General features: G+C 70.2%; 85 protein-coding genes and 5 pseudogenes. 49 read left to right on the forward strand and 41 right to left on the reverse strand.

Annotated elements, in window-relative coordinates; all coding sequences use genetic code 11:
* Window positions 1-30: 30 nt before the first annotated feature.
* Both ACFVGY_RS18450 and ACFVGY_RS18455 read right to left on the reverse strand, forming a co-directional pair.
* Window positions 31-723, reverse strand: a complete 693-nt coding sequence (locus tag ACFVGY_RS18450; protein ID WP_385678187.1) for a VOC family protein — start codon at window positions 721-723, stop codon at window positions 31-33.
* 318 nt (window positions 724-1,041) lie between these two features.
* The gene (locus tag ACFVGY_RS18455; RefSeq protein WP_385678190.1) at window positions 1,042-1,482 is read right to left on the reverse strand and encodes a hypothetical protein; all 441 of its coding nucleotides are present in this window, start codon (window positions 1,480-1,482) and stop codon (window positions 1,042-1,044) included.
* A gap of 267 nt (window positions 1,483-1,749) precedes the next feature.
* Here ACFVGY_RS18455 and ACFVGY_RS18460 point away from each other — a divergent pair, with 267 nt between their 5' ends.
* Window positions 1,750-1,983, forward strand: coding sequence for a hypothetical protein (locus tag ACFVGY_RS18460; RefSeq protein ID WP_385678193.1), 234 nt, complete (start codon window positions 1,750-1,752; stop codon window positions 1,981-1,983).
* Window positions 1,984-2,085: 102 nt separating this feature from the next.
* Here ACFVGY_RS18460 and ACFVGY_RS18465 read toward each other — a convergent pair.
* Window positions 2,086-2,295: pseudogene (locus tag ACFVGY_RS18465) on the reverse strand (transposase); the annotation flags it as partial.
* Between the two features lie 875 nt (window positions 2,296-3,170).
* Here ACFVGY_RS18465 and ACFVGY_RS18470 point away from each other — a divergent pair.
* Both ACFVGY_RS18470 and ACFVGY_RS18475 read left to right on the forward strand, forming a co-directional pair.
* Window positions 3,171-3,719, forward strand: a complete 549-nt coding sequence (locus tag ACFVGY_RS18470) for a hypothetical protein (RefSeq protein WP_385678196.1) — start codon at window positions 3,171-3,173, stop codon at window positions 3,717-3,719.
* A 322-nt stretch (window positions 3,720-4,041) separates the two neighbouring features.
* Window positions 4,042-4,659: a VOC family protein gene (locus ACFVGY_RS18475; protein WP_385678199.1), complete on the forward strand. Its 618-nt coding sequence runs from the start codon at window positions 4,042-4,044 to the stop codon at window positions 4,657-4,659.
* Between the two features lie 1,045 nt (window positions 4,660-5,704).
* Here ACFVGY_RS18475 and ACFVGY_RS18480 read toward each other — a convergent pair.
* Window positions 5,705-6,580, reverse strand: coding sequence for a MerR family transcriptional regulator (locus ACFVGY_RS18480; RefSeq protein ID WP_385678202.1), 876 nt, complete (start codon window positions 6,578-6,580; stop codon window positions 5,705-5,707).
* Between the two features lie 323 nt (window positions 6,581-6,903).
* On the opposite strand from ACFVGY_RS18480, the pseudogene ACFVGY_RS18485 reads away from it, so the two are divergent.
* The 6 genes and pseudogenes from ACFVGY_RS18485 to ACFVGY_RS18510 all read left to right on the forward strand — a co-directional run.
* Window positions 6,904-7,106 (forward strand): annotated as a pseudogene (locus ACFVGY_RS18485) (IS982 family transposase); the annotation flags it as partial.
* Between the two features lie 355 nt (window positions 7,107-7,461).
* On the forward strand, window positions 7,462-7,659 hold the full coding sequence (locus tag ACFVGY_RS18490; protein ID WP_385678204.1) for a hypothetical protein: 198 nt from the start codon (window positions 7,462-7,464) through the stop codon (window positions 7,657-7,659).
* A gap of 423 nt (window positions 7,660-8,082) precedes the next feature.
* Window positions 8,083-8,820: a VOC family protein gene (locus ACFVGY_RS18495; protein ID WP_385678207.1), complete on the forward strand. Its 738-nt coding sequence runs from the start codon at window positions 8,083-8,085 to the stop codon at window positions 8,818-8,820.
* Between the two features lie 560 nt (window positions 8,821-9,380).
* A complete protein-coding gene (locus ACFVGY_RS18500) occupies window positions 9,381-9,659 on the forward strand; it encodes a hypothetical protein (protein WP_385678209.1) in 279 nt (92 codons plus the stop codon).
* Between the two features lie 1,128 nt (window positions 9,660-10,787).
* Entirely contained in the window at window positions 10,788-11,945 is a 1,158-nt protein-coding gene (locus ACFVGY_RS18505) for a serine hydrolase domain-containing protein (RefSeq protein ID WP_385678212.1), read from the forward strand.
* 179 nt (window positions 11,946-12,124) lie between these two features.
* Window positions 12,125-12,772 (forward strand): transposase, encoded by a 648-nt coding sequence (locus ACFVGY_RS18510; RefSeq protein WP_385678215.1) that lies wholly within the window; start codon window positions 12,125-12,127, stop codon window positions 12,770-12,772.
* Here ACFVGY_RS18510 and ACFVGY_RS18515 read toward each other — a convergent pair.
* A complete protein-coding gene (locus tag ACFVGY_RS18515) occupies window positions 12,714-13,094 on the reverse strand; it encodes a hypothetical protein (RefSeq protein ID WP_385678218.1) in 381 nt (126 codons plus the stop codon). The genes ACFVGY_RS18510 and ACFVGY_RS18515 overlap by 59 nt on opposite strands.
* A gap of 521 nt (window positions 13,095-13,615) precedes the next feature.
* On the opposite strand from ACFVGY_RS18515, the gene ACFVGY_RS18520 reads away from it, so the two are divergent.
* The 6 genes from ACFVGY_RS18520 (at window position 13,616) to ACFVGY_RS18545 (ending at window position 17,694) form a co-directional block, all read left to right on the forward strand.
* Complete coding sequence (locus ACFVGY_RS18520) at window positions 13,616-13,918, forward strand: hypothetical protein (protein ID WP_385678220.1); 303 nt, start codon at window positions 13,616-13,618, stop codon at window positions 13,916-13,918.
* A 63-nt stretch (window positions 13,919-13,981) separates the two neighbouring features.
* Window positions 13,982-14,749, forward strand: coding sequence for an alpha/beta hydrolase family esterase (locus ACFVGY_RS18525; protein ID WP_385678222.1), 768 nt, complete (start codon window positions 13,982-13,984; stop codon window positions 14,747-14,749).
* Between the two features lie 553 nt (window positions 14,750-15,302).
* On the forward strand, window positions 15,303-15,566 hold the full coding sequence (locus ACFVGY_RS18530; protein ID WP_385678225.1) for a hypothetical protein: 264 nt from the start codon (window positions 15,303-15,305) through the stop codon (window positions 15,564-15,566).
* On the forward strand, window positions 15,563-15,928 hold the full coding sequence (locus tag ACFVGY_RS18535) for a hypothetical protein (protein ID WP_385678227.1): 366 nt from the start codon (window positions 15,563-15,565) through the stop codon (window positions 15,926-15,928). Before ACFVGY_RS18530 ends, ACFVGY_RS18535 begins: the two co-directional genes overlap by 4 nt.
* Window positions 15,929-16,186: 258 nt before the next feature.
* On the forward strand, window positions 16,187-16,735 hold the full coding sequence (locus ACFVGY_RS18540) for a hypothetical protein (protein ID WP_385678229.1): 549 nt from the start codon (window positions 16,187-16,189) through the stop codon (window positions 16,733-16,735).
* A 155-nt stretch (window positions 16,736-16,890) separates the two neighbouring features.
* Window positions 16,891-17,694: a tetratricopeptide repeat protein gene (locus ACFVGY_RS18545; RefSeq protein WP_385678232.1), complete on the forward strand. Its 804-nt coding sequence runs from the start codon at window positions 16,891-16,893 to the stop codon at window positions 17,692-17,694.
* Between the two features lie 146 nt (window positions 17,695-17,840).
* Here ACFVGY_RS18545 and ACFVGY_RS18550 read toward each other — a convergent pair whose 3' ends face one another.
* Entirely contained in the window at window positions 17,841-18,044 is a 204-nt protein-coding gene (locus ACFVGY_RS18550; protein ID WP_385678235.1) for a cold-shock protein, read from the reverse strand.
* A gap of 307 nt (window positions 18,045-18,351) precedes the next feature.
* On the opposite strand from ACFVGY_RS18550, the gene ACFVGY_RS18555 reads away from it, so the two are divergent.
* Both ACFVGY_RS18555 and ACFVGY_RS18560 read left to right on the forward strand, forming a co-directional pair.
* Entirely contained in the window at window positions 18,352-18,687 is a 336-nt protein-coding gene (locus ACFVGY_RS18555) for an AsnC family transcriptional regulator (RefSeq protein WP_385678238.1), read from the forward strand.
* Between the two features lie 116 nt (window positions 18,688-18,803).
* Window positions 18,804-19,598, forward strand: coding sequence for an STAS domain-containing protein (locus ACFVGY_RS18560; RefSeq protein ID WP_385678241.1), 795 nt, complete (start codon window positions 18,804-18,806; stop codon window positions 19,596-19,598).
* 306 nt (window positions 19,599-19,904) lie between these two features.
* On the opposite strand, the gene ACFVGY_RS18565 is transcribed toward ACFVGY_RS18560, so the two are convergent.
* From ACFVGY_RS18565 to ACFVGY_RS18580, 4 genes are all read right to left on the reverse strand, one after another.
* Window positions 19,905-20,693, reverse strand: a complete 789-nt coding sequence (locus ACFVGY_RS18565; RefSeq protein WP_385678244.1) for a GAF and ANTAR domain-containing protein — start codon at window positions 20,691-20,693, stop codon at window positions 19,905-19,907.
* Window positions 20,686-21,372 carry a GAF and ANTAR domain-containing protein gene (locus ACFVGY_RS18570; RefSeq protein WP_385678247.1) on the reverse strand — a complete coding sequence of 229 codons (687 nt, stop codon included), beginning with the start codon at window positions 21,370-21,372 and terminating at the stop codon, window positions 20,686-20,688. Before ACFVGY_RS18570 ends, ACFVGY_RS18565 begins: the two co-directional genes overlap by 8 nt.
* Before the next feature lie 151 nt (window positions 21,373-21,523).
* Window positions 21,524-21,982, reverse strand: a complete 459-nt coding sequence (locus ACFVGY_RS18575) for a hypothetical protein (protein ID WP_385678250.1) — start codon at window positions 21,980-21,982, stop codon at window positions 21,524-21,526.
* A 740-nt stretch (window positions 21,983-22,722) separates the two neighbouring features.
* Window positions 22,723-23,184, reverse strand: coding sequence for a hypothetical protein (locus ACFVGY_RS18580; RefSeq protein ID WP_385678252.1), 462 nt, complete (start codon window positions 23,182-23,184; stop codon window positions 22,723-22,725).
* Window positions 23,185-23,585: 401 nt separating this feature from the next.
* Between ACFVGY_RS18580 and ACFVGY_RS18585 the strand changes: the two genes are divergently transcribed.
* From ACFVGY_RS18585 to ACFVGY_RS18595, 3 genes are all read left to right on the forward strand, one after another.
* The gene (locus ACFVGY_RS18585; RefSeq protein WP_385678255.1) at window positions 23,586-27,875 is read left to right on the forward strand and encodes an HAD-IC family P-type ATPase; all 4,290 of its coding nucleotides are present in this window, start codon (window positions 23,586-23,588) and stop codon (window positions 27,873-27,875) included.
* 181 nt (window positions 27,876-28,056) lie between these two features.
* Window positions 28,057-28,563: a hypothetical protein gene (locus tag ACFVGY_RS18590; protein WP_385678258.1), complete on the forward strand. Its 507-nt coding sequence runs from the start codon at window positions 28,057-28,059 to the stop codon at window positions 28,561-28,563.
* Window positions 28,564-28,849: 286 nt separating this feature from the next.
* Window positions 28,850-29,263 (forward strand): CBS domain-containing protein, encoded by a 414-nt coding sequence (locus ACFVGY_RS18595; RefSeq protein ID WP_385678261.1) that lies wholly within the window; start codon window positions 28,850-28,852, stop codon window positions 29,261-29,263.
* A 95-nt stretch (window positions 29,264-29,358) separates the two neighbouring features.
* On the opposite strand, the gene ACFVGY_RS18600 is transcribed toward ACFVGY_RS18595, so the two are convergent.
* Window positions 29,359-29,901, reverse strand: coding sequence for an isochorismatase family cysteine hydrolase (locus tag ACFVGY_RS18600; RefSeq protein WP_385678265.1), 543 nt, complete (start codon window positions 29,899-29,901; stop codon window positions 29,359-29,361).
* Between the two features lie 705 nt (window positions 29,902-30,606).
* Between ACFVGY_RS18600 and ACFVGY_RS18605 the strand changes: the two genes are divergently transcribed.
* Both ACFVGY_RS18605 and ACFVGY_RS18610 read left to right on the forward strand, forming a co-directional pair.
* Window positions 30,607-31,119: a molybdopterin dinucleotide binding domain-containing protein gene (locus ACFVGY_RS18605; protein WP_385678472.1), complete on the forward strand. Its 513-nt coding sequence runs from the start codon at window positions 30,607-30,609 to the stop codon at window positions 31,117-31,119.
* A 169-nt stretch (window positions 31,120-31,288) separates the two neighbouring features.
* Window positions 31,289-31,611, forward strand: a pseudogene (locus ACFVGY_RS18610) (plasmid stabilization protein).
* Window positions 31,612-32,065: 454 nt separating this feature from the next.
* Here ACFVGY_RS18610 and ACFVGY_RS18615 read toward each other — a convergent pair.
* On the reverse strand, window positions 32,066-32,455 hold the full coding sequence (locus ACFVGY_RS18615; RefSeq protein ID WP_385678268.1) for a hypothetical protein: 390 nt from the start codon (window positions 32,453-32,455) through the stop codon (window positions 32,066-32,068).
* A gap of 577 nt (window positions 32,456-33,032) precedes the next feature.
* Here ACFVGY_RS18615 and ACFVGY_RS18620 point away from each other — a divergent pair.
* Window positions 33,033-33,221 (forward strand): hypothetical protein, encoded by a 189-nt coding sequence (locus tag ACFVGY_RS18620; protein WP_385678270.1) that lies wholly within the window; start codon window positions 33,033-33,035, stop codon window positions 33,219-33,221.
* 312 nt (window positions 33,222-33,533) lie between these two features.
* Here ACFVGY_RS18620 and ACFVGY_RS18625 read toward each other — a convergent pair whose 3' ends face one another.
* From ACFVGY_RS18625 to ACFVGY_RS18640, 4 genes are all read right to left on the reverse strand, one after another.
* A complete protein-coding gene (locus tag ACFVGY_RS18625) occupies window positions 33,534-35,771 on the reverse strand; it encodes a catalase (protein WP_385678273.1) in 2,238 nt (745 codons plus the stop codon).
* 331 nt (window positions 35,772-36,102) lie between these two features.
* Window positions 36,103-36,987 (reverse strand): SDR family oxidoreductase, encoded by an 885-nt coding sequence (locus ACFVGY_RS18630; protein WP_385678276.1) that lies wholly within the window; start codon window positions 36,985-36,987, stop codon window positions 36,103-36,105.
* A gap of 260 nt (window positions 36,988-37,247) precedes the next feature.
* A complete protein-coding gene (locus ACFVGY_RS18635) occupies window positions 37,248-37,451 on the reverse strand; it encodes a CsbD family protein (protein ID WP_385678279.1) in 204 nt (67 codons plus the stop codon).
* A gap of 322 nt (window positions 37,452-37,773) precedes the next feature.
* Entirely contained in the window at window positions 37,774-37,983 is a 210-nt protein-coding gene (locus tag ACFVGY_RS18640; RefSeq protein ID WP_385678481.1) for a hypothetical protein, read from the reverse strand.
* Between the two features lie 833 nt (window positions 37,984-38,816).
* On the opposite strand from ACFVGY_RS18640, the gene ACFVGY_RS18645 reads away from it, so the two are divergent.
* From ACFVGY_RS18645 to ACFVGY_RS18660, 4 genes are all read left to right on the forward strand, one after another.
* Window positions 38,817-40,100 carry a hydroxymethylglutaryl-CoA reductase gene (locus ACFVGY_RS18645; protein ID WP_385678282.1) on the forward strand — a complete coding sequence of 428 codons (1,284 nt, stop codon included), beginning with the start codon at window positions 38,817-38,819 and terminating at the stop codon, window positions 40,098-40,100.
* A gap of 316 nt (window positions 40,101-40,416) precedes the next feature.
* Window positions 40,417-40,554 (forward strand): hypothetical protein, encoded by a 138-nt coding sequence (locus ACFVGY_RS18650; protein WP_385678285.1) that lies wholly within the window; start codon window positions 40,417-40,419, stop codon window positions 40,552-40,554.
* A 140-nt stretch (window positions 40,555-40,694) separates the two neighbouring features.
* A complete protein-coding gene (locus tag ACFVGY_RS18655; RefSeq protein WP_385678288.1) occupies window positions 40,695-41,462 on the forward strand; it encodes a hypothetical protein in 768 nt (255 codons plus the stop codon).
* Between the two features lie 299 nt (window positions 41,463-41,761).
* Window positions 41,762-42,103 (forward strand): HopJ type III effector protein, encoded by a 342-nt coding sequence (locus tag ACFVGY_RS18660; protein WP_385678291.1) that lies wholly within the window; start codon window positions 41,762-41,764, stop codon window positions 42,101-42,103.
* A gap of 313 nt (window positions 42,104-42,416) precedes the next feature.
* Here ACFVGY_RS18660 and ACFVGY_RS18665 read toward each other — a convergent pair whose 3' ends face one another.
* From ACFVGY_RS18665 to ACFVGY_RS18675, 3 genes are all read right to left on the reverse strand, one after another.
* Window positions 42,417-42,845, reverse strand: a complete 429-nt coding sequence (locus ACFVGY_RS18665; protein WP_385678294.1) for a VOC family protein — start codon at window positions 42,843-42,845, stop codon at window positions 42,417-42,419.
* 277 nt (window positions 42,846-43,122) lie between these two features.
* Window positions 43,123-45,756, reverse strand: a complete 2,634-nt coding sequence (locus tag ACFVGY_RS18670; RefSeq protein ID WP_385678297.1) for a tetratricopeptide repeat protein — start codon at window positions 45,754-45,756, stop codon at window positions 43,123-43,125.
* A gap of 201 nt (window positions 45,757-45,957) precedes the next feature.
* Window positions 45,958-46,368: a peptidase inhibitor family I36 protein gene (locus ACFVGY_RS18675; protein WP_385678300.1), complete on the reverse strand. Its 411-nt coding sequence runs from the start codon at window positions 46,366-46,368 to the stop codon at window positions 45,958-45,960.
* A 688-nt stretch (window positions 46,369-47,056) separates the two neighbouring features.
* Here ACFVGY_RS18675 and ACFVGY_RS18680 point away from each other — a divergent pair.
* Window positions 47,057-48,208, forward strand: a complete 1,152-nt coding sequence (locus ACFVGY_RS18680) for an enoyl-CoA hydratase-related protein (protein ID WP_385678303.1) — start codon at window positions 47,057-47,059, stop codon at window positions 48,206-48,208.
* Between the two features lie 62 nt (window positions 48,209-48,270).
* Here ACFVGY_RS18680 and ACFVGY_RS18685 read toward each other — a convergent pair whose 3' ends face one another.
* Window positions 48,271-48,729: an SRPBCC family protein gene (locus ACFVGY_RS18685; protein ID WP_385678306.1), complete on the reverse strand. Its 459-nt coding sequence runs from the start codon at window positions 48,727-48,729 to the stop codon at window positions 48,271-48,273.
* A 255-nt stretch (window positions 48,730-48,984) separates the two neighbouring features.
* The gene (locus ACFVGY_RS18690) at window positions 48,985-50,019 is read right to left on the reverse strand and encodes a hypothetical protein (RefSeq protein WP_385678309.1); all 1,035 of its coding nucleotides are present in this window, start codon (window positions 50,017-50,019) and stop codon (window positions 48,985-48,987) included.
* 372 nt (window positions 50,020-50,391) lie between these two features.
* On the opposite strand from ACFVGY_RS18690, the gene ACFVGY_RS18695 reads away from it, so the two are divergent.
* Together ACFVGY_RS18695 and ACFVGY_RS18700 are read left to right on the forward strand one after the other, a co-directional pair.
* Window positions 50,392-51,075, forward strand: coding sequence for a hemerythrin domain-containing protein (locus tag ACFVGY_RS18695; protein ID WP_385678312.1), 684 nt, complete (start codon window positions 50,392-50,394; stop codon window positions 51,073-51,075).
* On the forward strand, window positions 51,072-52,094 hold the full coding sequence (locus ACFVGY_RS18700) for a TIGR03619 family F420-dependent LLM class oxidoreductase (protein WP_385678314.1): 1,023 nt from the start codon (window positions 51,072-51,074) through the stop codon (window positions 52,092-52,094). The genes ACFVGY_RS18695 and ACFVGY_RS18700 overlap by 4 nt, the downstream gene beginning before the upstream one ends.
* Before the next feature lie 5 nt (window positions 52,095-52,099).
* Here the strand turns inward: ACFVGY_RS18700 and ACFVGY_RS18705 are convergent, their stop codons facing one another.
* From ACFVGY_RS18705 to ACFVGY_RS18730, 6 genes are all read right to left on the reverse strand, one after another.
* A complete protein-coding gene (locus ACFVGY_RS18705; protein WP_385678317.1) occupies window positions 52,100-52,702 on the reverse strand; it encodes a BTAD domain-containing putative transcriptional regulator in 603 nt (200 codons plus the stop codon).
* 120 nt (window positions 52,703-52,822) lie between these two features.
* Entirely contained in the window at window positions 52,823-53,857 is a 1,035-nt protein-coding gene (locus ACFVGY_RS18710) for a pyridoxamine 5'-phosphate oxidase family protein (protein ID WP_385678320.1), read from the reverse strand.
* Between the two features lie 597 nt (window positions 53,858-54,454).
* Window positions 54,455-54,910 (reverse strand): acyl-CoA thioesterase, encoded by a 456-nt coding sequence (locus tag ACFVGY_RS18715; RefSeq protein ID WP_385678475.1) that lies wholly within the window; start codon window positions 54,908-54,910, stop codon window positions 54,455-54,457.
* A 26-nt stretch (window positions 54,911-54,936) separates the two neighbouring features.
* Window positions 54,937-56,064 (reverse strand): radical SAM protein, encoded by a 1,128-nt coding sequence (locus ACFVGY_RS18720; protein WP_385678323.1) that lies wholly within the window; start codon window positions 56,062-56,064, stop codon window positions 54,937-54,939.
* 63 nt (window positions 56,065-56,127) lie between these two features.
* Window positions 56,128-56,841 (reverse strand): Phenylacetic acid catabolic protein, encoded by a 714-nt coding sequence (locus tag ACFVGY_RS18725; RefSeq protein WP_385678326.1) that lies wholly within the window; start codon window positions 56,839-56,841, stop codon window positions 56,128-56,130.
* Between the two features lie 95 nt (window positions 56,842-56,936).
* Entirely contained in the window at window positions 56,937-57,950 is a 1,014-nt protein-coding gene (locus ACFVGY_RS18730; RefSeq protein WP_385678329.1) for a helix-turn-helix domain-containing protein, read from the reverse strand.
* 224 nt (window positions 57,951-58,174) lie between these two features.
* On the opposite strand from ACFVGY_RS18730, the pseudogene ACFVGY_RS18735 reads away from it, so the two are divergent.
* The 5 genes and pseudogenes from ACFVGY_RS18735 to ACFVGY_RS18755 form a co-directional block, all read left to right on the forward strand.
* A pseudogene (locus ACFVGY_RS18735) lies at window positions 58,175-58,354 on the forward strand (IS5/IS1182 family transposase); the annotation flags it as partial.
* Between the two features lie 403 nt (window positions 58,355-58,757).
* Window positions 58,758-59,591, forward strand: a complete 834-nt coding sequence (locus ACFVGY_RS18740) for a PIG-L family deacetylase (protein ID WP_385678331.1) — start codon at window positions 58,758-58,760, stop codon at window positions 59,589-59,591.
* Window positions 59,592-59,623: 32 nt separating this feature from the next.
* Window positions 59,624-59,761 (forward strand): hypothetical protein, encoded by a 138-nt coding sequence (locus ACFVGY_RS18745; RefSeq protein ID WP_385678334.1) that lies wholly within the window; start codon window positions 59,624-59,626, stop codon window positions 59,759-59,761.
* A gap of 407 nt (window positions 59,762-60,168) precedes the next feature.
* Window positions 60,169-60,462, forward strand: coding sequence for a hypothetical protein (locus tag ACFVGY_RS18750; protein ID WP_385678337.1), 294 nt, complete (start codon window positions 60,169-60,171; stop codon window positions 60,460-60,462).
* Window positions 60,435-60,914: a hypothetical protein gene (locus tag ACFVGY_RS18755; protein WP_385678340.1), complete on the forward strand. Its 480-nt coding sequence runs from the start codon at window positions 60,435-60,437 to the stop codon at window positions 60,912-60,914. The genes ACFVGY_RS18750 and ACFVGY_RS18755 overlap by 28 nt, the downstream gene beginning before the upstream one ends.
* Before the next feature lie 121 nt (window positions 60,915-61,035).
* Here ACFVGY_RS18755 and ACFVGY_RS18760 read toward each other — a convergent pair whose 3' ends face one another.
* Window positions 61,036-61,677, reverse strand: a complete 642-nt coding sequence (locus tag ACFVGY_RS18760; RefSeq protein WP_385678343.1) for a TetR/AcrR family transcriptional regulator — start codon at window positions 61,675-61,677, stop codon at window positions 61,036-61,038.
* Between the two features lie 425 nt (window positions 61,678-62,102).
* Between ACFVGY_RS18760 and ACFVGY_RS18765 the strand changes: the two genes are divergently transcribed.
* Window positions 62,103-63,083: a GNAT family N-acetyltransferase gene (locus tag ACFVGY_RS18765; RefSeq protein ID WP_385678345.1), complete on the forward strand. Its 981-nt coding sequence runs from the start codon at window positions 62,103-62,105 to the stop codon at window positions 63,081-63,083.
* A 336-nt stretch (window positions 63,084-63,419) separates the two neighbouring features.
* Here ACFVGY_RS18765 and ACFVGY_RS18770 read toward each other — a convergent pair whose 3' ends face one another.
* The gene (locus ACFVGY_RS18770; RefSeq protein WP_385678348.1) at window positions 63,420-64,136 is read right to left on the reverse strand and encodes an aspartate/glutamate racemase family protein; all 717 of its coding nucleotides are present in this window, start codon (window positions 64,134-64,136) and stop codon (window positions 63,420-63,422) included.
* 97 nt (window positions 64,137-64,233) lie between these two features.
* Window positions 64,234-64,485 carry a hypothetical protein gene (locus ACFVGY_RS18775; protein ID WP_385678351.1) on the reverse strand — a complete coding sequence of 84 codons (252 nt, stop codon included), beginning with the start codon at window positions 64,483-64,485 and terminating at the stop codon, window positions 64,234-64,236.
* Between ACFVGY_RS18775 and ACFVGY_RS18780 the strand changes: the two genes are divergently transcribed.
* Window positions 64,484-65,056 carry a hypothetical protein gene (locus tag ACFVGY_RS18780; protein ID WP_385678353.1) on the forward strand — a complete coding sequence of 191 codons (573 nt, stop codon included), beginning with the start codon at window positions 64,484-64,486 and terminating at the stop codon, window positions 65,054-65,056. The genes ACFVGY_RS18775 and ACFVGY_RS18780 overlap by 2 nt on opposite strands.
* Window positions 65,057-66,138: 1,082 nt before the next feature.
* Here ACFVGY_RS18780 and ACFVGY_RS18785 read toward each other — a convergent pair.
* Entirely contained in the window at window positions 66,139-67,035 is an 897-nt protein-coding gene (locus tag ACFVGY_RS18785) for an NAD(P)-dependent oxidoreductase (protein ID WP_385678356.1), read from the reverse strand.
* A 69-nt stretch (window positions 67,036-67,104) separates the two neighbouring features.
* On the opposite strand from ACFVGY_RS18785, the gene ACFVGY_RS18790 reads away from it, so the two are divergent.
* Both ACFVGY_RS18790 and ACFVGY_RS18795 read left to right on the forward strand, forming a co-directional pair.
* Window positions 67,105-67,455 carry a winged helix-turn-helix transcriptional regulator gene (locus ACFVGY_RS18790; RefSeq protein ID WP_385678358.1) on the forward strand — a complete coding sequence of 117 codons (351 nt, stop codon included), beginning with the start codon at window positions 67,105-67,107 and terminating at the stop codon, window positions 67,453-67,455.
* Between the two features lie 497 nt (window positions 67,456-67,952).
* Window positions 67,953-68,411, forward strand: a complete 459-nt coding sequence (locus tag ACFVGY_RS18795) for a hypothetical protein (protein WP_385678361.1) — start codon at window positions 67,953-67,955, stop codon at window positions 68,409-68,411.
* Window positions 68,412-69,049: 638 nt separating this feature from the next.
* On the opposite strand, the gene ACFVGY_RS18800 is transcribed toward ACFVGY_RS18795, so the two are convergent.
* On the reverse strand, window positions 69,050-70,165 hold the full coding sequence (locus ACFVGY_RS18800; RefSeq protein ID WP_385678364.1) for a serine hydrolase domain-containing protein: 1,116 nt from the start codon (window positions 70,163-70,165) through the stop codon (window positions 69,050-69,052).
* Window positions 70,166-70,381: 216 nt separating this feature from the next.
* On the opposite strand from ACFVGY_RS18800, the gene ACFVGY_RS18805 reads away from it, so the two are divergent.
* Complete coding sequence (locus ACFVGY_RS18805) at window positions 70,382-71,263, forward strand: GyrI-like domain-containing protein (protein ID WP_385678367.1); 882 nt, start codon at window positions 70,382-70,384, stop codon at window positions 71,261-71,263.
* An 819-nt stretch (window positions 71,264-72,082) separates the two neighbouring features.
* Here ACFVGY_RS18805 and ACFVGY_RS18810 read toward each other — a convergent pair.
* Together ACFVGY_RS18810 and ACFVGY_RS18815 are read right to left on the reverse strand one after the other, a co-directional pair.
* Window positions 72,083-72,676, reverse strand: a complete 594-nt coding sequence (locus ACFVGY_RS18810) for a hypothetical protein (protein WP_385678370.1) — start codon at window positions 72,674-72,676, stop codon at window positions 72,083-72,085.
* Between the two features lie 112 nt (window positions 72,677-72,788).
* Window positions 72,789-73,568: an AraC family transcriptional regulator gene (locus tag ACFVGY_RS18815; RefSeq protein WP_385678373.1), complete on the reverse strand. Its 780-nt coding sequence runs from the start codon at window positions 73,566-73,568 to the stop codon at window positions 72,789-72,791.
* Window positions 73,569-73,680: 112 nt separating this feature from the next.
* Here ACFVGY_RS18815 and ACFVGY_RS18820 point away from each other — a divergent pair, with 112 nt between their 5' ends.
* Window positions 73,681-74,847 carry a MalY/PatB family protein gene (locus ACFVGY_RS18820; protein WP_385678375.1) on the forward strand — a complete coding sequence of 389 codons (1,167 nt, stop codon included), beginning with the start codon at window positions 73,681-73,683 and terminating at the stop codon, window positions 74,845-74,847.
* A 266-nt stretch (window positions 74,848-75,113) separates the two neighbouring features.
* Here ACFVGY_RS18820 and ACFVGY_RS18825 read toward each other — a convergent pair whose 3' ends face one another.
* The 3 genes from ACFVGY_RS18825 to ACFVGY_RS18835 form a co-directional block, all read right to left on the reverse strand.
* Window positions 75,114-76,400, reverse strand: a complete 1,287-nt coding sequence (locus ACFVGY_RS18825) for an MFS transporter (RefSeq protein WP_385678378.1) — start codon at window positions 76,398-76,400, stop codon at window positions 75,114-75,116.
* Window positions 76,397-76,936 carry an ArsR/SmtB family transcription factor gene (locus ACFVGY_RS18830; RefSeq protein WP_385678381.1) on the reverse strand — a complete coding sequence of 180 codons (540 nt, stop codon included), beginning with the start codon at window positions 76,934-76,936 and terminating at the stop codon, window positions 76,397-76,399. The genes ACFVGY_RS18825 and ACFVGY_RS18830 overlap by 4 nt, the downstream gene beginning before the upstream one ends.
* A 522-nt stretch (window positions 76,937-77,458) precedes the next feature.
* Entirely contained in the window at window positions 77,459-78,334 is an 876-nt protein-coding gene (locus tag ACFVGY_RS18835) for a LysR family transcriptional regulator (protein ID WP_385678384.1), read from the reverse strand.
* Between the two features lie 133 nt (window positions 78,335-78,467).
* On the opposite strand from ACFVGY_RS18835, the gene ACFVGY_RS18840 reads away from it, so the two are divergent.
* Window positions 78,468-78,815: a carboxymuconolactone decarboxylase family protein gene (locus ACFVGY_RS18840; protein WP_385678387.1), complete on the forward strand. Its 348-nt coding sequence runs from the start codon at window positions 78,468-78,470 to the stop codon at window positions 78,813-78,815.
* Window positions 78,816-78,900: 85 nt separating this feature from the next.
* On the opposite strand, the gene ACFVGY_RS18845 is transcribed toward ACFVGY_RS18840, so the two are convergent.
* Window positions 78,901-80,505 carry a PQQ-binding-like beta-propeller repeat protein gene (locus ACFVGY_RS18845; RefSeq protein ID WP_385678390.1) on the reverse strand — a complete coding sequence of 535 codons (1,605 nt, stop codon included), beginning with the start codon at window positions 80,503-80,505 and terminating at the stop codon, window positions 78,901-78,903.
* A gap of 338 nt (window positions 80,506-80,843) precedes the next feature.
* Window positions 80,844-81,236, reverse strand: a complete 393-nt coding sequence (locus ACFVGY_RS18850; protein WP_385678393.1) for a hypothetical protein — start codon at window positions 81,234-81,236, stop codon at window positions 80,844-80,846.
* Between the two features lie 437 nt (window positions 81,237-81,673).
* Here ACFVGY_RS18850 and ACFVGY_RS18855 point away from each other — a divergent pair, with 437 nt between their 5' ends.
* The gene (locus tag ACFVGY_RS18855) at window positions 81,674-82,318 is read left to right on the forward strand and encodes a hypothetical protein (protein WP_385678395.1); all 645 of its coding nucleotides are present in this window, start codon (window positions 81,674-81,676) and stop codon (window positions 82,316-82,318) included.
* 101 nt (window positions 82,319-82,419) lie between these two features.
* Here the strand turns inward: ACFVGY_RS18855 and ACFVGY_RS18860 are convergent, their stop codons facing one another.
* A complete protein-coding gene (locus ACFVGY_RS18860) occupies window positions 82,420-82,632 on the reverse strand; it encodes a hypothetical protein (RefSeq protein ID WP_385678398.1) in 213 nt (70 codons plus the stop codon).
* 443 nt (window positions 82,633-83,075) lie between these two features.
* Here ACFVGY_RS18860 and ACFVGY_RS18865 point away from each other — a divergent pair, with 443 nt between their 5' ends.
* Both ACFVGY_RS18865 and ACFVGY_RS18870 read left to right on the forward strand, forming a co-directional pair.
* The gene (locus ACFVGY_RS18865; RefSeq protein WP_385678400.1) at window positions 83,076-86,204 is read left to right on the forward strand and encodes a hypothetical protein; all 3,129 of its coding nucleotides are present in this window, start codon (window positions 83,076-83,078) and stop codon (window positions 86,202-86,204) included.
* 37 nt (window positions 86,205-86,241) lie between these two features.
* The gene (locus tag ACFVGY_RS18870) at window positions 86,242-88,341 is read left to right on the forward strand and encodes a phosphatidylserine/phosphatidylglycerophosphate/cardiolipin synthase family protein (protein WP_385678403.1); all 2,100 of its coding nucleotides are present in this window, start codon (window positions 86,242-86,244) and stop codon (window positions 88,339-88,341) included.
* Between the two features lie 586 nt (window positions 88,342-88,927).
* Here ACFVGY_RS18870 and ACFVGY_RS18875 read toward each other — a convergent pair.
* On the reverse strand, window positions 88,928-89,161 hold the full coding sequence (locus ACFVGY_RS18875) for a DUF6480 family protein (RefSeq protein ID WP_385678405.1): 234 nt from the start codon (window positions 89,159-89,161) through the stop codon (window positions 88,928-88,930).
* Window positions 89,162-89,170: 9 nt separating this feature from the next.
* Between ACFVGY_RS18875 and ACFVGY_RS18880 the strand changes: the two genes are divergently transcribed.
* The 4 genes and pseudogenes from ACFVGY_RS18880 to ACFVGY_RS18895 all read left to right on the forward strand — a co-directional run bounded on the left by ACFVGY_RS18880 (window position 89,171) and on the right by ACFVGY_RS18895 (window position 94,949).
* Window positions 89,171-89,389 (forward strand): hypothetical protein, encoded by a 219-nt coding sequence (locus tag ACFVGY_RS18880; RefSeq protein ID WP_385678484.1) that lies wholly within the window; start codon window positions 89,171-89,173, stop codon window positions 89,387-89,389.
* 1,307 nt (window positions 89,390-90,696) lie between these two features.
* Window positions 90,697-90,918, forward strand: a pseudogene (locus ACFVGY_RS18885) (IS5/IS1182 family transposase); the annotation flags it as partial.
* 688 nt (window positions 90,919-91,606) lie between these two features.
* Entirely contained in the window at window positions 91,607-93,103 is a 1,497-nt protein-coding gene (locus tag ACFVGY_RS18890; RefSeq protein ID WP_385678408.1) for an FAD-binding oxidoreductase, read from the forward strand.
* 454 nt (window positions 93,104-93,557) lie between these two features.
* Window positions 93,558-94,949 carry a vanadium-dependent haloperoxidase gene (locus ACFVGY_RS18895; protein WP_385678411.1) on the forward strand — a complete coding sequence of 464 codons (1,392 nt, stop codon included), beginning with the start codon at window positions 93,558-93,560 and terminating at the stop codon, window positions 94,947-94,949.
* Window positions 94,950-95,058 lie beyond the last annotated feature (109 nt).

The raw sequence follows: 95,058 nt of genomic DNA on the forward strand, positions 1-95,058 counted from the left end.
CCCTTCCTTCATGCACCACCCCCGCGACGATCACCCGAACAGGAACCCTGTTCGACTGGCCAAGCCCACTGAACGGAAAGCGGAAGCCTTCTCAGGTACGCACAGCACCGCCTCGACGAGTTCCTGGGCGCCGTTGGGGTGGTCGAGGTGACGGGTGTGTTGGTATTCCGGGTCCACGTCGGCGACGACGCCGACCCGGCCTTCCGGCACACCGTCGATCTCCAGGTAGCGGACGGGCTCCGTGCGCACGCCGTTGGGTGTCTCGACCGGTCGGCCGACAGTGTTCACCCCGCCATGGCCGACGCCGACAGAGGTCAGCCGGTCCGCAACTCCGTCGACGTCCGGCGAGGAGAACATCAGGATGTGAAGTCCTTCGAAGCGGTCACGCCATCCGCCAAGCTGGGCGCTGGTCGCCTCGATCCGCGACAGGACCAGGGGGAGCTTCTCCGGAGGCACCTGGAGCGGAACGATCCGCGCGTCAGGTGGCAGGCCCGCCATGCTCCCCGGCTTCACCGGGGTCACCAACTCGACGAAGCTCCGGGAAAGGTCGGCATGGGTGTTCGCTGCCCCGAACGGCTCCGGCGCGGCACCCTCACGGGGTGCCAGCGCCGGCACGCTGGGCGGCGGAAGGTGAAATCCGAGCCGCCGGTAGAGCGCTATGGCCTGCGCCATGTCGCTGACGACGTGCCCGACGTGATGTAAGCGCGTGATGTCGTGAGGCATGACCTAACCGTAGGCCCACACGGCGGACCAGCAGTTGGCGGCGGGCGCCGTCGCCCTCCACAGCGATCCACGCCCACCGGTAGGTGCGCGGGCCTTTGGCGCCGGCCCCGGCACTGCGGTCCTGCCAGGCGTCCTCGAGCAGGACCGCGGCCGCCGTGTCGGCGCGGGCCCGGTGCGTCCATCGTTGATGTGTACGCGAGTCGTGTACGACACCGCCAGTACGTAGCCGGCGCCACGGGCTCCCAGTCCGCGCGCTCCACACGCCTCACCGAGATCACGCGGTGGCCCTCCTGGTTGCCGCCGCATGCCGCCGGAGTGTCAGTACCGCCATCTGTCGCGGAACAACCAGGTCAACCGCTCGGTGCAGTGGTACCGCCAGAGCCACCACGGCAGCCGCCGATGGGCTACGAAGGACCACAGGTCGTCGTCGGCTTCGTTGCCACGTGGGCAACTACGCAGGAGATCGAGACATCGTCGATCAACGGTCCGATGCAGACGGGCGACGTGGGCCAGAGCGATGACACCTTGTCGGCGGATCTCCGGGTCCTCTGACTCCAACGCCCTGCCGACTCGGGGCATAATCGCGTCCGCGTCCGCATGATTGAGGGCGAGAGCGATGACGGCCACCCCGACCAGCGGCTCGCCCCGGTCAAAGGCAGCATCGACCTCGTCGGGCCGATCGGTCCAGCGCAGCGTGGAGCCGTCCTGCCAGTTCAGGACAGGCGCCGGTTCGACAGAGCTGCTCTCATCAGGGTGCACGACCCGACCCTACCGAGCCGCCCCCATAGGAGCCCTCGGATATGCGAACCAGCCCTCGCACACCCGACCCGCGACGCCTCAACACCCCCTCACGAGGTGCGGTTGGAGTACGAGGGCGTCCGCCCGGCGTCCTGGTACGGGCGCACCCTCAGCCGGGAGGCACCGGAACCCTGTGACGGACGGAAGTCGTGAACTGCTCCACCCGCGTGCCGCTGTCCTGCAATCATCAAGACGTCCCGACCAAGCGACACGAACTGAGGCAGCACCATGGCGTGGATCTACGCGGAACTCACCAAGGAAGCAGGCAAGCTGGGCGGCCCCGACGCGCTGCGGTACTTCTACCGCGGCCAGGGCGTCATCATCGGCGCCGCCCTCACCGGCGCCAGCGTCGCCGGGACCGTGGCCTACGAGAAGTGGCGCGCCCGCCGCGCCGCCGCCGCCGATCCGGCGCCCCAAACCACGGAGACGCCGGCCCCCGGCGAGAGCACGTCCCAGCACTGACAGCCACGGCACGCTGCGGCCGAAGGGGTGACGCCCGGCCCACCGCAGCCGACCCTCTCGCCTCGTCAGCGCCGATAACCACCAGGTTGCTTCTTGACGGCTTCGGTGGATCACGCAGGTCTGGACGGTGGCCTTGGGCGAAGTCGCGGTGACCGTGTCTGGCAGGCCTTTCAAGCCGTCGCAGACGACGATGCAGACGTCCTCGATGCCCCGATTCCGCAGCTCGGACAGGACGGCCATCCAGGTGGTGGCGCCTTCACCCCCGGCTCCGACCCACAGGCCGGGCCCAGAAGCGTCCCTGCGGCCGTCCATGCGTACCGTTCACCTCGGCAACCGCATTTCGTCGGTTCCCCGCGTTTCCGGCCGGGACCGCCCGCTCGTCGAGTGTGCGGGCCGCCGGTCGAGTGCCGGACCGGACGGCCCGATCGAGGGCCTCGCCCCCGAGCGACGCAGCGAGTTCTCGCGCCGCGCCACGATCCGTGGCCACGACGGCAACACCCGGCTGCTGCAAGAGGAAGATGAGCCGGGTGCGCCAGCCCGGCCTGCGGCACACCAGACCGGCAAACTGAGATGTGCCCCCGAGCCTCCGGCTGGGACGATGACACGGGGCGTGTGACCACGCGGGGACCAGGTCCGTGCTTTCGGCGGCCGGAGCACCTGGCCGGACTCATCCGCGAAGCTCAGGCTCCTGGTCCCTCACCGTCTTTCCATGCGAGGCCAGGTCTCCTTCAGGTTGCGCCGGCTGTACGGTGTGCGGACTCTCGGGCGGCCTGTTGCCGATCACGGTGCCTCGCCGGATGTCGTGGCAGGCCGCGCGGTCAGGCGTGCAGCCCCCTACGATCGTGGTAGAGGGCCATGGCGAACCCGGGCAGCTGGGCCGATGGCGATGGCGATCATGGTGCAGTCGTGGGTCAGGCCGTCGTCGGCCCGGGCATTGAAGCAGAGGGATGGCCCCCACGCCGTACTCAGTTGCCGCACCGGTTCGAACAGCGCCCGGAAGCGGTAGAAGCCCGGACCGGGATGGAGGGGAACCGTCGCTCCTGAGGGCGGCAGGTCAGCGGACGTTCTCCTCGTGCGCGGATGTCCTGGCCGCCGGATACTCGATGCGGGCTCGATGCCTCTCAACCGCAGTCGGGGTGCTGAGGGGGTCGAGCTTCCCGGGCCCTGACTGATGAGGAGACTGCGTCATGCGCTCCCGGAGGAATCCGCTGACTCCCCTCGCGGCGGTGACGGTCGGCGTGCTGGCCGGGGCGGTGGGAACGGTTTGCCTGGATGCCGTCCACTACCTGAAGTACCGTCGCGCAGGGGGGACGGACAGCCCGCTCGCCTGGGAATTCGCGCCGGTCGAGAACTGGGAGAAGGCTTCTGATCCGGGGCAGGTGGCGAAGCGGGTGATCGAGGGCTTCACCCAGCGTCGGCTTCCGGACAGTTCCGCCTGGCTCACGAGCACCCTCACTCACTGGGCCTACGGATCAGCGGCAGGCGCGGCCTACGGCATCGTGGCCGGATCACTGCCCAGTCCCTCTTTCGTGTATGGCGTGCCTTTCGGTGCCGCGGTGTTCGCCGGTGACTACGTCACCTTGCCGATCGCGGGGCTCTACAAGCCGATCTGGCAGTACGACGCCAAGATCGTGGCCTGGGATTTCGCCGCGCACGTCGCCTACGGCACCGGGACCGCAATCACCTTCCGGCTGCTCAGCCGACTCGGCATCGGCGCCGTCGGCCAAAGACCGTAAGCCAGCTACCAGTCACGGCCGATGCCCATGAGCGCCGTGGTTCCCTGCTGATGGCTGCGCGGGTTGCTCCTGGACCGCCGCCCGCGCATCGTGAGCCCACGATCACGACTGTCGGCGCGGAGCCCGGAGCTGTTGGGTCAGGCCAGCCTGCCGAGGGTGTGGCCCGAATTCCCACCCAAGCCACCCTGGACGTCACCCCCCTCCGACAACTGGCCCCGGCGTGGTCCGGGCCACCGTCTATCGGATTCCCGGGCGCGGCTCGCGTCCGGCCGTGCGAGTCTCGTCATGTCGGCATCTTGTAGGAGCACAGGAAGTGTCAGTCATGGACATGAAGCTGGCAGTCGTGGTGGTGCCGGTTTCCGACGTCGACCGAGCCAAGGGCTTTTACACGCGACTGGGCTGGAGGCAGGACGCGGACATCGCCCCGGACGAGAACTTCCGGGTGGTGCAGGTGACGCCGCCGGGCTCGCCGGCGTCGGTCATCTTCGGCACCTCGGTCACGTCCCAGACGCCGGGCTCAGCGCAGGGCCTGCACCTGATCGTGGACGACATCAACGCCGCATACGATGAGCTGAAACGGCTCGGCGCCGAGCCGAGTGAGGTGTTCCACGACGTCGGCGGCGTCTTCCATCACGCCGGGACTGAGGCCCGGCTGCCAGGGCCGGATCCGCAGCGCACGAGCTACGGCTCGTTCCTGTCCTTCAGCGACCCGGACGGCAACGGCTGGCTCCTCCAGGAGGTCACCACCCGGCTCCCGGGACGCCTCTCTCCCGCGACCACGACGTTCGCCTCGGCCGAGGACTTGGCGAGTGCGCTGCGCCGCGCCGCGGCCGCGCACGGCGAGCACGAGCAGCGCATCGGTGCGGAGGACCCGAACTGGCCGGACTGGTACGCCGAGTACATGGTGCGTGAGCAGGCCGGGACCGAACTGCCGTCGTGACCGCTTCCCCCTTCGGCAGGTGCATTACTGAATGCTCCTGTACCACAGGTCAAGGCCTACGAACGAATGCTTTCCGGCATACCCGGACTACTCGCGGTCGAACCACGCGCCGGAAGAGGGGGCGGCAGTCGACGTGGACGCGGCCGTCCACTGTCACCCAAGGGCCGCTCGATAATCAGTGCCCCTGGGCGATGCGCACCTTTCTTCACCCGCCCCGCGACGGCATCTCCGGCCCCCCGACACGATCACACAGGTGCGGGCCAGGAACCTGTCTGCTGCACAGTGCTGAGCAGAGGTGCATTCTGGAAGTTGGAGGTACTGGCTCACCGCGAACCAGCCTCGGCGAAGCGAGCCAGGCACGCGAGAGATGGGCACCGAAGGCCGCCGACAGACAACGGTGATCTCGAACCAGGGAACAGGTCATGCCATCCCTACACTTCCACTGGTGCACTCCTCGATGAGCCCCCGCCGACGTGTGCACGGTCTGCGGCATGAACACCGACTGTTCCACGGAGACCTCTGCCCGCTGTGCCGCCGTCCTCTCACGCCGCGGCCAACCACCGAAGTCCGATCCGCCCAATCGGACTGGTCCACACGGATCGCAACCGTGCCCCACTGCGACGACCGCGCCAGCGATACGACCCGGCCCAGGAACGGGCGGACCACTCCATCCTCCTTGAGCGCGCACCTGCGCATGACTGCCCCAGTCACCCACCACCGCTGAGCACACCACGTCACCGACGCCCTTCAACACGAACAGCTACTCCAGTTCACCGTGCCCCCGTACGAGGCTCTGCCCCGCAACGCCCGCCCACCTGGACCGCCTCACCCCAGAGCGGCGCCGCCGCTTCCGCCAGACCGTGGCGGCCTTCGTCGACGACTTGCGCACCAGCCGATTCCGCGCCGGCCTCCGCATCAAGCGTGTCCAGCGCGCATCCGGCATCTACGAACTCACCTGGTCCATTGGCTCCGGCCTGCAGGACGCGCAACCCTGGGAGTACGGGCCGAGCGGCGAGACGGCCGGGCCAGATCCCTCTCGCGTCACTCAGTCGTGGGTGGCGAGTTCCTGGGCCAATTCCGCGCAGCGCACTCGGGCCGGGGAGAAGTCGTGGGGCAGCTTGGTGAGCGCCTCGAAGGCTCTCATGCCGTCATCCTTGGCTTCCGGCTCAGGTGTATCGCCGGCGCCCTCGGGGTGAGCGGTGTCCAGGGCGTCGAGGAGGACTGCTTCCTCCTCCGCGATCCCGGACTCTTCGATCACCGTCATCAGGGTCTTTTCGAAGGCGTGGCGCTGGGCGGCCGTCTCGGCGACGCGCGGGTCGTCGACGGCGACGGTGTCGTCGAGTGCTTCCTCGGCGGAGTCCACGCGGTCGGACTCGGCCCGAAGTTCGGGATGGGTGGCCAGCGCGATGAACCGGGATGCCTGCACGGCCGCGCCAAGAGGGCCGAAGATCCGCTCGGTGACGAGCAGGGCGTCCAGGTCCGCCTGGCGCAGCGAGCCTTCGGGAAGATTCTTCAGACGACCGGTGACCGCCTCGGAGAGCAGGCCGATCCGGCTGCCCTCGGCACGCATCCGCTGCACGCGGGCCCGCTGGCGGGCGAGCTCCGCCTCCCGGGCGGCGAGGGCCTCCTCCAGCCGGGCCAAAGTGGCCTCCATGCCGGCCACGGCCACGGCCACGGCCACGGTGGTGGTGAAGGCGTCACGGATGTCGTCCAGGGCGATTCCCGCGTCGGCCATCTTCCTGATCCACAGCAGCCGGACCACGTCCTGAAAGCCGTAGCGGCGGCGGCCGTCGCCGCCCCGTCCGGGCTCGGGGACCAAGCCCAGATCGTGGTAGTGCCGGATCGCCCGAGGTGTCGTGCCCACGAGGGCCGCCACGTCACCGATCTTGGCCTGACGCGACACGAAGAAGGACATGGGCATCGGTGAAGGACCTTTCACAAACGAACGAGGACAGCTCCACCTGACCACATGACGTTACGGCAGGTGCAACCTGCACCTGCACCTGCACGTCGAGCCGTCCTGGGCAGCACCAGCCAAGCCCCCTCTCCGCCCGCCGGACTTCAGGGCGACGCGGCGCTCGACCGGTGCCCGTGCCGCGGCCAGGGCTCGGTTGACGGTCCTCTTCGTGAAAGTGGGTCCCTTCAGTGAGCCTGCTTTTGACGCCGGTACTCGCCCAGGGCTGCCGCCCTGATAGGCGAGATCGGCCAGGACGGGGACGTCCTGGCGCTCGCATACGCGGGCACCACCTCGTCCGCGCCGGGCAGGTGATCCTGGCCGACAAGGGCTTCGCCGGGAAGGAGTTCGAGGCCTTCTGCACGGAGCGGCTGGGGGTGCACCTGGTGCCGCCGGACCGCAAGGACGAACCGGTCCGGCACGGGAAGATCGCCCGGGTCCGCCAGTGGATCGAGGCGTCATCGACACCCTCAAAGGCCAGCTCAGCAATGAGTTGTACGCTCCGGTCCCTTCCTAGCCCTGAGCAACGGGGACGCAGAAGCCAACAACATCCTGCTGCACGCCTCCGGGCCGGCGGATGCCCGCCTCATCGACTTCGAATTCGCCGGCTACACCCACGCGCTGACCGATGCCGTCGGCCTGTATGTGCCCGGCCCGGCCTGGCTCACGGTGGGTGCCCCGACCACCACGGGCCTCGCCGACCAGTATCGGCACGCCCTGGCGCGCGGCATCCCGGAGGCCGAGGACGACCGACGGTACGGAGACGGCCTCGCCGCCGCCTGCATCCCCTGGGCACTGGTTCGACTGCAACGCTTCCCCTCGACAGCTTCCCCCTGCTCGACACCCGTTTGCCGGGCGACCACAGCCGACTCCAGCTCATCGCAGCACTGGAAGCCGCAGCCCACGCCGCCGAGATCCACAGAAGCCTGCCCCACCTCGCCTCCTGGATCCGCCGCATTGCCGCCGTGCTGCGCCGACGCTGGCCGGATGCGGACCAGGACCTCACCGACTCGGTGACGTTCCCGCCCTACCAGGCTCGGTACTGAATCCCGAACGCCTGTTCACAGCTCCCCCGCGACTGGATGGGTCAGGTCGATCAGCCAACCGTTTACCAACACCGCCGTGACCGTCGCGAAACATCCGCCACAGCCGGGAAACGGCCAAGGCTGCTTGTCACCCCAATTGGTGCGGAGTCCAACGGAGTGGCTAGCTTCAGTGAGCGCCGCGCGTGTGCTCGGCTGGGTCGCCGCTCGTGGAGCGTGCGGGCCGAGTCGGCCGGCACGGGCTTGAGTAGCAGTCGATCGGTCACTGGCGTCGGCGAGCCGTTGGCGCTTGGGCTCCGTGCCGCTGGCCGGTCGGATGCGTACGGCGGCGTCGGGTCTCGCCTTCATTCACACCTGGTCGAGTGCATGTCCGATGCCGGCGGCCAGCAGGCCCGCAGGCCAGCGGCAGCTTCTAGGATCTGGTCCATGGCAACACGACTTGTGCAGATCAATATGAAGGCCCATGACGACTCCGTGCTCGGCCGGTTCTGGGCGGAGGCACTCGGCTGGGGTGTCGACAGCGAGGGACCCGGTGTGACCAACCTCGAACCCGTGGGGTTCGCCTACCCCGACCCCGCGGCCGTCTGCATCGACATCATCGCCCGCCCGGAACCCAAAACGGTCAAGAACCGGGTGCACGTTGATCTGGCCACCACCTCGACCGCCCATCAGGCGGAGTTGGTCGCACGCCTGAAGGATCTTGGCGCGACGCTCGCCGACGTGGGTCAGGGCAACGTCCCCTGGACGGTCATGGCCGACCCGGAAGGCAACGAGTTCTGCGTCCTGGAGCCCCGCCCGATCTACCGGGACACCGGGCCGATCGCCGCGGTGGTGGTCGACTGCGCCGACCCACGAGAGATGGCCCGGTTCTGGGGCGAGGCGATGGACTGGACGCTGCACGAGGTCACCGACGACCACGCGACCATGCGCTCCGCCCAAGGCGTCGGCCCCTACCTGGAGTTCCTCCGCAGCCCCGACACCAAGAGCGTGTGGAACCGTGTCCACCTCGACGTCTGCCCCTACCCCGGTGACGACCTGGCCGCAGAGGAAGCCCGACTGCGCGCCCTGGGAGCCGCCGATCCGGGTATCGACCAGTCCGCCATCTCCTGGACGGTTCTGGCCGACCCGGAGGGCAACGAGTTCTGCCTCCTCAGCCCTCGCTGACCTTGAGCAACAGTTCCGGCCGGTTCCGGGGCAGCGGCGTAGACCGCGTGACGTCAGCCCATGCCGCCAGAGACGGGGCTGGCGTCCTTGGTGATCCGGCGCGCGTCCTTGGGCGTAACGTCCTTGGACGTAAGAAAGGCCACCAGCTGGCCGTAGCCGTCGGAGGCGCCCGTGCAGCCCGGCGCCTACGGCGGCGCTAAGCGCTGGCCTTCGGCCACCCTGGACAGTCCGGCCCGCCCCCGGAGCCGGCTGCCCATCGGGGGCCTCTCCCTTGTGGCGCCCGGCGGCAGGCCAGGTGTCCCCTTACTGGGGAGACCATTGAGCAGGTGTGGGGTGAGAACGCCATCAGTGCGCGCGATGCGGTGTTCCGGGGTCGTGCGGCCGGTCCGTTTGTCCTTGACCGGCCGCCCGACCCCGGATTACGGAGACGTGGTCGCCGTAGCGCGACAGGTGGTGCACAGGAGCTGGTGACCGCCGTCGGTCAGGAACCGCGGCGGACACATCGACGGGGCCCCGAAACGACCTGGGAACGGCGGCAAACGGCTGAGAAGATCCTGCACATGCCCAGCCTCACCGTAGAAGAGCTCCTCGCCAGGGTCAGCGTGCTGCCCCCGGAGCAAGCCCGGCAGATCGTCCGTCAGATCGATCAGTGCCGGCGGCTGCTGGGCACGCGCGCCGGCATGGACGCCGTGCAGCAGCACCTGAAGGACCAGGGCATCAGCGTGATCCAAGCCATGTTCATCACCACCAGGCTGCTCGGCAACGACCACCCGAACAAGCTGCGCGCAGCACGGAAGATCGTGGAGTCCAGCCCCGCCCGGAGACGCAGCGCTCCCTGAACCGCCACCGGGACGGAACTGCCGTGTGAGTACGGGTGATCAACGTCGTTACGGCTCCGACGCGATCGGAGGGGCCGATCACGAAGAGCGAGGCCGACCGGCCCGCTGCTGCCGCTCGCCTCCCACGACGGGATCAAGGCTTCCGGGTCCAGTCGCGGGTGATGGCAGTGCCGACTGTGAGGCAGCGCAGACTTGTCCGCTGCGTGGTGCGCTTCTCGTCCGACCGGCGGTAATCGCCCGTCCGAGCACCGGGTGCCGAGACGCCACCAGCTGCCCTTCGACGCGTCGTTGCAGGCGCCGTAGGCAATGGTCACCGCCTCGTCCCGGACAGGAGCTCCCCGCCCCGCACTCCGAGGGTCTGTACAGCCAGTGGTGACCATGGGCCCCCTGCCCGCGGCTCGGCCGGCGCTGGCGTCGGAAGCGTTCAGCAGCGACGTCGCCACCAGGGCAATTCCGGCGGCGTTTGCGGGTCGTGGCAGGTTCGTCGGAGCAGGATCTCGTCCAGAGCAATCACCATACGGCGCAGTTCACGTGCGGTGCGGGGCGGCAACAGCAAGAGGGCCTCCGCCAGGAAGTCTCGGGCCCACTCCTCGCCGCAACACGGGCAGGCGAACTCGGCTTCCCAGGGTTTCCAACGACGCCGAGTGCCATGAACGTGGGCTGTCCACACGCTGACGGCAGCAGAGACGTGTCCGGGCAGCCATCGCTGACTCTCCAACTGCCGGATGGCAGCGTTGGCGGGCCCGGACAGACCCGGGACATCCCGGAAACGCACCCAAGGGCTCCGCGGACGTGCGTGCTCACGGAGCGACGCAGGATTCCTACGAGGCACGGCCCCTTCGAGAAATGCTCATGGTCATATCATCGCATGCCTCGTAATCGGCTAGGAGGTCTCTGGCCCGCCAGGCCGCCTCCTAGGGAATTACGCGATCGTGACCCCGGGGAACTGCGCGATCGTCCACAGCTCTACGTGAGCCAGCCGTTGGGCTCGGCCCCCACTGCTCCGGCGGCCTGAACCCGCCAATCTTGGCCGGAAGCCCGCGTACCTACTCGGCTGGCCCCTCCCGGCACCGCATTCTCGATCATGTCTGTTGATCGGCACGACCACGAACGAGGGGAAATCGTCGCATGGTGGTACGCAGGATACGGAGCGGTCTGATCGGTGCAGTGGTCGCCGCGGTGTTGGGCGGCGCCGCGCTCGGCACGCCCGCGGTGGCGGCCAGCGAGGTGCGCGCGGGCAAGCCCGCCGGTCACGGGAGGACGCAGGCAGCACTGGAGGAATCGGTCAAAGGCGGGGCCGGCGTACTGATCCGGAGCACGGACCGGAACCGCGCCTGGAAGAGCTCGGCAGGAGTCAGTGACCTCACCACGCAGACGCCGCGCGGCGCCGACGACACCTTCCGCGCCGGCAGCATCACCAAGACCTTCGTCGCCACCGTCCTGCTCCAGCTGGAGGCGGAAGGCCGGCTGAACCTCGACGACCCGGTCGAGCGGTGGCTGCCGGGGACGATCCACGGGAACGGCTTCGACGGCAGCCGGATCACGGTCCGCCAGCTGCTCAACCACACCAGCGGGCTCCGGGACGCCCAGAACGATCCGGAAGTCCGGAGCCTGACGACCGGGCAGGGGTTCCTGGAGCACCGCTACGATTCCTGGACGCGGGAACAGCTGATCGCGGGAGCCCTGCGGCAGACCTCGGCCGGCAACCCGGAGCAGGGGAAGCACTACTACTCGAACACGAACTACACCCTGGCCGGGATGGTGATCGAGAAGGTCACCGGCCGATCCTGGGCCACCGAGATCGAGCGGCGTATCATCCGTCCGCTGCACCTGCGGTCCACGCGCCTGCCCGGGGCCGACCCCCACATGCCCGCGCCGCACAGCCGCGCGTACCGCAAGGTGCTGGCGCCGGCGAACCCGGAGCCCTTCGATGTCACCGAGTTCAACCCGTCGCTGTTCACCTCGGCCGGCGACCTCATTTCCACGGCGGAGGACCTCAACCGCTTCTACCGCGCGCTGCTCGGCGGGCGCCTGCTGCAGCCGGCCCAGCTCGCGGAGATGAAGACAACCGTGGACTCCGGCGGCGGCACCGGCTACGGGTTGGGGCTGTCCTTCCTCACCCTGGACACGTGCAAGGTGACACTCTGGGGTCACATCGGCCGCGTCGCCGGTTCGTTCACCGTGGCCGGGGCCACCGAGGACGGCAGCCGCTCGACGGTTATCAACTTCAACTCGGACTGGAACACCAACCCGTCGCACATCATCGATGCGGAATTCTGCAGCTGATCCCTCCGTCGTGGGGCGACCGGGCGCCCGCCTCCGGAACACGGAACGCCGCTGTTCCGACCGAGCGTCCCTGCACAGAACAGTGGGTGAGTGGTTCGGGTGGGTATCCGTCGGACCTGGTGGTCGAACAATGGGCGCTGTGCAGCCGATGCTGCCGCCAGCGCCCATAGGTCCGAAGGATGGTCGGCGGGAGAAGCACCCGGCGGCGGACCGTGGACGCGATCTTCTACAGTGCCGACCCAGTGCCCGCTGCCGCCAGGGGCTTCGGCGCGGGCAAGAAAGTGAAGGGCGGCAAGAGGTTCATCGTCACCGACACCCTGGGCCTGCTCCTGGCCGTCCACGTCGGCGCGGCAAGCATCCAGGACCGGGACGGCGCGAATCAGCCGTTGCCGTGGCCCCCCTGGACCACCCCGGAGTCCGGAAGATCTGGGCCGACCTGGGCTTCGCCGGCCGATTGGTCGTGGACCGCCCAGATCCTCGGCCGTGCGCTGGAGATCGTCCACAAGGACCCAGGCCAGCGCGGCTTCCAGGTCCAGCCCAAGCGTTGGGCGGTGGAGCGCACCTTCTCGTGGCTCACCGCCCATCGGCGCCTCGCCCGGGACTACGAGACCAGCCCTGCACATTCGAAAACGTTGATTCGCTGGGCCGTGATCGGCATCATGGCCCGCCGCCTCACCCGAGGCCGACCGGCAACCCGGCCAGGCCCACGATCGCTCTCTCCCACTGAGGCCTGTGGGCTCAACTGCCGCGCGGCCGAGGGCTCTCCGCTCACCTCACGAACGCAATCACGAGTGGGTCCGACTCCGGCGCGATGTAGTCGTATGTAGGGGAGTCGACGTGGCGGTGATCGCTTGCATCCGCCTCGGAGGCGAAGCCCTCAATGTTGCCGGCGAGGAGGTCGAGTGCTTCCCGTCCTCCCTGGATCCTCAGAACCTGGTCCTCCGTGACGATCGAGGCGGTGTCGTGCTCTGAGTCCTCCTGGAACGCGATCTCGGACAGCGACCTTTCGTAGGGAAAGGGGTGCCGGTTCTCCGAGAGATCACAGCTTCCGGCCTTCCCCCGCAGCAGCTGCCCGAGCGCCAGGAGCTCTCGACGCGTCCCGGAGAGCTCGAGCTCTTTGGACTCCCCGCTATACAGAACCTGCAACATCACATCCCCTCCGGTCTGCCGATCCTACCGATCACGGGATCGCCCTGCCGGTCCCTCGACCGCAGTCAGGCCGATGGCTCCACGGCAGCTCTCCAACGCGGTCTCAGGGGACTCGCTATTTTCGACCCCAGTCCCCCATGCGCCTATTTCTTCTCATAAGTGAGGCACAATCCATGATGTCCGGCCCCGGACCAGGCCGCGGCCCATCACTGCGACGACTACCTCCCCAGCCTGGGCTACTTCACCCCCCGTGCCTGTCAACTGGCCTGCTGGGGGGTGGTGACCAGCAGGACGGGATCCGTGCCGCTCTCACCAGCGGGCTCGTGATCCTGGGCCTGGAACCGGTCGAACTGCCGGCCCCGCAATCACAGGATCCCGGAGGTGTCCCGCGGGTCCTTGGTCAGGGCCGGTCCTTGGGTGCCAGAGCGGGTGGCAAGCTGGCGGCACCACCTGGCACGGGGCGCCGGCCTCGCGCGGTTGGCGCTCCCCCGGCCTGTGGCCGCTCATGGCCAGTGCCGGAGGTGAACGTCTGGAGCCGCGAGCTCTACACATCCGAGACGGCCTCCGGTGGCCAGAACACCATCGTCTTCGACACGGACGCGGAGGCGATCGCGTTCGCAGCCTACGCCCCGTACCTACGACCACGATCTCCTGCCCCCACCTCGGTCAGTCTTCCCCCGGCACTGCAGGCGGAAAGGGGGAATCCGCCACAACCCCGCGACGTCCGCCGGGGCTGGGTACGCCTCCCCGACGAACGGTTCGCCGAGATCCCGTCGATCATGTCGTTCCTGGCCGTGCCAGCGAAAACGGAATCGAACTGTTGACTTCTCTCCGTCACGACTGTCTTGCCGACTGGGCAGTAGGGGCTGTTTACATACGCCGAGCTGATGTGGGCTCAGGGCCACCCGCTCCTCTGGACGGGCAAGCAGCGGGAATTCACGGTCCATGCGCCGCCCGGCTACACGCCGACCGAGCGACTTCCTCTGGTCATCGTCATGCACCCCTACCCGGCCGACGGCACGTACGCGGCCAAACTGACCGACTTCAACGCCAAGGCCGACAAGGAAAAATTCCTCGTCGCGTATCCGAACGGAATGGATCAGGCGTACAACGCACTCGTCTGCTGCGGCGCCGAGGACGACGTCGGCTTCATCGGCACGATGACGAAGCGCCTCGTCGACACATGGAACGCCGACCCTCAGCGCATCTACGCCACCGGTATCTCCAACGGCGCGGACATGTCCTACAAACTCGCCGTCGAGCTCCCGGGCACGCTGGCCGCGATCGCCCCGGTCAGCGGTGGCTACATCGGCCCTGCCGCGCAGAATCCCTCGTACATGCCGCAGACCCCGGTGTCCGTCGCCACCTTCGTCGGCGGTCTCGACAAGTACTACGCCGAGTTCGAGCAGGGCATCAAGTTCTGGTCGGAACGTCTGGATTGCAAGGCGGGGCAGCCCGAAAAGGTCAACGGCAGCAACACACGCACGTCGGCGAAGTGCCGAGACACGTCGGAGTTCACGACCTACCGCCTCCCGGACATGGGCCACAACTGGCCGGGCAGCAAGGACCAGACGATGGGCGATGAAGTGACGGGCGTCAACGCGACCGATCTCATCTGGGAGTTCTTCACATTCCACCCAAAGCTGTCGCCCTGAAGGGCGCTGTCGGCGGCTGAGTCGGTCATCGCTGCCGCGGCTGGGTCCGTCGCACAGATCAGGACGGCTCTCGCTCCGGCACCGGCCGTCGGATCGGCCGCTGTCGGCTCCGGACCGGCCGGTCGTCGCGGCCTGCGGCCTGGCGGGCCGGCGCCCCGTGCGCGGCACGAGACGCCCATGGCGCTGAAACAGGTGGAGCGTCGTCGGGGTGTTCGCAGTGCTGATGATCGCCTCGGTGGCGATGGTCGTGCTGCTGGGCCGGAGCTCGGTGCCGGGGCGGCTGTCCTCGTGGGCATACCTCGCGCCGGGGGCTCAGCGGGGCCTGGGCCGCGCGCTCGCCGGGGCCGGATCCGGGGGCTCGGACGTATGGATCATCGCGGCCGGACGCGGCAGCTGGGGCGCGAGCAGCCTGGCTGTCGGCGCGCTGCTGCCCTCCGCCCGGGTGCGGACAACACTCCAGAGTGGCGGAGGCAGGAGTCCGGCCGGCGGAGTGGTGAGACGAGTAGTCCAGTTTGCTAGCAGCTGGTATCAGTGGCTAGCTAAACTGGCGGGTATGGGAAAGCAGATGAATATCCGGCTGGACGAGGCCGTCAAGGCGGCCGCAGAGGACCGGGCCAAGCGCCGCGGCTTGAGCCTGCAGGGCTATGTGGCCGATCTGATCGAGCAGGACGTGAACGAGTCGCGCGCCGCCTTCATGGCCGGCGCCACCGCGTTCCTGGCCTCATACGCCGACCAGTTCGAGGAAGAGTTCGGTGAGGACCGGTACCCCGGTCTCCCGGCGGGGTCGGCGGAGACTGCGCCGAGGGACGCCGCGTGATCCTCCGGATCGACCTCGCATGGATCTTGGCGGTGGCCCAGCAGATCCCGGGAGACCCCCAGATCGTCGACTACGGGGTGCCGGTGGCAGCGGAAGCACGGCACCGGGCGGAGATCTTGGACCACGAGGTCTACCCCGAGGCTCATCACAAGGCCGCGGCGCTCCTGTGCGAGCTGGCCAGGAACCCGAGCCTGGAGGTTCGGAACCTGCTGTTCGCGGCTACGGTGACCGCGGCCTACCTGTCGGCCTGCGGCCTCCCGGTGAGCCCCGGCCTGGACACCGTTCTCCCCTTGGCCCGCGCGGCGAGGGACGGACTGCCGGTGCGGGACGTAGCCGCTCAGCTCAAAACGTGGACGAGCTGATCCACCCGCCGCAATCACCCACCAGCCTCAGCGCTGCGTAGGCCTCCCCGTCGAGAACGGCCGTCGGTCGCGCGGCCCGTGCAGACCCAGGGGGAGCCTGTTCCGGTTTGACGGACACCATCGGTGCGGTGGTCGGGCCTCGAGGGCCTCGTAGCTAGCGGTTGTGCGGTAGCCGAGGCTGCTGTGCAGCTGCTGCGAGTCGTACCAGCTCTCGATCCAGGCGAAAATCCCGCTGCGGTCACTCCCAGGTTCCTCGGGATGAATTCCGTCTACGACGACAGCTTCCTCGCCCTCCCGTACCTGGCAGCCATCTCGATCGGCCGCGCGCCCGGGGCGTCGGCTGAGGCCGTCCGGATGGCAGGCCTCATCGTCTCGGCGGCAGACGACGAGCGGCGTGCGCGGTACGCAGAAGAGATCGCCGTCCTCCTCCCGACGGCCCGCCGCCTCCTCAGCTCGGAGGTGAACAACGCCGTGGCCTTCGTCCACCTCCTCCAGTGCGTCCTGGCCTTCGGGGGAGAGCGGGTCTGGAGCGCGGGGCGACTGGAGGGCCTGTTCGAGCAGGAGTACGAAATCGAGTGTCCGGTGTGCGCGTCGTCCCTCTTCATCGCCTTCGGGGACTACGGCACCTTCTCATCGGCCGGTGACTACGTGACGGCCGACCCGGTCAAGGCAGCGCTGCTACCCGCCGATCCGGCCACCCTCGCCCCGCTGCCGGCCCGCCTGTACCACATGGCGACGGAGGCGGGGCACGAGCAGGTCGCGCGGGCTGACGTATCTCTTCGGCCGGGCGACCTGCCCGGCCTGTGAGGGAGCTTTCGAGGTCTCGGGCCAGGTCAAGGGGAGTTACTGAAGGGCAACGGCGCCCTCCAAGAAACAAGCAGGTCAGCGCGCATGCCTGATCATTTGCGGGCTGTGCCACAGCTGCCGGTACCGTCCGACGGTCCTTCGACTAGAGTGCCCGGATGCATCTGGACGAGGGGCGGTGCGCCGCCGAGGCAGGGGATTGGGTGGCCGCGGGGCACGCCTTCGTCCGCGCCGCCATGGAGGGCAGCGAGGAGGGTGCCGAGCTGGCGGCCCGTGTGACCGTCGAGCTCGTGCCCCTGGCCGACGGCGGGTCAGCGGAGGCCGCGGCGCTGCTCGCCGGGATCTACCTGGAGTACTTCGACGAGTCCGCCCTGCCCCTGGCCGTGCGGTACGCCCGCATCGCCGCCGAGGCCGGGTCGCCGGCAGGGCAGCGCACGTACGGGCACATGCTGGCGACGGGTCACGGGGTGGCCGCGGGGCACGAGCGGGCCGTCGCACTGTTCCGCGCGGCGGCCGAGGGCGGGGACGCCTATGCGCGCTTCAACCTCGCGCAGCTGGTCGACGACCCCGACGAGTCACTGAGGCTTCTCGCGGACGCCGCGGGGGACGGGCTGGTGGATGCCGGTGCCGTGCTCGCCGACCGGCTGTCGGGGCTGGACCGGGACGAGGAGGCGCTGGTCTGGTACCTCTGGGCGGCCGAGCGGGGGCACGTCGGGGCGATGAACGCCGCGGCCTGCTGGTACCGCGACGGCTTCGGCACCGCACCGGACCCGGTGCAGGCCGTGCGCTGGTTCTTCGTCATGCTCGCGCACGGCAACGCGGACGGCGTCCACGAGGCGATCCAATGGGCGAAGACCGGGGTCTTGGACGAAGACCAGATCCGTGAGGCGGGCCGACTCGCCGGTGACCCCGGGGCCGCCGAGGCCCTGATCGACACGGCTCTGCGTGGGGGACGCACCTGACGCCACCGCGTGCGGGACACGGCGCGCACGACCACGCTCCTCCAGTCGCCGCACCACTCGAGCCGTGAGGGCGGAGGGGTTGCCCGAAACGCCGACGGCGCCTGCTCATGCAGGCGCCGGGAGGCAAGGAAGTGGTGGTCTGCGGGTCAGGAGCGGACGATGTTCTCCGCCTGCGGGCCCTTCTGCCCCTGGGTCACGTCGAACGTGACCGTCTCGCCCTCGCGCAGCTCCCGGTAACCGTGCCCAGCAATGTTCGAGTAGTGCGCGAAGACATCCGGCCCTCCGCCGTCCTGGGCGATGAAACCGAAGCCCTTCTCGGAGTTGAACCACTTCACCGTGCCACGAGCCATAATGAAATCCCTTTGTCCAACCAGCCGGCGGCCTGCAGCCAGACCACCACCGGGCCCCGCGTTCAGGACCTGGCCCCTGTCCTCCCCACACGCGGCAGCATCTACACCTGCCCAAGGCGGCAACACCACGATCTCCCCCTGGTAGCCGTCCAAGCCAAACAGTTCGTCGCTCGGCTGGACAAGCCCAACGAGGATGGATTCAGCGTGCCGGTGGCTGATCGCACTGGACGGACGTAAGCAGTTCGTTCAGGTGGAGTCGGGATTCCGGTCTGGCGAAACCGGAATCGCAAATCGTATAATTTCGGGCATGGAGCCGGTGGAGCCTCGGACCAGCTGGACGTTCGTCACGAACCACGCCCGGATCCTCGCCATGATCCTCAAGGATCCGGAGACGCGGCTGCGGGACATGGCCGGGACTTGCCGGATCACCGAACGCGCGGCTCAGGCCATCGTCGCGGACCTGGAAAGTGCCGGGTACCTCACCCGCGTACGCAACGGCCGCCGTAATCATTACGAGGTCACGCCTGGGACCCTTTTCCGTCATCCGGCTGAGGGGCATCACAGGATCGCGGATCTCCTGCGACTGCTGGTCGACGTGGCTCCACGGGGCCGAGGCGGCCGGACACCCTCGCACGGTCGGTGACAAGAGTAAGCGCGTCCCGCGCGGCTGATCCGCGAACCGCGGTCGGGCCCGGGCTCACCGTGCCACTGCCCTGCCAGGCTTTGCCCACGTATTCGGGTGGTGAAGGGAGCAAGGCCATGACCTCGCATCCCGAACGCCTGCCCGCCTCGGCGGACCACGCCAGCGGCGGCGTCGCCGTGGTCTTCGAACCGGGACCCCTGCGGGTGCTGGCCCGCGTGAGCGGCGAGATCGACATGGACGACGCAGCCGACCTGCGCCGGGACCTCACCGTGGCCCTGGCTGCCAGCCACAGCGGACTCGACATCGACCTGGCCGCCGTCACCTTCTGTGACAGCTCAGGCCTGCACGTCCTGCTGGACCTGGACCGGCTCGCCCTACAGACCGGGAAGACCCTCGTCCTCACCGCACTCAGCCGCCCGGTCGCCCGCCTGCTGCGCCTCGCCGGGGCCCAGCGTGTGCTCACCGTCCACGGCTGGCTCGCGCCGCACGCTCAGGACTTTCAGGTGAAGGTGAGGCGCTACGGGCCGACCGTGCACCTCACCCCCGCCGGTGAGCTCGACATGGCCACCCGATCCGCTCTTGACGAGGTGCAGGCCGCTCTCGACGATGTCGACGTGGTGGCCTGCGACATGCGGGACTTGACCTTCCTCGATGTGGTGGGCCTGCACGGCCTGCTCGACTTCGTCCGCCGCCTGGACGCACGGGGCATCGCGTTCTTCGCCTACAACTGGCAGCGCCAGCCGCGCCGGCTCCTGGACCTCGTCGACGACCTGGACCCGCCCGCCGACATCCACGGCAGGCCCACCCGGCTGCTGCGCCGTCTGCAGGACTTTGCCGCTGCCGCCCGGACGGCCGGAGCAGCAAGAGCCAGAAAGGACACCCTCGGGCGAGCCGCGTTCCCGCCACGCTAGACCCACGCGCTGCGGCCACCGAATACGCCACGACCGGCCGCCGCCCTTCGGAACGAGCCGCGCAGGGCCGGACGCCCACCCCGCGGCGCTCCCCACCCCCAGAGGCGGAGCGCCTTGGGATCGTCGCAGTTGCAAGGTGGGCTGCCTGGAGGGCGGAGCCTGGCCCTCGCCGACGCGGGCCGTTGAAGGCCGCCGGGTTCAAGCTCGAACGGCGATCTGCGCGAACGCAGCGGGCACCTGGATCCTCACTCCTTACGGCAGCGGGTTGTGCCCCCCGAGATCGGCGGAGCCGACTGACAGCGAACGTCAGGGCGTTGGGGCGAGGACGGCCTGCGGGGTCAGGTGCCGTCGCACCAGGTCTTCGGCGACATCGGCGGGCCGCTGGTGGTGGATGATCGCGTAGGTGCGCAACCGCTGTGCCCCTTCGGCGGGGGTGATGTGGGCGCTGGCGGCGAGCATGCCGGCAGCGGTGTCCAGGACGGCTTTCGCGGAGAGAGCCGCCTGTGTGCGGGTGACGATGTCGTACGGCCGCAGGGGTTCGCGGCTCCAGGTCAGCACGGATGTGGTGGCCGTGCCGGCCAGTGCCTGGAGGAGTCGGGCGTCTTCCGGCGGGACCGGGGCGGGGTTCCGGGCGAGGAGGTTGAGGGCGCCAATGGTCTGGCTGCGCAACTGCAGGGGGAAGCTGTGCGCGGCCGAGAAGCCGGCGGCCCGGGCGAGGGGGGTGAAGACGGGCCAGCGGTCCGCGTCCGCCGCGAGGTCGTCGGCGTGGACCGGACGGCCGGTGGTGTACGCGTCGATACACGGTCCTTCGGAGACCTGGGTCTGAAAGATCTCGGTGATCTCGACCCGCTCCTCGGTGACGACCACCGACTGCAGACGGCCGCGCGCGTTGACGAGCATGACGCCGGCCGCGTCCATGCCGGTGAGGCGTACGCAGTGTTCGACCAGGCGACGCAGGAGCGTCAAAGGGTCCACGTCGTCGGCGAGGGTATCGGTGAGGCTGACGAACGCCTCGGTGATCGCCTGCTCGCGGTTCATGTCCGTCGTCACCGTCTTCTCTGCTCCGGTCCAGCCGTGCGGGTTGAACCTAGTCATCGAATCTGACCCTTCCGGCGAGGACGTCACGCGCCGCTTCGGTGACGCTCTGTCCCCTGGCGAAGGCGTGAGCCCGCAAGCGGGCCAGGGCCTGGGGCGGGTCCAGGTCGAGGAACACCATGATCATGCCGGTGGCCTGATGGACCTCCTCGTGGTCGCTCTCGGCCGCATCGAGCCACGCCGCCCCCTCCCCCGGGGGTTCCTGGGCCTCAAGGGCGAGCAGCGCGGTGGTGATCGCGTCGGCTGCCGGGAAGGCGAAGGACCGGTCCCGCTCGGAGAGCGGTCCGGGGCGGTCACGGTAGAGATCGAGCGTTCCCACCGCCAGGCCGGCGGAACCGAGGGGGATGGAGAACACCGCCCGTACCCCGAGCTCGACGGCCTGCTGAGCGAAGACCGGCCAGCGGCGTGCGTCCGTACCGCCCGTCAGATCTGCGGCCAGTACCGGCGCCGCCATTGCCAGAGCACTCTGACACGGCCCGTCCCCGAGCGTGTACTGGGCTTCGGCGAGCCGCCCCGCAACCGGATCACTGGACCACCACAACGCCTGGGCATCGTTGTCCCCGGCCAGTGACACCGAGGCGCTGGTGACGTCCAGCAGGTCCACGCACGCCCGGCACAACGCGGCTGGCATGTCGATGCCGGAGGTGCCCGCCATGGAGTCCGCAAGTACCTGCGACAAACGCTTGAGGTCCTCCGCGCCGAACGGCGGACTCGCATCCTCCGGGAAGGCCGAAAAATCCCCCACGGCACCTCACCTCCTGCGTGGCCGCCGCCTTCCATTCTCACCCAGCCGTTACCCGCCGAACGCGCCGCGACGCAGGCTCGGGGGCTCAGGAGCATGGATGTGACCGGTGACGGCCCTGCCGGATTCCCGCCGCCTGATGCACCAGCGCCCGGACCCCGAGGACCCGGCGAAGCTGCCGCGCCGGCGCTGCTTCCCCGCCCGGTGGGCCGAGGGCCGCCCCCTCGGCAAGGCCGGCCGGCACCGCGCGCAGTGACGGGGCGCTGGGCCGGCGCGTTCCCGTGCGGCGGTAGCTGGGGGTGAGAGCCACCACGGTGATCTCCCGTCCAGCCGCCCATGCGTCCACCGCGTCCAGGGCATCCACAGGAGCCGGGTACGGGGCGCAGTCGAGGTCCAGGACCACAGAGCCGACCTCGGCGCCGATCCCCGTCAGAACGTGGGCGAGGCGCTCCAGACATGCCGCGGTGTCGGCGCGGTCTGTCCTGGCGCACAGCGTCACCACCGCCACGGATCCGTAGCGGTGCACCTGTACTGCGTAGGACTTCACAGCGGGCTCCCCCTCGCGCGGGGTACCAGCCCTAGAAGCAGAAAGAGGCAGCTGCGGCGGCTGCGCGGAACACGGCCCGCCGGGCGGCTCGTGTTCATGTCCGGCGATCAAAGCCACCAGGGCGTTGCACACATGCGGCTTTCCGTCCGGCAACGACGGCGGAGCCTCGAACGACGGAACCACAACGGTCCCTCCCCTCCACCATCCCACACCCTCCCCCAGGCGGACCCCGACGAGGTCAGCTGAGTGAGGTCAACGATGCGCGGGGCCCCAGGGCTGGTCGCCCCGGCAATAGGGATCCGCGGGTGATCAGCTCGGCGCGGGCTGATAGGACCAGTTGCTTGCCGACCTCGGGCATGCCCTCGAGCTCTCGAATTGCTGGAGCTCCTCCGCCGTTCGGTCCGTCTGCCAGGGCGGGGGTGGGGAAGCTCACCGGTCGCCGGCCGGGCTCCACGGCTGCCGCCTGCCGGCGCAGCCGGCTGTACTCAGCCACGAGGGCAGCGGACTCGTGGGGATCCTCGGACTTCGCGGCGCGGGCTTCGGGGTCGTGTCACCGATCGTACGGCGCCAGTGGGCCTCGAAGTCCGGAAGCAGATGCGGGGCCTGTTCCTGGATGGCCAGGCGCAGGCCCTGGGGGGTGCGTTCGGGCTCTTCGGACCCTCGTGCTTGTTTCGGCTCGTTGCTCGAGGCAGGCCTCCGGCAGCTGCCCGTGCGCTCCGCTTGGGTCACGCCACGAGCCCTCACGTCATGGAGCCATGCGGTGGGTCGGGGGTCTCCGGGTTCTCGAAGGGAGTTGTGGAGGTCGGTTCTGCGGGCGTGGTCGGCCGCGGCTCATTGCCTTCGGTCGCCTCGTAGCGGCTCGGGGATGCTTCGGTTTCGCGGGCCTTGTGGGCTGGAGGTGTCGGTGGGGCGCCGATCACGCCTCCGTCGCGGCGCAGGACGGCGTATCCGATGCCGATGCCGATGGCTACCGGCCACTCGAGGACGTCGACGGCGGCGAGTACGCCGAGGCCGAGGTAGAGGGGCAGGCCCTTCTTGGCGGGCAACACTTGGCGGGCGAAGGCCACGGGCAGCATCGCAGCGTTGGCCGCGCCATCCGCGACCCGGTCGAACGACGGGACGGTCACGCTGAAGGTGTGCTGGCCGCCGTCGTGCTTGGCATGGGCAGGCTCGGTGCCGGCCCGGTCATGGGGCGAACCCACGGATCTCACCTCCGGGACTGAGTACGGTACGGCAATTAGCCCTTAGTGCGCGTATTGCCCCTTCTGGATGGAATAAGCGGATTTGCTAGATCGGGCCTGCTGTGCTCCGCATCGCACACCGGCTGGCCCGCCCGCCCATCCCGCCATAGCGATCAAGGGAGCGCACTCCAATGCCAGAGTCGGAGGGGCCTGGACCGTCCTCGTCCTCCTCGTCCGCTGACGCGGGGAGCCGTGACCTCGGCTCCCTGTTCTCGGCCGTCGCCGGGTTCGCCGCAGCTGGTGCACGGGCGGTCCGGGAGGTGGCGGAGAGTCTGATCGGCCCTCCTCAGCGCCAGGTGTGGTCTCGGCCGGGGCGCTGCTACATCGAGGTGTCCGGTGTCCACGGCCCGGATGGTGGGCAGGTGTCCCGTCGTATCGAGCGGGCCGTCGAGGGACACTCGGGGGTGCTGTGGGCGCGCGTGAACGCGCCGATGGAGCGGGTGGTCGTCGAGCTGGGTTCGCCTGCCCCGCCGGTGAGGGAGCTGGTGGCCCTCGTGGAGGGAGCGGAAGGGGACCACGTCGCCGAGGAGGAAGCCTTCGACGCGTGGGTCCCGGAGCCGGACCACCCCTCCGAGGGCCCTCCCTTCTCCTCCTTGCCGGCTCTGGCCGCGGACACGCTCGGCCTGGCCATCGCCACCGTCCGCCGGCTCGCACCCTGGATCGGCCTGCCCGCCGAAGTCGCCGCGATCATCGACGCCCTCCGTGCGCACCCGCGCCTACGGCATCTGGTCGAGGACGTCAGCGGTGAAGCGGAGGCGGAGTCCCTGCTGTCCGTGGCCGGCGCCCTGATCCAGGGCGTGGCGACCGGCGGCGGCGGGATCGGCCTGGACGTGCTGCTGCGTGCAGCGGCCTGGCGCGAGGCGAGCGCCGAGCGCGAGGCCTGGAGCGAAGCGGAGTCACGACTCGTCCGTGGGCCTCGGGAGGCGGCCGCCGAGGCCGTGGAGACCGAGCGGGCCGGCCCACTGCCGCAGGACGCGGCAGACCATTTCGCCGAGCAGTCCATGGCGGCAGGGATCGGCGTGGCGTTGGCCGCGCTGCCCTTCGCGGGCGTGCGACGGGCGGTCGCCGTCGCCGTCGCCGCGGTGCCCAAGGCCCCGACGGCCGGTCGCGAAGGCTTCGCCGCGAGCCTGGGCCGGCACCTGGCCCAGCGCGGCGTGGTCACGATGGACCGCACCGTGCTGCGGCGCCTCGGCCGAGTGGACACGATCCTCCTGGAGGAGGACGCCCTTCGCGGCAACCGCTACGAGCCGATCGACTTCGCCGTCCTGAACGACGCCGACACGGCGGAGGCGGCCGACCGCCTCTTCGCCCTGTACGACCCCGAGGATCCACTCGCCGCCCGGCACGACGGCGACTGGATCCTCGGGCTTCTGAACGAGTTGGAGCTCGACGAGGAACCCGGCCACGACGCGGCCGAGAGGGTTCGCCGCCGCGGTGCCGAGAAGGTCCTCGGCCTGGCCCGCGGAGGCAGCCTCCAGGCCGTGGCCGGCCTGGCCGCCCAGTCCGCCCCGGGCGCGGAGGCCGTCGCCGCGGCGGCCCGGCGGGCAGGAGCCCGCATCGTCGTGGCCACGACCCGCGAGGACGCCCGTATCGCGTACGCCGATGACGTCGTACCGGCCGGCCGGCATCTGACCGCGTCGCTGCGCGGCCTCCAGGCCGAAGGTGCCGTCGTCCTGCTCCTGTCCGACAACCGCCGCGCCCTGGCCGAGGCCGACTGCGCGATCGGCATCCACACCAACGGGGTGGACACCCCGTGGGGCGCGCACCTCCTGATCGGTCCGGAGCTCGAGGCGGCCGCCGTCGTCGTCGATGCCGTCGCGATCGCCGCCGATGTGGACCGTGACAGCCGTCTCCTCTCCGCCGGCGGCAGCGGCGTCGGTGCCGTCGCGGCCCTGCAGTCGCCGGCATGGCGGGCGACCGCGCGCGTCCTGGCGATCGGCAACACGGCAGGGTTCCTGGCATTCTGCCTGGGCGCCTGGCGAGCCCGGCAGCTGCTGGCCCGCCCGGTGGACCCGCCGGTCGCCGCCACCCCGTGGCACCTGATGCCCGCAGACCGGGTCCTCCAACGGCTGGGCAGCCGGCCGGCCGGACTGTCGACCCAGGAGGCCGCCGCCCGGGCGGGCGGAGCACGCACGGGGGCACCCGCTCCGCTGACCCTCGCGCACGCCTTCATCGAGGAACTCGCCAACCCGCTCACGCCCATCCTCGCGGTCGGCGGCGCCCTGGCCGCAGCCGTGGGCTCCCGTACGGACGCGGCCCTGGTGGCCGCGATCACCAGCGTGTCCGCCCTCGTCGGCGGCTTCCAGCGGGTACGAACGGACAGGGCCCTCGCCGAGCTCTTCGCCCGGTCCGCGATCGGCGCCCGGGTGCGCAGGGCCGGCCACGAGCGGCTGGTGGCCGCCGGGGAACTGGTCCCCGGTGACATCGTCGTCCTCGGGCCCGAGGACGTCGCCCCCGCCGACTGCCGGCTGCTGGAGGCGGACGGGCTGGAGGTCGACGAGTCCTCCCTCACCGGCGAGTCCCTCGCTGTGGCCAAGGACCCGGCCCCCGTCATCGCCGCCGCTCTCCAGGGCCGCACCTCGATGCTGTACGAGGGCACGAGCGTGTCGGCCGGACGCGGCGTCGCCGTCGTCGTCGCCACGGGGCCGGCCACCGAAGCGGGCCGCAGCCTCGCCACCGCCCGCCAGTCCGCGCCGAGAACCGGCGTGGAGTCCCGCCTGTCCTCCCTCACCCGCGCCAGCATCCCCATCGCCCTGGGCTCCGCCGTCGCCGTGACCCTCTCCGGCCTGCTGCACGGCCGGCCCCTGACGGAGAACCTTGCCTCCGCCGTCAACCTGGCCGTCGCTTCCGTCCCCGAAGGCCTGCCCTTCCTGGTGAACGCCGCACAGCTGGCGGCCGCCCGCCGCCTCGCTGACGTGGGCGCTCTGGTCCGCAACCCGAGGACCATCGAGGCCCTCGGACGTGCGGACGTCCTCTGCTTCGACAAGACCGGCACGCTGACCGAAGGCACCCTGCGTCTGGCCGAGGTCCACGACGGCGAAACGACCGCGCCTCTCGAACGGCTCCGCACCCGGCACAAGGAAGTCCTCGCCGCCGCCCTGCGCGCCACCCCGGCCGCCCGGCAGGCCGAACCGATGGCCCACCGGACCGACCGGGCCGTCCTGGACGGCGCTCAGCGGGCCCGCGTCGTCCCACGCACAGGGGCTGCCCGCTGGCAGCGCACCGATACCCTGCCCTTCGAACCCGCTCGTGCCTACCACGCCACAGCGGGACGCACCGCCAGGGGCGCCCTCCTCAGCGTCAAGGGCGCGCCCGAGAACGTCATCGCCCGCTGCACCCACCGCCGCTCCGCCGGCAGCAACAGCACAGCGCTGGACGAGGGCTCCCGTACTGCGCTGATGGCCGCGGCAGAGGAGCTCGCGGCCGCCGGACGCCGCGTGCTGGCGGTCGCCGAACGCCGCATGCGCGACGACGAGGAGCTCACCGACGACACCGTGCAGGGCCTGGTCATGCTCGGCTTCATCACCCTCTCGGACCCGCTGCGCTCCAGCGCGGCGTCCGCCACCGCCCGCCTGCGGGCCGCCGGCGTGCAGACCGTCATGCTCACCGGCGACCATCCCGCCACCGCCGACGCCATCGCATCGGCCCTCGACGAAGCAACCGACAGCACGGGGGAGGACAACGGTGACGGCCCCACCATTCGCACCGGCCCCGAACTCGACGAGCTGGACGACGACGCCCTGGACGAACTCCTGCCCACCGTCGACGTCATCGCCCGCTGCAGCCCCGCCCACAAGGTCCGCATCGTCCAGGCGTACCAGCGCATCGGACGCGTCGTGGCGATGACGGGCGACGGCGCCAACGACGCGCCCGCCATCCGGCTCGCGGACATCGGCATCGCACTCGGCCGCCGCGGCACCCCCGCCGCGACCGCCGCCGCCGACCTCGTCGTCACCGACGACCGGCTCGAGACCATCGTCTCCGCCCTCACCGAAGGCCGCGCCATGTGGGCCTCAGTCCGCGCCGCCCTCGCGATCCTCATCGGCGGCAACCTCGGCGAGGTCACCTTCAGCGTCCTGGCCTCCGCCGTCACCGGCACCACCCCCCTCAACGCCCGGCAGATCATGCTGGTCAACCTGCTGACCGACCTCGCCCCGTCCCTGGCCATCGCCATGCGCGAACCCACCGAAACGGCCGGCGAACGCCTCCTCGAAGAAGGCCCGCACACCTCCCTGAGCACGGCCCTCACCCACGAAATGCTGCACCGCGGCACGGTGACCGCCACCGGAGCCGGCCTGGCCTGGACGGCCGCACGCCTCACCGGCACGGCCACCCGCGCCGGCACCATCGCCCTGGCCGCCGTCGTCGGCACCCAACTCGCCCAGACCCTCACCACCGGCGGCCCGGACCGCAGCGTCCTCATCGCCGGCCTGGGCTCGGCCGCGGTACTCGCCGCGATCATCCAGACCCCCGGGGTCAGCCATTTCTTCGGCTGCGTGCCATTGGGCCCGTTCGCCTGGGGCATCGCCCTCGGCTCCATCGCCGTCGCCCTCGCCCTCGGCCACCTGTGGACACAGCTGCCCGGCCGTGCGGGCTCCACCGAACCATCGCCGACGACCTTGGTCGAAAATGACCTCAGCGGGCAGCCGTGAACGGGGGCACTTCCACGGCACGGCGTACGGCTTCTGCGCCGGACGAGCCCGACCCGCCGGCCACGTCCTGATCCACGTGGCCCGGTGCCCCGGCCACAAAGCTCTGGTTACCGGAGAGCAGCGCCGCGAACGCTCGAACGGGGAAGACAGGGGTGAATGCCATAAAGGCGAAGGAGGCCCCATGTGCGCTCCGCAGGCGGATGAACCGCCTTCACGCGGCGTGCTCCCGTACGACCCGCAGGACGTGGGCCGGCGGCAGGCCGAAACAGGCATGCGCGCGCAGATCGCGGACCTCGTCGCGGAAGCCGATACACAGCTCCGGGGCGGGTTGTGGGAGTTGGACGCGGGAGATGCTGCGCTGGCCCGCAAGGCCGCCGCCAGCCTTGCGGAAGCGGTCGGCCCGGCCGCCGAGCAGCAGACGCTGCTGGTCATCAAGCGCCTGGAACACCTGCGTGAGGCCCTCGCCGTCCTCGCCGTCACCCTCGCCCGCACCCACGGCCCCCTGGCCTGGTTCCTCGCCCGCGCCATCACCGCGCTCTCCCCCGTCCTCACCTGGCGCGCCCTGCCCGCCGCCGGCCAACGGCAGAGCTTCGGCACCACCGTCCCCACCCCCAGCGAGCTCCAAGACGCCGAGGAAGCCGTCCGTCACCTGCACACCACGCTCGCCCACACCGGTGAAGGGCGCTAGTCCGCCGGTTTCGGCCGACAGCCCGGCGACAAGCCTCTGGTGGCGCCATGCAGGGCAGCGCAACGCGGGGGGCCCCAGCCGGCACCCGGCTACCGTCGAAAGCAGCCGCTTGGTCGTCCCCCAGGACCTGAACGCCTCGCGGACCGCTGCCCGGGCCCGCCCGGCGACGACAGCGCTCTCGCTGTCCGCGTCACGAGCCGCTCGTCGCGCTGCGCGTACGTGCAGCCGGGCGGGGCAGGCGCAGGGCACAGGCATACCGCGAAACGTGTCGAGAGGGTGAAGCATCATGACGACCGCACGCGAGATCATGACTCCGGACGCCACATGTGTCGGCGCTCAGGAGACGGTTCTGGAGGCAGCGAAGAAGATGGCCGCGCACGGGGTGGGTGCCCTGCCGATCTGCGGTGAGGACAACAAGCTGAAGGGCATGCTCACCGATCGGGACATCGTGGTGAAGGTCCTCGGTGCGGGAATGGACCCCGGCCAGACCAAGGCCGGGAACCTGGCACAAGGCGAAGCCGTCACCATCGGAGCCGACGACGAGGCGGAAGAGATCTTGCGGACCATGACCGAGCACAAGGTCCGCCGCTTGCCGGTCATCGACGGACACACCCTGGTGGGAATCGTCTCTCAGGCCGATGTCGCTCGTTCCTTGCCCCACCCGCAAGTCGGCGACCTCCTGGAGGCCCTTTCTTCCTGACCCTCTGCAGCCGGTTGAACCTGTCCGAGGCACGGTGCCCATCGCCGGTCAGCGATGCGGCCCCGGTCGGTCCCGATGAATCGTCGCCGGTCCCGTCAGGCGTCGAAGGCGACGTCGTCCACCTCGCAGATGTGCGCGGACATGTTGCGGCTCATCATCCGCAGGGCCGCCTCGGCCAGGTCGGCATCGATATGGGCGACCGCGTCGGCCACCACGACGACACCGAAGTGCCGGATGTGGGCATCCAGCGCCGAATACAGCACACACTGCTCGGTCACCTGTCCACACAGGACCAGGCGCTCGGTCTCGAGCTGGCCCAGCAGGTAGGCCAATGGGGTTTCGAAGAAGATCGAGTGCCGCGCCTTGACCACGAAGAGCGAGTTCTCGTCGGGGGCGACCGGCTCCACCAGGTCCTTGTGACGGCCCGCGAGAGCGGCCCGCAGGATCTCCCCGTGGTGGGAGCGCCATTCCCCGAAGTTGTCGTTCACGTAGACGACCGGCGACTCGCTGGCTCGGGCGTGCTTCAACAGCGCCGTGATCCCGGGGAGCGCCTCGCGGACGGACGGGACCAAGACCTCGGCGTCCTCGTGCTCGTACGTGTTGAGCATGTCGATCACGATGAGCGCGGTACGGGGCATGGGAGCCGCCTCTCGCTCGGTATCCGCCCCTTTCCGTTCCCTTCCAGTCTCTGCCATCCGGGGTGGTGCGCGACGCGAGTTTGGAATCGCAGGCAGCGTGCAGGAGCGACCGGCACATTGACGAGGACGGACGGCGGTCGTCGCCGCCCTGCCTCAGGTCCCGCGTCAGGCGGAAACGGGGCGGATTCACGGGTCCGCCCCCGTGGACCGGGGCGAGCCGGGTTCGAAGATGCACCTCTGTGCGGCGCGAACGCGCTGCACTACGAACGCCACCCCCCGTAGCTACCTCGCCTCCCTCGGTTGGCAGCTGCCATCTGCTGCTACTGGTGAGGTCGCCAGCCGCGCCGCCGAACACGGTGCACCCCGCGCCGCCCATCCCTCTCGCACCCGTCCGTCCAGCCAGGGCATGGCTTGTCCGGAACGAGGGCAGGCGCCCGGTATGGCCAAGTCCGAGACGGCTCCTGATCGCATCGACGACCCCTGGGGCCCTCGAACCCCCTACGGCCCCGGCGAGCCCTGGCCCGTACGCGTCGACTCGTACCTCCCAGCGGGCTCCGACGATGACGGCGCCGTGCGTGTCGACCGGTGGGTTCCAACAGCCTCGAACCTCCACTCCAACGGCGACGCCATGGAGCTGGCGGTCCGGGACGGTCGGAGGGGGACCTCGCAGAGGTTGTCACGCGGCGCGGCGTGGTACGGGCCCGGGTGCGGATCACCGGGATCCGTGAGGGCGTCCTCTTCCTGCCGTTCCACTACGGCTACTGGGACGCCCCGGACGGCGACGGCCATCACCGGGCGGCCAACGAACTCACACCTACCACCTGGGACCCGGCCTCCAAGCAGCCGCTGTTCAAGAGCGGCGCCGCCCGCCTCACCCTGTCCGCCCACCGCCCACCTCCGGCCCCGGCCCCGGCCCCGGCCCCCACGGTCGCCGCCTCGGCGCCGGTACGCACCACGGCCGCGCCAGGCGATGGCAGCCCGCGAAGGGCCCAGCCAAGATCCCGGCCCCCTCCACGCCAGGCACCACCGCGTGACCGTGCTCCCGAACCGGCGCGGCCAGGCCTCGCGAGCGCATCTGACAAGGCGGTCGTGACCCAGGGAGGTGAGGCGCATACGGGCTGTCCCCCTGGCAACACATGCATGCGGCGCCCTGCGCAGGGCAGGAGCCTGGCAGCCAGGAGGTGCGCCATGGCCACCAAGGAGCACAGGGGCTCCTGATCGCACCACCGGGCGCGGCACGCTACGTGGTTCGTATAGCGGGGAAATGGGTGTTCACCCTTGGCCCTGCGCCGACGCCGACGCCCTGAGCGCGGCCGGGTCGGCACGTCGGAGGGCGGACGCGGAATGCGGTCGGCATCAAAAGATCGAGGAGTGGAAGGAGAAGGCCATGCCCCGTGGGTCCTCCCCGAAGCGGGAACGCCAGTACGAGCACATCAAGGAGTCCGGCGGGACCGCGGGGAATCCGAGAAGCGGGCCAAGGAGATCGCGGCCCGCACCGTGAACAAGGAACGAGCCCGCTCAGGCGAGTCGAAGACGGCGAGCCGGTCCTCCACCCAGGACACGTCCTCGTCCAAGCGCGGCGGACAGCGGTCGCACAGCGGCTCCGAAGGCCCGACGAAGGAACAGCTGTACAACGAGGCAAAGAAGCGGAACATCAAGGGCCGCTCTGATATGGACAAGGCCGAACTCAAGCGAGCACTGGGCCACTGACCATTGCGGGCACCCCGAGGCATTCACACCGGGGCAGTCCCGTACGGGCCGCACCTGAGCATCGGTGAGTTGCCTACGCGTCACGACCAATGTCCTATCGGGTGCCACCTTCATGGTGTGGGTGCGGGCGGGCCGACGGTCCGCGGCCGGTGGCCCGATGGGGTTGCCCGCTTCGCTCCCACTCCACCCCAACCCACCCGGTCCGGCTTCACTGTTGGAGGATGCGGGTCCGCGGGTGCGGTGACGGTCTTCCGTAGGCCTCCCGCAGCCGGCCCGAAGTGCAGACGAGCGGCTGCGGACCGGCTGATTCCGCCCCGCACCCACATCATCAGGCGACGACAGAGCCGCTCAACGACTCACGAACCGCCCTCTCATGTCGTCCTTGCCGGCCAGCACCTCGTGGTTCTGCCCGAGTCGTCGAGGACGTCGCAAGCAAGCCCCCGTGCTGCGCCGATCACCCCCGGCGCAGCTTCTTCGGTCCTCCTTCGGGGTCGATACCGGTGAAGGCGGAGTCATCCTTGCCGCCACTGGGACGCTGCGAGCGTCCACGAGGGCCCAGGTCATGGTGCCCCTTCTGGCCGCTCCCCTTGGCCAGATCCTCCCCGCTGCGCGTGGTGCTCTTCACCGGCGTTCCCTCGTCGGCCTTCCCGGGAGCCGCTGCGTGCTTGGGCGCCTTGCGTGTGGTGCCCGTGTGCTTCTCCGGCGGGTCGAAGGAACGGCGCGCGCTGGGGTTTTCCTCCGTGTGCGTCGAGTCGACGTCGACCGACCAGCCGTGCTGCTCGGTGCCTTCATGCCGACCGGGTCCCTCACCATGCGGTACGTGCGACTTCGGTCTGGTGGCCATCAGAGCCTCCTCCTGGTTGGGGCCTTCCTGGCCGTGGCGCCTGCCCCCTTCGGGGCCATCCAACCCCCCATCCCGTGCGCTCCCGCCCGGCCCCGGCGAGTGGTGCCGGGACGCTGGAGCAGGGGTGACCGCGATCGGTGGCCGGCGTGCTGTCACCGTCTGCGCGCCCCGGCGAGTCCGAGCCGTGCAGGAGAAGGGAGGAAGCCCGGAACGCAGCCGTGCCCACAGCCGTGCCCCGGGCCGGTCCCCGGGGTGGGCCGGCATGAACGGCACGGAGCAGTGGAAACCTGGCGAGATCGCGCCTCAGAGAGGCATCTACGCTTGTGACTGCGGCGAAGAACACCTGCGGAGCAAGAGCACCGACGTGCGCGGGCACCGGTTCCCGCCCCTGCCCTACGACTGTTCGGGTGCGGCGTGGACCTTGCGCACCCAGGCTCACCCCGACATGGAGTGAGACTGCCGCGCGGCTGCGGACCAGCGATCCGCATGCAGCGGGGTGGCACCGGGTCGCCACGGTCGGGGCTTCCGCTACCTGGACACGGGCGACCGCCCGCTGCCGGCGCCGAACCGAGAACGGATGGGGAACACACCCGCCGTGTGCAGGGCGTCCTCCATCCACCCCTGCGTCGTCGAGCCGTACGTGGACGGGCAGACCGTTGCCCCCGCCCTCGGCGCACTGGGAAGGGACGCCGTCCTCGGTCAGCCGGCCACTCAAGGCGTCGTCGAGGGCGCCGTCCTGGACCTCCTCCGATCGGGCCACGCCTGACCGCCCGGACGCGGTCGGCCCCTCGCGGTTCACGGGCACGCCGGTGGCATACCCGGACTGGTGGTGGGGGGCGCGGCCGCCGGAGAAACTGGACGGGCGTGCAAGGGCAGACGCCCGACATGGAGATTGTGCAATCCGACGTGATTCCACCCGGGACGGTGTCGAAAGGCTCCATCGCGCCACCACTGCCACCGTCAGCCCCCGGCGGCCGCCGCGATGAACGCCGGGGGCGGGCGAGGCGGCTCCCCTCCGTCCTGACCCGGTTCGCTCATGGACCGGTGACGCCGGCCCTGATCGGCATTCGCGCCGAGGTCAGGCGGCGGGCGGGAACCTGTCCCAGGCCCGGTGCTCGGCCAGAGCAGCGGTGACGGCCTCGACGGCCGCCGCACCCTCCGCTCCCAGCGCGACGCCGGGTTCGCCCGCCCCGATGCCGACGGCTTCGAGGAGCTGAGGGGCACCGTTCCAGCCACCGAGGGCCTTCCCGTGGCGGTAGGCCTCGGTCAGCAGCAGCACGACGCGGGGATCGGCTCCGTGAGGCCCGGGCGCGCCCGCCTTCGCGTCGCGGGCGCCGTGGGCATCGGCGCCCGGCTCGGGTGCGCCAGCGAGGAGAAGGGCGTCGAATTCCACGGAACGGGCGGTGGCAAAGGTGCGCTGAACAGTGATGGGGTCCCCGTCGGAGTCGAGGGTCCCGCCGGTCGGGGCGATGACGAGCGGCACCATGCCTGCGTCGAGGACAGCCTGCCGCGCGCTCCGGACGCCTTCGAGGTCGGCCGCGTCGTCGGCAATGATGCCGACCGTACGCCCGTCCACCGGCCAGGTCTGACCCACCTGCGAGAGGGCAGGGCTCGGTTCGACCGCGTCGAGGGGGACGGCGGGAGCCGGCGCTGGCAGGCCCAGGCCTTCGGCCACCCTTTCGCACAGCTGGGCATCGATGTTCGCCAGGACTCCCAACATGCGTTCCTTGACCGCCTGCTCGTAGCACTTGTTCAGTTCGAACGTGTAGGCGGCGATGATGTGCTCGCGCTCCGGCGGGCTCATGCTGAGCCAGAAGAGCCAGGGCTGGCTGAAGTGGTCCGAGAAGGAAGCGGGCGCCTCACGGACCTTGCTCGCCCCGGGAACCTTCACGGGTGCCTCGATGAAGGCGCTGGTGTCGGCGCCCGCGAGGAAGGGGCAGCCGCCGTCCAGGCTGTTGGGCCGGTAGGGAGCCACGCCGCTGTGTACGGCGGTCTGGTGCATGCCGTCGCGCAGCATGTCGTTCACGGGGGCGTGCGGCCGGTTGATCGGGATCTGGGCGAAGTTGGGGCCGCCCAGCCGGCTGATCTGCGTGTCCAGGTAGGAGAAGAGACGGCCGGCGAGCAGCGGGTCGTCGGTGACGTCGATACCGGGGACGAGGTGGCCGGGGTGGAAGGCCACCTGTTCGGTCTCGGCGAAGAAGTTCTTCGTGTTGGCGTTGAGCGTCATCAGCCCGATCGGCTGAACCGGCGCGAGCTCCTCGGGGACGATCTTCGTGGGATCAAGGAGGTCGATGCCTTCGAACATCTGGTCCTGCGTGTCGGGAAAGACCTGGATGCCCAGCTCCCATTGGGGGAAGGCGCCGGATTCGATGGCGTCGAAGAGGTCCCGGCGATGGAAGTCGGGATCCATCCCGTTGATCAGCTGGGCCTCCTCCCACACCAGGGAGTGCACGCCCAGCTTCGGCTTCCAGTGGAACTTCACCAAAGCGGTGTCACCGGCGGCATTGACCAGGCGGAACGTGTGGACGCCGAAGCCCTCCATCATCCGGTAGGAGCGGGGGATCCCGCGGTCGGACATGTTCCACAGCGTGTGGTGCGTGGCCTCCGTGTGGAGGGACACGAAATCCCAGAACGTGTCGTGCGCGCTCTGGGCCTGGGGGATCTCCCGATCGGGGTGCGGCTTGCCGGCATGGATGACGTCGGGGAACTTGATCGCGTCCTGGATGAAGAACACGGGGATGTTGTTCCCGACCAGGTCGAAAGTGCCTTCGTCGGTGTAGAACTTCGTCGCGAAACCCCTCGTGTCGCGCACGGTGTCGGCCGAGCCACGCGAGCCGAGGACGGTGGAGAACCGGACGAAGACGGGCGTCTCCACATCCTTCGCGAGGAAGGCGGCCCGTGTCACTTCTCCGGCCGCGCCGTAGCCCTGGAAGACTCCGTGGGCGGCCGCCCCACGGGCATGGACCACGCGCTCCGGGATCCGCTCGTGGTCGAAGTGCGTGATCTTCTCGCGCAGGTGGTGGTCCTGGAGCAGGACCGGTCCCCGCGGCCCCGCTTTCAGGGAGCGGTCGCTTTCGTACAGCCGTGTTCCCTGGGCGTTGGTCAGGTACGCGCCGCTCTGCGCGACCCGCGCCTGCTCTGCCCCGGTCGCCTGACCGGTGGGGCTCACGGTTTCCGGCCCTTCCTGGTCAGCCTTGGGCGGAAGGGGCTCCGCGGGCTGCGTCGGCTCGGTCACGGGCGGGGACACCGGGCCCGGCTTGCCCGGCAGGTCGCCCTCGCCCGGCTCCGAGGCCGCAGAAGCGTGCTTCGTGGTCATCTCTTCTCCCAAAGACGGTCTGCTGGACGGTTCAGCCATGACCGGGAAGCATCCGCTCTGAAACGGAGTGCAGGCGTTTCTCACCCGCCTCCGCCCTCGTGGTCTGCCGGCCGGCTTCCCGGCCCCATCGGGGCCGTTGAGAACGGGCGCTGGCATCGAAGCGCTGGAGCGAACGGCCGCTGCCGGTTGGTTCAGAAGACCGGCTGCCCGCAAACGGCGGCGGCAATCCCCGTGAAGTGGCCTGCGTCCCCCGCGTGTCACGACGGGCCGAGGCTCTGAGCACTGCCTCGTCCACTCGAGTGACAACCGCGTCGCACGGCGCCGAGGTCGGTCAGGGTAGAGGGGTACCGCCGGTGGCGTTCATGATCTCTCCGGTGATGTAGCCGGCCTGGGCGGAGGCGAGGAAGACGTAGGCGGGTGCCATCTCGGCCGGCTGGGCCGGCCGGCCGAGGGGCGACTGTTTGCCGAACTCGGTGGTGTCGGGCATCGTCGCCGGGATGAGCGGCGTCCACACCGGGCCCGGTGCCACGGCGTTCACCCGGATGCCACGGTCGGCGAGCATCTGGGCGAGCCCCTGGGTGAAGTTGGCGATCGCGCCCTTGGTCATGGCGTAGTCCAGCAGGTGCGGGCTGGGCTTGTACGCCTGTACCGATGCCGTGTTGATGATGCAGGCCCCCGCGTCCATGTGGGGAAGGGCCATTTTCGTCAGCCAGAACATGCCGTACAGGTTGGTGCGGACCACACGGTCGAACTGTTCGGTGGTGATGGCCTCGATGCCGTCGGGCTGGGACATCTGGTAGGCGGCATTGTTGACCAGGACGTCGATCCCGCCGAGTTCGGCCACGGTGCGGTCGATCAGGTTCCGGCACTGGTCCTCGTCGCGGATGTCGCAGGCGACCGCGAGGGCCCGCCGGCCCGCGTCCCGTACCAGACGCGTCGTCGCCCGGGCGTCCTGCTCCTCTTCCGGCAGGTGGGTGAAGGCGACGTCGGCGCCCTCGCGGGCGAAGGCCAGGGCCACGGCGCGGCCGATCCCGGAGTCCCCGCCGGTGATCAGTACCCGGCGGCCCTCCAGCTGGCCGGTGCCGCGGTAGGACTCCTCGCCGTGGTCGGGCGGGGGATCCATGGGGCCGGTCCAGCCCGGTGGGGCCTGTTCCTGCTCAGGGAAGTCGGGCTGCGGGTACTGGCTGGTGGGGTCGGGGAACTGGGCACTGCTCATCGTGTGGGCTCTTTCGTCGGCGTGGCTGCTCGGCCAGTCCCCGGGGACCGGCAAGTAGTGTGCTCGGTCAGCCCGGTCGCGTGGCCGAGCGGCGAGACGAGGGCGCTGGACGGCAGGGGTGCGGAGGTCGCGCACAGCCTTGGCGAGGGCTGCCGCGCCCAGGGGCCCGGACAGTCGCGCACCGTCACGAGCAGCCGCGAAATGACGTCAAGCGGCGGCCCCCGACGCCGGGCACGTCGGGGGCCGAGGAAGCAGCCGGGTCAAGGCTTCTGGCGTCGGCCGCGCAGGGAGTCATCGATGCCGCGGGCCCGCTCCTCGGCCTCGCCCGCGGTCTCTCGCAGCTTGCCCTTGGCCTGGTCCATCTTGCCTTCGGCTTCCAACCGTTCGCTGCCGGTCACCTTGCCGGCGGCTTCCTTCGCCTTGCCCTTGGCCTGCTCCATCTTGCCCTTGGCCTTCTCAGCCATGAGAGTCTCCTTCTCGGAAAGCACGCTGATGCACATAAACTAGGCGAGATCAGGATGTTTCGCTCGTCGAGGCGGGGACCCGGGTCAACGGAGCGGCCCGGCCACGGACGCGGCAGTGCGTCGCGCATGAGCGTCCGCTCCGCCGATCACTGCCGACCTGGGGGCGGTGGATCGTCCACGGGCCACAGGCCGAGCATGTCCAGCAGGTACTTCAGGTCCGCTCCGTCAACGGCTCGGGACGCCCCCGCGCGGCGGGCTGCCGCCCGGTCCGCGTGCCCTTCCCGGGCCAGCAACGCCGACTCATCACCACCGGACGGATCCTTCACCCCTCCGATGCGATCACGGACGCCCTGCCCACGCAGCCTGTCTGGCGGAGGCCGTCTTTGAGCGCCCCGGCCAGGACGCCGTCGGCGTCGGCGTCGGCTGCATCGGCCTTGATCTGCAACTCGCCCAGGAACCGTTGCCAGGTGCCGTCCGCCGACCAGCGGCGATGCCGCTCGTAGACGGTCTGCCAGTAGGAGACCCAGCTCATCAACCTGTTCGCCGAATCCCGAAAGGACTGGCCTCCGCTCAACGGAGCCCCTGCGGTTCGAGCGGCTCTGGCTCCAGGTTCAGTACGAGGAGGGGAGAGCAGCAAAGCACGCATCTTGTCAGTCATACGCTGCCGCCGAACTTGATGCGCACGGGGTTTGCCCCTGCTGTGGCGGAAGCGGCCCGAAGTCGGAAGTCAGCCGACCGCCGCAGCCGCCCCCGGACCGACCTGCGGGACAGCCTCCACGGTCCCGTCCAGGCATGGCCGCTGAACCTGAGCGGGTGCCGGAAAACCCCTCCGCCACGACACCTGGCCGGACCAAACCCGCGTCCAGGACGTCGCGGCTCCCCCACCTGCCCGCGCTGCGTCTGAACCAGCACCCACCGCCGCCCGGCGCGGCCGGGGTGAACACCAGCGCAGACCCACCACATTGACGACGTCAAGCCGAGCACGGCGGTGAAGTGCCGTTTCGGCGGTGAACGCGCCTTCCCTGGCGGGTGAAACACCATCGTCGGGCCTACACCCACGGGCGCGGGATCGGTAGAACCAGGGGGTGCGGTGATCACTGTGATGCGGTCGTCGCGCTCCGCACCATCGCCCAGCACTGCGACACCACCACCGTCACCTACATCCCCGGGCCGTAGAGCACCCGGCCCTGCCTCGTCAGCAGGGGGCCGAGGCACCAGCAGGGCGGTCCCCCCTGGGCAGCAGACACCCGGCCGGCCCGAGCCAATAGAACGCCGCCCCGACGGAGCAGTCCGCGGGGCCACCCGAGAGAGCGATGCTGCATGAGCCATCGAGGAATTCCCGGCCCTCGCCCCGCCGGACGGTACGTGCCCGCCAGGAGCGTCTACACGGAGTCGGCGCGGCTTCAACGGCTTGACTGGCTGCGGTCCATCACCCGCCTGGAGCTGGGCTCCTTGCAGCAGACACGACTCGACGCCGGAAAGCTGACCGGCAACATCGAGGGATTCGTGGGCGCCGTCGAGATCCCCGTCGGTGTGGCCGGGCCCTTGCTGTTCTGCGGGGAGAGCGTCCAGGGTGAGGTCTATGCCCCCATGGCCACCACGGAGGGCGCCTTGATCTCGTCGGCGACACGGGGAGCCCTGGCCATCACCATGGCAGGTGGCGTCAGCACCCGCGCCGTCTCGCAGGCGATGACGCGTGCACCCGTCTTCGCCTTCTCCCGCCTGGTGGCCGCCAGCCGTTTCGCCACGGAAGTCCCCCGCCACCTCGACGACCTCCGCACGGCCGTCCGGCAGGTCTCCAACCATGCCGAACTCATCTCGATCGAACCCGTGGTGCTGGGCAGGACCGTCCACCTGAGGTTCAGGTACACCACCGGGGACGCTGCAGGGCAGAACATGACCACTGCGTGCACCTGGCACGCCTGTCAGTGGATCCTGGAACAGCCCCACCTGGTCGACCACGATGAACTCGAAGCGTTCATCATCGAGGGAAACACATCGGGCGACAAGAAGGCGTCGTCTCAGGCCGTGGCGGAAGGGCGCGGGGTCAGGGTGTCCGCCGACTGCCTCCTGCCGGGAGGCATCGTCGAGCGAGTCCTGAAGACGACCCCGGACGAGCTGGTCAGGGGCTACCGGCACATCGCAGCCGGGGCGGTGCACAGCGGTGTGCTGGGCTCGAATGCGAACACGGCCAACATCGTGGCAGCAATCTTCACCGCGACGGGCCAGGACATCGCCTGCGTTCACGAATCGAGCGCGGGGCAGTTCATCCTCGAACGGACACCCGACGGCGTCTATGCGAGCATGACCCTCCCCGGCCTGGCGGTCGGCACAGTCGGGGGCGGCACCCACCTCCCCACACAGCACGAACTCCTCGAGGCGATGGGATGCACCGGCCGGGGAAGCGCCGCCCGACTCGCGGAAATCATCGCCGGCTTCGCCTTGGCCCTGGACCTCTCCACGGTCTCGGCAGCCGTTTCCGGGCACTTCGCCAGCGCCCACGAACGCCTCGGGCGCAACAGGCCCAAGGTCGACTCGGAGTCCCCCCGACCACGAACCCCTACCGCCGAACACCCCCGCGAAGCCACCGAGCCCCCGCGGGCACGCGATCACACTCAGCTCGCACGTCCACGCACACGACACTCGTGATCGTTTGGAGGGCGGTCCTGTAGGAGATCCTCCGCACCCCTCCATCTCGTCCACGTAGTCGCGCAGGAGGCTGGCGGGGACCGCGGTGACCAGTCCCTGGACACCGTGCGCCCCGCTGCGCGCTTGGGGTGCTTCATATCTGCTGCGACCGACCCCTACGGTACCTACGACCGTGCGAGGTCTGTGGAAAGACCTGTGGCGCTGGGTGCCGGCCGGGATGATCGCCCGGACGACCCCCAGTCGCAGCGGCACGCGCGACGGAGAACGCCTGCCGATCTCCGTGTCTGCGTCGGGGAGTGCCCGTCGTCCCAGGGGGATGCGTCCCAGGGGAACCCGAGACCCCAGCGCCATCGCCGACGTTGCCGAGCGCACCGCTCTGACCTATGTCGAAGCGTTCCTCGGCCTCCTCCTCGTCGGCGTCACCACCGACATCGTCGACCTGTCGGTCCTGTAGACCGCTGCCGTCGCCCTCCGGCGCGGTGCCGCTGCTCCGTACGGTGGGCGGGTCCGGCTCCGGGTAGCTGCTCCCTGACGGGATGGCCGGTTCCAGTACGATGCACCCCATTAATTGAACATGCTCAAATCCTGGGGGCTTTGGTGGGGGAAGAAACGACGGGCCGCCGGCTCGCCGTCGTGCTGTGGTCGGCGTTCGCTGTGGAGGTCGCGGGGCTGGTGGGGACGTTCGCTTTGGCGGACACCACCACGTTGGTGCCGAAATTCGACGGGACTCTCGTCCTGGTGTGCGCACTGCTCCTCGCCATGACCCTGGCGGTCCTGCCGATCGTGGTCGTGGTGCTGACGCTGCGCAATGCCCGGAACACCACTGCCATCTGGCGGGCAGCCGCCTCGTTGATCCTCGCGCTCGCGCTCCTGATCGTGCTGGTCAGGGCGGGCACGGGGCCCTGGGTCGTCTGGTGCGCCGTCGCGATGGCCGCCTCGTGCGCGGCCACTGTCCCCTGCACTACCGGCAGCCCGACGGGGCTGTCGATCCAGCCGTCCCGCGCCGCAGTCGCAATCGCCGTCGTCGCGCTGGTGGCGGCGGTCTGCGGCTCCTGCTCCGGACCGTACACGAACTTTCCGGGAGTGTGGACCGCCACGAAGGACGCTGCGTCCCTCACCCTGGCCGAGCAGACGCAGCACGGGGAGGGTGGTCAGTACACCCTGCGCGTCGGGACGTGCACGGAGCAGGGCAGATGGGTATTCGACTACCCGCAGATGTCGACTTCGGTCCAGCTGTGGCTACACCGTGAGGGCGCGCTTGCGTGCATCCCGGGCGGACCCGCGACCCAGGTGCACATCGTCGGCGGTAACCGAGCGGCTCCGGTCATCGCGCTGCCAGGGCTGCTTCTGACGAAGCAGTAGGCGGGCCGCTCGGGCGGCCCCCGACCACGGGGCGCAGGTCGGGGCCGGGTTGCCGATCACCGACCCGGCCTGCGACACGGGGCGGGAACGGCAACAGCCTGCTGATCAGCACCGCCCGCGCGGCCGATCGCCCGGACCGAAACCGGCGCTCGGCGGGTCACACAGTCGCACGGTCGTGACCTGCGGAGATGCCGCTCGTCCGGAGTGTGGCGCGATTCTTACCGGCTGGCCGTAGGAGGGTACTGTCGTCCGGTCACGGACGGCAATTGGACCGTCCGTCCAACCCAGGGGAAACCGACATGACTGATCTGAACTCGCTGCGGGCGAGCCTTGCGTCAGGTGAGCACGAGTTCGCCGACACCTTGGCCTTCGTCGCCGCGCATTACGAGTATCAGCCGCAGGCGTTCCGCAACGGGGAACTGGAAAATGCCGCAGGTGAGAACGAGGGTTCGTGCAAGACGCTGGGACTGGCCCTGCTGGAAGGGCTGAGCGACCAAGAGGCGCTCCTGGCATTCGGTGAGCACTATCGCAGTGTGCTGGCGACGCCGAACGACACCGATCACGGCAACATTCGCAACCTCATGGCCCATGGCCTGGCAGGGGTGAGCTTCGCCGGGCAACCGTTGGCCCGCAAGAGCTGAACGGCGACGGCACCGGCAGCGGGGTGAGTCCGGCCTTCTTGGCGCGCACCCGGGCTATGGCGAGCACGCACGACGAGCTGCTCGCGCGCTGCCGGCCTGCGTCCGCGCGCAGGCGGGTCCGACCGTCGACCGTCAGCCACCTCGGCCGCGGGCCTTCGCCCGTCGGCCCCGTCCAGCCGTCGGCAGACACGAACTCTCATGGACCCTGCACCCACTGACGACGTATGTTCACCGGGTTCGAGCCACCCAGCAGGTGACCCGATTCCTCGACCCGTCGCGCGCGGGTTTAGCGCTGCGTTCTTGCTCGTTCCCCTCACCCCACCGCCGGGGCAGGATCTGCTGGGATCAGGAGGAACGTGTGGCCGGCGGGATCGCTGAGGAGGCGGACGGAGCGGGAACCGTCCTCCGTGCGGATACCGGAGTCGGTGCTGGCGCTCGTACTGGTGGCGATCGGGCGGGCGCCCAGCGACACCGCCTCGCGTTCGGCCTCGTCGAGGTCGGCGTCGGCCACTTCGATCCGCAGGTGTGCCTGCTGCGAGTTCTCCGGTCGGGGCCAACTCGGCGGAGCAAAACCGGCATCGTGGCGGCACACGATCCTGACGCCGGCCGTGCCCACCACATCCACGTCGTCCGAGGTGGGGTCGGCCCGGACCGCTGCGCCCAGCAGGGCGGCGTAGAACTGCGCCAGGACCTTGGGATCGGCGCAGTCGAGGGCGATTACGGGTGTCTTCTGCACGGTCATGCCGCGCGTCTACCCACTGTGCCCGCACGCACACGGACAGGTTTGGGCGGCTGTCCTGCGCAACGGCGCACCCGGCAAACCTGGCGGCCCGCGCCCTAACGGGCCCACTGAAACGCTTGGTGGCTCGGGGTCTGCCCGACGTATCCCGGGGTGGGACGGCCGTCCGGCCGTCCGCGCCGCCCTCCCCCGGACCCAGCGTCCCGCGGCAGGGCAGGGGGCCGGCCGCAGTCACGTCACCGGCGTGCCCGAGCTCCCCCGCGGTCCCTACGGTGGGCTGTCACTCCTCGTCCGGGATGGCCTGCGCGCCGTCCCGTCCGGGCATCCGGACGAAATCCGGGTTGGTCGAGATCGCTGCGGACTCCATGCGGTCGGCCTCATCGGCGGCGCCGCCGGCGCGCAGTGCCCGGATCAGGTCGTGCAGGACCACCGCCTCGTTCCACTCGTACGCCCCGCCCCGGTAAATGGCCAGTGCCGCGTCCAGGTCGCTGCGCGCCTCGTCCAGGTGGCCCAGGTCGCGGTGGGCGACACCGCGCAGGTGTCTGGCCATGGCCTCTGCGTACGCGTCCCCGGCGCGCCGTGTCACGTCGATCGCCTCGGTGAGGGGTGCCAGCGCCTCGCCCGGCCGGCCCTGCCGCAGGTGCAGCCAGCCGACGTCCCGCTGCGTGTGGGCGGCCCACATCTCGTTCCCGAGCTGCCGGAACAGGTCGAGGGCCGCCCGCGCCGAGGCCGAAGCGTCGTCGAAGCGGCCCATGCCCGCGTACACGCGGATCCGTGCGTTGTCGATGCGGCCCACCCACAGTTGCTGGCCGATGGGGCCGAAGATGTCCTCGGCCTTGTCATAGGAATCCAAGGCGTCCTGGCGGCGGGCGAGCAGCCGGTAGATCTTGCCCAGGGCGTAGCGGCTCGCGCCTTCCCAGACCCTGTCGTTCAGGAACCTGAAATCGCGGATGGCCTGCTCCAGCAGCGGGGCAGCCTCTTCGGGCCTGCGCAGGTATCCGAGCGTCTCGGCCAGGGTGCGCCGGAGGCGGGCCTGGGCCCTCCTGTCCCCGAACTCCTCGGCCAGTCGCAGTGCCTCCCGCTGGCTCTCCTCCGCCTTCTCCGGCTGACCGCGCCACCTCTGGAACTCGCCCAGCTTCTCCAGCGAAGACAGCAGGTGCCATTGGTCGTTGTCCGCGCGCAGTTCCTCCACGGCCGTGGTCATGTGATCCAGCGCTGCCCGATAGTCACTCCGGGCCGCGTAGACGCGTGCCACGACCATGCGGTCCCGTGCCGTCAGCGTGACGGCGGGATCGGGGGACCCTCCCGGTAGGAACAGGTCCATGGCGGTGTCCGGCATCCCGTTCGCCAAGGCGGCCACGGCGCGTCCGCGACGCAGGCTCCGGACCACCCGGACCCGCTGTTCGGCCCCCTCGTTGAACAGCCACTGGGCTGACTCCAAGGACAGGTTCACGTCCTCGAGGAAGTACGACAGGCCCTCGGCGATCTCGACGCCGTCAGGCCCCATGCCCAGACGGCGGGCGCGGGCGATGGCCCACTGGATCCTCTCGGCCTCCCCTGCCACCCAGGGCCCGGCCTCCTCCCGGTCCAGGTTGCCCCCGTCCTGCAGCGAGGTTTCGGTGGCGAGTTCCGGGGCACGGCCCGCCGCCAGATACACGACGGCCTCCCGGTAAGCCCGTACCAGACGCTCCTCAGCGGCACGGCGCTCCTCCGGGGGCAGGCCTTCGTACTGCTCCCTCGCGAAGACGCGCACCAGGTCGTGGAAGCGGTAGCCCGGCTCCGTGCCGTCGCTTCCGGTCGCCTCCATCAAGCCGACGGCAACGAGTTCGTCGGAGACGCCTCCCGTCATCGCCGCAGTGGGCAGCGACCACCCCACGTGCCAGTCCGTGAGCCTGCCCACGGGCAGGGAGGACATCAGCCCGACCGCCCGCCGGGCGGCCTCCGGTAGATCCCGGTAGGTGAGGGAAAGGCACGCCTGGAGGCTCAGGTCCTCGTACACCAGCTCGTGCAGCCGCGCGCGTTCGTCCTCCAGCCGAGCGCGCATGCGCTGGAGCGTCAGGTCCTCACGCATTGCGATCTTCCCGCCCACGATGTGCAGCGCCAGCGGAAGCCGGCCACAGAACTGCACGATCTCCAGAGCCGTGGCGGGATCCGCGGCAACGCGCTCCCTACCCGCGTACGCGCTGAGAACCTCCAGCGCCTGGTCCTCGTCAGGGAGCTGCACCTCCACCCGGTGGCGTCTGGTGCTGTTCCCCGCGGACAGGGCCCTTCGGCTCGTCACGAGCACCGAGCAGCCGGCACCCACCGGCAGAAGCGGCTGGATCTGTGCGGTGCTGTGGGCGTTGTCGAGCATGATCAGCAGGCGCAGGTCGTTGGTGAGGCTGCGAAAGAGAGCAGCCCGGTCGTCCGCTCTGCGAGGGATGTCGTCGTGTGCCGCCCCGAGGCTCCGGAGGAACTCCCCCAGCACCTCTCCGGTGTCGCGCGGCATGTCGCCGTCGCCGCGCAGGTCGACGTAGAGCTGCCCGTCCGGGTACTTCTCCTTGACTCGGTGCGCCGCGTGCAGGGCGAGAGTGGTCTTCCCGGTGCCGGCAGCTCCATGGACGACGATCACAGTGGCCTGACCCGCGGCCGGGTCTCCCGGCAGCGCGCCGCTCGTGGGAGTCGGCACGTCCGCCAGCCGCTCGACGAGGCTGCTGCTCAGGACGTCCCGCCCCACCAGTACGGGTTCCCGTGGCAGTTGCTGGCGCAGTTCCGACCCGGCCCTGACCGACACCGCCAGATCGTCCGCCGATCGGCGGTACATGAACACCGACAGGCCGCCGACCAGCACGGCGGCGCCCGCGAACGCACTCAGCGCCCACTTGCCTTTCAGGGAATCGAAGATCAGGTCGCCGGACATCCCTCCCACGGCCACGACGCCCGCCGTACACGCCAGCAGAAGGCGCTGGCGACGGGTCTGAATCTGAATCGACACCCTGCCCCCCGAGTCAATGTGGGCGGATGATGGCATGAATCATCCGCCCGTGACGTGCGGAGGCGCTGAATTCAGACAGCCAGCTCAGTCCACGCCTTCCCCACGCGCATCAAACTTTCGGCTGCGGGCGGCAGCCGTCGGTCAGCGCAGGATGCGAAGGGACGAGATCTGGTTGCGGGAGTTGCCGAGGTCGCTGCTCGCTGATCGCGGGTCCACAGTGATCGCATTGCCTGTGCAGTCAGGCCCGGAGTAGAGCACGGCGCGGTGATACGTGCGGTTGATCACCGATTCCGCTCGGTCGTCGAACCCTCCCCAGATCGAGCCCGGGAAGCTCTTGCATCCGTACTGACGGAACTTCAACATCTTGCCTTCGAACCCCCTTCCGTCGAAGAGACAGAGAGCAGGATCCTCCGCAGGGTGCGCAGCCGAGCGTGGACACTCGCTGGGCACGGCAGACGCGGTAGGGGCTGTCGCCATGCCACCGGCGAGGAGAGCGACAGCCCCACCTACGGACGCCAACGCCTGTGCCAGGCGCTTGTGGATGTTGGTCAATGTTGTTCCTTTCTTCGAACCCAGTCCAACGCCCGAAGGGGGGTCGGACGGCTCGGCGATCGAAGCTCGGCCCGGTGCTGTCCACGTAGGGCCGGCGGCGGGTCAGGCTGCGGCCCGCACGGGCTTCCGACACCCGCCAAGGGCCCGGTTGCCGCCAGAGCCTGCGCGTCGGCGAAACCCAGCGGGCCCCACCCCCGCTCGAGATCATCCGAGCCGCCCCGACATGCTGCCCAGCGGCGATGGCTCAACACCTGGATCGCCAACCAGCCGGAGCTCAGGGCCTTCGGCCGCCTTCCGTACCGGGGAGGAGGCACCGGTGGCTCGTCCCACGGTGCCGGAGCTGTGCGGGGAGCAGCACGTCTTTCCGTGGCGTCACGAAGTCCACGACACCGCCGGGTGGTGTTCTCGTTGACCCGCCGCTGCCATGGCCCCGTCTCGCCAGGCCGGCGTTCGCGACGCCCGGTCGCCCAGGCGCCCGGGTGCTTCGGCTTGCGTCGTTCAACGTAGCTGCGCCTGCCCGGCTACGTTCGGCTGGGGTAAGTCGAGTACTTCCGGTTTCCCCGTCAGAACTGACGCAGGTAGCCGGATGCCCCTGACCCGGTCTGGTCAGGGGCAGGCTCGCCCGAGCCATGGGCGTCGGTTACGCCTACCCTTGACCTGCGGGGGACGAACCGAGAAGCAGACCGCCATGGACCTCCAGCTCAAGGGCAAGGTCGCCGTCGTCACGGGTGCGAGCAAGGGCATCGGCCTCGCCATCGCCGAGGCCTTCGGGCGTGGAGGCGTAGGTGTCATCGCGGGCAGCCGGAGCATGGGCGTGTCCACCGGCTGGGTCACCGAGGCTCATGAGGTCGCCGATCTCGCCGTCATCGTCGCCTCCCCGCTCGCCGGCAACATCACGGGGCCGAGTTCACGGTCGACGGCGGCGCCAGGCCGAGACATCGTGACGTCCCGGCGTCCGGATTGCCGCTCCGGGCCGGGTCCAGCGCTGAGGGGAAGGGCCATGACCGCCTCGTACGAGACCATCGGCACCAGGCTGGACGGCAGCGTCCTGTCCGCCACTTTCGACGCCCCGCCGATCAACCTCATCGGTCCCGAGGTCGTGCGCGACTTGGTCGGACTGCTCGAGCAGCTCTCCCACCCGGACTCTGCGCGCGTGGTCGTGTTCGAGAGCGCGGATCCCGACTTCTTCTTCCCTCACGTCGACATGACCAAAGTGCCCGAGTACACCGCCGAAGCCGCGAAGGCCGGAGGCCCGGGCGATGCCTCGCTGGGCATGCTGTTCCGCAGGCTGAGCCTGACCCCGGCCGTCACGATCGCCAAGCTGCGCGGCCGGGCACGCGGCGCCGGCAGCGAGTTCCTCCTCGCCTGCGACATGCGCTTCGCCTCCTGGGAGAACGCCGTTCTGGGCCAGCCCGAAGTAGGCATCGGCGCTCCGCCCGGGGCGGGAGCGCTCCAACACCTGACCCGTCTGCTGGGCCGGGGCAGAGCGCTCGAAGCCGTACTGACGTCGGCAGACTTCGATGCCGAACTCGCCGAACGCTACGGATGGATCAACCGCGCGCTACCCGACGCCGAGCTGGACGGTTTCGTCGCCGGCGTCGCCCGGCGAGTGGGGGCCTTCCCACGCGACGCGCTGATCGCAGCCAAAGCGGCCATCAACGCCATCAGCCTGCCGCCCGTGGCCGACGTACGCGCGGATGCCGCCCTGTTCCAGCAGCTCGTGCGGGGCACGACAGTGCAGCAACGGACGGCAGCCCTGTTCGAGCACGGCTTCCAGACCCGCAGTCGTACGGAGCTCGACCTCGGTGCCGCACTGGACGACTTGAACACCGTCGGCTGACGGGGCTCCCGTCATCCACGTCATCCGGGGGTGATGAGCGGGCTGGCAGGTCCCGAGGGGGATCAGCCCGGCTCGATGGCCGCCTCCGTCGCCGCCTTGATCCGCTCCCCGAAGGCACCGGCGTCCTTACGAGCGGCGACGAGGGCGAGGCCGACGGCCAGTCTCCCGAGCCCGTGCCCCTCAAGGACGTTGAAGATCCGGACCCGGGTACCGCCGCCGGGCAACGCCTCGAGGTCGTAGCCGCCTTCGCGCACCGCCACGGCGTTCTTCGACGCCTCGGTCCACCGGATCCGCACCGGAGGTTCGAAGGCGGTGATGCGGAACTCCCGGCTCGTCTTCATCCCGGCGTCCTTCACGGTACTCCGGAAGACCGTACCCAGGGCAGTCGGGGCATCAGGAACGCGCTCGATCCGGAGCACCCGGGGGCTGAACTCCGGGTCGTTGCGGCCGTCAGCGAGGTAGGCGAACACCCTGTCGATCGGTCGGTCGATGTCCGTTGCCGCTTCGAACTGTCCTGACACGTCGACTCCCTCACCCGTCGCCCGGAACCTCGCCTTGCGTGCACCGCGGAAACAGACCGTACGCGGGAACCGCGGCCCCCGGAGCCACCGGCACGCAGATCCGCCCCGATTCGCCCCGGCGAGGACCGGCAGGACGGCAGCACTTGGCGATCGTGCGGGACACCGCCGATGCCGGCTCCCCGAGAACCGTGCACGGTCTCGTCGGCCACCAGCACGAGGGTGCCCCTCTGCCCAGTCGGCAGCCGGCCGCCCCGGCTACTGCATCAGCTCGAGGTGGGGATGCTCCGGCGTCGCCGGGCAGGCGTAGAGCTGGATTTTGTAGCCGCTGCCGATCTGGACACCGGTCGGTCGCCGTATGTCGCTGTGGTCGTGGTCGGTGGAGGACGCCGCGGCCTGGTCTTCGTACGGGATCCAGCTGTGGTCGTTGCCGTTCGACTCGAACGTGGCGATGGTCAGCAGCGCGTCCATCGCCGTGTCGCAGGCGGGGCACTGCCGAGGGGAGGGGTCGGTGTAGCCCCACTGGGGCCAACCGCCGGCCTTCCAGCCGGGGGCGACGGACAGGTTGCTGTGGTAATAGGACTCCGGGTAAGGGGCGTAGGAGCTGTCCACACCGGCGTCAGCCGCCTGCCACCTGCTCCAGTCGCCCAGCTGCTCTCGCAGCTCCTGGCTCAGCTCCAGGGAGTTGGGGTACTCGGTGATCTGCTCCGGCGCGAGCACGCACGGCTCGGGCACGTATTCCTCCCACTCCACATCGAGCGGTTCCGGGGGTGAGGTGAGGATGTCGGTGACGGCGTCCGCGGACCGCCAGACCACGGCGGTCTTGGGCATGTACAGATCCGGGTGGTCGAACGGGCACCACAGCACCTGGAGCAGATCGGCCTTGCCGGGCGGGCGCAGCACGGGGACGTCACGCACGTACAACTGGGCCACGGGCAGCAGGGGGACCGGGCTGTCGGGCCGCTCTCGATCCCAGTCGATCTGTTCCAGGATCGCCCTCTCCTCCGGCGTGTACGAGGAAACGCCGTCCGGGTGCGCCGCCTCCCTCGCCCGCACGCGTTGCTCCACCCGCACCGCGGCCAGCGAGTGACCGCCCCCCTCGTGCGGGGCGTCGCAGTGCGGCCACGGCTCGTCGGCGGGCCACAGCAGCGGGCCGCCGATCGAACTGCCATGCGGCGTCGGAGCCCCCCGGCGGGGGTGCAACCGGGTCGCCGGGCGTGCCAGTGGGGCCAGTTGAGGGAAGACCGCGGTGACGTCGACCGGCCGCGGCGGGGTAGTACGGATGAAGGTCATGGCACCGATGCTGCCAGCACCCTCCGACACCCGGGCAAACCGAGCTGCGACATCGGAGGTCGCGGTCGGCGTCAGGTCCGGCCGGGCCACGGCCCGCGGCCGGTGACCGTCCCCGCGGTGCGCGCCGGACCCGTACGGGAGAGCGGTGCGCCGGCAGCCGTGTTCCGCGCCCTGACCCGGCTGCTGGCCGGCTTCGGCGATGGCCTCGGCGACGACACCGCGCTGCTCGCCCCGGGCGTCCCCGTCACCTCGGGATCCGGTCGGGGGAAGGCGGGGCCGAGTGGGCGGGCGCGACCCGCAGTGCTCGGTGCGGGGCGGGGACGGCAAGTGGGGTGCAAGTGGGTGGCAACCGTCGTCCGCAGGCTTGGGGGCATGACGACGAGCAACTCTTCACACTCCACCGCCCACCCCTACACCCGCGAGATGGCGATGATCCACCAGGTGTTCCGCCGCGAGTCGCGCTTGCTGTGCGAGCTCGTGCAGGAGGTTCCGGCCTCGGACACCGTCCGCGCGGGGATCCTCGCCGAGCACTGGCGGGAGTACACCGTCGGGCTGCACGCCCATCACACCGGGGAGGACGAGATGCTCTGGCCAGCGCTGCTCCCCCACCTCGATCTGGATGCCGAGCAGGTGCTGGCCATGGAGGCGCAGCACCATGAGCTCACCCGTGGGATGGACGAGGTCCAGATGCACATGGACCGGTGGCGGGCACGGGCGCTGGCGGCCGACCGTGATGAGCTGGCCGAGGCGTTGCGCCGGCACCACCGGCAGTTGAGCGCTCACCTCGACGAGGAGGAGCGGGAGGTCATGCCGCTGGTCGCGCGCCACGTGAACGAGAAGGAGTGGCACGCGGTCGGGGAGCGGGGGCTGGCCGAGACGCCGAGGAACCGGCTGATGATCGCCCTGGGCGCCATCCTGGAGGACTGCCCGCCCGATGAGCGTCGGGAGTTCCTCGCCCGCCTGCCGGTCGCCGCCCGGGTGATGTGGAAGGTGCTCGGGCAGCGGCAGTACCGGCGCGAGACCCGTCGGGTCCGCGGCCGGCACACGCCCGCGTGAGCCGCGGCCCCGTCCGGCGCGGCCCGGACGCCCGGCCCGCCGTCCGCCCCGTACCGACCGTACGGACCGTACCGACCGTACCGATCGAGGAACCCGTACCGATGCGCATCGGATTCTCCGTCCCCCAGTTCGGCCCCTTCGCCGATCCCGATCACACCGCCGCCATGTGTGCGGCCCTGGAGGCGTTGGGCTGTCACAGCCTCTGGGTGGCCGACCGGCTGCTGGCGCCGCTGGCACCGCCCGAGGGCTACCCGGGCGGGACGATGCCGGACCGGTACGGCACCCACCTCGATCCGCTGCTCGCGCTCGGCGTGGCGGCCTCGGTGACCGAGCGGGTGCGCCTGGGCGGCAGCACGCTCAACGCCCTGTGGCAGCCGCCCCTCGTGCTCGCCCGGGCCCTGACGACACTCGACCTGATCAGCCGCGGACGTCTGGACGTGGGCATCGGGCTGGGCTGGATGCGTGAGGAGTACGAGGCCGCCGGAGTGCCGTGGCAGGGGCGCGGTGGCCGGCTGGAGGAGACGTTGGACGTCCTCGAGGCCGTGTGGCGGTCCGGCACGGTCGAGCACACGGGCCCGCTGTGGAGCATCCCCCCGTCGACCGTCCTGCCCCAACCCCTCCAGAGCCCGCGGCCGCCCCTCCTGCTGGGCGGTTTCACCCCGGTCGCCCTGGAGCGGGTCGGCAGGCGTGCGGACGGCTGGCTCGCGGCCTCGATGCCGCTGCCGTACTTCGAGGGCCTCTGGGCGGTGGCCCGCGAAGCGGCCGAGCGGGCGGGGCGCGACCCGGATGCGCTGCGCCGGGTGTTCCGCGTCAACGCCCACGTCACCCCGGGCGAGGCGGATCCGGCAGAGACCCCCCACCGGGGAACCGTGCGCCAGCTCTGCGACCACCTGAGGACGTTGTGCCGGACGGACACCGACGAGGTACTGGTGGACCTGCAGCTGACGACGGACTCGCCCGAGGAGTACCTCGATCTGGCGGCGGAGTTCATGGCCGAACTGGTGGGCGATCGCCCGTAGCGTCGCTATGCGGAGGCGGGTTCCGCCGAGCGGTGTCCCGGGGCCAGCCGAGCAGCGCCTTGTGGAGATGGAAGCCTCGCGGCGGGCTGCCGTCCGGCCGCCCGGGGGCGCTCGCGGTGCGCCGGAGACGAGGACCACCTGTGACCGGCCGGTTCGGGCCCGGTCGGCGGCGGAGGCGAGCCGGGCCAGCTCCTCGTCGCGGCCCAGGAGGCGGTCCGTCGTGAGCACCATGGGATGGGCCGGCGGTCGGCGTTCCTCGGCTGGGACCGGCTCCACCGCGGCCTCCGCGACACGGGCCGCTCCGGGGTGCACGGAGGCCGCGGCGGGCCGGCAGGGGCTGTTCCCTGGTCAGCACCCGTGCGTCGGCGAGCGTCCCGCGCGGCCCGACCGCAGCGCAGCTGTGCCGCGGCGAGCTGCTCGCGTGCGGTGCGGCGTTTCTCCTCCAGGCGGGTGCGCTCACCCGGGGTCCACGACTCGTCCGCGAACTCGGCGTACGGCTGCCCGCCCCAGTCGGCGAGCGCCCGGGACAGGCGCTCGGCGGCGAGGTGGGCGGGCAGCCCCGTCGTCGAACCGGCCGCCACCCGGTCCTCGAACACCCAGGCGTCCACCGCGTCCCCCAGGGTCCACCGCAGACGCGCGATGTAGGCATGGAGCGACGGGGATCGCGCCCGGATCGGACGAGCGGCCTCGCGGACCCGGCACGCCGCGGGGGTGTCCGTCGTCCGCCGTCAGTGGTGGGGGGAGCCCTTCACCGGCAACGGAGCCACCGGGAGGACCGGCGCCGGCCGCACGAGCGTGCGGAACCGGTCCCATTCCACCTTCGGGCGGCTCAGCCCGCGGCGTGCGAGGTAGTTGTCGGTGGACCGCTTCGTCTGGCGCAGGACCCGCAGGGCGTCGCTCACGCGGCCCGAGCCCATGGGTTCGATCACCGTGGAGGGCACCAGGAGCCAGCCCGCCCCGGTCCGCTGCACGGTGCCGCGCACAAAGGCGTTGTACATGTGGTCGAGCCGCTCGTCGTGCCGGTGGACCAGTAGGCCGGCCGGCCCCTCCTCGACGGGGCAGTCCGCCGGCACCTCGACCAGGTAGCCCGACGGAGTCGGCCGCGGCAGGGTGCGGGCCAGGACCGGAGCCCCCGAGGCGTCCCGGGCGGCCAGCACGGCCGAGGGCGCGCGACCCAGCTGCGCCGCTCCGAGCAGTGGCTGGCCACCCGTCACGGATTCCGGCGCTCCCCGGTGCGTCAGGTCTTCCAACGGCGGTCGCACGATGACGTGTTCCGGTTCGATGGTGATGAGCAGGCGCAGGTAGTACCACGACATGAGCGGCCTCATGGGACGTGTCAGGTACGAGCGGCTGTGCGGTTGCCGTTCGAAGAGCCTGCGCCAGTAGTCCTCGGCCCCCTGCGGTCCTGTCATGATCGTGTCGGGACACTCGGCGCGGCCGCTGACGAACACCTGCGGGGCGTGGCCGAGGCCGCTGCCCGTCGGATCGGAGAAGAGCAGGGCGACCCGGCCGTCGCGTCGTACGTTCAACGCCTTCTGCGCGAACGCGAGGCAGGTGGTCACCAGCAGGGTCCCGTCGTCGCGACGCGCGACCGCCGTGGGCCAGGCCACCGGGGTTCCGTCCCGCCCCAGGGTGACGAACTCGCAGGTGCGGTAGGCGTCCAGGACGTCACGGTGCCCGGAGGTGGGTTCCGAACGGGAGGCGCGGTGGGCCGCGACCGTGTCGTGGTCGTGAAAGCCGTGGGAGGTACTACTGGGGGACATGCTCGGTTGCTCCAGGATCGATGCCGACAGCGGATACGACACCGTGGCCACTCCCTCTTGGCAGGCGCTTGGCGCTGACTTGCCACCCGTACGACGCCGGGGTTCCCGGGGCGGTCCGCGCTGTGGGGCCGGCACGCGGCGGACCGCTGTCGTGCACGCCGTACGACTCCGGCGGGGTCCCTCCGGGCCGCGCCGTCGCCCCCGCCCGAGACCGCGGCCCGGGGGGCCCGTACCTTCGTCTTCCTTCGGCGAAACGACAGGCGAATGCGCCCGCGTGCAAGCGCGCAGCACAGGGCCAGCCTCCGGCGGAAGGGCGCGGCGAACGGCCTGTCGAGGACCTGGACCGGGCGGCGGAGCGCGCGGCGCAGTTCACCGCGATCGACGAGGACTGGGACCGTCCGGGCTGCTGGACCGGCAGCGGCACTACCGCGTCCTGGCGGCCCTGGTCGACGCCGACGGCCAGCTGCCCGACATCGCGCCCGGCGTGCCGATGGACGGCGGACGACATCGGCAAGTGGCTCACGCAGCAGAAGCACCCGGCGCCGGCCGGCGGGCGACGGCGTCGAGGGCCGCAAGCTCCGAACGGAACCGGCCCTCTCAGAGGCCGAGTACTTCCGGGTGCTCGGCCAGCTCTCGGAGGTGGGCGCCCGGATCCGGCACCAGGCCGCGGCGGGCGAGGTCGAGCAGGCCGATGACGCCCGTCACCTCACAGGCCAGGGTGCCGTCCGCGCGGCGGATGTCCTGGCGCAGCCGGAAGGTCTTGCCCTCGCCCCATTCGAAGACGCAGGAGACGTCGACCTCGTCGCCGCCCTGGAGTTCGCGCCGGAACCTGAGCGTGCACTCCAGCTGGGCCGGGCCCACGCCCCCTGCCAGCAACTTGTCGCCCGGGATACCAGCCGCCCGCAGGACCTCCCACAGGGCGTGCTCGCAGTACTGGAGGTAGACCGCCTGGTTGAGGTGGCCGCGGGTGTCGAGTTCGTACTCGCGGACCGTGACACGCACGGTGAAGGGCGAAGAGGAGCGGGAAGGTGCGGCGGGGTCGTGGGGCGGCACGGCCGGGTCCCTTTCGTCGTCGGCTGTCAGCTGGTCGTGGTGCTGCGGTGCGGGCTGTACGGGGACCAGCACCATTGGCGCCAGTAGCCCTCCGAGACCCCCAGCCAGGTGCGCAGGTCCTCGGCGCTGTCCAGGAAGTCGTGCATGCTCATCAAGAGCCAACTGTGCACTGCCTGGCTGTCCCGGCAGTCCCCGCAGTGGCCGGAAGTGCAGCAGAACTGCACGGTCTCCAGGTCGGCGCCCCACGCGTTGAAGCCGGGCAGCACCGGGTTGCCGTTCGCCATGCGCTCCGCGTGGGCCTTGTGGTCGACGCTGATGCTCGGGCAGACGTCGTAACCGAAGGTCTTGCCGTGCGAGCGGCCCGTGATCAGGGTCTCGATGTAGTGCGGGTCATTGACGACGACCTGCGGGAACAGGTCCTTCACGCGCAGGGCCTCGTCCAGGAGCCGACGGCCCTCCAGGGCGCCGAGCGGGTGGTCGGAGCCGTACTCGCTGTAGAAGTTGAAGCTGACCAGGTTGCCGTTGTCGGCCATCTTACGGACGGTGTCCTCGATGTAGCGGATGCCGGGCTCGGTCAGGGCGAACACGAAGGTGGCCCGCGGGTCGCCCCGGTAGTTGTCCAGGGCGGTGTCGATCAGGCCCGAGAAACGACGGCCGTTGGGGTGGATGGCGCGGAGCTGGTCGTCGAGGGGGCCGCCGCCGAAGACGGAAATGGCCACGGCCACGTCCTCGAAGCCGTCCTCGGGCAGGGCGAGGAGCCCGTTGGTGGAGATGGTGACGTAGTCGAGCAGCTCCACGAACGGGCGGATCTTGTCGGGGACGAGGGTGGGCTCACCGCCGATGAGCAGGGCCGAGGTGACCCCGTCGGTCTTGAGGCGTTCGACGAAGTTCCGTACTTTGGCGAGATCCCGCTGGTCGGTGACGGCCGAGTCGAAGTCGTGGGCGAAGAACCAGCATCCGTCGCAGCGGATGTTGCAGGCACCGGTGAGGTGCACCTCGGTGTTGCGGACGGTGCGCCCGAAGCGGCGTAACGCGTCCAACCGGGCGCCCAGTTCCGGTTCCGCCGCGATCAGCTCGGTGACTCGCGCGCGGATCTCCTCCCGGGTGCGTGGGCGGCGTGGGCTCAGGGTGAGGTCGATCGGCTGGGCTGACATGCTGCTTCGGCTCCTGACGTGGGTGGGAAGGTGCTCAGGTGTCGATCGGTCGCCCGGGCGGTGTCAGGAGGGCAGGGTCAGGCCCATCTTTCTGACCTTCGCGCCGCCGCGCACCTCCCAGTCGTGCCGCGCCTGTTCGTTCGTACGGGTCCGCAGGCCCCAGCCGACCGCGATCTCGGCCTTCTTCGAGCCCGGGCTGCCGAAGACGTCCAGGGAGTGCGGCCACAGACGGTCCACCGCCGCCTGGACCTGCTTCTTGCCGTCGCGGTCCTTGACCAGGCCGCGCACGATCCGCGCGCCGTGCGCGATGTGCACCCGCTCGTCCTGGATGACGGTTCGGAAGGAGTCGGCCCACGGCCGGTAGCTGCTGACCGACATCTCCTTCAGCAGTTCCATCACCGCGTCCTCGATGAGCCAGGACACCACGCCGCGCTCGGCCCATGTCGTGCTGTTGTGGAAGTCGGCCGTCAGGAAGAGCTTGCGGCGCTCTTCCAGGGACTGCCGGGACATCTGCGAGGTGTCGACGCCGAGGTCGTTCAGGACGGCGCTGGCCACCTTGAAGTGGTTGATCTCCTCGGCCGCGCGCTCGCAGCAGACCTGCCGCTCCTCGGCGTCGGGCGCGAGCGGGTAGAAGACCCGGATGTAGTCGTCGGCTCCGGACAGCTCGCCCTCGGCGTGGATGAGCATCTGGCGCGTGGCCATGGACTGGTATTCCTCGGGCATGTCGTGGAATTCCTCGGGAGTGCGGACCACGATCACTTCGTCCTCTGCCGGCACCTTGGCCACCTCTCTTTTCGTGGGGTGTGTACGGGGCACAGGCGTGCGCGCGGCAATGCGCACGGGTTACCGGCAGGTATGGCCGCCGGGCGGCTTCACCCTGTCATCGCCGTGCACGGCCCGTCTTGCAGAAAACGGCCACAATCAAGCGGTACCTCTCCTGCCGTTTGGGCAGGCAGGAGAACGCTGGTGACCTCGCCGGGGACCCGGTCCACCCGGCCGCCTCCGGCGAGCGAAGCGGCGGCCGCACGGTGGCCGAGGAACTCGGCCGGGGTCAGCCCGGTCATGGCCTTGAACTCCCTCTGGAAATGCGGTTGGTCGTGGAATCCGCAGGCAAGCGCGGTCGCGCTGGCCGGGTGCCCCCGGGTCAGCAGCGCCAGGCCGTGGCGCAGGCGGGCCACCCGGGCGACGGCCTTGGGCGACAGGCCGATCTGCTCCTGGAACCGGCGTCGTAGCTGGCGTTCGCTCCAGCCGACCTCGGCGGCGACGCTGCCCACGGGCACGGGGCGTGGCCCGGCCGCGAGCAGCTCCCAGGCCCGCAGCACCTGCGGGTTCAGCTCCGGGCCGGTCACGCGGCCGCCGATCAGGGGGGAGGGGCCGACGAGCAGGGAGGTCAGCAGGCAGTCCAGGAGGGCGAATCGCTCGGCCCATCCGGGGGCGGTGGCGAGGGCGTCGGCCAGGTGCCGGGCGCGCCGGCTGCCGAGTACGGCGTCCAGGTCGGCCACCGAGTCGGTGAAGTCGCCCATGTCGACGGCCAGCAGCCGGTGGGCGGCCCAGGGAGCGAGGAAGACCTGCACCCCGGACGCGCGTCCGTCGTGCTCGCCGATTACGGCGCGGGTGTGCGGGCCTGCGAACAGGGAGGTGAGAGAGCGTGGCGTCCGGCCGTCAGCGCCCGCGGGGTCGCTGACGCGCACCGGTGGGCCGAACCCCACGAGCAGGTTCACCAGTCCACCGGGCAGCTCCAGCCTGCGGTGGGTCCGGCCCAGGTCGATGCGGTAGCCCCGGTAGCCCCGCACGCCCGGGCGCAGTCGCTCGTGCGGCCGTCCCCGGGCGATCTCCCAGCGGCCCGACGGACACGCCCACACCCGCATGCCGCCCCGCTCCGCCACGTCGGCACCCCCGGCACCATCCAAGCGTGACCAACCGGACGCGACCAGCACGGAACCGGCCAGTCCGGGCGGGATGGGGGTAAACCACCGGTCAGCCGCTGTCGGTGAAGCGTCGGCGCCCGGCAGCCGTACGGGAGTTGCGTAACGCGCTCACCACACCGGCTGTCTACTGGGCCCTGCCGCCGAAGTGGTCTCGGCGCCCGAGAACCGGGCTCCGCAACCCGTCACTTGGCCGGTCCCGAGGCGGGCTGACCAGCGAGATCCGCCTCGCCTGCGACGGGACCGGTCGCCCGCTCGCCTTCGTCCCGACCGGCGGGAACACCAACGACTGCACCCGGTTCGCCGCGGTGATGGAGGCGATACGGGTGCCCCGCCTCGGGCCGGGCCGGGCCGGCTCCGAACCCGGCCCGCTGTGGAGGACGTCGACGACGCCATCGAAGCGTGGCACGAACGCTGGGCCGGGGGTTCGCCATGCCGGAGGGCAAAGAGCCTGAGGCCGTCTGCGCACGGCAAGGGTGAATACGTCCCGACAGCCGGGCCCACGGGCACAGGCCTGCACCGCTTGCGGACCGCGGTATGACCGCACTGCACCTCGTTCACGTGGAAACGCCGACGCCTGGAAGGCAAGGCGGCCGCGCCGGGAACAACCGGTCAGGCCAGCGGGGTTGCACCGACCGAGGGGCCGGCGCCCCGCGGGCGGGGAACACGTAGGCCCCGACATCGATCGCCCGCACAGGAGCCGGGCCCCACGTCGCGGTACGCCCGCCGCACTCGGAACAAGACGCATTTCTGCAGGAGGACTGTTTCATGACTGACCGGCCCTTGACGCTGATGGCGGTACACGCCCACCCCGACGACGAGGCCACCGGAACCGGAGGGGTCCTCGCGCGGTACGCGGCGGAAGGCATCCGCACGGTTCTCGTGACGTGTACCGACGGCGGTTGCGGTGACGGACCGGGGGGTGTCAAGCCGGGCGATCCCGGGCACGAGCCGACGGCGGTCGCCTTGATGCGCCGTCAAGAACTCGAGGCGAGCTGTGACGTCCTTGAGGTCAGTGATCTGGAGATGCTGGACTATGCCGACTCCGGCATGATGGGCTGGCCGAGCAACGACGCCCCCGGATCCTTCTGGCGGACTCCCGTGCAGGAAGGCGCGGCCCGACTCGCGGACCTCATGCGGCACTACCGACCCGATGTGGTCGTCACCTACGACGAGAACGGCTTCTACGGCCATCCCGACCACATCCAGGCCCACCGCATCACGATGGCGGCGCTGGAGATGACCGAGCTGACACCGAAGGTGTACTGGACCACCGCGCCCCGCTCGATGATGCAGCGGTTCGGCGAGATCATGCGCGAGTTCCATGAGGACATGCCGGAGCCGGATCCTGCCGAGGCAGCCGCGATGGCCGAGATCGGCCTCCCCGACGATGAGATCACCACGTGGGTGGACACCACCACGTTCAGCGGTCAGAAGTTCGACGCGTTGGCCGCGCACGCCAGTCAGGGCGAGAACATCTTCTTCCTCAAGATGGGCAAGGAGAGGTTCGGCGAGTTGATGGGCATGGAGACCTTCGTACGTGTCCAGGACACCACCGGCGCGGCCATACCCGAGAACGATCTCTTCGCCGGACTGCGCTGATCCGCCCGCCCGTCGCCGAGTCGCCCGATCCCGTGCGGCCGGACGGGCACACTGCCTGGCTCCGCACTGCGGGTCACGGCCACGCAGACGGGCTCCACCAGGCGCTACAGCACTGGTACGGCCCGGCAGCACCATCCGACGCCGCGTCCGCGGAAGCATTCCGCTGGTAAGCCAGCTGCTGCCACCGTCGCGTGCGGTTCGGGGGTCAGAAGGGTGTGGGACCGGAGAGTCTTAACCCAGGTCGGCTACCGATGCGAGGACGTCCCGTCCGAGCCCGGCCAGCGCGGCTCGCGCATCCTGCCCACTGGCTGAGCCTCGCACGAGGCGGTCCAGCCCAGAGTCATAGGTGGTGACTCCAGGCCGGACCGCTGTCGACGGTGGGGCCTGTGGCTACTCGTCCTCGCCGTCGTCTGTCTCGTCGTCGCTGTGCGGGTTGCGCAACCGCCGCAGGCCCGGCGCCGCAGGGTGGGTGAAGGCATACTGCAGGCGGAATGGACACGGGGACAGAAGACCGCACCCCCGATCACCGAGCGGCTGGCCGACGGCGACGACGTGTGGCTAGCCGGGCTGGCCCCGTATGTTCCGCGCCCAATTCCCCGAGAACGCGGACGAACTCGACCGGACGCGCACCGATGTGGAGGCGGCCCTGGCCTGCTTCCGGCAAGTCGACGACTGCTGGGGCCAGTCCGAGGCCCTGCCGCTGCGTGCCCGGCTACGGCGGTACGACGGCGACCTCGACGGTGCGCTCGCCGACCTGCGCGAGGCAAGGTCGCTGGCGGACGAGTTCGGCTCGCTCAGCCCGCCGACACGGTCTTCGGCGACCTGCGCTGGATCGACCTGCACATGCGGCGCGGGGAAACCGACCTGGTGATCGCGTTGATCGACTCGGCCCGGCAGCGGGTGCTGCGCGCGCAAGCTCCGGCGATGCGGTTCCTGGTCGACGCGTGGGAGGCCGGCTTAGGGGTGCGCATCGGCGAGCTGGAACGGACACGGGAACTCCTCGACACAGCCGAAAGGCTCATCGGCGGCGCTGCGGACCCGGGACCTGCCCGTCCTGGCCCTCGTGGCGGTCCAACGGCCGCCCTCGCCGACGCGCTCGAACTGCATCACCAAGCCGCAGTCCGGCTCGGCGCAGCCTCTCGCCTACGCGGCGCGCACGACCTCACCGACCCGCAGGTGCGCGGCCTCACCCGCAGCGCGCGGGCCGCGCTGGGCGCAGACTCCTTCGCCGCAGCGTACGGAAGAAGCTGGGAGCTGGACCACAGGACGGCCGTGACCGAGGTCGACCCCGCCCGGCTGTCCCGGGACCATCGGACGCGCTGATCCACAACCAGCCACCCGGCCGGGTGAGCGACGTCGCGACCGGCGGCCCTGTGGCCGGGGTCCGTGACCAGGGCAGGGACTGCCGGGCGGCCCCTTCCGGCCTGCGGCCTTCCGTGGGGCTTCAGGGCGAGGGCGTGTGCGGTGCTGGGCTGGGGGCCGGGCTCCGGGTGAGGCGTCGCGTGTGCGTGGTGGTGGGCATGGGCCGGTCCGGCTCAGGGGCCGTTTCCCGCGCCAGACCGTTGAAGGTGGCGAGGACCAGGCGTTCGGTCTGGTCTTCGACGCCTTGCCGGTCGTCGATGTGTACGAGGCCGTCGATGAGCAGGACGGCCAGGCCGTGGATGGCGGCCCACACCACGAATTCGGCGCCCGGGCGGGCTCCCGGGGGCAGGTGGCCCGTATCGGTCAGACGGTCGAGTTCGGCGGTGAGCACGTCGTGCGGGTGGGGTGAGATGGCGGACTGCGCCGTTGTGGCGCCGCCGCGGAAGACGAGCCGGGCGACGGCCGGGTCCTCGACGGCCCAGGTGACATAGGCGCGCCCGCAGGCGGCGAGACGTTCGGGACCCTGCTCCGGCGCCGCGTCCATGGTGTCGCGCAGGCGATTCCCCAGCCGGGCCAGCACGACCTCGGACAGGGCGGATACGAGTGCGTCGCGCGAGCCGAAGTGGTGGTAGGCGGCGCTGGGGCTGACACCGACCCGTGCCGATGCCTCACGCAGCGACCAGCCGTCGGCGCCCCGCTCTCCGGTACGGCCACCCGTCGGCATGTGGTGCCGGCAGCAGGAGGTCGATCTACGCGGCGTGTCGTGTCGTATCCGAGGGCGCAACTCACGGAACCACACCTACGACGAATCTCCGGGGCGCCACCTCCGGTGCCCCGACAAGATACCCAAGGGGGCGGCACGCCTTGTCACAGGCGGGTGGCGAACCGGCCGTCGGGCAGTTTGCGCAGCCAGCATCTCGCCGATCTGCCGGGCCGTGATCGGTCCGGCGGCCTGCTGCACGGCGACGAAGACGCGCTGGTAGTCCCCGCGGGAGCATGGTCTCCTCCACATCCGCCGTCCTGCGCGCACGGGTGGGGAGGCAAGGCAATCGGGCTCGGTCGGCTGCCTCCGCCGCCGGCGGATCTTTCGCATCGCCATGCGGTGCTGCTCGTGGTGTGATGAAACGGGGGTCCGAGAAGGAGAGAGCGATGACCTCACCGGCTGCGGAGCGGAAGACCGTCGCGGGCCTGGTGTCAGTCCGCCCGTTGGCCGAGGCGGACCTCGATCAGGCCGATGAGATCTTCCGAGTCGCCTTCGGGACGTTCCTCGGGATCCCCGAGCCGAAGACGTTCTTCGCCACCGCCGATTACGTCCGCACACGCTGGGCGGCCGATCCGCAAGCGGCCTTCGCGGCGACGATCGAGGGTGAACTGGCCGGATCGAACTTCGCCTCCAACTGGGGCAGCGTCGGGTACTTCGGACCGTTGACCGTGCGTCCGGACCTGTGGGACCGGGGCGTCGGCAAACGCCTCATGGATCCGGTCATGGACTGCTTCGACACCTGGGGGAACCGCCACCTGGGCCTGTTCACCTTCTCGCACAGTCCCAAACACCTTGAGCTCTACCGCAAGTACGGTTTCTGGCCCCGATTCCTCACGGCCATCATGAAGAAGCAGGTCACGGGCAGCTCCGCGGTCCCCGGCCGGGTGCTGTACAGCGAGCTGCCTGCCGCCGAGCAGCCCGCCTGCCTCAGCGCCTGTCGCGCACTGACCGGGGCCGTGTACGAGGGCCTGGACCTGGAACGCGAGATCGTCGCCGTGCACGCGCAGGGACTCGGTGACACCATCCTGCTCCAGGGCGGCGGCTTCGAGCTCGATGGCCTGGCCGTCTGCCACTGCGGAGCCGGATCGGAGGCCGGCGAGGACGTGTGCTTCGTCAAGTTCGGCACCGTACGCCCTGGCCCGGAGGCCGCCGACCGCTTCGAGCGACTGCTCGACGCATGTGAGCAACTGGCGGCCGAGCGCGGGCTGGGTCAGCTGGATGCCGGGATGAACCTGGGCCGCCCGGATGCCTATCGACGCATGATCGACCGTGGCTTCCGCACCGGGTTGCAGGGCGTCACGATGCACCGGCCCAACGAGCCCGGCTACAGCCACCCCGACGCCTACGTGATCGACGACTGGCGCTGAGACGACCGCCCGCCAGGCCACCAGGCTTCACCTCCTGGTGCACCGCGCCGTCGCCTCGCCCGACCGGCCGGACGGCCTCGCTGTGTCGCCGGGTGTCGCGGCGTCCGACCTCGGCTGCAGGTTCTCGCGGCTCGTGCCACAGACCGAATTCGCTGACCAGCGCCCGGTCGCTGGCGTACCGCGTGATGCCGCCCGGGAGTTACTGGGCGTTTCATCCAGGTGGTCGTCGTCGACGAGGACACGGAGGGCTCCTCTCCGGCGTCGACGCGGAACTCGTCGTGCCGCACACCGGCTCATACGGCAGTGCGGCCGCGCTCTCGTCGGCGACTGCGGGCGTCACGGCCCGGGGTCGTCGTTCCGGAGGCCCGCCAGCGCCGCGTCCACGGCCGCCTCCGCGTGAAGCCGTGCGGTGGGGAAGAGCGAAACCGGACTGTCACCGGGGCCGATGAGAAGCTCGATCTCAGTGCAGCCCAGGATGATGCCTTCCGCGCCAGCGGCAACGAGGTCCTCGATGACCTTCTGGTAAGCAGTGCGCGATTCTTCCCGCACGATGCCGAGGCAGAGCTCCTCGTAGATCACTCGGTGGACGAGTGCGCGCCCGCCGGCATCCGGGATCCGGACCTCGAGCCCGGCCGCTTGCAGGCGGTCCCGATAGAAGTCCTGCTCCATGGTGAACGCCGTGCCCAGCAGTCCGACCCGGCGCAGCCCCGATGCCCGTACGGCGTGTGCGGTGGCGTCGGCCAGGTGCAGCAGTGGGATGGCCACCGCAGCATCGACGACGTCGGCGACCTTGTGCATGGTGTTGGTGCAGATCAGCACCAGGTCAGCGCCGGCTGCCTCCAAAGACCGAGCGGCCGCGGCCAGGATTTCGCCGGCATCCGCCCAGCGCCCCTGGACCTGCAACTGCTCGATCTCCGCGAAGTCCAGTGAATAGATCACGCACCGGGCTGAATGAAGTCCTCCAAGCCGGTTGCGCGTGAACTCGTTCAACAGCCGGTAGTACTGCGCCGTCGACTCCCAACTCATGCCGCCGATCAGCCCGATCGTCTTCATCGCCCCGCTCCTCACATTGACTCCGGGCGGCGTTCTGCTCACCACCCGAACATCCTGCCATAAGCGAAATAAGCGAAGAGCTCAAATTCCATAAGGTTTACTTTGAGGCGGTGGGCCTCGCGGCCGGGCCGATGCGTACCGCCGACGCGGGCTTCACGGGGACCTCCACCAGTTGGTGGTCGGCGAGTTCGGAGAGCGGTTCCTCGGTCCGGCGTGCGGGCAGCGGGGGCGCCGCGGTGGCATCGGCGCTGAAGGCGGTGGCCGGCTCAGCCTGCCGCAGGGCGGGAGCATGCCGGTGGGCAGCGGGAGGTAGTGCGGCGGGGTTGTGGACCGCTAGGCTGCCCGCCATGAGCGCGGTCGACTGGGGTGACGTACCGACCTGGATAGGCGCCTTCTTCGCAGCTGGGGCCGCAACAGCTGCCATATGGACACTGGCGAGTCAGCGCGCGCAGATCGGGGAGCAGCGCGCGTTCATCGCCATCCAGTCAGCCAACTTGGCTCTCGAGCGCGCTGAACTGCAATCCACAGCTGAGGAACGCAAAAGGGAACAGGCACGGCAGGTCACGTTTCGGGCGCGGCTCGATGACACCGGCATCTGGCGGGCGGTGTTCGGCAATGAGAGCCGCGAACCAGTGACAGACGTATCGGTACGCATGGGCGGCGAGATGGAGTTCCCGCGGGCCCTTTCAGCGCGTTATCGATACGACAGCTCGGACCAGCGAACGGTGGAAGCGGCCGGTGACGTCGTGCAAGCCCCGTTGTCGGTGGTGGGTGCGAACGGACTGTACGTCTTCTTGCTGGAGTCACTTCCGGCCCAACGGGGCACTCTGGACGGCCCTATCGCTTGCTTCACTGACAGCAGAGGCACGCGATGGCGTCTGGATACGCACGGCGATCTGCGCGAGGTGGATCGCCGCTGACCGGAGCGAGCACCGCAAGCGTGCCCTGGGGCCAGGAGCTTCTCCACCACCTTGGTCGAAAATGACCTCAGCGGCCAGCCGTGAGCCTACGCCCTCTCGACACGTTTCGCGGTATGCCTGTCTGCAGGCAGTCCAGCAGGCCGCCGACGAGCTCGGCGTAGTGCGGCCGGCGGGCCGCTGGTGGTGGCGAATCCGAGAATGCTGATCGTGGAGGCTCCGGACGTGCTCCGGCTCCGCTGGAGAGCACGGTTCGACAGGCCCTCACTCGCATCGCCGTGTACGGATCGGCTTTGCCTCGGCCCCGTTCTGGCGTACCAGCACAGCGTGCTCGGAGCCCTTTGACGCCGAAACAGGAACGCCGGAACCTCGGCCTCCGCGACGGGGTCGCTGGGCGGGACCGGTTCGTATGGCGAGCGGCTCGCTCTGCAGGGCGCTCTCACGGACCTGTGGGCTGCTGGCGTCCCGCCCCTCGGGCGGCCGCGCTACTTCAACATCCCCGAGGACCTCGCCACGCCGGAGAGCGCACTGGAGCAGTTGGGTATGGATTGCCTGGCGCTCGTGGAGCTGATGTGCGTGCTCAAGGACGACCTGGGACTGGAGATCCCCTCCGGTGAGGAGATGCCCCTGCTCCACACTCTTCGCGCAGACCGTCGAGCTGATGGAGCAGGCGCAGGCAGGCACCTCCTCCGCCGCAGCGTGCGCGGATCGTGAAGCGGGCCCCGCGCCGTGACGGGTGCGGGCATCGCCGTCACCGGACGCGGACTGGTGACGGCAGCCGGCGTGGGGGGCGGAAGCGACGTCAGCGACCCTGAGATGGGCGATGTCCCGGTGCCGCTGAGTTGCGCCGTCGTCGGCTTCGACGGCCGGGCGGCAGCGGGCGCGCAGAGGATCGCGTAACGAAGGTTCGGTAATGACGCAACCGACCTTTCGGCGCACCCGATCCGTCCACCCCAGCGGGTGCCCCTGGCAGGTCGGCTTCCGGCGCCGGCGCAGTCCGAGTGCGTTCCACTCGGTCACGCTGGGGTGGTGATGACGGATGGGGCGCGCCCGCACCGCACGGAGCCCTGGCCGAACCGAGCCTCTTACAACCCACTTGAGCGGCGGCTCAGGACCTCCGCGACCCGGGAGAACCCGTCCGCGCCATGGCCGAGGTCCACGGCGCGGCGGGCCAGCGCCTCGGCGGCGCGCATCACGCCCGCGTCGATGCCATGCGCCTCGGACGCGTGCACGATGTGGGCCATGGAGGACACCGCCGACGTCAGCGGATTGCCCTCGCCCGAGTAGGTACCCTCGTGAACGTCCTCGGCGAGTTCATGGAAGAGCGGCGGCAGGATCGCGCCGATCCCCTGTGCGAACGGGGCCAGTTCGCGTGGCGAGATGCCTTCCGCGCCCGCTACCGCCAGCGCGTGCATGTAGCCGGTCATCGACGTCCAGAAGATGTCGAGCAGTGCGATGTCGTAGGCTGCCGCTCGGCCGATGTCCTCCCCCAGGTAGGTGTGGGTGCCGCCCAGGGTGTCGAGCAAGGCCTGGTGCTCGCGGTAGAGCTCCTGCGGGCCACTGTGGATGAACACCCCTTGCGCGGTGCCGATGGACCGCGTCGGCGTCATGATGGCTCCGTCGAGGTAGCGGATGCCGTGATCGGCGGCCCACCGCCCGGTGTCCCGGGCCCGGTCCGGGGTGTCGGCGGTCAGGTTCACCAGTGTGCGCCCCTTCAAGGCGGCCGTGACGGCCTCCTGGCGCAGCACCGCGTCCGTGGCGTCATAGTTGACCAAGCACACGATGGTCAGCGGGCTCGCCGCGACCGCCTCCGCGGCGCTCGTGGCCCCGATCGCGCCCAGCTCTACGAGCTCGCGGTCCCGCCCCGGGGTGCGGTTCCACACCGTGGTGCGCACCCCGGCGGCCACGAAGGCACCGGCCAGCGCCCGGCCCATCGGACCGAGCCCGATCACCGTGACGGAGGGCTCAGGAGAAGAAGACATGACGGAACTCCCTTGTACATAACATCGTTGAGTAAGCGTGGAAAAGGACCGAGGACGGGGAGCAGGGCGATGGCACGCATCCGAGTCGAGGATCCCGACATCTGTGGGGTGGCTGCGGCCATCGCCGTCATCGACGGCAAGTGGAAGACCCTGTTGCTGTGGCTGCTCGAATCGGGGCCGCACCGGCCCGGCGAACTGCGCCGGAAGGTCCCGGCGATCAGCGAGAAGGTGCTGACACAAGCCCTGAGGGAGATGGAGACGGACGGCCTGGTCCACCGCGAGGTGCACGACGTGGTGCCGCTGAAGACCGTCTACTCGCTGACCGGCTTCGGCCTCGACCTCTCCCGGGCGCTGGCTCCGCTCTCCGACTGGGGCCACCGCCGCCTGGACCGGCTCGCCGAGGAGGCCGCAGCGTCCTGAGTTGCGGCCGATCTCCTTTCCTGATCCGTTCCCTCGGCCACCACCAGGTTCTCCCGGAGCGCTGATGGCGACAAGTACCCACAAAAAAGTGGGTGTGTCGCCGGTCCGACAACTCGCACCAGACCCTCTTGCCGTCCGGCCTCTGGTGCGCACCACACCCAGCACACCGCCAAGGCGTCGAGCCGCGCGAGGCCCCACCCCAACTCGGGCCCAACTCGGGCCCAACTCAGCCCCGGCGCCGCCCTGACCGCCCCGCTGCTCACCGGCGCCGCCGACCGGCCCTCGCCGACGTCCCCGCTCCGACCGCTCTCCCCCACGCGACCTCAACGCCGCCGTAGAAGCCAGCCTCGCCAGCGAATCCCCGTCAAGACCACCGCGGCGCCACATTCGATCCTTCGTGAGGGGGTGCCAGACGGCGCACTGATCCAGTGCGAGACCAATGTGCACCCTGATACGCAAGGACTTGTCGCAGGGGGACGCCACGTGGCGATGGACGTGTGGGCACCTGTCTTTTCACTCGTGGGCGTCATCCTCGGCGGCGGCCTGACGGCGCTCTCCCAGCGCGCGCCACTCAGCGCTCCGCTGAGCGGCTGGAGGAGCGCCGCCAGGCAGCGGCCACCAGCGAGGCACGCCGGGCGGAGCAGATACAGGCGATCAAGGACTTCATCGCCTGCGCTCAGGATGCCGAACGGGCGGCCTACAGCCGGCCCGAGGCATGGGGCGGTGACGAAGACTGGAACAGTGTCGCTTCGGATGCCATGACCAGGCTCTGGATCGCTGAACGGCACCTCGTGCTGCTCAGCGACGCGGAGCTGCACGCCCCCGTGCACGCGTACGGTCGGGCACTCAACCAGGCAGTGTGGCGAGAGATCGGCGACGTCGAGGTCAACGAGCACCTTGAGGAACACAAGATCGCCTTCATGGCCGCAGCACGCGCGAGCCTCACCTCCCCGTGAGTCCGAGGAACCTGGGTGAGTCTCGTTCCTTCAGGAGCTACCAGGTCGAGCGGCCTCCAACTCTTTCGAGCACGGACTCCGTTTGCTCGGACGGCTGTCCTGGGCGGAGCTCTGTGAGCGAGAATGCTCGGCATGACGACGTGAAGAGCACCGGCCAGGCGACAGCCCTGGCGAAAGGTCGGGGGCTGGGACACGACCCCCGACGGCGATCGACGAGTCTGCGCCACCTGCGGAACGCCCGTCGGTTCGTACCAGTATCGCTTCCATCCGCCCGAGTCCTCGATGTTCGAGCGCTGCATCGGACTCGCTTGGTGTGCAGGTTGCAGGATCTACTCCGGCAACCTGGTGTACGTCCCGCGGAAGCAAGTTCTGGTCGACCTCCTCGCCTCTGTTCCCCCTGAGCAGCGAGAGCGGCTGCTCCGTTCGGAGACGCGAATGATCGAGTTCCTGGACCGCCAGGCCCGACGCGGCAGGGGTTAAGGTCGGCGGCTGGCCGCGATCAGGAGGAGCCGCTTGCCCAGCGGCGAAGGCAGCCCGGCCGGCCGGTCATCTGGTCGAAGAACCCCGCGTCCCCGCCGAGCCGGACCAGCAGACCGGCGCGGGCGAGGCGGCCGAACACCCATGGTCAGTGTTGCCTGTCAGTGCAGTCCGCTGTAGGCGGCCATGATGATCTCCATGCCGCGGTTGTCCTCCTGCTGGTCCCGGTCGATCATCTGGTTCATGACGTAGGCCACGGTCATGCGTGAGCCGGGGTCGCTCGCGACGAGCGAGCCGCCCCAGCCGCCCCAGCCGAAGGTGTTGCCGAACTTGCCGAAGCCCGCCGTCCAGCACATCGGCGTCCCCAGGATGCGGTCCTCACCGCGGAACACCTCCTGCCACGCGGGCTCGCACCCCTGGGGGGACAGCAGCCGCACCCCGCCGGCCGTTCCCTGGTTTGCAAGTACCGACTGGATGAGGGCGACGGAGCGAGCGTTGCCGAAGCCGTTGACCGCAGGGATATGCGCACGGCGCCAGGCCACTGAGTTGGCGTCCTTGACCCGGATAGCGGCACCGGTTCCAACCCGCGCTACGCCGTCCGGTCCGGGCGGTGCGCTGGCGGCGTACTCGTCGGTCAGTGATGGCGGCGGGATGAGCGGTGCGACACGGTGGTCGTGCTCAGCGGAGAGCCCGATGTGGAAGTCCGCGCCCAGCGGCTTGGTCACCTCCTCCGCGAAGAACTCGCCGAGGCTGCGGCCGGTGATGCGGCGGACGATCTCACCCACGAGGAACCCGAAAGTGAGCGCGTGATAGCCGGCGGCCGTCCCGGGTTCCCATACGGGTGCCTGCGCGGCCAACCCCGACGTCACGTTCTCCCAGTCGTAGAGGTCCTCGACCGCCGTCAGCCCGGACAGGTCCGGCAGCCCCGCCGTGTGGGACAGCACGTGCCGCACCAGCACGTTCTCCTTGCCGGCCGCGGCGAATTCAGGCCAGTAGGCGGCGACCGGCGCGGACAGATCGAGCGCGCCCCGGTCGGCGAGCATGAGCGCGCACAGGGCGGTCATGTTCTTGGTCGTCGAGTTCACACCGGTGAGAATGTCGCGCTCCCACCTGACACAGCGGTCCGCATCGGCGTACCCACCCCAGAGGTCGACCACCGGCTCGCCGTCCAGGTAGACAGCGACCGAGGCGCCCACGTCGTCCTTGCCGAGCGAAGCGGCAAGGGCTGCACGGACTGCGGCGAACCGCGGTTCGCACAGTCCTTTAATCTCAGTCATGAGCATAAGCCTCAGGCCATGCCGGGGCTTCCTACCCAACACTTCCCGCACTGGTTTTGTCGGGCGATGGTTGCTCCGACAGGGCACACCCTGGATCCACTCGCCCGAGCATGTGCGAAGCATGTGCGTCACGAGAGTCCGACCGGCGACCGCCAGAGTGCCGCGCTCGGAGAGCGGACCCGGCTCGGGAAGGGCCGTGAGAAAGGACGGATGCGCGTGCTGGAGCGGCTGAATCAGGCACTGGACCACCTGGAGGCCTGCCTCGACCGGGAGGTCGACATGGCCGAGGTGGCCCGGATCGCCGCGGTGTCGGAGTACCACTTCCGGCGGCTGTTCTCCACGCTCGCTGGGATGCCGCTTCCGGTATACGTGCGGCGCCGGCGGATGACGCTCGCCGGGGCCGAGGTGCTGGCCGGGGAGCTGACGCTGCTCGATGTCGCGGTGCGGTACGGGTACGGCTCGGGCGAGGCGTTCGCGCGGGCGTTCCGGTCGGTGCACGGCATCGGGCCGGGCGAGGCCCGGCGCACGGGTGCGGTGCTCACGGCGCAGCCGCGCATGTCCTTCCGTGTCGTCGTCGAAGGAAATACGACCATGCGGTACCGGATCGTGGAGAAGGAGGCGTTTCGGCTCGTCGGCAGGAAGGCCCGGGTTCCGCTCGTGCACGAGGGGGTCAACGCGGCCGCCGCGGCGCACGTGGAGAGCCTGGACGAGCAGGCGGTCGTACGGATGAAGGAGCTGGCCGGCCGGGAGCCGGAAGGGATTCTGTCGGCGGCGGTGCACCTGAGCGACAGTCGGGAGGAGGGCGCCGAGGTGGACTACTGGATCGGCGTCGTGACCGGTCCCGACGCGGCCGTCGAAGAGCTCGACGCCCTCGACGTGCCAGCCGGGACCTGGGCGGTCTTCGACAACCACGGGCCCTATCCGAACGCCCTCCAGGAGCTGTGGCGGGACGTGTTCACGCAGTGGTTCCCCTCGAACCCGTACGCCAGCCGGCCAGGTCCGGAGCTCCTGCGGACGCAACCCGTGGAAATCGGCGCGGAGACCGACTCCCAGCTGTGGATCCCGGTCGAGCGGAGCAGCGCGAGCGCCGGAGCGTGACATCCGTTCGGGCAGTCCGGCCTCGAACCAGAGGCCGGGGACGGCGTCGACGGGGGCGGTGACGGCCTGGTACAGCCCGGCGGCGGCGGAGAGCGGGGCCAGGAACCGCGTGGCGCCGCCGCCGAGCAGGTCGGCGGTGCCGGAGGTGACCAGGGCGTCGAGGGACTCGGGCCGGGCGGTCGCGACGACGGCCGTGGAACAGGTCGGCGTCGGCCTCGGTGAAGGCGGCCAGGCCCCGGAACGGACAGCCGGGCCGCAACACCCGCTCGTCCATGAGCGGCACCGAGGGGATCAGGTGGGCGGTGGTGGCGCCGGCGGTGCGCTCGGCAGCCACCGTCATACCGACGACCCGGCGCTGTTCGTCGTCCCCCAGACGGGAGAGCCGCTGAACCCCGGGGAGATCCAGGCTCCCCGGCCGCCGTCTCCATCTGCAGTCAGCCGACGCCCTGCGGGCCGCGGAGCGTGCCCAGCATCCAGACGCCTCCAGCGGCAACGGCCGGCTGCCCTCGACGGGACGGTCCCGGCGGAGCAGGGCGACGTCACCGGTGTCGTCGTCGTTGATCCGGCGCCACGCGACGACGGTGGCACGGGCGGTGCGCAGCGCGACGGTGTCCTGGTCGCGCAGGATCGGGAAGTCCAGCCGTACGAGGGCGCGGAAGCGGCGTCGGGGGCACCATCTGGAACTCACAGGCTCCTTCCCCTGCCATGGCTCCGTCGCCTACACCGCCTGGGTCGAGTGCCTCCTGTACGCCGAGCAGCCGTTGCTGTTCAGCGGGGTGAGGCCGAAATGGGTCAGCGTATGAAGGGCTGTTCTTCCGCTCACTCGTCGAAGTGGAGCTCAGGTCGGGTCCAGAGGGTGAGGTCGCTGCTGGTGGCGACCGCCAGGGTCAGGCCGGAGGGAGAGAACCCGGCCGCGCGGAGTTCTGAGTACTCGGAGTGGAAGACGTGCCACCACGTTCCTCCCGCGGGGCCTTTGTGGGACCCGCCGTCGGCGGAGAGGATGACGCGGTCGTGGGGCCACTCGGGGCTGACGACGTCGAGGGTCCAGCCGTCTGGTGTGGTGCTGTGCAGGCCGCCCCCGAAGAGCCCGGCGATACGCACCGGCGTGCCCGCGATCGGGCCGAGCCCGGGGCAGGTGAGCTCCGGCGACGCGTCCGGAGTGCTGGTGTCGGGGTCTGGGTCCCGGTCGCGGGCGACCTTCTCGCCGGTGACCGCGTCGAAGAGTCCGTGGCCGTCGCTGGACACGACCATGACGAGGTCGTGCCCGCTGTCGGGATGGACGGCGAAGCCAATGCCGAGCAGACCCCCGATGGGGGTCCTGTGGTCCAGCACCGGCTGCCACGGCTCCGGCGCCGGCGTGACGGTGGCGGCGGTGTAGCGCTCGCGCAGCTTCTGCTGGTACTCCGTGATCAATTCGTCTCCTCGGGGCTGTCGCCACAAACGATCTCAAGATGCCAGGAACGATGCACCTTCGGTGCCAGCTGTCCTGCTCCCGCCGCCCCCTCGAAGGGCGGGTCGGGGCGGCTCAGGTGCGTGCGCCCGACCGCTGGTCCGCCTGTCGGGGCTGGTTCAGGTGGGTTCCGGGGGTGTGGCCGAAGGTGCGGCGGAAGACATCGATGAAAGCGCTGGCGGACGACCAGCCGCACAGATGCGCCACGGTGGTGACCGGGGTGTTCTCGGCGAGCAGGACCAGGGCGTGGTACAGGCGCAGTTGGGTGCGCCACTGCGGGAAGGTCATGCCGAGGTCGGCTTTGAATTGGCGGGAGAGCGTGCGGTCGCTGGCGCCGATCGCCCGGCCGAGTGCGGCCAGGGTGCGGTGGTCGGCCGGGTTCGCCTGCAGGATCCGGCAGACTGCCGTCAGCTGCGGGGCGGTCGGGGTGGGCAGGTGCAGGGGCTCCTGGGGTGAGGCCCGCAGCTGGTCGAGCAGCACGGCCCGCAGCCGGCTACGTTCGGGGCTGTCGTCGTGCGGGGTGTGGGTGTAGGCGAGGATCAGCTCCCGCAGGAGGGGGCCGACCGCCAGGACGGTCGGTCGGTCCAGGCCGAGAGGGTTGTCGCTCGCAGGCAGCCCGACGAGGTGCAGTTCGAGTTCGCCGTGGGCCTGGTGGGCGTGGACGGTGCCGGCCGGCACCCAGATGGCGCGGGTGCCGGGCGCGATCCACGAGCCCGTGCTGGTCGTCACGGCCAGCACGCCACGGCCCGCGTAGACGATCTGGTGGTCGTCGTGTCGGTGGGCATCGATGGCTGTTCCGGGCGCCAGCCACTGGGTGCGGGTCGGCGCGATGGGCTCATGGCGGATTTCTGTCACTGGTTGGCAGATTACCGGAAGTGCGACACATCGAACGGCGGCGACCATGGCGATGTGCCGCGGCTCCGCCGTTTCACCCCTTGAGCCGTCTCAGCCACTGAGGAGTCCCCCGATGAGCAGTACCTTCCGGATACCCCCGCTCGCCGAACTCCGCTGGCGTCGCAGCGCGAAATGGCGGACCTTCCCCCACGACGTGCTCCCGCTCCCGGTCGCCGAGATGGACTTTCCCCTCGCCGAGCCGGTCGCCGCCGCCCTGCACCGGGCCATCCGCCACTCCGACACCGGCTACGCGGCGCCCACCGCCGATCTCGCCAAAGCGGTCGCCGGCTACGCCCACCGCACCTGGGGCTGGCTGATCGACCCCGAGTCTGCGTACACCGTCGCCGACGTCGGGATCGGCATCGTCGAGACCCTGCGCCGTATCGTTGCTCCCGGCGACAGCGTGGTGATCAGCCCGCCGGTCTACGAGCCGTTCTCCTGGTGGGTGCAGGAGGTGGGCGCCCAGGTCGTCGAGGCGCCACTGACCGAAGCGCCCCTGGCTGACGGAACCGTACGGGGTCCGCGTCTGGACCTGGACGCCCTGGAGCGGGCCTTCGCCCGCGGGGCCAGAGCGTATCTGCTGTGCAGCCCGCACAATCCGCTCGGCCTGGTGCATCCGCGCGAGGACCTGGTCGCGCTCGCCGAACTGGCGGACCAGTACGGCGTGTTCGTCCTCGCCGACGAAATCCATGCTCCGCTCGTGCTCCCCGGGGCGGAGTTCGTCCCCTTCCTGTCGGTGTCGGACGCGGCCGAGCGCTGGGGCTTTTCGTTCCTGTCCGCCAGCAAGGGCTGGAACCTGGCCGGACTCAAGGCCGCCACGATCATCACCGCCGACCCGGCGCCGCAGCGGTACGTCGACCGCATGTCGCCCCACAGCCTCTACCGCACCGGACACCTGGGGGTGATCGCCACCGTCGCCGCCTTCAACGACGGCGACCCCTGGCTCACCGAGGTCCTGGACGTCCTCGACCACAACCGGATCCTGCTCGCCGAACTCCTCCGCAAAAACCTTCCCGCGGCGCGCTACACACCGCCGCAGGCCAGTTTCCTGGCTTGGATCGACTTCCGCGCCCTCGGCTGGGGCGACGACCCCGCCGCCCGCATCCTCGACACCGCCAAGGTCGCCCTGAACTCCGGCCACCGCTATGGCTTCTCCGGCTTCGCCCGGCTGAACTTCGGCTGCGCACCGGAGACCCTCACCGAGGCCGTCACCCGCATCACCGGGTCGGGGGTCGTGTAGGACCCGCTGCACGAGCCGGACCCGTACGAGAAGTCGGTCCCGAGCGTACGGCCTCCGCGCCGGCTGGCCGCCCCCGAGGGCGGCCAGGGGACGATGATGCAGTTCTCCAGGGGCAGTGCCCAGGAGTCCTTGTCGGCGGGTGAGCGCCGCGCCTGCCGCGCCCGCCGCGCCGAGGTGCAGGTGTACGGCTTCGGGAGTGACGCTCCAGCCGACCCCCTGCCCGGGCACGCCCGGTGTCAGCACTGGTTCAACGACCTCGCGGAGCCCTAAACGGCGCGCTCTTGAACGGGGTCCGAGGATTCCGGGTGATCTGGGTCATCGGCCGGGGCGGCGGCACGCAGTGCCGCCTCGACCCGGCGGTTGCTGGTCATGGTCGCGGTGACGGTGGTCATGGTCAGGAGGAGACCGGCGGCGGTGTAGAGCGGGGTGCGCACGTCGTAGGTGGTGGCCAGCCAGCCGCCGAGGAAGGCGCCGAACGGGGCGGCGCACATCGCGAGCATGCGGGAGGTGGAGGCGACCCGGCCCATCAGGTGGGCGGGGACGATCGCCTGTCGGAGGGAGGGGCCGAGCACCATCGTGGCGCCCATGCCCGCTCCGCAAACGGCGAGTGCGAGGCCGGCGACGTACGGGTTCGGGGCGGCGGCAAGGCCCAGGATGGCGCATCCCTCGACTGCGGCCGTGCAGGTCAGCGCGGTGCCGGTGCCGAGTCGTCGGCCGAGGAAGGAGGCGATGCCCGCGCCGAGCAGACCGCCGGTGGCCTCCGCCGTGAGGAGCAGGCCGAAGCCGAAGGTGTCGATGCCGAGACGATCGTGCGCGAAGAGGGCGAGTACGGTCTCCACGGCGAGGAAGGCGACGTTCCCGACCGCCGGACGCAGCGCGAGCCCGAGCAGCAGCTGATCCCGGAATACGTATGAGGCGCCGGCCCGCGCCTGCCGCAGCAGCGACTCACGGGCCTGCGGTACGGGCCGGGGTGCGGCGGGCAGCGACCGTACGAGCAGTGCGGAGAGCGCGAACGAGACCGCGTCGGCGAGCAGCGGGACCGCCCGTCCGAGCGCGAGCAGGGCACTGCCCGCGGGCGGTCCCGCGAAACCGGACGCGGCGGTCTGGGTGCCGCGCAGGCGGGAGTTGGCGCGCTCCAGGAGCGCGGGGTCGCGGCCGAGCAGATCCGGCAGATAGGCCGTGGCGGCCGTGTCGAAGAAGAGCCCGCCGAGGCCGAGGAGGAAGGCGACGGCCGCGAGCAGGGGAATGCTCAGCACGTCGAGCGCGGCCGCTGCCGCCGGTATCGCGAGCAGCACCGCACGCGCCGCGTCCGTGACCCACATCGTGCGCCGACGGTCCCATCGGTCCACCAGCGCACCGCCCAGCACCCCGAACAGCAGCCACGGCAGCGTTCCGGCGGCCGTGACGACGGCGAGCGCCATCGGATCCCGCGTCAACGTCAACGCGAGCAGCGGCAGCGCGGCGTGCGACACCCCGTCGCCGAGCGAGGACACGGTCTGCGCAGTCCACAGCCGTCCGAACCCGGTCGGCAGCTTCCGAACGTCTGAGGTCACTTGGCGTCCCCTTCGGCCTGCTCGCGCGATGCCGGGTGGAACAGTGCGAAGACGAGTGACGCGTCCGGCAGCGACGGATCGGACAGCTCCCGGTACTCGTCCGCCAGTGCCTGCAGCCGCGCCCCCAGCTCCGCGAACTGCTCCTCGGTGAGCCGCAGATGCACCATCCGTACGTGCCGCTCGGCATCCGCCGGCGCTGCCTCCAGGTCCGCCACCGCGTGCCGCATCAGTACGTCCGGGCCTCCCTCGCCCGGGTCCGGCAGCACGATCGCCCGCGCGGCCATGGCGTAGTACCGCTCGGTGACCCCCCGGACCTTCCGCGTTCGTACCACCTTCACCAGGCCGGCCCGCTCCAGCAGCCGTACGTGGTAGCTGGAACTCCCCTTGGCAAGGCCCACTCGTTCGGCGATCTGCGTGATCGTCGCGGGCTCGAAGCGGAGCACGGCCATGATGCGGTGACGCGTGAGATTGGAGACGGCGCGTAGCTGCTCGTCAGTGGTGACGTGGAACGTCTCGGGAAGATCATCGGTAGACATGCCCCCAATGGTCAACACTTCTTGACCATAAGGCAAGGGAGTTTTGATTCGGCTTACGGAATCGACTGCCCAGCACGTGACGCGTTCGCTCCCGCACTACGACCGACGGCAACCACCTGCCCGCCGGTCGGTGAAACTGTGGTGATCGCGCCGCTGACCGCGCATGTGCGCACGCTGTACCTGCTGGCGCAGGAAGCGAAGGCGGTCGCTGACGCTCCGGAGTGGTTGGCCCGTGCCCGCGACGCCTGGGAGATGCAGGCCACGGCCGGCTTCGTGGGGTTCGTTCGTCTCGTCCTGCCTGGACGAGCACCTCGGGACGGAACCCGCTCGCGTCGCGCTCACGCTGCACCTCTCGGCGTGCTGCCGTAGCGCACAGCGGGCAGTTGCTCGGCCGGCTCCCGCGCAGGGGCGAGCGTCGACAGGGCAGATAGCAGGTCGGTTCCGTAGCGGTCGTGTTCGGGCGGACGCTCGTCCTTCGGCTCAGGCCGCGGCCCCGGCGTGGCCCCCTGCGGCGCCGGGTGGTTACGCGGCCGCCGCGGCCGCATAGGCGTCGGCCAGGGCGGCCGCCACCGCGTCCGCGAGCAGATCGGCGGCGCCCGCCCGGCGAGCCAACACGACACGGCTCGGCGGGTGGCCGTCGACGGGGACGAAGGCGATGCCCGGGCGGGCGTGCCGCCGCGCGGCCCCGGCCGGGAGCAGGCCGGCCGCCCCGTCCCAGAGCACCGCGTGCAGGCACTCCTCCGCGGACGTCACCACCGGCCCGGTGGAGTCCTCCTCGGCCGCGAGCCAGTACGCACGCCAGCGCGCGTCGGTCCCGGCCGGCAACCGGAAACGCGGGCGTCCCGCGAGCTCCGTGACGTGCAGCCGCGGTCGGGCGGCCAGCGGATCGTCAGCGCGCAACGCCGCCACCACGGGCTCCACTCCAAGCGGGCGTATGGCCAGTCCGGCGGTGTCGAAGGGGAGCCGGGTCAGTGCGAGGTCGGCGTGCCGCTCACGCAGCCCGCCCGTGGGATCGGTGACGGGCGCCTCCCGCAACCGGACCCGCAGCACGGGGTGGGTGGTCCGCAGTACGGCCAGCGCCGCGTGGCTGGCGTCCAGACCCGCCCCGGCAACCGTCCCCAGGACTACCTCTCGTTCGGATTCCGCGGCACGCACCCGCTCGCGGGCGCGTTCGGCCCGCTCCAAGAGGTCGCGTGCCTCGATGAGCAGGACTTCCCCGGCCGGGGTCAAGCGCGCCCCAGTCGGAATCCGGTCGAAGAGGCGGCACCCGAGGTCCGTCTCCAGTTCCCGGATCCTGCGACTGAGGGGCGGCTGGGCGAGGTGGAGCCGCGCGGCCGCCCGGCCGAAGTGGCCCTCCTCCGCCACCGCGACGAAACAACGCAACGCTCGCAAGTCCATGACCGGCCACGATACCGAGAACGGCACCACGCCTGCGAAACCGGTCTTGGACGCAGCAGGGGGATGCACGGTGAGCTGGATCCGTTCCCGGAACCACGCACCTCCCGGACCTCACCTTTCGCAAGGAGTCCCCATGTACGCCCACCCCGACGACCTGCACCGCGCCCGATCCGTCGGCGCCGCCGCCGCGCCCGAGTTCGCGGCCTGGCTTGCCTTCCAGAACGCGGTCGACCGCGAGGACGGTGCGGTCCCGCGCCGCTACCGCGAACTGATCTCGGTGGCGGTGGCCCTCGTCACGCAGTGCGCGTACTGCCTCGACGTGCACACCGCCGCGGCCCGCCGGCACGGCGTCACCGCCGAGGAACTGGCCGAGACCGCCTTCGTCACCGCCTCGGTGCGCGCCGGCGGCACCCTCGCCCACGCCCTGCTCGCCGATCGCCTCTACGAACACCACGGCGAGAGCGCCCACTCACACGGGTGAGGACACGCTCAGCCAGGAACACCCGCGGATCCGTCCTCGCACGGGCGCGGCGGAACCCGCCGTACGCACAGACCCACGAAGGGCGTCAGTCCAGGGGTACGGCCGCGAGGCGTTCGAAAGTCTGGACGCAGAGGCGGTTGCCGCGTTGGGTGAGGGTCATCGCGCCGTGGGGCATGTTCACGGCGCTGGCGGGCAGGGTCCACGCGGTGCGGCGCCTTTCGACGTCCACCGCGGCGACCGCCTGTCCGCCGCCGCCGACCGCCCCGTAGAGCTCGCCGCGGAACGGAGCGGGGATCGCAAGGGCCGTGAAGTGCGGGCCCGGAGCATGGGTCCAGACCTTCTGCCCCGTCGTCTCGTCGTAGGCCTGGAGTGCCCCGGCCGGGACGTACACGAGCCCGTTGACGCACACGGGAGCGTTCAGCAGCGTCAGCGAGTTCTCCGGCTCCAGCTTCCAGGCGACGGCGCCCGTCGCCAGGTCCACCGCTGTGATCGACTCCTCGATGTCGAAGGCATGGCGCTCCGAGGCGACCGGCGGGTAGATGCCGCCCGCCTCCGTAGGTGACGCGGCCTGCTGATCGGTGCGTACGCGGCGGGTCCAGAGCAGGTGGCCGTCACGTGCGTCGACGGCGAAGATGCGCGCGGGGTCTGAGCAGATCAGGCGGCCGCCGGACACGATCGCCGACATCGTGAGGGAGCTGTGCGGCTCCCAGAACGCACCCTCGATGCGGTGACGCCAGCGCGGTCGCCGGGCACCCAGGTCGTACGCCAGCAGCCAGGGCTGGGTGCGCTCGTCGTCAGAGTCGTAGTAGGCCTTGACGTAGAGGCACTCGGCGTCCGCTGTCAGGAGGCTGCTGTAGAGGCTGAGGGCGCCCAGCACGTCCGGGCCGGCCGAGCCGGGGGCGAGGCTGCCGGTGCCCGGGTCGATGTGGCCCGCGCCGGGGTCGCCGGAGTCGAAGGCCAGGCCGGCGAGGCGGCCGGCGGCGAGGGCCAGGTCGAGGCTGGTGGCCCGGGTCTGCCACAGGTCGCGGCCGTCGGCGGTCGACATGCCGCGTAGGGCGTCACTCCCGTGGACGAGGACCTCGGCAGTTGCCAGGGGCGGGGTGGTGCTCAGGGGAACGGGAACCGACCGCAGGGGCTGGGGAGCCGTGCCGGGCGGACGGCTGGTGGCGGACCGGCCGGGTCCGGGTGCCGCCGCCCGGTTGCCGGAGCCGGGACGGGCACCGGTCAGCCAGAGCGCCGAGACGCCCGCGCCGGTGAGGGCGGCGGCCGCCGTGCCCGCGAGGACGGTCCGGCGCGAGAACGTGCGGCGTGGAGCTGGGTCGCGCAGCGGCACGGCGCCGACCGCGGCGACTTCGCCGATCCGGCGGGACATGTCGGCGAGCAACGCGTCCGGCAGCAGATCGGCGAACTCCCCGGCGTCGAAGGGCCCCCAGAGCTCCCGCAGCCGCTGGGGGGAGGGACGGTCACCCGGCTGCGGCGAGAGACAGCTGGAGAGGGTGTCGCGGAGCCCGTGCGGTAGGCCTGTCAGGTCGGGTGCCGCGCCGGCCCGCAGCAGTCGCAGCGCGTCCTGCGCCGTGCCACGGGCGTCGTACGGGCCGTGCCCGGTCGAGGCGAAGACCAGGACCGCGGCGAGGGCGAACACGTCTCCCTCCGGCCCGTGCTGGCCGCCGCTGGCCTGCTCGGGCGACATGTACGCCGGTGTTCCCGCCACCTCCCCGGCGGCGGTGAGAGCGGGACCGCCCGGGCCCGTGCGAGCCCGAAGTCGATGAGGTACGCCGTGGCCAGCCACGGCCGTGCCGCGTCCGGGTCCGCTCCGAGGAACACGGCCGTGTGCTCTGCGCCGAGGCCCGCACCGCCTCGGCCTCGAGGAGCAGGCGGTCCCGGAATCCGGGCCGGTCCCGCAGGTCCGCCCGTACGGTCTTGACGGCGGCCAGCCGGCCTCCTGGGGTGCGCGCCAGGAAGACGGTTCCGATGCCGCCACCGCCCAGGCGGCCGACGAGAACGTACGTTCCGAGCTGCTCGGGGTCGTCAGGCAGGAGGGGTAGGAGCGAGGACATGGCTGGTGGAGCCCCTTCTCGGCGACGGTGCGGGATGACGGGGGTACCAGTTCGGGCGGCCGTGGGTCAGTCGGCCGCGACCGCGACGAACGGCCGACGGCTGGCCGATCAGCAGCACGGCGGGGGCCACGGCGAGCCGGAACGGATCGTGGGTCTCCGCTGCCGTGGCTTCACGGGCGATCCGCTCCCGCAGTTCCGTGTCGCGCAGCAGCTCGGGGCGGATGGTCTTGAGAGCCACCGGGTGCCGACCGCGGCGGGCGAGGTAGACCGTCCCCATACCGCCGGATCCGAGCACTCCCAGGATCCGGTAGCCGCCGAGCTGCGCCGGCGCGCTGCTCGGCAGGGGGGCAATCGCCGGTCTCATGCCTGCGATCGTATGCACGATCGTCAACAGCCGGTTGGAGGAGCCGAGTTACTGCGTGGCTTCTCGTCAGTGGCCCGCTCCTCCAGGTCCCCCGGCCCACAGCGGTTCCGCTGTGGTGTGTTCAGCGCCCGAGAGGCGTGCCGCCGTGCTTCTCCCGCCCGAACCCGCCACGGCGGCGGAGCCGGTGGCTGGGAGCGGAGGCGACCGCAGCGTCGAGGGCCGCTGACGGAGGGCTGGCCGTCCGGACGACGACCTCTACCTCCCGACCGACCCTCGGCTCTGGCCCGGCGGCGTCAGCGAGCCGGCCACGGGCCCTTCGTGCCCCCGTCAGCAGCGGCGCATGGAGCGAAGTCGGAAGCGAAACCAGCCATCGGCAACGCCGTAATATTCGCCCGAGGCTGACAATGAATCAGGCACCGGACGGGATGGAAGCGACGATGCTCAAGAAGGCACGCGGTAAGGCCGCAGGTCTCGCACTGATACTGGCCCTGGCCGGCTGCTCGAGCGACGGCGACAGCGGGGACACGGGCGGCGGCGCGGGCGGCGCCTCTGGCGGCGCCTCTGGTGCCAGCGCCGCCGCCGCGCCGCTCAACCCGTCCCAGCTGGCCCAGGCCATTCCCGGCAAGCTGGCCGCTCCCGAGGGTTGGAAGGGGCGTGAACCGCGCGTCCTCAACGGAGGTGAGGCCCAGAAGCACTGCCAGCTGGCGGCCCGCTTCAGCTGCGCCGGGCTCACTGGGATGGCGAACACCCAGATTTCGGCGTCGTACGACACGGACGTGAAGTTCGAACTCCTCGCCTATGACTCCGTCGAGAACGCCAAGGCGGGTATGAAGACGCTGGTGGCCGACACCCGCGAGGGCGCGAAGGCAGACACGCTCAAGCCGCTGACCATTGACGTGGGCGCCGACGAGACCGATGCCTACGCAAAGGAGAACCGGACCAACGCGGCGCTGCGTGTCGGTACCGTCGTGGCCTTCGTGATCGGAAGCAGCCTGCCCAAGGACCACGACCTGCACTCATTCGCGTCGATGCAGGTCCAGCGAATCACCACCGCCGCCGCGGGCAAGAACCCGGACGCCTGACCCACCGGCCTGTCTGCCACCGGTGAGCAGGAGGCCGTATCCGTTCAGGCTCCGCCATCGACGTGGCGAAGGCAGCGTCCGCCGACTCCCGGGGGCACCGGTCATCCCGGCAGCCGACCATGCCGATGCGGGTCGTTCCACTGAACCCAAGCGCAGTCACGCTCGCCGGAGGTGACCAGCACGTAGGTGACCTTGACGGAGTTCACCGCGCCGTCGATGCGCTCGTAGTTCACCATCGCGGTGTTGTGGTGGAGGTTGGCACCGGCCTCCAGGTTGACCGTGCTGAGGGTGGTCTCGGCGGCAGCCGGAGTCACCCCTCCCGCGTCGCGGCCGTCAGGACAAGGGCGGCGGGCAGGGCAGCGGATATGCGCATGTGGCGCGCCTGGTTCGACGACGTCTGGGATCGTGCCGAGCCGCTGCTGGCGGCAGCATGAGCTGACCGCATCAACCTCATGCGCCGTTACCCAGCCGTGATCCGCCCGCCCCCACGCGCAGCGTCGAAGACCTTGGGCAAGTGCGCACCCACAACTCCCCCACCTCTGGCCACCCTGGCCGCCCGCGACCACCTCGTCCGCACCAACCGCCCCGCCGGAGCCGGCACGTGAGCGTCGGTCGAAGGCTTCGCGGACGGCGGCGCGCCCCGGGACTCCGGTTCCTTGACCGTGAGGAGGGAACGGAGTAGACCTCGGTCGTCCAGGCGGGCCCACAGGAACACCACGCTGACTCTTTCGCGGCGCTCCGGCGAATGGAGGAGATTATGGAACGCTTGTTCCGGTTCGCGCTGACACGTCCCCCGGTTGCCCAGGACGACAACGCGCCGAGTCTCCGGCTGGCGCAGAAAACCGCGTTCCAGACGGCCCTGGGCCAGGCCCTCAACACCGCGGAACCCAGGGAGGCCCTCAAAGGCCTCTCGCGGCAGTTCATCGGCACTGCGGGATTCGTGGGAGACCCCAGGAGCCTGGCCGTCCACGACGCGCTGAAGATCCTCGCCGTCGAGCTCGCCGGCCTTGAGCGCAAGGAGAAAGTCCCCAATGCCGAGATCGTGAAGGTGATCGAGGCCGCTTTCGGCAAGAAGCTCGCCGACCTCGTGAAAGACAAGATCCTCAGAGGTCCCATGGAGGCGCTGCGGGACAGCATCATCGCGATCAAGCTGCTGCCGGAGGAACACCGTCGCCCCATCGAGGCCCTGGCCAACCAGCTCCGGGACTTGGAGCTGATTTTCCACGTCGTGGTGGCAGCGGACTTTCCCGGCGACGGCGCGACCCTGCGGCGCTACCGCCGTCGCTCGCTGATGCTGCCGAGTGAATCCGGCCTGCGCTCGACTTTGTCGACCTCGAAGCAGATCGAGGGGCGCAACAATCAGCGCAAGGAGGAAGAGCACAGGAGGCGGAAGGAAGCAGCGGTCAAGCTGGGGCTCTACAAGCGCCTGGGGCGAACCGTGGACGAGCTGACCGGCCTGGCCGGTGACCACTTCACGAGCACCCCTCAACAGGCGCAGCCGGGCTTCCTGACGCCGGCGAACGTACGCCCGGTGCAGCTGCTGATCCAGCACATCACGCAGCGCCAGCAGCGCTCGCAGTGGGAGCTCTTCCGCAACGCGAATGTCGCGGCGGCGGAGCGGGGAGGCGAGGGCGAGGGCGAGGGCGAAGACCACGCCGCCGAGTTCACGCGTGCAGGGTTCCCGCCCGCCCGGCCGGCAGCGGCATTGTCCCCGAAAGCGGGGCTGATCCGGGGAAGCGCGCCGTTCACTCCGATCCAGCTGGCGGAAGTCGGTTTCCGGTTGAAGGCCACGGCGGTGGCAGGGCTCACCGACAGCACCCGGGAACTGCTGAAGGAACGCGGTCTGAGTCCCACCGACCAGCCACTGGATCTGGTCGTGGAAGCGCTGCGCACCGAGATGCTCGAGCTGGGCAGGGTACTCGACTCCCTGCTCGGCCGGCCGGTACGGCGCGGCCTCAAGCGCATCGGCAACGCGATGGTGATGACCTCGACCCCGCTCGCGTCGGTCTGGAACAACATGGTGGTCGCCGGCGACCTGACGCTGCCCGTGGGGCCGCTTCCCACCAGCCTCCGTGTCCCGCGCTCGCACGGAAGGGTGGCGGCAGCGGGCGTTGCCGACCTACTCGTCGTAAAGCAGCAGCTCGTCCGCTACGAGGGCGCTGACGTGGCGCACATCGAGAACGTGCTGAAGGGGGAGAAGAAGGAGCGGGAGCACGCGCGCCGCCGCGAGACGGAGGAGTTCACCCTTCGCGAGACGGAGATCACGACGAGCGAGGAGCGTGAACTCGAGTCGACGACACGCTTCGAGATGAGCCGGGAGACGAGCCAGACAATCCGGGAGGACGCCTCGCTGAAGGCGGGCCTGACCGTTTCGGGCAAATACGGTCCCACCGTCGAGTTTTCGGCCAGCGTCGAGGGAGCGGTGTCCCGGAGCAGGGAGGAAGCGACGAAATCCGCAGCCACCTTCTCGCAGGACGTGACCGACCGGAGCGCCACGAAGATCACCGAGCGCGTGCTGGAGCGCTCGTCGCTGCGCGTGACGAACGAGGTGATCGAGAAGAATGCGCACGCCCTGGACAACACGGTCGGCGGGGCACACGTCTCGGGCGTCTACCAGTGGGTGAACAAGGTCTACCAGGCGCAGATGTTCAACTACGGCATCCGCGTGATGTACGACTTCATGGTGCCGGAGCCGGCGGCCTTCCTGATCTCGGCTCTCACGGGCGCGCACGCCAGCGCCGTCGACCTCAGGAAACCGACGGCGTTCACCCTGCGACCCGACCAGATCACGGAGAACAACTACTTCACCTGGGTCCACGAGTACGGCGCCACCGACGTGCAGCCGCCGCCCGAGCCCTACAGAACGGCGTCGCACGACTACAACGCCGGCACCGATGACAAGAACGTCGAGTTCACGCACTCGACCCGGATCGCGATCGACGACGGCTACCAAGCGGTCTACGGGACCTTCGGCTGCGTCCGCACCGTCTGGGAGGGCGACTCGGTCGTCGACGTGGTCCTGGGTCAAAGAAGCCACCGGTTCAAGAGTGGTGACTGGGTGTGGGGCACGACTCTGAACGACGAGTCCGGCTCCGTTCCCCTGGCATTGGTCACCGACCTGGTCGGCGACGTCTCCGTCGCCGTCGAAATCAAGTGCAGGCGCACCGATCGAGCACTCCTGAAGTGGAGGCTCGACACGCACGCCAAACTGACCACGGCCCACAAGGCGAGGCTGTCGGAGTACGAGGAGAAGCTCGCCGCGCTGGAGGTTCAGGCAGGGGTCGCCATCCGCGGCAAGAATCCGGCCCTCAACCTCGAGCTGATGAACGACGAGCTCAAGAAGCACTGCATCACGATCCTGACCGACCAGCACTTCGACCTCTTCGACGCCATCCAGACCGGCTCGTTCTCCGTGCCCGAGATCGACCTCTCGGAGAACGAGGCGGAAGGCCCGTACGTCCGCTTCTTCGAGCAGGCATTCGAGTGGGAGCAGATGACCTGGTTGACCTACCCGTACTTCTGGGGGCGCAAGAGCGAGTGGGACGAACGGGTGGCGTACGAGGACGCCGATCCGGTCATGAACCAGTTCCTGAAGGCCGGTTACTGCCGTGTGGCCGTTCCGGCCCGGCCGGGTTTCGAAGGCGCGATCGATCACTTCATGACGTACGGCGAGGTCTGGAACGGCGGAGCGCTGCCACCCATCTCCAACCCGCTCTACCTGCCGATCGCCGACGAGATCGCCGAACGCCTCGACCGCCCCGGCGAGGAGTTCCCCCAAGGAGATCCGTGGCTCGTCCGCGTCCCGACCACGCTGGTGAAGCTGCGCGGGGACGACAAGCTGCCCGCCTGGAAGCAGGACACGACAGGGCAGTGGAGCGAAGCGTGAGAATCGCCCACGGCGCGAAGCGCCGCGCCGCCGCGCCATGACCTACTTCACGAAGTACCTGCCCGTGACAACGGGCAACTCCACGCGGCTGTACACCGACGGCAAGGACTACTGCGCGGACCTCTACGCCGACATCCGGTCCGCGAAGCGTTTCGTGTTCCTCACCGGGCTGCACTTCATGAGGGAGTTCGGCCTGCTCCGCACCGGAGGGCCCGCCGACGCGTCGGCCACGCTGGGGCAGGTCCTCAGGGAGACCGGCGAGCGCGGAGTCGAGGTGTTCCTGCTGGTCAACCAGTTCTGGCGGGACGAGACCGAGGTGTTCATGGGCGGGCGCCCCGTCCGATCGGCGATCATGAAGGCCGGTGAACTGCACGGCTACCTGCCGGAGACGCTGAGGCTGTTCAACGGGCTCAAAGGCCTGGCAACGGTCCACTGTCGCACAGACATCCACTCCAACTCCGACATCTTCGGCACGCACCACCAGAAGACCGTGGTGATCGACGACCGGGTCGCCTTCCTGGGCGGTATCGACCTCACCTTCGTCGACGGCGACCGATGGGACACCCCGGCTCACCGGGCCCGGCACAGGCACGTCGACCGCACCCAGAGGTTCTGGCACGACGTGCACATGAAACTCCAGGGGCCCGCCGTCGAGTTCGTGCGCGACAACTTCGTCCAGCGTTGGAGTCACGGCCGCCTCCACACGATCCGCGAGAAGCGCCTCACCAGCTACGAGGAGTGGCTGCACCGGATGGCGGAGCATCCACGTCCGGACATCGTGGTGGAGGCGACACCCGACCGCAGACCGCCGGCCCTGCCACGATTCGTCTCGAAACCGGCCGCGAAATACACCTATCCGACGGGCGCGGAAGAGGCGACCACCCCCACGGTCCAGATCGTCCGGTCCATGCCGCGGAAGGACAACTGGCACCGGGAGAAGCCCACCTGGAACAGCAACCAGTCCGCCGACTGGGAACGCTCGTGCAAGGATGCCTACCTCATCGGCATCAGGGCCTCCAAGAAGTACATCTACCTGGAGAACCAGTGGATCGCGGACGAGGACATCTGGGCCGAGCTGGCCAAGGCTGCCGACAGGAACAAGACGAACCCTGACTACCGGATCATCCTGATGGTGCCCTACGAAGGACTGTTCGCGGCGGGCATGGGCTCCAACCAAGAGCTGTTCATCGATACGGAGATCGAGCGCGTCATCAAGGCGAGCCACAGCCGCGCGACCTTCGGCATGTACGCGCTTCACCAGGACGACCGACGGGCGAACGTGAGCGGCCAGATCTACGTGCATTCCAAGGTACTCATCGTCGACGACGTCTGGTCTCTCATCGGGTCGGCGAACGCCGGGGGAATCTCACTCGAAGGCGTGCGCTCCGGCCGCGACGAGCCGGATACCGAACTGTCGGCGATCGTCCTCGACGAGTCCTTCGCCTCGGCCTTTCGCTCGAAGATCTGGTCCGAACACCTGGGCACCACGGTCGGCCCGGCCTATGACGTGCGCGACGCGGACCGCTTCCGCGCCTTGGCCGGCAAGCCCGGTGGCAGGCTCCGCTTCTTCCCGGGGTACGACAGCATCAAGCGCCGCACCCCGGCCCTGCTTCCCGGGCTGCGGGAAAGCCGGGATGCGCTCCCCACCGACTTCACAAAGCAGTCGCGCATCATCCCGTCACTCGGCCGCGACGTGCTCGACTATGGCCTGCCGCCCACGCTGGTGAGAGCGGCGTTCACGGCCCGCGTCGTACCGAGTGCCCCGCCCGGGTGGCGCTGCTGGTACCGCTGGCACTGCCAGCTGCACTACAACCCGTCCGATCCCTCGGGCCGCGACCCCGACGTGGCACCGGTGTACTTGAAGCTGAGAAGCCTGAAGAACGACAAGGACGAGGTGTGGGACTACTCCGACCAAGACTCGGTCTACATCGGGAAGTCGTCGGCTGAGCGCATCAACGCGGAGACGAGGATCGCGGTCTCCGGGATCATCCGCTGCCGGGTGAAGATCCTGCCCCTCGACGAGAGCCCGCACGGTCCCGGACCGCAGATGCTCCTCGGCTTCGAGTGCCTGTTCCTCAACGAGACGTTCGCCCGCAACAACCATCACCTCTTCGTGAGAGGGAGATCGCCGCGATGAGCCCCCAAGGGGCCAGTGGAATGATGCTGAAGCCCTGAGAACGCAACCCCGCACCCGTCCGGGTGCGGCGGCGGGATCGTGACCTTGATCGAGCGGATCGCGTACCGGACAGCCCGTACGGCCTGGCCCGTACGGCCTGGCGCGCCGTCAGGCAGGCGGGTGGGCAAAGTATCCGGGTACGCCGCCGAATCCTGGTTCTCGACCCAACTGGTTCGGCCGCCCGCTGACCCGACTACGGGATCCGGTCGCGGCGGGTCTCGAATCGGCCCGATCGCCTGATCACCGTCCGTCGCGGCAGCAAGGTGCCGTGACCAGTCAAGGTACCCGGTCGACGACCATCTGGAGATGCAGAATCCAAGGCCTCAGGCAAGGAATGTTGCCCCGATTGGGGTTTCGGCCTGAACTTTGCCTGTGATCCGTCATCGGCGAACTCCTGCTGGGCAGCGGAGGCCCTACGGCGCGGCCCACTGCATCACTCGTGCCGGCTTCGGCGCCAGCGCGGACTGCCGATGGATACCTTGATCGCTATTTTGCTTCGACCCGTCCTCGGCCACCGCGCGACCGGGAGCGGCTCCAGGGTCTCGTGCTACAGGGCGACTACGATCGCGTAGGCGAGGAAGAAGGCCGCCACGACCACCGCCAGTAGCACGATCGCCACGAGCGGTCCCCACCCCCAGCCGCGGGTCAGGGGGCGGTAGGGCCCGAGGCCCGTACCGGTACCGGACTCCGCCGGCGGCGTTTCCCCGGGAGGTGTGAGCATGTGCGGCTCCGGGCCCGGCGGCGTGCTGTGGGGGGCCCGAGCGGAAGGGCTGGTGTTCATGCCGGGCGTGTGCCCGGGCTCGTACGGATCATGCAGGGCGGTCGGGGCGCCGGACCGGCCCCGTGCAGCCGGAGCCCCGGCAAGTCCGAGTGCGAGTTGTGGCAGCTGCGCGAGTACGCGGCCCCGCGTTCGCTGCACCACCTCGAGGGGGCCGACGCTCACCTGTGGGTGATCCCGCGGCTCACCAGGAATGTCGACATCGCGCGCAGCGCGGATCTCGTCTGGTGACGGCACGGGCATGGGGGGCGCGCCGGGGCGAGGAACGCCGCGGCACGGACTAGACAACGAGTCTGTGGTCCCTGCTGGTCGGCGTGGCGGTCTTGGCGGTTCCCCCTCACCGCGCTCGTCCGGGGGCGGCGCCGCCAGGGCCGCGACGACCTTGGACCCTCGGACCCGGGGCGCCGTCCGTGCGTCCCGCCGGTCCGTGGAAGGCGGCGCACGAGGGCGAACAGGCCGGCCGCGAGCCGAGCCGACCTCGCACGAGCTGGACGGCTTCAGCGACCTCGGCTCCCGTTCCCGCGACCGGCGAGGACCGGGGCGAAGGGCCCCGGAGCAGTATGTGACGGCGCCCCCGCCGCCGCGGACACGGCGGCGGGGGCGGGCTGCACGTCCTCTCCAGATGCCGGACGGCGGCCGGTGTGCGATGTCGATCACCGCGCGTACCCTGCAGCCGCCCGGCCGGACCCCTGATCGTCGGAGTGGAGGAGGAGCTCCTCCACCGCGGACCGCAGCATCAGGGCCCCTGCCAGACGCGCTCCCGTGATCCTGGCCGACGCGCGGCAGGTCCTGGAAGGTCGCGTGCAGAGCAAGTTCTTCACCATCCAGGGGGAGACCTGTACCCCCCGCCAACGACCGCCTCGCCGACCCTGTACGGCGACCTCAGCCGGTCACGCTGGGTGATGAACGACACCGCAGCCGCATACGGATGCCTCCTCGTCGCCACGGCCACCCCGCCGTTCGCCCCGCCCGGCCCGGCCCGTTCAGACGTGACGCGACCCGCCGACCGGCTGCCGGTGACGTGCGGCCACCACTCTTCGTCAGCCGGTGGAACGACGCCGAGCCGGACGAATGGTCGTGCACGCCGGCCGCGGAGCCGGGAAGACCAGGAGCAGCGACGATATCTGGAGTCTCAAGTGGGGCCACTTGGCGGCACCTTGGGCCGACTATTACGACACAGGCAGACTGGAGGCGACCAAGTCGAACGGCCTGGGAAGCTACTGCCTGATGGCATCTGGAAACTGGGGCAACTCGGGGCTCAACCCGGTCTTCCCCAACGGCATGTTGCGCATGTGCCACGGCTGGGCCACTCCGAAGCGCATCACCAGGACCACCGAGTACGTGGCGCTCCGGCTGATGGCGCTCCCTTGGAAACCACACCATCGGCAAGACGACCAACCCGGCACTCAACCTGCCGGACGGAACATGGTCCGGCGTCACCACCGAGATCGAGGGCAACCTCGGCGACGACGAGATGGCCGTCGACATCCACATAAGGTGAGACCGCACGACAGGTTTGGGCCGACGCCACGGTCTTCAAGGAGGCCGTGCTCATCGTGGACGGCACGCTCGCGCCCACCCGCGACCACAGCGTGGCCGGCCGGTCCGAGAACCACCGATACTCCACTGCCCACCAGGTCGTCGTCGACGCGGACACCTGCCTCGTCATGGTGATCGGCAGGCCGCTACTGGGCCATCGGTACGACTCCCGCGGCCGGGAGGAATCCGGCGACGGAGAATCGCTCCGGGCGCAGCTCACAGGAATGGCGAAGGAGCCGCGGCTGCGTGACGCGCAGGGGCTGGCGGCGGCCGCCGTGCACGCGGTGGCGAGATCCGGCGACACGACCGGGGCGGCCGTGGCGCTCGAACGCGGCCGGACCCTGATCCTTTCCGAGGCGCTCAAAGGGGGCCGGGCTAGGTCGACGGCTTCGAGGGGTTCCTTGACCCGTCGCGGTTCGACGACACCCGTGCGGCCGCTTCGACCCCGCTCGTCCACCTGGCGGCGGCCGAGGGGAACGGGTTCGCCCTGCTCGTCACCGGTGACCACGTCGAGGTGTGCGGGTTGCCGTCGCTGGCCTCGGGGTCGCTGCGCGCGCGGGTGAAGGCGTACCTGCGGGCGTACGGGGTGTGCTCGACTGCCAGAGGGGGGCCGACATGTCGTACCGATCGCGACCATCCCATCGCTGAACGGGCCGACCGCGGCAGCCGTAGCCATCTGGCAAACACCCGCATCCAGCGCGCAACGCACGGGGGTTGGTCGGCCAGGGCGGTCGTATCACCAGCCAAGCACACCGGTTTGCACGCCTGGGCTGTGTCGTTGGCCGCTTCGGCCCTGGTTGCGAGTGTGTCGATGCAGTCCACCACAGCCGCCCTTGCTACTGTCCACTTCGTCCAAATCACCCGTAAAAGAATGATTCACGCCCGCTGGCGACCGAGAGGAAGCGGACCATGAACGACTTTTCCCGCCGCAAACTACTCAAGGCGACGGCTGTCGCCAGTGCCGGTGCGGTCGTCACGCAGGGCGTCGCGGCCACCGAGGCCCACGGCACGAGCGCCGTGAACGAGGCGTCCGCGCACACGAAGTGCCCGCCGGCGAAGCTGACCGGCCGCATCGTCCGCCCCGACGACGCCGGGTACACGGACGCCCGCCTCGGCTGGGACCAGCTTTTCTCCCACTATCCGCTGGTCATCGTTTTCGCCCAGAACACCCAGGACGTGGTCAACGCCCTTACGTGGGCACGGCAGAACGACGTCGCGCTACGGGTCCGGAGCGGCCGCCACAGCCTTGAGGGCTGGTCGAACGTCGACAACGGCATCGTGATCGACATCAGCGAGCTGAAGTCGGTCCGCATCGACAGCGGCGCCCGTGTCGCGACGGTCGGCGCCGGACTCAACCAGCTGGAAGCGGTGACCACGCTCGCGGAGCAGAACTTCGCGGTGACGACCGGGACCGAAGGCAGCGTGGGCCTGGCCGGAGCGACACTCGGCGGCGGTTTCGGCTTCCTCACCCGCTGGCTCGGCATGGCCTGCGACAGCCTGATCGGTGCCGAGGTCGTCGTTGCGGAAGGCGCCGGGTGCGCCGAGGTGATCAAGGCCGATCTGCACAACAACCCGGATCTGCTCTGGGCGTTGCGCGGAGCCGGAAACGGCAACTTCGGGATCGTCACCTCACTCACCTACAAAGTGGCCCCACTGAAGAGCGTCACGTACGTGCAGGCCACTTGGGACGGAATCGGCGACCTGCCCAGGATCTTCGACGCCTATCAGCGCACTGCGCCGCACGCGGACGACCGCCTCGGCACCCAGCTCGAAATCCACCGGAACCAGATCCTGCTGTTCGCGGTCCTCGCGGAAGGAACACCCGCGGAGGCGAAGAAGCTGCTCGCCCCGATCCTGTCGATCGACAGCCCTCAGGTGTCGGTGCAGGTAGGGAACTGGGGCGACGTGTATGCGGGCTTCCAGATCCCGACCGCGGACGAACCCGCGAACTGGAAGTTCTTCTCCCAGTTCACCAGGAAGCCGTTCCCGAGGAAGGCGATCGACGTGATCTCCTCGTTCATCCGGGACGCGCCCACGGACGACAGCAACTTCTTTGTGCAGGCGTTCGGCGGGGCGGTCAGGAAGAGCCCCCGCGGCGGCACGGCGTTCCCGCACCGCGACGCGCTCTTCTACTCCGAGCCCGGCGCCGGCTGGGGGACCCGCTCCGACCAGCCGGGCGTCTGCGACCCGCTCACCCCGCAGGCCCAGGCTTGGATCGCCGAGTTCAGCCAGGCACTGCGCCCCTTCGTGGACGGCGCCTACGTCAACGTGCCGAACGTCGGCATGCAGGACTGGGAGACCGCCTACTGGGGATCGAACTTCGATCGACTGCGCAAGATCAAGGCGGAGTACGACCCCCACAACGTCTTCAAGTACGAGCAGAGCATCCCGCCCGCGTCCTGCTGAGCGAGCAGGCTGAGCCCCCTCCCGACCGGCGGGGGCTCAGCCACGACCCACCACCCGTCCCGAAACCGTTGATCCAGTCAGGCGGGCACCCTTGCGCAAAAACGTTCCTGCTGGTGCGGAGCGCAGGCGATCGACAGCCCGGGGGCAGCAGCGGACAAGGTCGGTGCGGCGGATGACCTCTTCACGCCCGAACCCCCACGGCCCGGCTTCGACGATCGCGATCAGGCGATCTTCTTCATGCGCATCCCGATAGGCATAAGAACAGCGACAGATCAGCGTGGTTGGTATTTATCTCGACATATCCGACATTACGCTGCCGCTGTTGATCAGCGACGCCGAAAGGAATGCCGTGCTCCTCAAGCCCCACCACGGCCGTAGATCCGCCACGAGGTCTGTCCTCCCACGCCTGAAGTTCCGCGCCGGCCGACACCTGGGACGGCTACGGGCCGTCGCCGTGGCCGGTGCCCTGCTCGCCGGGCTGAGTCCGGCGGCGATCGGTGCGCCGCAGGCCGCCGCCGTGACAGACCACAAGGGCGATCCGACGCAGTACTGGAACAGGGTCCTGCTTCAGACCTTCCGCAATGCGCGCGGCTGGGACGCCTCGCCCGGCAAACTCTCCAGGTCCGGGGCGATGGTCTTCGCGGCGATCTACAACGCCGAGAGCGCCTATCAGTACACGTACGGAACCCTGAAGTACCAGCCGTACCTCAACCGCCCGATGAGGTACGCCAGCGAATCGTCCCGGCCCGGTCCGGACGAAGAGGAGCGGCTGATCGACCGCACGGCGTACCGGATGATCTCCGAGCTGTACCCGGGCGACCAGGCCTACATCGACGCCCAGTACAAGGCCCGGACCGGCCGCTCCCCCCACGCCTACGAGCCCCTCGACCGCCTGGTGGTCGACCGTGTGGTGAGGCAGATCAACAAGGCCCGGGCGGGTGACGGTTCGGACAACCCGGAGGTCTACGACGGCGACACCACCACCCCTGGTGCCTGGCGGCCGACGGGTGAAGAGGCGACGGAAGACGAAGGGGCCTGCAAGGAGCCGAGCGACGCGGTGACCCCGAACTGGGGCAAGGTGAAGCCGTTCGTGCTCCGCTCCGGCTCGCAGTTCCGGCCTCCCACCCTGCGAGGCTTCACCACCTACGCCGAAATGCTGGCCAGCCCGGAGTACGCTCGCCAGCTCGACGAGGTGCGACGGGTCGGTGCCGTCGACTCCACCGAGCGCACCTACGACCAGACCGTCGTCGGCTGGTTCTGGGACCATGACCTGAACGGCACCTACCACCCGCCGGGGCAACTGCTCCAGCTGACCGGGACCGTCGCCAAGAAGTTCAAGCTCGACACGTACGAGACCACCCGCTTGTTCGCGCTGTCGGCGCTGTCGTTGGCGGATGCCGGGATCGCGGCCTGGGACAGCAAGTTCGACAGCCCGATCAACGAGTGGCGCCCGGTGTCCGCGATCCGGGCGACGGGCGGCGAGAACGCAGACTGGGAGCCCCTCAGCGCGGACCGCTCGGGGAGACCGTGGACCCCGTGCTTCCCCGCCTGGACCTCCGGGCACGCCAACTTCACGGCTGCGTGGGCAGGCGCGATGCAGCACTACTTCGGCCGTGACGACGTCTCGTTCACCGCACACTCCGAGGACCCGCACACACTCGTGCCGTCCCGCCGGATGAACAGCTTCAGCCAGGTCGCCGAGGAGGGCGAGTTCAGCCGACTCTGGCTGGGCGTGCACTTCCGCTGGGACGCCGAGGACGGAAGGGAGATCGGCACCAACGTCGCCGACTACGTCTTCGCCAACGCGCTGCAGCCGACCCGCCCGGGCCACCCTGATCAGAAGTGAAACGGCGCCGTGGGGGGGCGCCCGCGGCCGGGGCGCGCCGGGGGCCCCCCCCGGCCGGGGCCGGGGGCGCGGGGCGGGTGGGGGCCGGGGGGGGGGGGCGGGGGGGCGG

It is taken from the genome of Streptomyces sp. NPDC127106, assembly GCF_042677605.1.
Classification (GTDB): Bacteria; Actinomycetota; Actinomycetes; order Streptomycetales; family Streptomycetaceae; genus Streptomyces.

What these genes read in the sequence shown, in the direction of transcription:
- ACFVGY_RS18640 (WP_385678481.1), bottom strand. Translation starts at nt 37,983, where the DNA reads ATGAGCTGGGTCTCCTACTGGCAGACCGTCTACGAGCGGCATCGCCGC.
- ACFVGY_RS18820 (WP_385678375.1), top strand. Translation starts at nt 73,681, where the DNA reads ATGAGCAGTACCTTCCGGATACCCCCGCTCGCCGAACTCCGCTGGCGT.
- ACFVGY_RS18635 (WP_385678279.1), bottom strand. Translation starts at nt 37,451, where the DNA reads ATGGCTGAGAAGGCCAAGGGCAAGATGGAGCAGGCCAAGGGCAAGGCG.
- ACFVGY_RS18875 (WP_385678405.1), bottom strand. Translation starts at nt 89,161, where the DNA reads ATGAACACCAGCCCTTCCGCTCGGGCCCCCCACAGCACGCCGCCGGGC.
- ACFVGY_RS18775 (WP_385678351.1), bottom strand. Translation starts at nt 64,485, where the DNA reads ATGGCGGGCAGCCTAGCGGTCCACAACCCCGCCGCACTACCTCCCGCT.
- ACFVGY_RS18500 (WP_385678209.1), top strand. Translation starts at nt 9,381, where the DNA reads ATGCCCAGCCTCACCGTAGAAGAGCTCCTCGCCAGGGTCAGCGTGCTG.
- ACFVGY_RS18530 (WP_385678225.1), top strand. Translation starts at nt 15,303, where the DNA reads ATGGGAAAGCAGATGAATATCCGGCTGGACGAGGCCGTCAAGGCGGCC.
- ACFVGY_RS18510 (WP_385678215.1), top strand. Translation starts at nt 12,125, where the DNA reads ATGGTCGGCGGGAGAAGCACCCGGCGGCGGACCGTGGACGCGATCTTC.
- ACFVGY_RS18680 (WP_385678303.1), top strand. Translation starts at nt 47,057, where the DNA reads ATGGACCTCCAGCTCAAGGGCAAGGTCGCCGTCGTCACGGGTGCGAGC.
- ACFVGY_RS18525 (WP_385678222.1), top strand. Translation starts at nt 13,982, where the DNA reads ATGTGGGCTCAGGGCCACCCGCTCCTCTGGACGGGCAAGCAGCGGGAA.
- ACFVGY_RS18720 (WP_385678323.1), bottom strand. Translation starts at nt 56,064, where the DNA reads ATGTCAGCCCAGCCGATCGACCTCACCCTGAGCCCACGCCGCCCACGC.
- ACFVGY_RS18850 (WP_385678393.1), bottom strand. Translation starts at nt 81,236, where the DNA reads ATGAGACCGGCGATTGCCCCCCTGCCGAGCAGCGCGCCGGCGCAGCTC.
- ACFVGY_RS18625 (WP_385678273.1), bottom strand. Translation starts at nt 35,771, where the DNA reads ATGACCACGAAGCACGCTTCTGCGGCCTCGGAGCCGGGCGAGGGCGAC.
- ACFVGY_RS18770 (WP_385678348.1), bottom strand. Translation starts at nt 64,136, where the DNA reads ATGAAGACGATCGGGCTGATCGGCGGCATGAGTTGGGAGTCGACGGCG.
- ACFVGY_RS18480 (WP_385678202.1), bottom strand. Translation starts at nt 6,580, where the DNA reads ATGCCCATGTCCTTCTTCGTGTCGCGTCAGGCCAAGATCGGTGACGTG.
- ACFVGY_RS18845 (WP_385678390.1), bottom strand. Translation starts at nt 80,505, where the DNA reads ATGTCGCCCGAGCAGGCCAGCGGCGGCCAGCACGGGCCGGAGGGAGAC.
- ACFVGY_RS18475 (WP_385678199.1), top strand. Translation starts at nt 4,042, where the DNA reads ATGGACATGAAGCTGGCAGTCGTGGTGGTGCCGGTTTCCGACGTCGAC.
- ACFVGY_RS18790 (WP_385678358.1), top strand. Translation starts at nt 67,105, where the DNA reads ATGGCACGCATCCGAGTCGAGGATCCCGACATCTGTGGGGTGGCTGCG.
- ACFVGY_RS18855 (WP_385678395.1), top strand. Translation starts at nt 81,674, where the DNA reads ATGCTCAAGAAGGCACGCGGTAAGGCCGCAGGTCTCGCACTGATACTG.
- ACFVGY_RS18695 (WP_385678312.1), top strand. Translation starts at nt 50,392, where the DNA reads ATGACGACGAGCAACTCTTCACACTCCACCGCCCACCCCTACACCCGC.
- ACFVGY_RS18545 (WP_385678232.1), top strand. Translation starts at nt 16,891, where the DNA reads ATGCATCTGGACGAGGGGCGGTGCGCCGCCGAGGCAGGGGATTGGGTG.
- ACFVGY_RS18460 (WP_385678193.1), top strand. Translation starts at nt 1,750, where the DNA reads ATGGCGTGGATCTACGCGGAACTCACCAAGGAAGCAGGCAAGCTGGGC.
- ACFVGY_RS18630 (WP_385678276.1), bottom strand. Translation starts at nt 36,987, where the DNA reads ATGAGCAGTGCCCAGTTCCCCGACCCCACCAGCCAGTACCCGCAGCCC.
- ACFVGY_RS18600 (WP_385678265.1), bottom strand. Translation starts at nt 29,901, where the DNA reads ATGCCCCGTACCGCGCTCATCGTGATCGACATGCTCAACACGTACGAG.
- ACFVGY_RS18755 (WP_385678340.1), top strand. Translation starts at nt 60,435, where the DNA reads ATGCGGCGCGGGGAAACCGACCTGGTGATCGCGTTGATCGACTCGGCC.
- ACFVGY_RS18690 (WP_385678309.1), bottom strand. Translation starts at nt 50,019, where the DNA reads ATGACCTTCATCCGTACTACCCCGCCGCGGCCGGTCGACGTCACCGCG.
- ACFVGY_RS18590 (WP_385678258.1), top strand. Translation starts at nt 28,057, where the DNA reads ATGTGCGCTCCGCAGGCGGATGAACCGCCTTCACGCGGCGTGCTCCCG.
- ACFVGY_RS18740 (WP_385678331.1), top strand. Translation starts at nt 58,758, where the DNA reads ATGACTGACCGGCCCTTGACGCTGATGGCGGTACACGCCCACCCCGAC.
- ACFVGY_RS18800 (WP_385678364.1), bottom strand. Translation starts at nt 70,165, where the DNA reads ATGACTGAGATTAAAGGACTGTGCGAACCGCGGTTCGCCGCAGTCCGT.
- ACFVGY_RS18780 (WP_385678353.1), top strand. Translation starts at nt 64,484, where the DNA reads ATGAGCGCGGTCGACTGGGGTGACGTACCGACCTGGATAGGCGCCTTC.
- ACFVGY_RS18555 (WP_385678238.1), top strand. Translation starts at nt 18,352, where the DNA reads ATGGAGCCGGTGGAGCCTCGGACCAGCTGGACGTTCGTCACGAACCAC.
- ACFVGY_RS18540 (WP_385678229.1), top strand. Translation starts at nt 16,187, where the DNA reads ATGAATTCCGTCTACGACGACAGCTTCCTCGCCCTCCCGTACCTGGCA.
- ACFVGY_RS18710 (WP_385678320.1), bottom strand. Translation starts at nt 53,857, where the DNA reads ATGTCCCCCAGTAGTACCTCCCACGGCTTTCACGACCACGACACGGTC.
- ACFVGY_RS18865 (WP_385678400.1), top strand. Translation starts at nt 83,076, where the DNA reads ATGGAACGCTTGTTCCGGTTCGCGCTGACACGTCCCCCGGTTGCCCAG.
- ACFVGY_RS18550 (WP_385678235.1), bottom strand. Translation starts at nt 18,044, where the DNA reads ATGGCTCGTGGCACGGTGAAGTGGTTCAACTCCGAGAAGGGCTTCGGT.
- ACFVGY_RS18765 (WP_385678345.1), top strand. Translation starts at nt 62,103, where the DNA reads ATGACCTCACCGGCTGCGGAGCGGAAGACCGTCGCGGGCCTGGTGTCA.
- ACFVGY_RS18470 (WP_385678196.1), top strand. Translation starts at nt 3,171, where the DNA reads ATGCGCTCCCGGAGGAATCCGCTGACTCCCCTCGCGGCGGTGACGGTC.
- ACFVGY_RS18760 (WP_385678343.1), bottom strand. Translation starts at nt 61,677, where the DNA reads ATGCCGACGGGTGGCCGTACCGGAGAGCGGGGCGCCGACGGCTGGTCG.
- ACFVGY_RS18835 (WP_385678384.1), bottom strand. Translation starts at nt 78,334, where the DNA reads ATGGACTTGCGAGCGTTGCGTTGTTTCGTCGCGGTGGCGGAGGAGGGC.
- ACFVGY_RS18890 (WP_385678408.1), top strand. Translation starts at nt 91,607, where the DNA reads ATGAACGACTTTTCCCGCCGCAAACTACTCAAGGCGACGGCTGTCGCC.
- ACFVGY_RS18615 (WP_385678268.1), bottom strand. Translation starts at nt 32,455, where the DNA reads ATGGCCACCAGACCGAAGTCGCACGTACCGCATGGTGAGGGACCCGGT.
- ACFVGY_RS18560 (WP_385678241.1), top strand. Translation starts at nt 18,804, where the DNA reads ATGACCTCGCATCCCGAACGCCTGCCCGCCTCGGCGGACCACGCCAGC.
- ACFVGY_RS18505 (WP_385678212.1), top strand. Translation starts at nt 10,788, where the DNA reads ATGGTGGTACGCAGGATACGGAGCGGTCTGATCGGTGCAGTGGTCGCC.
- ACFVGY_RS18515 (WP_385678218.1), bottom strand. Translation starts at nt 13,094, where the DNA reads ATGTTGCAGGTTCTGTATAGCGGGGAGTCCAAAGAGCTCGAGCTCTCC.
- ACFVGY_RS18450 (WP_385678187.1), bottom strand. Translation starts at nt 723, where the DNA reads ATGCCTCACGACATCACGCGCTTACATCACGTCGGGCACGTCGTCAGC.
- ACFVGY_RS18565 (WP_385678244.1), bottom strand. Translation starts at nt 20,693, where the DNA reads ATGACTAGGTTCAACCCGCACGGCTGGACCGGAGCAGAGAAGACGGTG.
- ACFVGY_RS18870 (WP_385678403.1), top strand. Translation starts at nt 86,242, where the DNA reads ATGACCTACTTCACGAAGTACCTGCCCGTGACAACGGGCAACTCCACG.
- ACFVGY_RS18660 (WP_385678291.1), top strand. Translation starts at nt 41,762, where the DNA reads ATGACTGATCTGAACTCGCTGCGGGCGAGCCTTGCGTCAGGTGAGCAC.
- ACFVGY_RS18620 (WP_385678270.1), top strand. Translation starts at nt 33,033, where the DNA reads ATGGGGAACACACCCGCCGTGTGCAGGGCGTCCTCCATCCACCCCTGC.
- ACFVGY_RS18665 (WP_385678294.1), bottom strand. Translation starts at nt 42,845, where the DNA reads ATGACCGTGCAGAAGACACCCGTAATCGCCCTCGACTGCGCCGATCCC.
- ACFVGY_RS18830 (WP_385678381.1), bottom strand. Translation starts at nt 76,936, where the DNA reads ATGTCTACCGATGATCTTCCCGAGACGTTCCACGTCACCACTGACGAG.
- ACFVGY_RS18595 (WP_385678261.1), top strand. Translation starts at nt 28,850, where the DNA reads ATGACGACCGCACGCGAGATCATGACTCCGGACGCCACATGTGTCGGC.
- ACFVGY_RS18840 (WP_385678387.1), top strand. Translation starts at nt 78,468, where the DNA reads ATGTACGCCCACCCCGACGACCTGCACCGCGCCCGATCCGTCGGCGCC.
- ACFVGY_RS18650 (WP_385678285.1), top strand. Translation starts at nt 40,417, where the DNA reads ATGCGTCCCAGGGGAACCCGAGACCCCAGCGCCATCGCCGACGTTGCC.
- ACFVGY_RS18750 (WP_385678337.1), top strand. Translation starts at nt 60,169, where the DNA reads ATGTTCCGCGCCCAATTCCCCGAGAACGCGGACGAACTCGACCGGACG.
- ACFVGY_RS18785 (WP_385678356.1), bottom strand. Translation starts at nt 67,035, where the DNA reads ATGTCTTCTTCTCCTGAGCCCTCCGTCACGGTGATCGGGCTCGGTCCG.
- ACFVGY_RS18495 (WP_385678207.1), top strand. Translation starts at nt 8,083, where the DNA reads ATGGCAACACGACTTGTGCAGATCAATATGAAGGCCCATGACGACTCC.